86 protein-coding genes, 2 tRNA genes, 3 rRNA genes and 17 pseudogenes (2 of these 108 only partly in view) are annotated in these 115,343 nt (G+C 51.7%); 62 read left to right on the top strand and 46 right to left on the bottom strand.

The window, feature by feature from the left end; translation table 11 throughout:
- From spoT to KQP84_RS22065, 5 genes are all read left to right on the top strand, one after another.
- Window positions 1-546 carry the final stretch of a bifunctional GTP diphosphokinase/guanosine-3',5'-bis pyrophosphate 3'-pyrophosphohydrolase gene (gene spoT, locus KQP84_RS22085; protein WP_215848133.1) on the top strand. Its footprint begins 1,560 nt before the window's first position, so only the last 546 of its 2,106 coding nucleotides appear in the window; its start codon lies off the left edge, out of view; the stop codon is at window positions 544-546.
- A 3-nt stretch (window positions 547-549) separates the two neighbouring features.
- The gene (gene trmH, locus KQP84_RS22080) at window positions 550-1,245 is read left to right on the top strand and encodes a tRNA (guanosine(18)-2'-O)-methyltransferase TrmH (RefSeq protein ID WP_215848132.1); all 696 of its coding nucleotides are present in this window, start codon (window positions 550-552) and stop codon (window positions 1,243-1,245) included.
- Window positions 1,242-3,320, top strand: a complete 2,079-nt coding sequence (gene recG, locus KQP84_RS22075) for an ATP-dependent DNA helicase RecG (RefSeq protein WP_215848131.1) — start codon at window positions 1,242-1,244, stop codon at window positions 3,318-3,320. Before trmH ends, recG begins: the two co-directional genes overlap by 4 nt.
- A 90-nt stretch (window positions 3,321-3,410) precedes the next feature.
- On the top strand, window positions 3,411-4,784 hold the full coding sequence (locus KQP84_RS22070; protein WP_215848130.1) for a nucleobase:cation symporter-2 family protein: 1,374 nt from the start codon (window positions 3,411-3,413) through the stop codon (window positions 4,782-4,784).
- A 118-nt stretch (window positions 4,785-4,902) separates the two neighbouring features.
- Entirely contained in the window at window positions 4,903-6,582 is a 1,680-nt protein-coding gene (locus KQP84_RS22065; protein WP_215848129.1) for an AsmA family protein, read from the top strand.
- 27 nt (window positions 6,583-6,609) lie between these two features.
- On the opposite strand, the gene fabY is transcribed toward KQP84_RS22065, so the two are convergent.
- From fabY to typA, 5 genes are all read right to left on the bottom strand, one after another.
- Window positions 6,610-7,557, bottom strand: coding sequence for a fatty acid biosynthesis protein FabY (gene fabY, locus KQP84_RS22060; RefSeq protein WP_215848128.1), 948 nt, complete (start codon window positions 7,555-7,557; stop codon window positions 6,610-6,612).
- Between the two features lie 59 nt (window positions 7,558-7,616).
- Window positions 7,617-8,054, bottom strand: a complete 438-nt coding sequence (dtd, locus tag KQP84_RS22055; RefSeq protein ID WP_215848127.1) for a D-aminoacyl-tRNA deacylase — start codon at window positions 8,052-8,054, stop codon at window positions 7,617-7,619.
- Window positions 8,051-8,920 (bottom strand): virulence factor BrkB family protein, encoded by an 870-nt coding sequence (locus tag KQP84_RS22050; RefSeq protein WP_215848126.1) that lies wholly within the window; start codon window positions 8,918-8,920, stop codon window positions 8,051-8,053. Before KQP84_RS22050 ends, dtd begins: the two co-directional genes overlap by 4 nt.
- Before the next feature lie 3 nt (window positions 8,921-8,923).
- Window positions 8,924-9,520: a glucose-1-phosphatase gene (yihX, locus tag KQP84_RS22045; RefSeq protein WP_215848125.1), complete on the bottom strand. Its 597-nt coding sequence runs from the start codon at window positions 9,518-9,520 to the stop codon at window positions 8,924-8,926.
- 234 nt (window positions 9,521-9,754) lie between these two features.
- Window positions 9,755-11,578, bottom strand: a complete 1,824-nt coding sequence (typA, locus tag KQP84_RS22040; protein ID WP_215848124.1) for a ribosome-dependent GTPase TypA — start codon at window positions 11,576-11,578, stop codon at window positions 9,755-9,757.
- 446 nt (window positions 11,579-12,024) lie between these two features.
- Here typA and glnA point away from each other — a divergent pair, with 446 nt between their 5' ends.
- From glnA to glnG, 3 genes are all read left to right on the top strand, one after another.
- The gene (gene glnA / locus KQP84_RS22035) at window positions 12,025-13,434 is read left to right on the top strand and encodes a glutamate--ammonia ligase (RefSeq protein ID WP_215848123.1); all 1,410 of its coding nucleotides are present in this window, start codon (window positions 12,025-12,027) and stop codon (window positions 13,432-13,434) included.
- A gap of 138 nt (window positions 13,435-13,572) precedes the next feature.
- Window positions 13,573-14,622 (top strand): nitrogen regulation protein NR(II), encoded by a 1,050-nt coding sequence (glnL, locus tag KQP84_RS22030; RefSeq protein WP_215848122.1) that lies wholly within the window; start codon window positions 13,573-13,575, stop codon window positions 14,620-14,622.
- Between the two features lie 7 nt (window positions 14,623-14,629).
- Window positions 14,630-16,039, top strand: a complete 1,410-nt coding sequence (gene glnG, locus KQP84_RS22025) for a nitrogen regulation protein NR(I) (RefSeq protein ID WP_215848121.1) — start codon at window positions 14,630-14,632, stop codon at window positions 16,037-16,039.
- 48 nt (window positions 16,040-16,087) lie between these two features.
- Here the strand turns inward: glnG and hemN are convergent.
- Both hemN and yihI read right to left on the bottom strand, forming a co-directional pair.
- Window positions 16,088-17,460, bottom strand: a pseudogene (gene hemN / locus KQP84_RS22020) (oxygen-independent coproporphyrinogen III oxidase).
- 236 nt (window positions 17,461-17,696) lie between these two features.
- Entirely contained in the window at window positions 17,697-18,218 is a 522-nt protein-coding gene (gene yihI, locus KQP84_RS22015) for a Der GTPase-activating protein YihI (RefSeq protein ID WP_215848120.1), read from the bottom strand.
- A 550-nt stretch (window positions 18,219-18,768) separates the two neighbouring features.
- Here yihI and yihA point away from each other — a divergent pair.
- On the top strand, window positions 18,769-19,416 hold the full coding sequence (yihA, locus tag KQP84_RS22010) for a ribosome biogenesis GTP-binding protein YihA/YsxC (RefSeq protein WP_215848119.1): 648 nt from the start codon (window positions 18,769-18,771) through the stop codon (window positions 19,414-19,416).
- Between the two features lie 89 nt (window positions 19,417-19,505).
- On the opposite strand, the gene spfP is transcribed toward yihA, so the two are convergent.
- The 5 genes and pseudogenes from spfP to KQP84_RS21990 all read right to left on the bottom strand — a co-directional run bounded on the left by spfP (window position 19,506) and on the right by KQP84_RS21990 (window position 24,963).
- A complete protein-coding gene (gene spfP / locus KQP84_RS26435; RefSeq protein WP_071892919.1) occupies window positions 19,506-19,553 on the bottom strand; it encodes a small protein SpfP in 48 nt (15 codons plus the stop codon).
- 284 nt (window positions 19,554-19,837) lie between these two features.
- Window positions 19,838-22,625: pseudogene (polA, locus tag KQP84_RS22005) on the bottom strand (DNA polymerase I).
- Window positions 22,626-23,001: 376 nt separating this feature from the next.
- Window positions 23,002-23,631 carry a thiol:disulfide interchange protein DsbA gene (gene dsbA, locus KQP84_RS22000; RefSeq protein ID WP_215848118.1) on the bottom strand — a complete coding sequence of 210 codons (630 nt, stop codon included), beginning with the start codon at window positions 23,629-23,631 and terminating at the stop codon, window positions 23,002-23,004.
- A 26-nt stretch (window positions 23,632-23,657) separates the two neighbouring features.
- Complete coding sequence (locus KQP84_RS21995; protein ID WP_215848117.1) at window positions 23,658-24,644, bottom strand: serine/threonine protein kinase; 987 nt, start codon at window positions 24,642-24,644, stop codon at window positions 23,658-23,660.
- A gap of 43 nt (window positions 24,645-24,687) precedes the next feature.
- Window positions 24,688-24,963: a YihD family protein gene (locus KQP84_RS21990; protein WP_215848116.1), complete on the bottom strand. Its 276-nt coding sequence runs from the start codon at window positions 24,961-24,963 to the stop codon at window positions 24,688-24,690.
- A 52-nt stretch (window positions 24,964-25,015) separates the two neighbouring features.
- On the opposite strand from KQP84_RS21990, the gene mobA reads away from it, so the two are divergent.
- Together mobA and mobB are read left to right on the top strand one after the other, a co-directional pair.
- Window positions 25,016-25,582, top strand: coding sequence for a molybdenum cofactor guanylyltransferase MobA (gene mobA, locus KQP84_RS21985; RefSeq protein WP_215848115.1), 567 nt, complete (start codon window positions 25,016-25,018; stop codon window positions 25,580-25,582).
- 1 nt (window position 25,583) lies between these two features.
- Complete coding sequence (gene mobB / locus KQP84_RS21980; protein WP_215848114.1) at window positions 25,584-26,090, top strand: molybdopterin-guanine dinucleotide biosynthesis protein MobB; 507 nt, start codon at window positions 25,584-25,586, stop codon at window positions 26,088-26,090.
- Between the two features lie 116 nt (window positions 26,091-26,206).
- Here mobB and rrf read toward each other — a convergent pair.
- From rrf to KQP84_RS21955, 5 genes are all read right to left on the bottom strand, one after another.
- Window positions 26,207-26,322 (bottom strand): 5S ribosomal RNA (rrf, locus tag KQP84_RS21975).
- A 95-nt stretch (window positions 26,323-26,417) separates the two neighbouring features.
- A 23S ribosomal RNA gene (locus KQP84_RS21970) occupies window positions 26,418-29,323 on the bottom strand.
- Between the two features lie 207 nt (window positions 29,324-29,530).
- Window positions 29,531-29,606: transfer RNA gene (locus tag KQP84_RS21965), tRNA-Ala, on the bottom strand.
- Window positions 29,607-29,652: 46 nt separating this feature from the next.
- Window positions 29,653-29,729: transfer RNA gene (locus tag KQP84_RS21960), tRNA-Ile, on the bottom strand.
- Between the two features lie 74 nt (window positions 29,730-29,803).
- Window positions 29,804-31,343: ribosomal RNA gene (locus KQP84_RS21955) — 16S ribosomal RNA — on the bottom strand.
- The 16S, 23S and 5S rRNA genes sit together here with 2 tRNA genes alongside, the layout of an rRNA operon.
- Before the next feature lie 532 nt (window positions 31,344-31,875).
- On the opposite strand from KQP84_RS21955, the gene mdtD reads away from it, so the two are divergent.
- Window positions 31,876-33,279 (top strand): multidrug transporter subunit MdtD, encoded by a 1,404-nt coding sequence (gene mdtD / locus KQP84_RS21950; protein ID WP_215848113.1) that lies wholly within the window; start codon window positions 31,876-31,878, stop codon window positions 33,277-33,279.
- Here mdtD and rbsR read toward each other — a convergent pair.
- From rbsR to KQP84_RS21915, 7 genes and pseudogenes are all read right to left on the bottom strand, one after another.
- Complete coding sequence (gene rbsR / locus KQP84_RS21945; RefSeq protein WP_505543752.1) at window positions 33,276-34,268, bottom strand: ribose operon transcriptional repressor RbsR; 993 nt, start codon at window positions 34,266-34,268, stop codon at window positions 33,276-33,278. The genes mdtD and rbsR overlap by 4 nt on opposite strands.
- Window positions 34,269-34,272: 4 nt before the next feature.
- Entirely contained in the window at window positions 34,273-35,202 is a 930-nt protein-coding gene (rbsK, locus tag KQP84_RS21940) for a ribokinase (protein ID WP_215848112.1), read from the bottom strand.
- A gap of 63 nt (window positions 35,203-35,265) precedes the next feature.
- Window positions 35,266-36,141, bottom strand: a complete 876-nt coding sequence (rbsB, locus tag KQP84_RS21935; protein WP_215848111.1) for a ribose ABC transporter substrate-binding protein RbsB — start codon at window positions 36,139-36,141, stop codon at window positions 35,266-35,268.
- A 26-nt stretch (window positions 36,142-36,167) separates the two neighbouring features.
- On the bottom strand, window positions 36,168-37,139 hold the full coding sequence (gene rbsC / locus KQP84_RS21930; protein ID WP_215848110.1) for a ribose ABC transporter permease: 972 nt from the start codon (window positions 37,137-37,139) through the stop codon (window positions 36,168-36,170).
- Window positions 37,136-38,643 (bottom strand): annotated as a pseudogene (gene rbsA / locus KQP84_RS21925) (ribose ABC transporter ATP-binding protein RbsA). Before rbsA ends, rbsC begins: the two are co-directional and overlap by 4 nt.
- A gap of 7 nt (window positions 38,644-38,650) precedes the next feature.
- Window positions 38,651-39,070 carry a D-ribose pyranase gene (rbsD, locus tag KQP84_RS21920; RefSeq protein ID WP_215848109.1) on the bottom strand — a complete coding sequence of 140 codons (420 nt, stop codon included), beginning with the start codon at window positions 39,068-39,070 and terminating at the stop codon, window positions 38,651-38,653.
- 182 nt (window positions 39,071-39,252) lie between these two features.
- Complete coding sequence (locus KQP84_RS21915; protein ID WP_215848367.1) at window positions 39,253-39,648, bottom strand: YgiW/YdeI family stress tolerance OB fold protein; 396 nt, start codon at window positions 39,646-39,648, stop codon at window positions 39,253-39,255.
- A gap of 163 nt (window positions 39,649-39,811) precedes the next feature.
- Between KQP84_RS21915 and qseB the strand changes: the two are divergent.
- Both qseB and qseC read left to right on the top strand, forming a co-directional pair.
- A pseudogene (gene qseB, locus KQP84_RS21910) lies at window positions 39,812-40,462 on the top strand (quorum sensing response regulator transcription factor QseB); the annotation flags it as partial.
- A gap of 7 nt (window positions 40,463-40,469) precedes the next feature.
- Window positions 40,470-41,842 (top strand): annotated as a pseudogene (gene qseC / locus KQP84_RS21905) (quorum sensing histidine kinase QseC).
- Here the strand turns inward: qseC and kup are convergent.
- Window positions 41,839-43,706: pseudogene (gene kup, locus KQP84_RS21900) on the bottom strand (low affinity potassium transporter Kup). The pseudogenes qseC and kup sit on opposite strands and share 4 nt — an antisense overlap.
- Window positions 43,707-43,995: 289 nt before the next feature.
- Between kup and ravA the strand changes: the two are divergent.
- From ravA to KQP84_RS21780, 24 genes and pseudogenes are all read left to right on the top strand, one after another.
- Window positions 43,996-45,488, top strand: a pseudogene (ravA, locus tag KQP84_RS21895) (ATPase RavA).
- Window positions 45,485-46,943, top strand: a pseudogene (gene viaA, locus KQP84_RS21890) (ATPase RavA stimulator ViaA). Before ravA ends, viaA begins: the two co-directional pseudogenes overlap by 4 nt.
- A gap of 72 nt (window positions 46,944-47,015) precedes the next feature.
- Window positions 47,016-49,153 (top strand): annotated as a pseudogene (gene ovoA, locus KQP84_RS21885) (5-histidylcysteine sulfoxide synthase).
- A 104-nt stretch (window positions 49,154-49,257) separates the two neighbouring features.
- The gene (gene asnC / locus KQP84_RS21880; RefSeq protein ID WP_215848108.1) at window positions 49,258-49,719 is read left to right on the top strand and encodes a transcriptional regulator AsnC; all 462 of its coding nucleotides are present in this window, start codon (window positions 49,258-49,260) and stop codon (window positions 49,717-49,719) included.
- A gap of 155 nt (window positions 49,720-49,874) precedes the next feature.
- On the top strand, window positions 49,875-50,315 hold the full coding sequence (gene mioC / locus KQP84_RS21875) for an FMN-binding protein MioC (RefSeq protein ID WP_215848366.1): 441 nt from the start codon (window positions 49,875-49,877) through the stop codon (window positions 50,313-50,315).
- A gap of 431 nt (window positions 50,316-50,746) precedes the next feature.
- On the top strand, window positions 50,747-52,636 hold the full coding sequence (gene mnmG, locus KQP84_RS21870; protein WP_215848107.1) for a tRNA uridine-5-carboxymethylaminomethyl(34) synthesis enzyme MnmG: 1,890 nt from the start codon (window positions 50,747-50,749) through the stop codon (window positions 52,634-52,636).
- A 47-nt stretch (window positions 52,637-52,683) separates the two neighbouring features.
- On the top strand, window positions 52,684-53,301 hold the full coding sequence (gene rsmG, locus KQP84_RS21865) for a 16S rRNA (guanine(527)-N(7))-methyltransferase RsmG (protein ID WP_215848106.1): 618 nt from the start codon (window positions 52,684-52,686) through the stop codon (window positions 53,299-53,301).
- A gap of 714 nt (window positions 53,302-54,015) precedes the next feature.
- Entirely contained in the window at window positions 54,016-54,396 is a 381-nt protein-coding gene (gene atpI, locus KQP84_RS21860; protein ID WP_215848105.1) for a F0F1 ATP synthase subunit I, read from the top strand.
- An 8-nt stretch (window positions 54,397-54,404) separates the two neighbouring features.
- Complete coding sequence (atpB, locus tag KQP84_RS21855; RefSeq protein WP_215848104.1) at window positions 54,405-55,223, top strand: F0F1 ATP synthase subunit A; 819 nt, start codon at window positions 54,405-54,407, stop codon at window positions 55,221-55,223.
- A 48-nt stretch (window positions 55,224-55,271) separates the two neighbouring features.
- A complete protein-coding gene (gene atpE, locus KQP84_RS21850) occupies window positions 55,272-55,511 on the top strand; it encodes a F0F1 ATP synthase subunit C (protein ID WP_003849523.1) in 240 nt (79 codons plus the stop codon).
- Window positions 55,512-55,615: 104 nt separating this feature from the next.
- Window positions 55,616-56,086, top strand: coding sequence for a F0F1 ATP synthase subunit B (gene atpF / locus KQP84_RS21845; RefSeq protein WP_215848103.1), 471 nt, complete (start codon window positions 55,616-55,618; stop codon window positions 56,084-56,086).
- A 14-nt stretch (window positions 56,087-56,100) separates the two neighbouring features.
- Window positions 56,101-56,634, top strand: a complete 534-nt coding sequence (gene atpH / locus KQP84_RS21840; protein WP_215848102.1) for a F0F1 ATP synthase subunit delta — start codon at window positions 56,101-56,103, stop codon at window positions 56,632-56,634.
- Between the two features lie 14 nt (window positions 56,635-56,648).
- On the top strand, window positions 56,649-58,190 hold the full coding sequence (gene atpA / locus KQP84_RS21835) for a F0F1 ATP synthase subunit alpha (protein WP_215848101.1): 1,542 nt from the start codon (window positions 56,649-56,651) through the stop codon (window positions 58,188-58,190).
- A 52-nt stretch (window positions 58,191-58,242) separates the two neighbouring features.
- Entirely contained in the window at window positions 58,243-59,109 is an 867-nt protein-coding gene (gene atpG, locus KQP84_RS21830) for a F0F1 ATP synthase subunit gamma (RefSeq protein ID WP_215848100.1), read from the top strand.
- Between the two features lie 30 nt (window positions 59,110-59,139).
- On the top strand, window positions 59,140-60,537 hold the full coding sequence (atpD, locus tag KQP84_RS21825; RefSeq protein ID WP_215848099.1) for a F0F1 ATP synthase subunit beta: 1,398 nt from the start codon (window positions 59,140-59,142) through the stop codon (window positions 60,535-60,537).
- Window positions 60,538-60,561: 24 nt separating this feature from the next.
- Window positions 60,562-60,981 (top strand): F0F1 ATP synthase subunit epsilon, encoded by a 420-nt coding sequence (locus KQP84_RS21820; RefSeq protein ID WP_215848098.1) that lies wholly within the window; start codon window positions 60,562-60,564, stop codon window positions 60,979-60,981.
- Window positions 60,982-61,143: 162 nt separating this feature from the next.
- Window positions 61,144-62,514: a bifunctional UDP-N-acetylglucosamine diphosphorylase/glucosamine-1-phosphate N-acetyltransferase GlmU gene (gene glmU / locus KQP84_RS21815; protein WP_215848097.1), complete on the top strand. Its 1,371-nt coding sequence runs from the start codon at window positions 61,144-61,146 to the stop codon at window positions 62,512-62,514.
- Window positions 62,515-62,659: 145 nt separating this feature from the next.
- The gene (gene glmS / locus KQP84_RS21810) at window positions 62,660-64,489 is read left to right on the top strand and encodes a glutamine--fructose-6-phosphate transaminase (isomerizing) (protein WP_215848096.1); all 1,830 of its coding nucleotides are present in this window, start codon (window positions 62,660-62,662) and stop codon (window positions 64,487-64,489) included.
- A gap of 165 nt (window positions 64,490-64,654) precedes the next feature.
- Window positions 64,655-65,698, top strand: coding sequence for a phosphate ABC transporter substrate-binding protein PstS (gene pstS / locus KQP84_RS21805; RefSeq protein WP_215848095.1), 1,044 nt, complete (start codon window positions 64,655-64,657; stop codon window positions 65,696-65,698).
- Window positions 65,699-65,785: 87 nt separating this feature from the next.
- A complete protein-coding gene (gene pstC, locus KQP84_RS21800) occupies window positions 65,786-66,748 on the top strand; it encodes a phosphate ABC transporter permease PstC (RefSeq protein ID WP_215848094.1) in 963 nt (320 codons plus the stop codon).
- Window positions 66,745-67,635: a phosphate ABC transporter permease PstA gene (gene pstA / locus KQP84_RS21795; protein ID WP_215848093.1), complete on the top strand. Its 891-nt coding sequence runs from the start codon at window positions 66,745-66,747 to the stop codon at window positions 67,633-67,635. Before pstC ends, pstA begins: the two co-directional genes overlap by 4 nt.
- A 44-nt stretch (window positions 67,636-67,679) precedes the next feature.
- Entirely contained in the window at window positions 67,680-68,453 is a 774-nt protein-coding gene (gene pstB / locus KQP84_RS21790) for a phosphate ABC transporter ATP-binding protein PstB (RefSeq protein WP_215848092.1), read from the top strand.
- 17 nt (window positions 68,454-68,470) lie between these two features.
- Window positions 68,471-69,205 (top strand): phosphate signaling complex protein PhoU, encoded by a 735-nt coding sequence (gene phoU, locus KQP84_RS21785; protein WP_215848091.1) that lies wholly within the window; start codon window positions 68,471-68,473, stop codon window positions 69,203-69,205.
- Between the two features lie 96 nt (window positions 69,206-69,301).
- Window positions 69,302-70,539, top strand: a pseudogene (locus KQP84_RS21780) (MFS transporter).
- An 82-nt stretch (window positions 70,540-70,621) separates the two neighbouring features.
- On the opposite strand, the gene xylB reads toward KQP84_RS21780, so the two are convergent.
- Entirely contained in the window at window positions 70,622-72,064 is a 1,443-nt protein-coding gene (gene xylB / locus KQP84_RS21775; RefSeq protein ID WP_215848090.1) for a xylulokinase, read from the bottom strand.
- A gap of 790 nt (window positions 72,065-72,854) precedes the next feature.
- On the opposite strand from xylB, the pseudogene KQP84_RS21770 reads away from it, so the two are divergent.
- Window positions 72,855-74,301 (top strand): annotated as a pseudogene (locus tag KQP84_RS21770) (sugar porter family MFS transporter).
- Between the two features lie 46 nt (window positions 74,302-74,347).
- Here KQP84_RS21770 and KQP84_RS21765 read toward each other — a convergent pair.
- The 7 genes from KQP84_RS21765 to KQP84_RS21740 all read right to left on the bottom strand — a co-directional run bounded on the left by KQP84_RS21765 (window position 74,348) and on the right by KQP84_RS21740 (window position 80,177).
- Window positions 74,348-75,481 carry an ROK family protein gene (locus KQP84_RS21765; protein ID WP_215848089.1) on the bottom strand — a complete coding sequence of 378 codons (1,134 nt, stop codon included), beginning with the start codon at window positions 75,479-75,481 and terminating at the stop codon, window positions 74,348-74,350.
- A gap of 128 nt (window positions 75,482-75,609) precedes the next feature.
- A complete protein-coding gene (locus tag KQP84_RS25605) occupies window positions 75,610-76,275 on the bottom strand; it encodes a sodium:solute symporter family transporter (protein ID WP_252515330.1) in 666 nt (221 codons plus the stop codon).
- Between the two features lie 26 nt (window positions 76,276-76,301).
- A complete protein-coding gene (locus KQP84_RS25600; RefSeq protein ID WP_252515329.1) occupies window positions 76,302-77,132 on the bottom strand; it encodes a sodium:solute symporter family transporter in 831 nt (276 codons plus the stop codon).
- A 184-nt stretch (window positions 77,133-77,316) separates the two neighbouring features.
- Window positions 77,317-78,057, bottom strand: a complete 741-nt coding sequence (gene dnaC / locus KQP84_RS21755) for a replicative helicase loader DnaC (RefSeq protein ID WP_215848088.1) — start codon at window positions 78,055-78,057, stop codon at window positions 77,317-77,319.
- Window positions 78,057-78,593 (bottom strand): primosomal protein DnaT, encoded by a 537-nt coding sequence (dnaT, locus tag KQP84_RS21750; RefSeq protein ID WP_215848087.1) that lies wholly within the window; start codon window positions 78,591-78,593, stop codon window positions 78,057-78,059. The genes dnaC and dnaT overlap by 1 nt, the downstream gene beginning before the upstream one ends.
- A gap of 113 nt (window positions 78,594-78,706) precedes the next feature.
- Complete coding sequence (locus KQP84_RS21745) at window positions 78,707-79,390, bottom strand: hypothetical protein (RefSeq protein ID WP_243079805.1); 684 nt, start codon at window positions 79,388-79,390, stop codon at window positions 78,707-78,709.
- A 76-nt stretch (window positions 79,391-79,466) separates the two neighbouring features.
- Entirely contained in the window at window positions 79,467-80,177 is a 711-nt protein-coding gene (locus KQP84_RS21740) for an autotransporter domain-containing protein (protein WP_215848086.1), read from the bottom strand.
- Window positions 80,178-80,316: 139 nt separating this feature from the next.
- Between KQP84_RS21740 and KQP84_RS21735 the strand changes: the two genes are divergently transcribed.
- The 9 genes and pseudogenes from KQP84_RS21735 (at window position 80,317) to KQP84_RS21695 (ending at window position 89,435) form a co-directional block, all read left to right on the top strand.
- Window positions 80,317-80,877 (top strand): DNA-3-methyladenine glycosylase I, encoded by a 561-nt coding sequence (locus tag KQP84_RS21735; RefSeq protein WP_215848085.1) that lies wholly within the window; start codon window positions 80,317-80,319, stop codon window positions 80,875-80,877.
- 116 nt (window positions 80,878-80,993) lie between these two features.
- Window positions 80,994-81,656 carry an OmpA family lipoprotein gene (locus KQP84_RS21730; protein WP_215848084.1) on the top strand — a complete coding sequence of 221 codons (663 nt, stop codon included), beginning with the start codon at window positions 80,994-80,996 and terminating at the stop codon, window positions 81,654-81,656.
- Window positions 81,657-81,818: 162 nt separating this feature from the next.
- A complete protein-coding gene (locus KQP84_RS21725; RefSeq protein WP_215848083.1) occupies window positions 81,819-82,808 on the top strand; it encodes a LacI family DNA-binding transcriptional regulator in 990 nt (329 codons plus the stop codon).
- A 64-nt stretch (window positions 82,809-82,872) separates the two neighbouring features.
- On the top strand, window positions 82,873-83,898 hold the full coding sequence (locus KQP84_RS21720) for a LacI family DNA-binding transcriptional regulator (protein WP_215848082.1): 1,026 nt from the start codon (window positions 82,873-82,875) through the stop codon (window positions 83,896-83,898).
- Between the two features lie 138 nt (window positions 83,899-84,036).
- A pseudogene (locus KQP84_RS21715) lies at window positions 84,037-84,782 on the top strand (sugar phosphate isomerase/epimerase family protein).
- A gap of 9 nt (window positions 84,783-84,791) precedes the next feature.
- Window positions 84,792-85,745, top strand: a complete 954-nt coding sequence (locus KQP84_RS21710; RefSeq protein ID WP_215848081.1) for a sugar kinase — start codon at window positions 84,792-84,794, stop codon at window positions 85,743-85,745.
- A 35-nt stretch (window positions 85,746-85,780) separates the two neighbouring features.
- Window positions 85,781-87,060 (top strand): annotated as a pseudogene (locus KQP84_RS21705) (MFS transporter).
- A gap of 72 nt (window positions 87,061-87,132) precedes the next feature.
- Window positions 87,133-88,107 (top strand): glyoxylate/hydroxypyruvate reductase GhrB, encoded by a 975-nt coding sequence (ghrB, locus tag KQP84_RS21700; protein ID WP_215848080.1) that lies wholly within the window; start codon window positions 87,133-87,135, stop codon window positions 88,105-88,107.
- Window positions 88,108-88,187: 80 nt separating this feature from the next.
- Window positions 88,188-89,435 carry a valine--pyruvate transaminase gene (locus KQP84_RS21695; RefSeq protein WP_215848079.1) on the top strand — a complete coding sequence of 416 codons (1,248 nt, stop codon included), beginning with the start codon at window positions 88,188-88,190 and terminating at the stop codon, window positions 89,433-89,435.
- On the opposite strand, the pseudogene KQP84_RS21690 reads toward KQP84_RS21695, so the two are convergent.
- Window positions 89,432-90,882: pseudogene (locus KQP84_RS21690) on the bottom strand (aminotransferase-like domain-containing protein). The gene KQP84_RS21695 and the pseudogene KQP84_RS21690 overlap by 4 nt on opposite strands.
- 239 nt (window positions 90,883-91,121) lie before the next feature.
- Here KQP84_RS21690 and KQP84_RS26310 point away from each other — a divergent pair.
- The 8 genes and pseudogenes from KQP84_RS26310 to KQP84_RS21660 all read left to right on the top strand — a co-directional run bounded on the left by KQP84_RS26310 (window position 91,122) and on the right by KQP84_RS21660 (window position 96,838).
- Window positions 91,122-92,586 (top strand): annotated as a pseudogene (locus tag KQP84_RS26310) (hypothetical protein).
- A gap of 18 nt (window positions 92,587-92,604) precedes the next feature.
- A complete protein-coding gene (locus tag KQP84_RS25580) occupies window positions 92,605-93,060 on the top strand; it encodes a hypothetical protein (RefSeq protein WP_252515325.1) in 456 nt (151 codons plus the stop codon).
- Complete coding sequence (locus KQP84_RS25575) at window positions 93,057-93,500, top strand: ATP-grasp domain-containing protein (RefSeq protein ID WP_309140170.1); 444 nt, start codon at window positions 93,057-93,059, stop codon at window positions 93,498-93,500. Before KQP84_RS25580 ends, KQP84_RS25575 begins: the two co-directional genes overlap by 4 nt.
- Window positions 93,461-93,877: a hypothetical protein gene (locus KQP84_RS25570; protein WP_252515324.1), complete on the top strand. Its 417-nt coding sequence runs from the start codon at window positions 93,461-93,463 to the stop codon at window positions 93,875-93,877. The genes KQP84_RS25575 and KQP84_RS25570 overlap by 40 nt, the downstream gene beginning before the upstream one ends.
- The gene (locus KQP84_RS21675) at window positions 93,865-94,572 is read left to right on the top strand and encodes a class II glutamine amidotransferase (RefSeq protein WP_215848078.1); all 708 of its coding nucleotides are present in this window, start codon (window positions 93,865-93,867) and stop codon (window positions 94,570-94,572) included. The genes KQP84_RS25570 and KQP84_RS21675 overlap by 13 nt, the downstream gene beginning before the upstream one ends.
- Window positions 94,573-94,577: 5 nt before the next feature.
- Complete coding sequence (locus KQP84_RS21670; protein ID WP_215848077.1) at window positions 94,578-95,378, top strand: 2OG-Fe(II)-dependent halogenase WelO5 family protein; 801 nt, start codon at window positions 94,578-94,580, stop codon at window positions 95,376-95,378.
- A gap of 29 nt (window positions 95,379-95,407) precedes the next feature.
- A complete protein-coding gene (locus KQP84_RS21665) occupies window positions 95,408-95,905 on the top strand; it encodes a YbaK/EbsC family protein (protein ID WP_215848076.1) in 498 nt (165 codons plus the stop codon).
- Window positions 95,906-95,926: 21 nt separating this feature from the next.
- Window positions 95,927-96,838 carry an EamA family transporter gene (locus KQP84_RS21660; RefSeq protein WP_215848075.1) on the top strand — a complete coding sequence of 304 codons (912 nt, stop codon included), beginning with the start codon at window positions 95,927-95,929 and terminating at the stop codon, window positions 96,836-96,838.
- A gap of 88 nt (window positions 96,839-96,926) precedes the next feature.
- Here KQP84_RS21660 and ibpA read toward each other — a convergent pair whose 3' ends face one another.
- Window positions 96,927-97,343 (bottom strand): small heat shock chaperone IbpA, encoded by a 417-nt coding sequence (ibpA, locus tag KQP84_RS21655; RefSeq protein WP_215848074.1) that lies wholly within the window; start codon window positions 97,341-97,343, stop codon window positions 96,927-96,929.
- Between the two features lie 285 nt (window positions 97,344-97,628).
- Here ibpA and KQP84_RS21650 point away from each other — a divergent pair, with 285 nt between their 5' ends.
- Complete coding sequence (locus KQP84_RS21650) at window positions 97,629-97,991, top strand: YceK/YidQ family lipoprotein (protein WP_215848073.1); 363 nt, start codon at window positions 97,629-97,631, stop codon at window positions 97,989-97,991.
- Here the strand turns inward: KQP84_RS21650 and KQP84_RS21645 are convergent.
- The 11 genes and pseudogenes from KQP84_RS21645 to dnaA all read right to left on the bottom strand — a co-directional run bounded on the left by KQP84_RS21645 (window position 97,972) and on the right by dnaA (window position 111,419).
- Complete coding sequence (locus KQP84_RS21645) at window positions 97,972-99,222, bottom strand: YidR family protein (protein ID WP_215848072.1); 1,251 nt, start codon at window positions 99,220-99,222, stop codon at window positions 97,972-97,974. The two genes, KQP84_RS21650 and KQP84_RS21645, sit on opposite strands and share 20 nt — an antisense overlap.
- A 66-nt stretch (window positions 99,223-99,288) precedes the next feature.
- Window positions 99,289-100,552 (bottom strand): annotated as a pseudogene (locus tag KQP84_RS21640) (MFS transporter).
- Between the two features lie 130 nt (window positions 100,553-100,682).
- Complete coding sequence (gene dgoD, locus KQP84_RS21635) at window positions 100,683-101,831, bottom strand: galactonate dehydratase (RefSeq protein WP_215848071.1); 1,149 nt, start codon at window positions 101,829-101,831, stop codon at window positions 100,683-100,685.
- On the bottom strand, window positions 101,828-102,445 hold the full coding sequence (locus KQP84_RS21630; RefSeq protein WP_215848070.1) for a 2-dehydro-3-deoxy-6-phosphogalactonate aldolase: 618 nt from the start codon (window positions 102,443-102,445) through the stop codon (window positions 101,828-101,830). The genes dgoD and KQP84_RS21630 overlap by 4 nt, the downstream gene beginning before the upstream one ends.
- On the bottom strand, window positions 102,429-103,304 hold the full coding sequence (locus KQP84_RS21625; RefSeq protein ID WP_215848069.1) for a 2-dehydro-3-deoxygalactonokinase: 876 nt from the start codon (window positions 103,302-103,304) through the stop codon (window positions 102,429-102,431). The genes KQP84_RS21630 and KQP84_RS21625 overlap by 17 nt, the downstream gene beginning before the upstream one ends.
- Window positions 103,301-103,999 carry a FadR/GntR family transcriptional regulator gene (locus tag KQP84_RS21620; protein ID WP_215848068.1) on the bottom strand — a complete coding sequence of 233 codons (699 nt, stop codon included), beginning with the start codon at window positions 103,997-103,999 and terminating at the stop codon, window positions 103,301-103,303. The genes KQP84_RS21625 and KQP84_RS21620 overlap by 4 nt, the downstream gene beginning before the upstream one ends.
- 152 nt (window positions 104,000-104,151) lie before the next feature.
- The gene (gene yidA, locus KQP84_RS21615) at window positions 104,152-104,958 is read right to left on the bottom strand and encodes a sugar-phosphatase (protein ID WP_215848067.1); all 807 of its coding nucleotides are present in this window, start codon (window positions 104,956-104,958) and stop codon (window positions 104,152-104,154) included.
- Window positions 104,959-105,226: 268 nt separating this feature from the next.
- On the bottom strand, window positions 105,227-107,635 hold the full coding sequence (gene gyrB, locus KQP84_RS21610) for a DNA topoisomerase (ATP-hydrolyzing) subunit B (RefSeq protein ID WP_215848066.1): 2,409 nt from the start codon (window positions 107,633-107,635) through the stop codon (window positions 105,227-105,229).
- A 17-nt stretch (window positions 107,636-107,652) separates the two neighbouring features.
- Window positions 107,653-108,738, bottom strand: a complete 1,086-nt coding sequence (recF, locus tag KQP84_RS21605) for a DNA replication/repair protein RecF (protein WP_215848065.1) — start codon at window positions 108,736-108,738, stop codon at window positions 107,653-107,655.
- A gap of 173 nt (window positions 108,739-108,911) precedes the next feature.
- Window positions 108,912-110,011: pseudogene (dnaN, locus tag KQP84_RS21600) on the bottom strand (DNA polymerase III subunit beta).
- A gap of 4 nt (window positions 110,012-110,015) precedes the next feature.
- A complete protein-coding gene (gene dnaA, locus KQP84_RS21595; protein ID WP_215848064.1) occupies window positions 110,016-111,419 on the bottom strand; it encodes a chromosomal replication initiator protein DnaA in 1,404 nt (467 codons plus the stop codon).
- A 596-nt stretch (window positions 111,420-112,015) separates the two neighbouring features.
- On the opposite strand from dnaA, the gene rpmH reads away from it, so the two are divergent.
- From rpmH to mnmE, 5 genes are all read left to right on the top strand, one after another.
- Entirely contained in the window at window positions 112,016-112,156 is a 141-nt protein-coding gene (rpmH, locus tag KQP84_RS21590) for a 50S ribosomal protein L34 (protein WP_003023858.1), read from the top strand.
- 14 nt (window positions 112,157-112,170) lie between these two features.
- A complete protein-coding gene (rnpA, locus tag KQP84_RS21585) occupies window positions 112,171-112,530 on the top strand; it encodes a ribonuclease P protein component (RefSeq protein WP_215848063.1) in 360 nt (119 codons plus the stop codon).
- The gene (gene yidD / locus KQP84_RS21580) at window positions 112,494-112,751 is read left to right on the top strand and encodes a membrane protein insertion efficiency factor YidD (RefSeq protein ID WP_215848062.1); all 258 of its coding nucleotides are present in this window, start codon (window positions 112,494-112,496) and stop codon (window positions 112,749-112,751) included. The genes rnpA and yidD overlap by 37 nt, the downstream gene beginning before the upstream one ends.
- 2 nt (window positions 112,752-112,753) lie before the next feature.
- The gene (gene yidC, locus KQP84_RS21575; protein WP_215848061.1) at window positions 112,754-114,400 is read left to right on the top strand and encodes a membrane protein insertase YidC; all 1,647 of its coding nucleotides are present in this window, start codon (window positions 112,754-112,756) and stop codon (window positions 114,398-114,400) included.
- A gap of 92 nt (window positions 114,401-114,492) precedes the next feature.
- On the top strand, window positions 114,493-115,343 hold the 5' portion of the coding sequence (gene mnmE / locus KQP84_RS21570) for a tRNA uridine-5-carboxymethylaminomethyl(34) synthesis GTPase MnmE (RefSeq protein ID WP_215848060.1). It continues 514 nt past the right edge of the window; only the first 851 of its 1,365 coding nucleotides appear in the window; it begins with the start codon at window positions 114,493-114,495; its stop codon lies off the right edge, out of view.

The raw sequence follows: 115,343 nt of genomic DNA, 5'->3' as shown, positions 1-115,343 counted from the left end.
GATGATCTACTGGCAGAAATTGGCCTCGGCAATGCAATGAGCGTAGTGGTGGCAAAAAACCTGACGCAAACGGGTTCTACGCAATCGGGAAGCAGTAAGCGTGGCAAGTTGCCGATCAAAGGCGCCGATGGCGTGTTGATCACCTTTGCAAAATGCTGCCGACCGATTCCAGGCGATCCGATTGTCGCTCACGTAAGTCCAGGTAAAGGCTTGGTCGTACACCATGAATCGTGTCGAAACATTCGCGGTTATCAGAAAGAACCAGAAAAATTCATGCCGGTGGAGTGGGACAAAGTCACCGAACAAGAATTTGTAGCCGAGATTAAAGTCGACATGTTCAATCATCAGGGTGCGCTGGCAAATTTGACGGCAGCGATTAATACCGCCGGTTCTAATATTCAGAGCTTGAACACGGAAGAGCGCGATGGCCGCGTTTACAGCGCCTTTATCCGCCTGACCGCGCGCGATCGCGTCCATCTGGCCAATATCATGCGTAAAATCCGCGTGATGCCAGACGTGATCAAAGTTCATCGTAATCGTAATTAGTCCATGAACGATCAAAGATTTGCGCGTATTCAAGAGATGCTGGCCTTGCGCCAGCACGATCTTACCGTCTGCATGGAACAGGTGCACAAGCCGCATAACGTCTCTGCGGTGATTCGTACCGCTGATGCCGTCGGCATTCATGAAGTCCACGCCGTTTGGCCAAGTCAACGTATGCGAACTCAAGTTTCCGCTTCGGCAGGCAGTAATAGCTGGGTCAAAGTGGTCACACATCGCAACATTCGCGAAGCGGTAAAGCACCTGAAAGACCAAAAAATGCAGGTCCTTGCGACGCATCTTTCTGACAGCGCCGTAGACTTTCGTGAAATTGATTACACCAAACCCACCTGTATTCTGATGGGTCAGGAAAAAACCGGCATCACCGAAGAAGCGCTCGCGCTGGCCGATCAGGACATTATCATTCCTATGGTTGGCATGGTGCAGTCATTGAACGTTTCGGTTGCCTCCGCACTGATCCTTTATGAAGCACAGCGTCAACGTCAAAACGCTGGCCTTTATCAACGCGACTACAGCTTGCTGGATGAAGCAGAGCAGCAACGTTTGCTGTTTGAAGGCGGTTATCCGGTGCTGGCCCGCGTGGCTAATCAAAAAGGCTTGCCCTATCCGCACATCAATACGCAAGGCGAAGTGGAAGCCGATGCTGATTGGTGGGCCACCATGCAAGCCAAAGGTAAAAAATGAAAGGCCGCCTGCTGGATGCCATCCCGCTCAGTACCCTGACCGGCGTCGGCGCCAGTCAGGCAGCGAAACTTGCCAAAATTGACCTGCACACCATTCAAGACTTACTGCTGCATCTGCCGCTACGCTACGAAGACCGCACCCAACTTTACGCCATTGATGATTTGCTGCCCGGCATTTGGGCCACGGTAGAAGGCGAAGTGTTGCATTCTGAAATCACTTTTGGTCGTCGCCGTATGATGGTGTGCCAAATCAGTGATGGCAGCGGCGTGCTGACGTTGAGGTTCTTCAACTTTAACGCTGGGATGAAAAATGGCCTTGCGCCAGGCCGTCGCGTTACTGCATACGGCGAAATCAAACGCGGCCAGCGTGGCGCTGAAATCATCCATCCTGAATACCGTATTCAGGGCGAACACAGCAATGTAGCGCTGGAAGAGACGCTAACGCCGGTTTATCCCACCACGGAAGGCATTCGCCAGGCGACTCTACGTAACCTGACCGATCAAGCGCTGACACTGCTGGAAAGCTGCCCAATTGCTGAGCTACTTCCGCAAGAATTAAGCGGCGGACTGATAAGCCTGCCGGATGCACTGCGCACATTGCACCGTCCACCACCCGATTTAAAATTAAGCGAACTGGAGAGCGGGCGTCATCCGGCTCAACGTCGACTGATCCTTGAAGAGCTTTTAGCACACAATCTCAGCATGTTGGCCGTTCGCGCTGGCGCACAGCGCTATTACGCTTTACCGATGCCGGCACGTCATAACCTCAGCGAGCAATTGCTGGCAGCGCTGCCTTTCTCGCCGACCAACGCGCAAAAAAGGGTAGTGCAAGAGATTGAAAAAGATTTAGCCAACGATTTCCCGATGATGCGTTTAGTACAAGGTGATGTCGGTTCTGGTAAAACGCTGGTGGCGGCATTGTCTGCACTAAACGTTATTGCGCATGGCAAACAGGTTGCACTCATGGCGCCGACTGAACTGCTGGCTGAGCAGCACGCGGCCAATTTCCGGCAGTGGTTTGCGCCGCTGGGTATTGAGGTGGGTTGGTTAGCCGGAAAACAAAAAGGCAAAGCACGCCAGGCACAGCAAGATGCTATCGCTAATGGCGATGTCGCAATGGTGGTTGGCACGCATGCATTGTTTCAGGAACAGGTACAGTTCAACGGCCTGGCCTTGGTGATTATTGATGAGCAACATCGCTTTGGTGTACATCAACGCCTGGCGCTCTGGGAAAAAGGCGAAGAGCAAGGTTTCCATCCGCATCAGTTAATCATGACTGCCACGCCCATTCCCCGCACTCTCGCTATGACCGCGTATGCCGATCTTGATACGTCGACCATCGATGAACTGCCGCCAGGCCGCACGCCAGTCACCACAGTCGCTATCCCCGATAGTCGCCGTGATGAAATCATGACGCGCGTTGAGCATGCTTGCCGAGAAGGCCGTCAGGCATATTGGGTTTGTACGCTAATTGAAGAGTCAGAGTTGCTGGAAGCGCAAGCGGCGGAAGCGAGTTGGGAAGCCTTAAAAAATGCATTGCCTGATTTGAATATTGGGCTGGTTCATGGCCGCATGAAACCGGCAGAGAAGCAGGCAGTTATGCAGGCCTTCAAGGCTAATGAGCTGCAATTACTGGTAGCCACCACCGTTATTGAAGTTGGCGTTGACGTGCCTAATGCCAGTCTGATGATTATCGAAAACCCTGAGCGCCTGGGTTTGGCGCAGCTTCATCAGCTGCGCGGGCGCGTTGGGCGAGGTGCAGTCGCGTCACATTGCGTATTGCTCTATAAAGCACCACTCAGCAAAACCGCGCAGAAGCGGTTGCAGGTGCTGCGCGACAGCAATGATGGCTTTGTCATCGCGCAGTTCGATTTAGAAATTCGTGGGCCTGGCGAGTTATTAGGAACACGCCAAACCGGCAATGCTGAATTCAAAGTTGCGGACCTTTTGCGCGACCAGGCGATGGTACCAGAAGTGCAGCGCGTCGCACGCCACATCCACCAGCACTATCCCGAACAGGCCAGCGCCTTGATTGAACGCTGGCTACCGGAAAATGTCCGTTATACCAACGTCTAATCGGCGTTTTTTATCACCATTGGGCAAACGATTGCTTTTGTCTCGCGGATGATTACAATCGCCACACTATTTTTCTGGGAACAGCAAAAGATGTCCAGCAATCCGCAGCAAAGCCAACCTTCCGTCAGTCAAAGTGAACTCATTTACCGTCTTGAAGATCGTCCGCCGCTGCCGCAAACCCTGTTTGCCGCCTGTCAGCATCTGCTGGCCATGTTCGTTGCGGTAATTACACCTGCACTGCTGATTTGCCAGGCGCTCGGCCTGCCCGCGCATGATACGCAGCACATCATTAGCATGTCGCTTTTTGCCTCGGGCGTAGCTTCAATCCTGCAGATAAAAACCTGGGGCCCCGTGGGCTCTGGTCTGTTATCGATTCAGGGCACCAGTTTCAACTTTGTGACGCCGCTGATTATGGGTGGAATGGCGCTTAAAAACGGCGGGGCCGATGTGCCAACTATGATGGCAGCGCTGTTCGGCACGTTAATGGTAGCATCTTGTACTGAAATGGTGCTGTCGCGCGTATTGCATCTGGCGCGTCGCATTATTACACCGCTGGTCTCTGGCATTGTCGTGATGATTATCGGTCTTTCGCTGATTCAGGTGGGTTTGACCTCCATTGGCGGCGGCTTTGCGGCGATGAACGATCACAGTTTTGGCGCACCGAAAAACTTGTTGTTGGCAGGCGCTGTGCTGTTAGTGATTATCCTGCTTAATCGTCAGAAAAATGCTTATCTACGCGTTGCTTCGTTGGTGATTGCTATGGCAGTGGGTTATCTGCTTGCCTGGTCGTTGGATATGCTCCCACAAACCTCTGCTTCCAGCGATCAGCCGCTGGTTGCCATCCCGATGCCACTTTATTACGGCCTGGGCTTTGACTGGAACCTGCTGATTCCGCTGATGTTGGTTTTTATGGTGACATCACTGGAGACGATTGGCGATATTACTGCGACATCTGACGTTTCTGAACAACCGGTAAGCGGCCCGCTTTATATGAAGCGTCTTAAAGGCGGCGTGCTGGCAAATGGTTTGAATTCTTTTGTTTCGGCACTCTTCAACACATTCCCGAACTCCTGCTTTGGTCAAAACAACGGTGTGATTCAGTTAACCGGTGTTGCCAGCCGTTACGTAGGATTTGTCGTCGCCCTGATGCTGATCGTCCTTGGCCTGTTTCCAGCAGTGAGCGGTTTTGTGCAGCATATTCCAGAACCTGTACTGGGCGGAGCGACGATCGTCATGTTTGGGACTATCGCGGCGTCTGGTGTGCGCATTGTTTCGCGCGAACCGCTGAATCGTCGTGCCATCATGATTATTGCGCTGTCGCTGGCTGTTGGCTTGGGTGTTTCTCAGCAGCCGCTGATCCTGCAATTTGCGCCTGACTGGTTGAAAACGCTGCTTTCTTCTGGCATCGCGGCAGGCGGCATCACCGCTATCGTCTTAAACCTGATCTTCCCTCAAGAAAAGTAATTCTTTAGGCAGGCTTCGGCCTGCCTGCTATTTATTCGGATTTACATCCAGGCGGTTGAGCTGTAACGGTATTTCAGGCATAACAACCTCTGACCGGATTTAACTCGGGATGGATGCAATGAAATTTTTAGGAAAGTTTTTTCTCACCTTAGTGCTGCTGCTGCTGCTCGGCCTGGTCTTTATTTATGTCATGCTGCAAACGCAATGGGGTGCAGGTTGGTTTAGCCGTTGGGTGAGTGACAAAACTGACTGGCATCTCTCCCTGAGTAAGATAGAGCACAATTTCTCTGCCCCTTCTCATATCACACTCGATAATTTCAGTTTTGGTCATGATGGCCAGCCTGCGGTATTGGTCGCAAAACGTGTTGATTTGGGTTTAGCGTTAGTACAGTTCAGCGATCCGCTGCATTTCAGCAGCATTGAATTACGTGACGGCGAAATTAATCTGGCAAACCTGACGCCAACCAGCGCACTGCCGGTTCAGGCTAATCGCCTGCAGTTGAACAATATGCGTGTTGATAGCCCGAATAACGCATTGCCTCTGTTCGCTCAACAGGTTAACGGCGGCATAGTGCCGTGGAAACCGACCGCCAGCGATATGCTTGGCCGCGATGCGCAGTTTCAAATGAGTGCAGGCACAATGTCGTTAAACGGTGTACCCGGCGACAACGTACTGATTCAGGGTAGCGTAACGCAAGGACGTATGCTGTTCAGCAATATTGGCGCTGATTTGGCCCGCGGCTCCATGACGGGTAACGGTGAACGCGATGCGCAAGGCAACTGGAAGATTAATCAGCTCCGCCTGAATGATATTCGTCTGCAAACCGCCAGCAATCTGGGCGATTTTTTGCGTCCGTTCCAAAACGTACCGTCGATTTCGATTACTCGTCTGGATATGACCGATGCGCGTCTACAAGGCCCGGATTGGGCAGTTACCGATCTCGATCTGACGCTGAAAAATCTTAACTGGCAAGGCAACGACTGGCAGAGTCAGGATGGTTCGCTGGCGATGAACGCGGGTAACTTTATCAATGGTCGTTTTGAGTTGAATGATCCCATTGTTAACGTCGATTTTTCGCCGCAAGGCATTACGCTGAACCAGTTTAGTTCTCGCTGGGCCAACGGAGTGATACGTGCTGACGGCAATTGGTCACGCAGTGATAAACGCCTCACGCTGGATAATTTGGCTGTGGCCGGATTGGAATATACCTTGCCGGAAAATTGGCGAGTGCGCTGGCAGACTGCATTACCGGACTGGCTAGACTCTGTTTTAGTGACGCGTTTTACCTCTAATCGCAACCTGATCATCGATATTAATCCGGCCTTCCCCTTCCAGATGACTTCATTGGACGGTAATGGAGAAAATGTGCTGCTGGCGCGTCAACATCAATGGGGATTCTGGTCTGGTAAGGTGAACCTGAATGCCGCTGAAGCCACGTTTAACCGCACCGATTTACGTCATCCTTCCATTGCTTTAACAGCTAACGATCAGCAGATTCAAGTGACAGAAATGAGCGCCTTTAATAATAAGGGATTGCTAGAAGGCACCGCTGGCGTGGGACAGCAAGCAGATCGTCCTTTAACGCTTAATCTCACCGGACGCGCAGTTCCGGTAAACGTTTTACAGAACTGGGGATGGCCTGCGCTTTCACTAACCGGGGACAGCAATTTGCAATTGCATCTCAACGCGGCATTAAAGGCTAATGAACCTTTACGCCCCACTGTAAATGGTAATCTTTCGGTGACAACCGATAACCAGCAATTGCAGCAGAGCATGCAGGCTGGTCAGGTAAAATAACAAAGGGCCGAAATTCGGCCCTTTGAATTAGTTGATTCGGGCGCCTGAACCGCCCTCTTCCAGCGGCCCGTCAGGATCGGCGGGCAGCACAATGTAGACGCCTTCAAATACCGCGCCACACTCATCATCACCAAATAATTCTACCTCCAGCTGCACGCGCGCTTTACGTCCACGAGCCAGACGATCGAGATCGCCACTTAATGAGCCGAGATCGGCGATAGCGCCGGGGCGTCCACTAATAGGCCGACTGTAGCGTATATGTGCATCCGCGAGGATAATCGTGCCGCCCAAATGGCGCTCACGGAGCAGCAGCCAGATTAAACCCCAGCCGGTCAGCGTTGCCAGCGAGAATAAACTGCCCGCAAATAAAGTATGGTGTGGGTTCTGATTACCGGTTTCCGGCATGGTCGTGATGAACTTCTGTCCGGTGTATTGCAGAATACGAACGCCCATCTTCTCGCTAAGCGGGATATTCTCGTACCACGCCTGCTGGAGCTGGCCGCACCAATCGGCGCGATGCAGAATATCATCCAGCGTGACCACCGGTTTGATCATCAAAAAGTGACGTACCGGCGTGGTTTGCGGCGCAGTAATTTCGCCTTGATTGACATACCCCAGCTTGGCAAAAAACGCCACGGCATCTTCACGGGCGCTACAGGTAACACGCTTTACACCTTCCTGGCGGGCAACCGATTCCAGCGTCATCGCTACCAGCGTACCTAAGCCTTTGCCTTGTACCGAGGGATGAACGGCCAGAAAGCGAATAGCGGCTTCGTTATCAGCATTGATATACAGCCTGCCGATGGCAACGGGATTGCCCTGCTCGTCTACTACCATTTGATGATGCGCTAACGCATCCCATGCATCTCGTTCCGAACCCTGCGGCTGACGCAGCGGTTTTCGCAACATTTCCCAGCGGAACTGATAATAAATATCCAGCTCCTCCGCCGTCTGTGGCACGCGAAGATGATACATAAAGTGATTCTCTCGTTCGGAGCTTGCGTGGCTGTTCCCTTGCCGCTCGGCTAACGACCTCACACCTGCAACCAAAACGTTACAGGACCATCATTCACCAGCGCGACTTGCATATCAGCAGCAAAGCGGCCATTTGCTGTAATGACTTCCTGCTTGCGACAGCAGTCGCTGAAATAGTGATAAAGGCGTTCCGCTTCTACAGGCTCCGCACTACCTGAAAACGACGGTCGCATGCCTTTTTGTGTATCAGCCGCTAGCGTGAACTGCGAGACTACCAGCACGCTGCCGCCCGCTTGTTTAACGCTCAGGTTCATTTTGCCCTGCTCGTCGCTGAAAATGCGATAGCCCAATACACGTTCTGCGAGACGCTCCGCATGCTTCTCTTCATCCCCTTTTTCCACGCCCAGAAGAATCAATAGACCTGCGCCAATTTCCCCTATCACGCTGTGATCGACGCTGACGCTGGCGTGTTGCACGCGTTGAATCAATGCAATCATGGTTCCTCTCGTTTTAATTCTCTTTCTTGTTGTTTTAACTGGCGATAGTCATCCAACGTGGCGGTGATTTCAGCACCTAATAAGACAATGCACCACGTCCAGTAAACCCACAAAAACAGGATAGGGATGACGGCTAGCACGCCATAAATTAACTGGTATGAAGGGAACATCGTAACATACAGCGCAAAGCCCTTTTTACCCAACTCAAAAAGCGCACCGGCAATTAAGGCACCAATTAGCGCATCGCGTGGCGGCACACGTTTGGTTGGAACAATGCTGTATAACAACCAAAAAGCGAGCCACGACAGCAGCAGGGGAAAGATACGCAGCATCTGATCAATCAAACTGGTCACGCCTGTGGCATTTATCCATCGTAGCGACAACAAATACGAGCTGATCGCCAGGCTGGCCCCGGCCAACAGCGGCCCCAGCGTTAAAATCATCCAATATACGGCGAATGAGTAAACCAGCGGGCGCTTTTTATCACTGCGCCAGATGTCATTGAGCGCGGCATCAACCGTATGCATCAGTAGCAGTGCGGTAACAATTAACCCCACCGCACCTACCGCCGTCATGCGATTCACGTTAGCCACAAATTGTTCAAGATAACGTTGCAGCGTGTTGCCTGCGGCAGGCATAAAGTTGTTGAAGATGAAGCTTTTCAGCTGCACGCTGACGTCAGAGAACACCGGAAAGGCAGCAAATAAGGCAAAGACCACGGCAATCAGCGGTACCAGAGCCAACAACGAGACGTAAGCCAGATTACCTGCCTGTGTTGTCATGTTGTCATCGTTAATGCGTTTCCACAGCAGTTTGAGCCACAACCAGAAGGCATGTAGCTTAGGACGGTATCTTCGCAACATCATGGTTTAGTGCTGGCTCGCAAACCAGTTGGGCACAGTTTTATTGTCAGTGACTAATACGCTTTCAATGCCTAACGCACGTGCCGCTTCAATATTTTGCTCGTTGTCATCAAAGAACACCGCGTGATCGGCGCTAACACCTTCAGCATTCAATACATGCTGATAGATGCGTGCTTCTGGCTTGCGCATGCCCAGATCCTGCGACTGGTAAAGTTTGTCTGCTGCTTGTTGAACTTCAGGATATTGCGTTGGCCAGAAGGCATAATGCAGCTTATTGGTATTAGACAAAATCACCACGCGATGGCCTTCGGCTCGCAGTTTATGCATCAACGCCAAGGTATCAGAACGTACGCCGACAAAGACTGCCTGCCAGCCTGCCGTAAACTGCTCATAGCTCAAGGCAATGTCTAGTTTTTCACACAGTGCAGCCGCAAATGTTTCATCGCTGATTTCGCCGCGTTCGTGTTGTTCAAACTCCTCATCCATATGGAAATGGCTTTGCAAAGATGCCAGCGGTACTCGACTCAGATCGCTCCAGACGCCTAATACGCGGTTGAAGTCGATATCGATGATCACATTACCTAAATCAAATATGTACAGCATGGTGCCTCCTTCTATTCCCTGGATTATTCACTCTAGCGGCAAAAGCCGAGGCTGAACAGGCAACAGCGAAGAGAAAGCTACGAAGTGGAAGCTGCCGCAAGAAAGCGACAGGCTGGTGCTACGCGGGCGGGGTCATTTAGCCGGAGAAGTTAAAATCACACCAAAATCAGAATATGGCAGGCAAAAAAAGCCCCGCATTGCGGGGCTCATTATTAAACGACTGTAACAGACAGATTAAACGTCTTTGCTACCGCGTGAAGCACGCTTACGGTCGTTCTCAGTCAGGTGACGTTTACGGATACGTACTGACTGCGGCGTCACTTCTACCAGTTCGTCATCATCGATGAACTCGATCGCCTGCTCAAGAGTCATCTTGATTGGCGGAACCAGAGTTGTCGCTTCGTCAGTACCAGAAGCACGCATGTTGGTCAGCTTCTTACCGGTCAGACAGTTAACAGTCAGGTCGTTAGAACGGCTGTGAATACCGATGATCTGGCCTTCATATACTTCTGCACCGTGACCCAGGAACAATTTGCCGCGATCCTGCAGGCTGAACAATGCAAACGCAACTGCTTTGCCTTGGCCGTTAGAGATCAGCACGCCGTTCTGGCGCTGGCCCACTTCGCCCTGACGAATATCGTCATAATGGCTGAAGGTGGAGTACAGCAGGCCGGTACCGGAAGTCATGGTCATGAATTCGTTACGGAAGCCAATCAAGCCACGGCTTGGGATCACGTAGTCGAGACGTACGCGGCCTTTACCATCCGGATCCATGTTTTTCAGATCGCCTTTACGCTCACCCATGGCTTGCATTACTGAGCCTTGGTTATTCTCTTCGATATCCAACGTAACGTTTTCGAATGGCTCTTGTTTGCGGCCATCGATTTCACGGAAGATAACTTTCGGACGGGATACCGCCAGTTCGAAACCTTCACGACGCATGTTTTCAATCAATACAGAAAGGTGAAGTTCACCACGACCTGATACGCGGAACGCATCAGCATCTTCGGTTTCTTCAACACGCAGCGCAACGTTGTGAACCAGTTCTTTGTTCAGACGCTCAAGGATCTGACGTGAAGTCACGTACTTACCTTCTTTACCGCAGAACGGTGAGGTGTTGACGTTAAAGAACATGGTTACGGTTGGCTCATCAACGCTCAGGGCTGGCAATGCTTCAACATTTTGCGTGTCGCAAATAGTGTCAGAGATGTTCAGCTCGCCCAGACCGGTGATCGCGATGATGTCGCCCGCTTCTGCCATATCAGTATCGATACGTTCCAGACCCAAGTGGCCCAGCACTTTACCGACTTTACCGTTACGGGTTTTGCCTTCGCTATCAATGATAGTCACTTGCTGGTTCGGCTTAACTTTACCGCGCTTGATGCGGCCGATGCCGATAACGCCCAGATAGTTGTTGTAGTCCAACTGCGAAATCTGCATCTGCAGTGGCGCGTCAGCTTCAACCTGTGGCGGAGAAACGTGGTCAACAATTGCCTGATACAGCGGGGTCATGTCGTCCGCCATGTCAGTGTGTTCCAGACCCGCGATACCATTCAGCGCAGAAGCGTAAATGATAGGGAAGTCGAGCTGTTCGTCGGTCGCATCAAGGTTAACGAACAGGTCAAATACCTGATCAACAACCCAATCTGGACGTGCGCCAGGACGGTCAATTTTGTTGATAACCACAATCGGCTTCAGACCATGCGCGAACGCTTTTTTGGTCACGAAGCGGGTTTGCGGCATAGGGCCATCCATCGCATCTACAACCAGCAGCACCGAATCCACCATGGACATGACGCGCTCAACTTCACCACCGAAGTCGGCGTGTCCTGGGGTATCAACGATGTTGATACGGTAGTCATTCCACTTAATGGCGGTGTTTTTTGCGAGGATGGTAATCCCACGCTCTTTCTCCAGGTCATTGGAGTCCATCACGCGCTCAGTAGCTTCGGTACGGGCATCGAAGGTACCGGATTGTTGCAGCAGTTTGTCAACCAGGGTGGTCTTTCCATGGTCAACGTGCGCGATGATGGCGATGTTACGCAAATTTTCGATCACAGCTTTGCCTCAGGCATTTATAGAAATAGAAATAGCGCGCTATTGTACACGGATTAAGCGGAAGACTGAACATGATCACACTTTTCACTGAAAGTTTATTGCATTGGGGGAAATTCGCACTGTTCTCGGTGCAGAAAATGCACTAAGTTGGCGTGACGCACCAAATTGGTGCTGATATTTGCGTGAAAAGCACAATATTGGTGCAAGGCATCCATACTGGTGCAGCGCAAGAGAGATAAGAGAGCGCATTATAGCGCTATTTAGCACGATGACAGAAAGTTGGCACAGAATTCGCTTTATATTAATCAAGCGAAAACGACAGTTAGACAACGGTTGAAGAGCTTGCCGAGATTCAGTTGGTTAGGAATGGTTGTAATAAGAGACGCATTCCAGGCAACGAAGTTCTCTCACCATGTAGACAATGACCATTTCCAGGAGAGTTGAGTATGTCCGCTGAACACGTTCTCTCGATGATGAACGAGAATGAAGTTAAGTTTGTTGACCTGCGTTTTACCGATACTAAAGGTAAAGAACAGCACGTTACTATCCCTGCTCACCAGGTTAACGCTGACTTCTTCGAAGAAGGCAAAATGTTCGATGGCTCCTCCATCGGTGGCTGGAAAGGCATTAACGAATCAGACATGGTGCTGATGCCTGACGCAACCACGGCGGTAATGGATCCGTTCTTCGAAGATTCTACGCTGATCATCCGTTGCGACATTCTCGAGCCAGGCACCATGCAGGGCTACGATCGTGATCCACGTTCAATCGCAAAGCGCGCTGAAGATTTCCTGCGCTCTTCTGGCATCGCGGACACCGTGCTGTTCGGGCCAGAACCAGAATTCTTCCTGTTTGATGACATCCGTTTCGGTTCTTCTACTTCCGGCTCACACGTTGCTATCGACGATATCGAAGCAGCCTGGAACACCGGTAAAGAGTACGAAGGCGGCAACAAAGGTCACCGTCCAGGTCTGAAAGGCGGCTACTTCCCTGTTCCACCTGTTGACTCAGCTCAGGACATCCGTTCTGCCATGTGTCTGACCATGGAACAAATGGGTCTGGTAGTAGAAGCGCATCACCACGAAGTGGCTACTGCTGGTCAGAACGAAGTGGCAACCCGCTTCAACACCATGACCAAAAAAGCTGACGAAATTCAGATCTACAAATATGTTGTGCACAACGTTGCACATGCATACGGTAAAACTGCGACCTTCATGCCGAAGCCAATGTTTGGCGACAACGGTTCTGGTATGCACTGCCATATGTCACTGTCTAAAGGTGGCGAGAACCTGTTCTCTGGCGACAAGTACGGCGGCCTGTCTGAAATGGCGCTGTTCTACATCGGCGGTATTATCAAGCATGCTAAAGCAATCAACGCCTTAGCTAACCCGACTACCAACTCTTACAAGCGTTTGGTCCCGGGTTACGAAGCACCGGTTATGCTGGCTTACTCCGCGCGTAACCGTTCTGCATCAATCCGTATCCCAGTTGTTGCTAGCCCGAAAGCACGTCGTATTGAAGCGCGCTTCCCGGATCCAGCGGCAAACCCATACCTGGCGTTTACTGCTCTGCTGATGGCTGGCCTTGACGGCATCATCAACAAGATCCATCCTGGCGACGCGATGGACAAAAACCTGTATGACCTGCCGCCGGAAGAAGAAGCTGAGATTCCAAAAGTGGCTGGCTCACTGGAAGAAGCGCTGAACGCACTGAACGAAGACCGCGAGTTCCTGACCCGTGGCGGCGTGTTCACTGACGAAACCATCGATGCCTACATCACCCTGCGTAAAGCTGAAGACGACCGCGTTCGCATGACTCCGCACCCGGTAGAGTTCGAGCTTTACTACAGCGTTTAATCAGTTTTAGGTTTTATGTTGCCGTGGAAATTTTTAGCCCATCTTCGGATGGGCTTTTTCTCCGCGAATCCATCGTTCATTCGCCTGAAATTCGGCTTAAATACTACAATGCACTCACTTAGTGCAAAGGAACGCTGTATGGCAACTGGCTCTCTGCCCGATGCAGGGCAGATTCTCAATTCATTAATCAACAGTATTTTGTTGGTGGATAACGATTTGGTTATTCATTACGCCAACCCGGCGGCGCAGCAATTACTGGCGCAAAGCTCACGTAAATTGTTCGGCACGCCGTTACCTGAATTAACCGGCTACTTTTCGCTGAATGTTGAGGTGATGCGTGAAAGTCTTGAGGCTGGCCAGGGATTTACCGACAGTGAAGTGACGCTGGTTGTGGATGGCCGCGCGCACATTATGTCACTGACGGCGCAACGCTTGCCTGATGGTTTTATCCTGATGGAAATGGCGCCGATGGATAACCAACGTCGTCTTAGTCAGGAACAGTTACAGCACGCCCAACAGGTTGCAGCGCGCGATTTGGTTCGTGGTCTGGCACATGAAATTAAAAATCCGCTGGGAGGGTTACGCGGTGCTGCGCAATTGTTATCACGTGCGCTGCCCGATCCGTCGCTGAACGAATACACCAAAGTTATTATTGAGCAGGCGGACCGGTTGCGAAACCTGGTGGATCGCCTGTTAGGGCCGCAGCAGCCTGGCATGCACATCACTCAAAGTATTCATCAAGTCGCTGAGCGCGTGGTGAATTTGGTGTCGATGGAGCTGCCTGACAACGTCTCGCTGGTGCGCGATTATGACCCCAGCTTGCCGGAATTGCCGCATGACCCGGATCAAATTGAGCAGGTTCTGCTGAACGTAGTACGCAACGCCCTTCAGGCGTTGGGTGAAGAAGGCGGCACAATCATTATTCGTACCCGCACGGCGTTTCAGTTAACGCTGCATGGCACGCGATATCGCCTGGTGGCGCGCATCGATATAGAGGATGACGGCCCGGGTATTCCAGCTCAACTGCAAGATACGCTGTTCTATCCGATGGTCAGCGGGCGTGAAGGCGGCACCGGTTTAGGCCTTTCAATCGCACGCAGCTTGATCGATCAGCATTCAGGAAAAATAGAATTTAACAGTTGGCCTGGTCACACCGAATTCTCGGTTTACTTGCCTATTCGCCAGTGAGGTTTCTATGCAACGAGGGATAGTCTGGATCGTCGATGACGATAGCTCCATCCGCTGGGTGCTTGAACGCGCGCTCACTGGAGCCGGTTTAAACTGCGCCACTTTTGACAGCGCAAGCGAGGTGCTAGATGCACTTTCGACCAAAACCCCAGATGTTTTATTGTCAGATATTCGCATGCCGGGTATGGATGGACTGGCGCTGCTAAAACAGATTAAACAGCGTCATCCGATGCTGCCCGTGATTATCATGACGGCGCATTCTGATTTAGATGCTGCGGTCAGTGCTTACCAGCAAGGTGCGTTTGATTACCTGCCGAAACCTTTCGATATTGATGAAGCGGTCGCGCTGGTTGAGCGTGCTATCAGTCATTATCAGGAACAGCAGCAGCCGCGTAATCAGCCAGTTAGCGGGCCAACAACCGATATTATCGGTGAAGCGCCTGCCATGCAGGATGTATTCCGTATCATTGGCCGCCTGTCGCGCTCGTCAATCAGCGTACTGATCAATGGTGAATCGGGTACCGGTAAAGAGTTAGTGGCGCACGCGCTGCATCGTCATAGCCCACGGGCAAAATCGCCATTTATTGCCCTGAATATGGCTGCCATTCCCAAGGATTTGATTGAATCCGAGCTGTTTGGTCATGAAAAAGGCGCCTTTACTGGAGCGAATCAGATTCGGCAGGGCCGTTTCGAGCAGGCCGACGGCGGCACACTATTTTTAGATGAAATCGGTGATATGCCTTTAGATGTGCAAACCCGCTTGCTACGCGTTTTAGCTGATGGCCAGTTTTATCGTGTTGGCGGCTATGCGCCTGTAAAGGTTGATGTTCGCATCATTGCTGCTACGCATCAGAACCTTGAGCTACGAGTACAGGAAGGCAAGTTCCGTGAGGATTTATTCCACCGTCTGAATGTCATCCGGGTACATTTGCCACCGTTGCGCGAGCGTCGCGAAGATATTCCTCGTCTGGCGCGTTATTTCCTGCAGGTTGCTGCGCGAGAACTGGGTGTCGAAGCGAAAATTTTGCATCCTGAAACCGAGACAGCATTAACGCGCCTTCACTGGTCCGGTAACGTACGCCAGTTGGAAAATACCTGTCGCTGGCTAACGGTGATGGCGGCTGGCCAGGAAGTACTGATTCAGGATCTGCCTTCAGAGCTGTTTGAATCGAACACACCAGAAAATCCAGTGCAATCACTGCCTGATAGCTGGGCAACGTTGCTGGCACAGTGGGCCGATCGTGCTTTACGTTCCGGTCATCAAAACTTGTTGTCAGAAGCACAGCCGGAGATGGAGCGCACGCTGCTGACTACTGCGCTGCGACATACGCAGGGCCATAAGCAGGAAGCGGCACGTTTGTTGGGCTGGGGACGTAATACCTTGACTCGCAAGCTAAAAGAGCTCGGCATGGAATAAGTGTTGAGATGAACGGCTGGAGCATTGCTTGTGCTTCAGCCGTTTACTTTAGATAACGCGCGAAAATTGCTGCTGACGCGCCTTTTGGCGCAGATAAACATCAAAGCACATACAGATATTCCGAATGAGTAAACGCCCCACTCCCGTAACCTGTAGCCCTGTCGCGCTATGCTCCACCAGCCCATCCGCAATCAATGGTTTCAATAGCGTTAAATCCTCAGCGAAATAGTCGTTAAAGTGTATATTCCATTGCGCTTCTACCGCTTTAAAATCCAAAGAAAAATTGCATATCAGCATTTTTATCACGTCGCGACGCAAACAGTCGTCCAGGCTCAACGTTAGACCTCGCCATAAGCCATTACCCGTGCTGCCCACGCTTTCATACCACACATTGAGCGCTTTTTGATTCTGCGCATAGCTGTCACCGATCATGCTAATTGCCGACACACCCAGCCCAAGCAAGTCGCTATCGCCCTGCGTGGTATAACCCTGGAAATTACGATGAAGCAGGCCTGAACGCTGAGCCACCGCCAGCTCATCCTGCGGCTTTGCGAAATGATCCATACCGATGAACTGATAACCCTGCTGCGTTAGCGTAGCGACGGTCTCATGAAGGATAACAAGCTTCTGCGAGGCCGAAGGCAGCTCCTCCTCTTTGATTTTGCGTTGAGCAGCAAACAGCGTGGGCATATGCGCATAGTTAAAGACGCTGAGGCGATCGGGATTGAGCTCAGTAACGCGCTTTAAAGTAAAGGCGAAGCTTTCTGGCGTTTGCAGTGGCAAACCATAAATTAAATCGATGCTGGTTGAGCTAAAGCCTTGCTGCCGGGCTCTTTCCATCAAACCAAAAATGACATTTTCATCTTGCACGCGATTAACGCGTTCCTGAACAGTTTTATTAAAATCCTGTACGCCCATACTCAGGCGATTAAAGCCCAGCGTGCGCAGGTGATCGATCATATCTAATTCGATTTCACGTGGGTCAATCTCGATCGACATTTCCACGTCTGCCGCCACGTCAAAATGCTGCTTCAGCAAAGTGACCAAACGGGTAATTTGCGCTTTATTCAGGAAAGTCGGCGTGCCGCCGCCCCAGTGAAGCTGAGTCACTCGACGCTGGCGAAAAAAGGCGAACGTTGGCGAATTTCTTGCTCTAACACATCCAAATAGCGATCGGCTTTATGCAACTGGCGCGTCACGATTTTATTGCAGCCGCAGAAATAACAGAGGCGATGACAAAACGGAATGTGGATATAGAGAGATAAAGAGCGATCGGGGTAACGCGCTACCGCTCGTTGGAAATCATCTTCTGCATAGTTTTCGCTGAACTCTAGCGCGGTGGGATACGAGGTATAGCGTGGACCGGCGTAATTGTACTTTTCAATTAACGCCTGATCCCACTCAATCTGCTGCGATGACATACTTATTCCTTCCGGTGACGTCGTCTAAGAGAAGGTCGCGATGCAGAAGAGGAGAAAGGTGAGCGGGATGATGAAACCCGACTTATACGATGCTTCAGACGCGACAGGCGTCGTAGTTTAATCAATAACCAAAGTAGATAACATGTAAGTAACAGCGCGAAAATTGATCCAGGCCAAAACATTCGTGTTTACCTGTTAAGCCCGGCATGTGCAAACACACATGCCGGTCAAAAAGCTTAGTTGCCTTTCAGCAGACGATACATATCTTCTTCAGCTTGCTCGTCTTCGTCGTCATCCATGGCGATGCCTAATTGCTCCATCAGCTCATCGATACGATCAAGCGCTGCGTCTAACCAACCTTGATCTTCAGCGGAAAGCGTTTCACCGCCTTCAAGGCGATCAAGCAGATTATCCAAACGGGGATCGTTTTCCAGCTTCGCCAATTCTTCTTCAGGCGTTAGACGCACTTTCTCAACGGCAGGTTTGGTTGGCGCCTTTTTCACTTTAGCCGGTGCGGTTTGACCTTCAGCACCTAACGCGATCGGCTTCTTACTCCCGATACGCGGATCTTTAGCTGTAGTGCCTGAGCCGCCGTTTTTGCTGCCCTTGGTTTCGGGATTCGCACGGCTGCCTGACGCATGACCGCGATGCTTTTTATCGCGCTTGCGGTCACGTGCTTCAATGTTTATTTCTTCACGCGATTTGCGTTTGGCCTTGGCGGCAGGTTTGCCGTTCGCAGCTCGTGCAGGTTGCTTCATAGTGTTTTATCTCAGCGTTTTTATTCAGTATAGAATTGCGGCGAAATCTAGCAGAAAGCAGACAAAGAAAAAGGCGACAGCTTAAGCTGTCGCCTTATTTCACACCTTCATAAGAAGGAATCATGTTTTAAATCCTTTTTGGCTCGCAACATCCCGGTTATTCCCGCGCCAGCTCATCTCCTGAGCATCTCCTTTTCCTTGTCCGGTCCCAATCCCTGACCATTTCCACTCCATCGCTCTTCATCTTCATGACATTCCTGAGCGCATCATCCTGATGGGTGCTGCCATGCACTGCACAATAATGTAGACCAATTAGTAAAACCCTCAAGCCAGACTTGTCTTGAGATTCAATGAAAAACCCATGATTTTTATTTAACTTAATGAATTATAATGATTTATTTTTTAAAAAATTAAATAAAAGAGGATATAACTGCCACTTTTAATGGCAAATCTCTTACAAAAAAGCCTAAAAGGATGCCATTGAGCACTTTCGCGCCATAACGCGTATAATCAGCGCCATTGCCCGAATACGTATTTTTGGAGTGTCATCTTGCCTGAACTAAATTATCACGTTACCCGCTTTATTCTTAGCGCCCCTGACATCCGTCATTTGCCATCTGACACTGGTATTGAAGTGGCCTTTGCTGGACGTTCTAATGCCGGTAAATCTAGCGCACTCAACACGTTAACCAATCAAAAAAGTTTGGCGCGCACCAGTAAAACGCCAGGCCGTACGCAATTAATTAACCTGTTTGAGGTGAGCGAAGGCAAACGTCTGGTCGATTTACCGGGTTATGGCTATGCCGAAGTACCAGAGCAGATGAAGCTGAAATGGCAACGTGCATTGGGCGAATATCTGCAAAAACGTCAGGCGCTGAAAGGGTTGGTGATTTTGATGGATATTCGTCACCCGCTAAAAGATCTCGATCAACAGATGATCCAATGGGCAGTTGAAAGCAATATTGAAGTACTGCTATTACTGACCAAAGCCGACAAATTGGCATCAGGCGCGCGTAAAGCACAGCTTAATGCAGTTCGTGAAGCTTCAGCAGCATTCATGGGCGATGTGCAAGTTGAGATGTTTTCGTCATTGAAGAAGATCAATGTCGATAAAGTACGCCACAAGTTAGACAGCTGGTTTAATGAATTAGAACCGGCGCGAGAAGAAGAAGATGCAGAGAGTGATTCTGAAGAATAAGTAGAAGATGATTAGCGGCCAAGGCGCCGCTTCCAGATAAAGCCCAATAAAAAACGCCCCAGTCATATAATGACTGGGGCGGCTAGAATTCAGCCAAATCCGATTACGTGAAGTAAAAGGTCTGAAAGATAGAACATCTTACCTCTGTACCCTACGCCTCGAACTTTACCTGATTTTTTCTGCGCCACAAAGGATTTTTTGTAGCTGGTTTTCATAACTTGACAGTTTTTTTACCTGGCGCGTCACAAAAATGATTCTTAGATGTAGTTTAATTACCGAAAAAATGCTTAGTCGTTAAAGAGTTAGTGAACGCATATTTTTTCAGACTCAAAGAGGCATGGCTGAACCGATTAAGTAAACAATTTACTTATAGTTCTGAGCGGGCCTGTAAAAGAGCGCCTTTACAGGCCCAAAGTCAAATTTAATGGGCCTGATCCCAGTTATCACCAACGCCGACTTCCACCAGCAACGGCACATCTAATTTCATACTGCCTTCCATTAATGTACGGATCTGCTGGCTTGCTGACTCAATTGCATCTGCGTTGACTTCAAACACCAATTCATCGTGTACCTGCATGATCATCTTCACCGCGTTGTCATCCTGCTGCTCAAGCCAACCATCTACGGCAATCATCGCCCGCTTAATGATGTCTGCAGCTGTACCTTGCATCGGTGCGTTAATCGCTGCACGTTCGGCAGCTTTACGCCGTATTGCGTTACTGGATGTGATGTCCGGCAGCCACAGTCGACGCCCATCAAGCGTTTCGACATAGCCTTTTTCGGCGGCTAACTGTCGCGTATTTTCCATATAACGCAGCACGCCTGGATAACGTTCAAAGTATAAATCCATATACCTTTTCGCTTCTCCTGCACCAATGTTCAATTGCCGCGACAGCCCGAACGCACTCATGCCATAAATCAGACCGAAGTTAATCGCCTTTGCGCTGCGACGCTGCTCACCGCTTACCTTGCTCAGCGCAACACCAAACACCTCTGATGCCGTGGCGCGGTGAATATCCTCTCCTTGGGCAAAGGCATCTAACAGGCCTTTATCCTGGGAGAGATGCGCCATAATGCGCAGTTCTATCTGTGAGTAGTCAGCCGCAACGATACGGTTTCCCTTAGCGGCAATAAAAGCCTGACGAATACGACGTCCTTCGTCATTACGCACAGGAATGTTTTGCAGATTAGGATCGGTAGATGACAGGCGTCCGGTTGCGGTAACGGCTTGATGATAAGAGGTATGAACGCGGCCGCTCAGAGGATTTATCATCATTGGCAGTTTATCAGTATAAGTCGACTTCAATTTAGATAAACCACGATGCTCCAAAATGACTTTTGGCAGCGGATAATCTAATGCGAGTTCGGCTAACACCTCTTCACTGGTCGATGGCGCACCGCCAGGCGTTTTCTTAGTAGGCTTAATACCCTGCTTTTCAAACAGAATAACCTGAAGCTGCTTGGTGGAAGAAAGGTTAAACGGCTCACCGGCCAACTCGTGCGCTTTTAATTCAAGCTCCGCCAAACGCGTGGTAAGTTCTTTAGAATGCTGTGCCAGAATATTTTGATCGATCAACACGCCATTTCGCTCAATGCGTGAAATTACCGTCAATAAAGGCATTTCAATCTGCTCGAAGACTTTTTCGGACCTGCTTCTTTTTCTAGCTCTGGCCACATTTTTAAATGCAACTGCAGCGTAACGTCAGCATCTTCAGCAGCATAATGCGCCGCCTGCTCTAACGCTATCTGGTTAAATGTGAGCTGATTTTTACCTTTTCCGGCAATCTCTGTGAACGTCACCGTTTTATGTTTGAGCCAGCGTGCAGAAAGGCTATCCATGTCATGCTTGCCGACCACACTGTTGAGAATATATGACTCCAGCATGGTATCGAACTTGATGCCTGCAAGCTCAATATCGTAATTCTTCAGCACTCCACGGTCATATTTTAAATTTTGACCGACTTTAAAGGCTGTGCTGTCTTCCAGCAGCGGTTTGAGCTGTGCCAGCACCGTTTTACGATCAAGCTGCTCAGGCGCATCAAGGTAATCATGTGCGACAGGAAGATAAGCGGCTTCACCGGGCGCAACAGCAAAACTGATACCGACGATATTGGCACTTAATGTATCCAGCGAATCGGTTTCTAAATCAAACGCAAAAACATCGCTTTTTCTCAGTTTTTCAATCCAGCTATCAAATGTCTGCTGATCAAGGATGGTGACGTAGCCATCTGCAGAAAGCACGCTGACGGTCTCGGTCGGCTGCTCAGCCGGTTCATCAGGTAAGATCTTCTGGGCAGACTGATTGTTTTTTTACCTTGTAGCCACTTTCCATCTTGTAAGTCGGCTAACCAACGCTTGAATTCATAACGGCTAAACAGCGTTTGCAGTGCAGCGACATCTGGTTCGCTCACGGTTAGCTGCTCGCACGTCAACTCCAGTTCAACATTGGTTTTGATCGTTGCCAGCTGATAAGACAGGAATGCGACGTCACGATTCTGTTCCAGCTTCGTCGCCATGGTTTTGGCGCCGCGGAATGACAAATCAGCAACTTTATCCAAATTGTCATAAATGGACTGCATACCGCCCAAGCCTTGCAGCAATGCTTGTGCCGTTTTTTCACCCACGCCCGGTACACCCGGAATGTTATCCGAGCTGTCGCCCATCATGGCGAGGAAATCAATAATCAGTGAAGGTGGTACGCCATATTTTTGTTCCACCTCATCTGGGCCAAGGATCGTGTTAGTCATGGTGTTGATTAGCGTAATAGCGGGTGTGACAAGCTGCGCCATATCTTTGTCACCCGTACTGATCAAAACAGAGCGACCTTTTTGCTCTGCTTCTAACGCTAACGTACCGATTACGTCATCTGCCTCAACGCCACTTACCGCGAGTAAAGGCAAACCCATAGCCTTTACCATTTCATGTAACGGCTCTATTTGCGCGCGCAGATCATCAGGCATCGGTGGGCGATGAGATTTATAGTGTTCGAACAGTTCATCTCGAAAAGTCTTGCCTTTGGCATCAAAGACCACAGCAACATGACTTGGATTGTATTGAGTTAACAGGCTTTTAAGCATGTTAAGCACACCATACATGGCACCAGTCGGCTCGCCAGCGCTGTTGGTCAGCGGCGGAAACGCGTGATACGCGCGATAAAGATAGGATGAGCCATCAACCAGAATCAGTGGATTTTCTGCTATTTGCGCCATAAGTCTGTCTATTCTTCGTTGCCATGGATTGGTCTATAAGGATGCCACAGCTTGGCGAGAATGTTGAATTATGGCGATAAATCACCGTCATTTTTGATGCAAATGAGGCGAGGATCGCAACGATCATGCTGTGGATAACTTTGTGCGTAAAAATCATAACGTTTAATTATTTACATAACAAAAGAATTATCTTTCTGAGTAATATCTTTTAATACATTGAGTTATAGAAAGTCAGTGACCCGATCGAGGTTTTTAATTACGTGATCCCTTGTGTGGATATTAAAATTATGCCCTGGAGATTGGGTAGTGCATTTATAAATTTAATACAAATAAAAAACGCCAGCTAAACTGGCGTTTTTTTGGCAGATTGCAGGTATTACTTTTTCTCAACCAAGAATTTTACGACGTTGGCATAATCTGCTACGAAGTTATCCATTGAGCTAGTATCCAAACCGCCATTATTTACCATGTATTTGCCATTAACGAAAATCGCCGGCACGCCTTGTAAATTAACATCGGCTGCCGCTTTCTGCTGCTGAGCAACCAATGCCTTAACGGCAAAACTGTTCCATGCAGCATCATATTCGTTAGAAGAGATACCCGCCGCTTTAACGAAAGTCTCTTTCAAACTAGCGGCATCATTGATGGTTTGGCTTTTTTGAATGCCATCAAAAATAGGTGCGGTGACTTTATTTTCAACGCCCAATGCCATTGCAACCGCCCAGGCCTGCGTCACAATTGGACCAAAATCGCCGCCCAGGAAATCAACATGGTATTTAACCACTTTTACGTTTTCGGGCAGGTTCTTTTTCACGGCATCACTGACGTGGTAAGTGCGTTCGAATTGGTAGCAATGTGGGCAGAAAAAAGAGAAAAACTCCATCACCTGAGGTTCACCTGCGACCGGCTTCTGCAGACTGACATACTGTTTACCATCATCAAATTGTGCAGCAGACGCGCTAAACGCCAGCACTAAACCAATCAGTGCAAACCAAATCTTTTTCATCGTGAAAAACTCTCCTGACTTCTTCATTAAAATTGCGGGGTAAGCTGTAGAGGAGGTTCCTGTAACAACTTTTCCTGCTCGGTAAATAGTGAAATCTGTCTGCGCCAGAAATCTTCATCTGTCATCCATGGAAAGGCGCGTGGAAAAGCCGGATCCTGCCAACGGCGCACTACCCAGGCCAAATAATAAACCATGCGCATCGCGCGTAAAGGCTCAATCAGTGACAATTCATTAATATCGAAGTCGCTGAATTCACTGTATGCCTCTAGCAAAATATCCCATTGAATTCGCTGCTCCTGACGATCGCCGTTGATCAGCATCCAGAGATCCTGAACAGCAGGACCGTTTCTGGCATCATCCAAATCGACAAACAGTGGGCCATCGCGCCATAAAATATTACCCGGATGGCAATCGCCGTGTAATCGTAGCGGCTGCCATGCATTATGCCAGCGCTGCTGCAAAGCGATGCCAAGCTTGTCGACTGCCTGTAATAAGCTGGCTTTGAGCTTAGCAGGCACTAAGTTGCTCTGTTCTAATACTTGGCGAGGCTCATGGATATACTCATCCAGGCCCATCGTTGGCCGATGCTCAAACAGCGCCTTACGCCCCGTTTGGTGAATGCGCCCTAAAAAACGGCCAACCCATTCCATCTGATCTTCATTATCAGTTTCATATTGGCGCCCGCCCAAACTGGGGAAAACGGCAAAAAAGAAACCAGAATGCATCTGCAACGTTTTTTCATTCAGAATCAGTGGAGCCGCAACAGGAACTTCATCAGCCAACAAATCCAGAGCGAATTGATGCTCTTCATTAATTTGCTCTGCATTCCAGCGCTGTGGACGGTAAAACTTTGCCACATAACGGCGTTTGTCATCATCGCTAAACTGATAAACGCGATTCTCATAACTATTTAGCGCTGTCAGCCCTGACTCGACACGAATCCCTGTATCCCATAGCGCATCAAGGATCACATCGGGATTCAGCGTCTGGAATGTGAAAGCGGCTTCGCTCATTTTTTACCTATGTAGTCTCATGCTGTTAGCCAGCAAGGATACATTACTCGCCATCTTTAATGACACCTCGGGCACGCAGTAATGCCGTTTTAAAATCGACTTCATAATCTTTTTTCAGCCCAGGAATCTCATCGCTTTGAGCGGAGTCACGCATTTTCAGATGGTAAATCAATACGTCGTCTGTTAATTCACTTAATGGGCCACTGTATCCAGACTGTTGTGCGAGTTTCTGTAAAAATGGTATCAGATTGAGATCGGGTTCCTTTTGCCAGGCAGGTTGTAGTAATTCAATTAACTCATTCAGTCGATGGCATTTCATCTTAGGATCCTCACAACGTGATTAACAGAAAGCTAAAAGCGAGGGCATGATTATGTCAGCATTAACCGGCGTCATCTTGGCCGGTGGTCAAGGCCGCCGCATGGGCGGTCAGGACAAAGGACTATTGCTGCTCAATGGCATACCGCTTTATCAGCATGTTCTTCAGCGGCTTGAGCCGCAAGTCGACATTGTCATGATTAGCGCCAACCGTAACATTGATCGTTATCAGTTGAGTGGCTGCCAAGTCATACAAGATGCTATTACCGATTATCCAGGCCCATTGGGCGGCATTTTAAGTGCGCTCAACGTGATTCCTGGTGACTGGGCGGTATTCTGCTCTTGCGATACGCCAGCAATTCCTCTCGATTATGTGCATCAACTCTTACAGCAAAAAGGTGATGCACCCGCTGTATGGGTGTGCTCACGAGAACGCGATCATCCTACATTGGCGCTAATACATCGATGTGTCGCAGATGCGCTCGAGATTTATTTACAACAAGGCCAGCGTCGCTTAATGCAGTTTTTGACAGAACAAGGTGGCCATGCAATACAGCTTAACGATGATGAGTCAGCTTTCCGTAACATAAACACGCCCGAGGATCTGTTAAAAGTACTCTGATATGACAGCGAAAATACTTGCTATAGCCGCCTGGAGCGGTACAGGAAAAACGACACTGCTACAGAAAGTTATTCCTTTGCTTAAAAAGCGTGGCATCCGTGTTGGCTTAATCAAGCATACCCATCACGATGTGGATATTGATACGCCAGGCAAAGATAGCTACGTGCTAAGAAAGGCCGGGGCCGATCAAGTCATCGTCGCCAGCTCACAACGTTGGGCGTTAATGTGTGAAAACGCCGATACAGAAGAGTTCGATTTGAATTATTTAGTAAGCCGTATGGATACTTCTAAGCTGGATTTAGTTTTGGTGGAGGGATTTAAAAACGAAGCTGTGCCTAAAATTGTTTTATGGCGGGAGGGTACTGAGGAAAGCGCTGAGGCCTTAACCGGCGGGCACGTTATTGCCGTGGCCGGCGATGCCTGCCCGGCGCTTCACGTCCCCGTTCTGAACATCAGCCGGCCTGACCGGGTGGCTGACTTTATCGCCGGCTGGCTTGCCGGCCGCTGAGCCGGCGGTATTTAGCGCCTGATGCGCCGGTATTTACCGCTTGCCGCTGCCGTCTGCCCGGATGCAGGACGTAAAAAAGCCCTTTGCGGATGCAAAGGGCTTTTTACTTATTTGATGCCTGGCAGTTCCCTACTCTCGCATGGGGAGACCCCACACTACCATCGGCGCTACGGCGTTTCACTTCTGAGTTCGGCATGGGGTCAGGTGGGACCACCGCGCTACAGCCGCCAGGCAAATTCTGTTGTCCCGCGCCGCTTCTGCCGCGCAGGGTTATCCGCTGAACAAGCTGAAATTTCTGTCTCTCAACCAAAACGCCTCTGGCGTTGTAAGGTTAAGCCTCACGGGTCATTAGTACCGGTTAGCTCAACGCATCGCTGCGCTTACACACCCGGCCTATCAACGTCGTAGTCTTCAACGTCCCTTCAGGACCCTCAAGGGGTCAGGGAAAACTCATCTCGGGGCAAGTTTCGTGCTTAGATGCTTTCAGCACTTATCTTTTCCGCACTTAGCTACCGGGCAGTGCCACTGGCGTGACAACCCGAACACCAGCGGTGCGTTCACTCCGGTCCTCTCGTACTAGGAGCAACCCCCTCAGTTTTCCAGCGCCCACGGCAGATAGGGACCGAACTGTCTCACGACGTTCTAAACCCAGCTCGCGTACCACTTTAAACGGCGAACAGCCGTACCCTTGGGACCTACTTCAGCCCCAGGATGTGATGAGCCGACATCGAGGTGCCAAACACCGCCGTCGATATGAACTCTTGGGCGGTATCAGCCTGTTATCCCCGGAGTACCTTTTATCCGTTGAGCGATGGCCCTTCCATTCAGAACCACCGGATCACTATGACCTGCTTTCGCACCTGCTCGAGCCGTCACTCTCGCAGTCAAGCCAGCTTATGCCATTGCACTAACCTCACGATGTCCGACCGTGATTAGCTGACCTTCGTGCTCCTCCGTTACTCTTTAGGAGGAGACCGCCCCAGTCAAACTACCCACCAGACACTGTCCGCAGCCCGGATTACGGGCCTACGTTAGAACATCAAGCATTAAAGGGTGGTATTTCAAGGTTGGCTCCACGCGGACTGGCGTCCGCGCTTCAAAGCCTCCCACCTATCCTACACATCAAGGCTCAAGGTTCAGTGTCAAGCTGTAGTAAAGGTTCACGGGGTCTTTCCGTCTTGCCGCGGGTACACTGCATCTTCACAGCGAGTTCAATTTCACTGAGTCTCGGGTGGAGACAGCCTGGCCATCATTACGCCATTCGTGCAGGTCGGAACTTACCCGACAAGGAATTTCGCTACCTTAGGACCGTTATAGTTACGGCCGCCGTTTACCGGGGCTTCGATCAAGAGCTTCTCCTTGCGGATAACCCCATCAATTAACCTTCCGGCACCGGGCAGGCGTCACACCGTATACGTCCACTTTCGTGTTTGCACAGTGCTGTGTTTTTAATAAACAGTTGCAGCCAGCTGGTATCTTCGACTGGCTTCAGCTCCGGGAGCAAGTCCCTTCACCTACGCGCCAGCGTGCCTTCTCCCGAAGTTACGGCACCATTTTGCCTAGTTCCTTCACCCGAGTTCTCTCAAGCGCCTTGGTATTCTCTACCTGACCACCTGTGTCGGTTTGGGGTACGATTTTGTGTTACCTGATGCTTAGAGGCTTTTCCTGGAAGCAGGGTATCAGTTACTTCAGCACCGTAGTGCCTCGTCATCACGCCTCAGCCTTGAGGCCGTCCGGATTTACCTGGACTGCCAGCCTACACGCTTAAACCGGGACAACCGTCGCCCGGCTAACCTAACCTTCTCCGTCCCCCCTTCGCAGTAACACCAAGTACAGGAATATTAACCTGTTTCCCATCGACTACGCCTTTCGGCCTCGCCTTAGGGGTCGACTCACCCTGCTCCGATTAACGTTGAACAGGAACCCTTGGTCTTCCGGCGAGCGGGCTTTTCACCCGCTTTATCGTTACTTATGTCAGCATTCGCACTTCTGATACCTCCAGCAGACCTCACAGTCCACCTTCGACGGCTTACAGAACGCTCCCCTACCCAACAGCGCTTACGCGCCGCTGCCGCAGCTTCGGTGCATGGTTTAGCCCCGTTACATCTTCCGCGCAGGCCGACTCGACCAGTGAGCTATTACGCTTTCTTTAAATGATGGCTGCTTCTAAGCCAACATCCTGGCTGTCTGTGCCTTCCCACATCGTTTCCCACTTAACCATGACTTTGGGACCTTAGCTGGCGGTCTGGGTTGTTTCCCTCTTCACGACGGACGTTAGCACCCGCCGTGTGTCTCCCGTGATAACATTCTCCGGTATTCGTAGTTTGCATCGGGTTGGTAAGCCGGGATGGCCCCCTAGCCGAAACAGTGCTCTACCCCCGGAGATGAGTTCACGAGGCGCTACCTAAATAGCTTTCGGGGAGAACCAGCTATCTCCCGGTTTGATTGGCCTTTCACCCCCAGCCACAAGTCATCCGCTAATTTTTCAACATTAGTCGGTTCGGTCCTCCAGTTAGTGTTACCCAACCTTCAACCTGCCCATGGCTAGATCACCGGGTTTCGGGTCTATACCCTGCAACTTAACGCCCAGTTAAGACTCGGTTTCCCTGCGGCTCCCCTATACGGTTAACCTTGCTACAGAATATAAGTCGCTGACCCATTATACAAAAGGTACGCAGTCACCCCATAAAAGAGGCTCCCACTGCTTGTACGTACACGGTTTCAGGTTCTGTTTCACTCCCCTCGCCGGGGTTCTTTTCGCCTTTCCCTCACGGTACTGGTTCACTATCGGTCAGTCAGGAGTATTTAGCCTTGGAGGATGGTCCCCCCATATTCAGACAGGATACCACGTGTCCCGCCTTACTCATCGAGCTCACAGCTTGTGCACTTTTGTGTACGGGACTATCACCCTGTACCGTCGGACTTTCCAGACCGTTCCACTAATGCACAAGCTGATTCAGGCTCTGGGCTGCTCCCCGTTCGCTCGCCGCTACTGGGGGAATCTCGGTTGATTTCTTTTCCTCTGGGTACTTAGATGTTTCAGTTCCCCAGGTTCGCCTCGCAACACTATGTATTCATGTTGCGATGATGCACTGAGTGCACCGGGTTTCCCCATTCGGACATCGACGGCTGTAGCGGTTCATATCACCTTACCGTCGCTTTACGCAGATTAGCACGTCCTTCATCGCCTCTGACTGCCAGGGCATCCACCGTGTACGCTTAGTCGCTTAACCTCACAACCCACAGGCGTTTTGCAACGCTGCGTGCTGCAAGCATTTGAGAGACTCGAACGCGTCGCCTGTGCACCCCTTATTACGGAGGAGTGCGGCGCGCGTCGTTTCAATTTTCAGCTTGTTCCGGATTGTTAAAGAGCAGTAAAACTTCGCAATGCACTCGAAAATGCATTCTGAAGTTTTGTTTGGGTATCAACGGGGAGTTGATGGTGGAGCTAAGCGGGATCGAACCGCTGACCTCCTGCGTGCAAGGCAGGCGCTCTCCCAGCTGAGCTATAGCCCCAAAAGTCTGGTAAAACCCGTCGACCAGTGATCCTGAAAACAGGATTTGGTAGGCCTGAGTGGACTTGAACCACCGACCTCACCCTTATCAGGGGTGCGCTCTAACCACCTGAGCTACAAGCCTGCCGGGGTTTTACTGCTTCTTTACTTTTCTATCAGACAATCTGTGTGAGCACTTCGCGGGAAGGTATCTTCAGGTAAGGAGGTGATCCAACCGCAGGTTCCCCTACGGTTACCTTGTTACGACTTCACCCCAGTCATGAATCACAAAGTGGTAAGCGCCCTCCCGGAGGTTAAGCTACCTACTTCTTTTGCAACCCACTCCCATGGTGTGACGGGCGGTGTGTACAAGGCCCGGGAACGTATTCACCGTGGCATTCTGATCCACGATTACTAGCGATTCCGACTTCACGGAGTCGAGTTGCAGACTCCGATCCGGACTACGACGCACTTTGTGAGGTCCGCTTGCTCTCGCGAGGTCGCTTCTCTTTGTATGCGCCATTGTAGCACGTGTGTAGCCCTACTCGTAAGGGCCATGATGACTTGACGTCATCCCCACCTTCCTCCGGTTTATCACCGGCAGTCTCCTTTGAGTTCCCGACCGAATCGCTGGCAACAAAGGATAAGGGTTGCGCTCGTTGCGGGACTTAACCCAACATTTCACAACACGAGCTGACGACAGCCATGCAGCACCTGTCTCAGAGTTCCCGAAGGCACCGAAGCATCTCTGCTAAGTTCTCTGGATGTCAAGAGTAGGTAAGGTTCTTCGCGTTGCATCGAATTAAACCACATGCTCCACCGCTTGTGCGGGCCCCCGTCAATTCATTTGAGTTTTAACCTTGCGGCCGTACTCCCCAGGCGGTCGACTTAACGCGTTAGCTCCGGAAGCCACGCCTCAAGGGCACAACCTCCAAGTCGACATCGTTTACGGCGTGGACTACCAGGGTATCTAATCCTGTTTGCTCCCCACGCTTTCGCACCTGAGCGTCAGTCTTCGTCCAGGGGGCCGCCTTCGCCACCGGTATTCCTCCAGATCTCTACGCATTTCACCGCTACACCTGGAATTCTACCCCCTCTACGAGACTCAAGCCTGCCAGTTTCAAATGCAGTTCCCGGGTTGAGCCCGGGGATTTCACATCTGACTTAACAGACCGCCTGCGTGCGCTTTACGCCCAGTAATTCCGATTAACGCTTGCACCCTCCGTATTACCGCGGCTGCTGGCACGGAGTTAGCCGGTGCTTCTTCTGCGGGTAACGTCAATCGACGCGGTTATTAACCGCATCGCCTTCCTCCCCGCTGAAAGTACTTTACAACCCGAAGGCCTTCTTCATACACGCGGCATGGCTGCATCAGGCTTGCGCCCATTGTGCAATATTCCCCACTGCTGCCTCCCGTAGGAGTCTGGACCGTGTCTCAGTTCCAGTGTGGCTGGTCATCCTCTCAGACCAGCTAGGGATCGTCGCCTAGGTGGGCCATTACCCCGCCTACTAGCTAATCCCATCTGGGCACATCCGATGGTGTGAGGCCCGAAGGTCCCCCACTTTGGTCTTGCGACGTTATGCGGTATTAGCTACCGTTTCCAGTAGTTATCCCCTCCATCGGGCAGTTTCCCAGACATTACTCACCCGTCCGCCACTCGTCACCCAAAGAGCAAGCTCTCCTGTGCTACCGTCCGACTTGCATGTGTTAGGCCTGCCGCCAGCGTTCAATCTGAGCCATGATCAAACTCTTCAATTTAAGTTTGATTTGCTTAAACAAGTTAAGCGGTGCTCATCTGTAAAACGTCATAATGAATTTCATTATGTGTTCACTCGTGAGGCTTGATATTTTTTACGTCCGGAGACGCTGATATCCATCCTGCGAGTGCCCACACAGATTGTCTGATAAATTGTTAAAGAGCAGTGCGAACAGCGGCTTAGCCGGTCTGTCGCGAGGGGCGTATAATACGCTTTCCTCCTCAGAGTCAACCTCTTTTTCAGAAGCTTTTCTCCGGCGACGCAGTTTCCTGTGTCTCCTGAACCGTCATCCCGTTGCCGGTTTGCCGTGTCAGTGGAGGCGCATTATAGGGAGTTCTTCCGGGCTGACAAGTATTTCTTTGAATAAAATTACTGACCGTCTCTTTTTTAAACGAACGGGTTAAAAACAGGCATTTCCTGCCGGAATAACGCACAGAAAACTGCTCAAACAGCAAAAACGCGCATACCCAGCATTGTTGCCAATGCTATTCTTTTTCAATCTTACTGCTGGATAACCCTTAAAAGGATGCTCAATGATTCGATCCGCGCGCAGTATGGCCGGTCTGCCATGGATAGCTGCCATGGCATTTTTCATGCAGGCACTGGATGCCACCATTCTCAACACCGCTTTACCTGCTATAGCCACCAGCCTTGAACGTTCTCCCCTTGCGATGCAATCCGCCGTCATTAGTTATACGTTGACTGTTGCCATGCTAATTCCTGTCAGCGGTTGGCTTGCCGATCGCTATGGCACGCGCAAAGTATTTATTGTGGCGGTTTCGCTATTTACGTTGGGTTCACTGGCTTGCGCCTTCTCACAAACGCTTTCAATGCTGGTTATCTCGCGCATTATTCAAGGTGTCGGCGGTGCGATGATGATGCCCGTTGCGCGACTTGCTTTGCTACGCGCCTATCCGCGCAGTGAATTATTGCCTGTGCTTAATTTTGTCACTATGCCGGGTTTGGTCGGCCCAATACTGGGTCCTCTGCTCGGTGGGGTAATGGTGACTTACGCCACGTGGCACTGGATATTCCTGATTAACATTCCTGTCGGCATTCTTGGCATTTTCTATGCGCGAAAATATATGCCGGACTTCACCACGCCTAAACGTCGCTTCGATTTCCTTGGTTTTATGCTGTTTGGCTTTGGATTGGTGATGATCTCAATCGGTATTGAGTTATTTGGTGAGCGTATCGTCTCTGCCTGGCTGGCCGCAGGCATATTGTGCAGCGGAGTTTTATTACTTCTTCTTTATATAATGCATGCGCGCCGTCATCCTTCACCGCTGATCAGCCTACCCATGTTTAAAACCCGCACCTTCTCAGTCGGCATTATTGGCAATATCGCTTCGCGTCTGGGTACTGGATGCGTACCGTTTCTCATGCCATTGATGCTACAAGTTGGTTTTGGTTATTCGGCGATTATTGCTGGATGTATGATGGCACCTACCGCAATCGGATCGATTTTGGCTAAATCAACGGTAACGCAGTTGCTGCGCTGGTTTGGCTATCGTCGCGTGTTAGTCAGCATCACCGTCATTATCGGTATTCTGATCGCTACGTTTTCGCTACAGTCACCCGCAGAAAGCGTTTTCCTCTTATTAATACCGCTGTTTATTCTTGGCATGGCAATGTCGACACAGTTTACGGCGATGAACACCATAACTTTGGCCGATTTAGATGATGACAACGCCAGCGGCGGCAACAGCGTTCTTGCCGTAACGCAGCAGCTGGCGATCAGTTTTGGTGTTGCCGTCAGCGCCGCGGTGCTGCGCTTTTATCAGGAGTTTGAAACCAGCACTGTGCAGCAATTCCATGAGACCTTCCTGACAATGGGTGTGGTCACCGTATTGTCAGCGCTGACATTCATGATGCTGCGCAATGGCGATGGCCGCAATTTGATCAGCAATCGCGACAAAAAGAAGAAAAAGGCTTAAGCGGATCCGCGTACAATCAGTTCCGGCGTCAGCACCAACGTTTGCTGGCTGACGTCGGGATCGCGCAGACGATGGATCAAGGTATCAATCGCCAACTCGCCCAGTTCATTTTTTGGCTGATGGATGGTACTTAACGGCGGCGATAAATAACGCGCCAGTTCGATATCGTCATAGCCCATCACCGCCATGTCCTGAGGAATCTGCAATCCCGCCTGATACAACGCATGATAAACGCCAACCGCCATGGCATCGTTACTGGTGAACACCGCTTGAGGAGGGGTTTCAAGCGCGAGCAGCTCAATCATCGCGTTGTAGCCGCCCTGGAATTCAAAATCCCCCTTCACTATATATCCCGGCAAAATATCCAGACCATTTTTCGCCATCGCATTCTGATAACCCTCAAGACGCATGCGCGCCGGGGTTTTATCCAGTGGTCCCGCAATGCAGGCGATTTGCGTATAACCGCTGTCGATTAAATGCTGCGTGGCCAGTTCGCCGCCCAGTAAGGCATTGTCCTGAATAATGTCGCCGCGCCCTTCAAACGGCGCCCAGTCCATCATTACGGTAGGAATAGAAGGATAGCGGTTGAGAATATCCGCTGAAGGTAGATGACTTTCCGTGCACATGATCAGCAGACCATCAACACGCTTTTGCAGCAAGGTTTCCAGGCTACGATTCATCCGCTGCTCATCGCCTGCGGTATTACACAAGATCAGGCTGTATCCGCGTTCATAACAACTGTCTTCCACGCCGCGTACCACTTCCGCATAAAATGGGTTACTGCTGGCGGTAAGCAGCATGCCGATGGTATGCGTTTGGTTGATCTTCAAGCTGCGTGCCAACGCTGAAGGCGCATAGTTCAGTTCGCGGATGACTCGCTCAACTTTTTCACGTACGCCCTCGCTCACAAAACGATTGTTATTAATAACGTGAGAAACAGTTGAGGTTGAGACGCCTGCTTTACGGGCGACATCTTTCATGGTAGCCAAGCGCTTAATCCTGCTGTTGCAAAAAATCATCGATTTCCGCGCGCCACGGCACGGAAGGCTGCGCGCCCGGACGCGTTACGGCAATGGCAGCAGCAGCATGGGCGAAGCGCACTGCATTATGCATAGCTTGACCTTCCAACCGTGCAGTAATAAACGCGCCATTAAACGTATCGCCCGCCGCGATGGTGTCTACGGCCTTGACGCTGAAACCCGCAATACGCTGGCCATTGCCCTGCTCACTCAGCCATACGCCACGACGCCCGAGAGTAATCAACACTGTTTCAATGCCCTTCGCATGCAGTGCTTTGGCTGCCTGGGCCGCATCGTCATCACTTTTTACCGCAATCCCCGTCAGGATTTCTGCTTCGGTTTCGTTCGGGGTAATGATGTCAATCAACGCGAGCAGTTCATCTGACAGCCTGGTCGCTGGGGCAGGATTGAGAATGACCTGCGTTTGATGTTGACTGGCGATTTTGGCTGCCGCCAATACGCTTTCCAGCGGTGATTCAAGTTGCATTAATAACGCATCAGCCTGTGCAATGATTTGCTGATGACGTTCAACGCAGGCTGGCGTTAACGCGGCATTTGCACCTGAATAGATACCAATGTTGTTCTCGCCTTCGCCATTTACGAAAATCATCGCCACACCGGTAGATTCATTCTCAACGCTTTCCACTGACGCAACGTCAATGTTGTCCTGCGCCAGCTGCTGACGAATGCGCTCGCCAATATCATCAGCGCCCACGCAGGCGATAAACGCGATATCCGCGCCTGCGCGCCCAGCGGCAACGGCCTGATTCGCCCCTTTGCCACCAAACGCAATGTGATACTGCGTCCCGATCACCGTTTCACCGGGACGCGGAAAGTGCGACAAATTAAGGATGTGATCAGCATTGATGCTGCCAAGAACGGTCAGTTTTGAGTTTTTGCTCATAGGGAATGATCCAGAAAGAGTGCGCCACCGGAAAGGTGGCGCAATGCCCTGCTTTTCTTTGATTTATTGACTAACCAGCTTCAGGTCAACTGGATTAACCGCCTGCACTTTTTCGCTCTTTAGCACTTTATCAGCGGTATCAACGCCAATCATGCCAATTTTGTCCGGCATCTGTGCCACAGTCGCTGACAGTTTGCCCGCTTCAACCGCTTTAACGCCATCAGCAGTGCCGTCAAAGCCGACCACGATCACATCTGTTTTACCCGCAGTTTGCAGCGCACGCAGTGCACCCAACGCCATTTCATCATTCTGGGCAAACACAGCTTGCACGTCAGGATGCGCCTGCAACAGATTCTGCATCACGTTCAGACCTTTAGTACGGTCAAAATCTGCCGGCTGGCTGGCAAGAATCTGGAATTTGTGCGCATCGGCGGCTTGTTTAAAGCCTTCGCCACGTTCGCGCGCCGCAGAAGTCCCGGCAATGCCCTGCAGTTCGATGATTTTTGCATTTTCACCGACTTTCTTAGCGATGTAGTCACCTGCCATTTTGCCGCCAAAACGGTTGTCAGAGGCAACGTGACTCACCACGCTGCCTTGTGATGCCACACGATCAAGGGTGATAACAGGAATCTTGGCCTGATTAGCCATTTTCACTGCATTGCCAACTGCATCGGAATCTGTTGGGTTAATCAGCAGCAGCTTGGTGCCGCGTACTGTTAAATCTTGCACGTTAGCCAGCTCTTTTGCTGGGTTGTTTTGCGAATCCAGCACCACCAGGTTGTAACCCAGCTTGTCAGCTTCTTTTTGCGCACCATCTTTCAACGCAACAAAGAATGGATTATTCAGCGTAGAGACAACCAGTGCGATAGTCTCCTTTGCCATTGCGCCAGCACTTAATGTAGCGCCAAGAATGACAGCCAATGCGGTCAACTTTTTCATCATTTCATCCTGTGTAAAGGTCAGAGTTATTTACTGCTTTTATTATCCACCAGCACCGCGAGCAGGATTACCACCGCTTTAACGATCATCTGGTAGTACGAAGAAACGCCCATCAGGTTCAGGCCGTTGTTCAGAAAGCCCAAAATCAGCGCACCAATTAACGTGCCGACAATCCGCCCTTTACCGCCTGCCAGGCTGGTTCCACCTAACACCACCGCAGCGATAGCATCCAGCTCATAACCGGTTCCTGCCGTTGGCTGCGCTGAGGACAAGCGCGCCACTTCAATGGTGCCTGCCAGCGCCGCCAACATGCCGCACAGGGAATAGACGATCACTTTGACGCGGTTCACATTGATGCCGGATAAGCGCGTTGCCGCTTCGTTGCCACCCAATGCATAGATGTAACGTCCAAGGCGGGTGTGATGCAGCATGTACCAGGCAACGATAAACACGATCGCCATCAGCCAGACCGGCGTGGGAATACCCAGCGGGCGACCGATACCGAACCAGCCAAACAGATCAGCGTTATCGTTGAAGCCGGTATTAATGGGGCTACCGTTGGTATAAACCATCGTGACGCCACGCAGCAGCAGCATCATTACCAGCGTGGCGATAAACGCCTGCACTTTGCCGCGCGCCACAATCGTGCCCGTTACTGCACCAATTGCAGCACCCAGCGCCAGCGAGGCCGCTACCGCCGTTAGCGCATTGACTTCCAGCCCCACCAGCGATGCAGCTACCGCGCCGGTTAGCGCCAGTAACGAGCCCACCGAGAGATCGATGCCAGAGGTTAAAATCACCAACGTCATGCCCACCGCCATAATGGCGTTGACCGAGGTTTGCTGCAGGATGTTGAACACGTTAGCGATGGTAAAGAAGTTCGGACTTTGGCTCGCGACAACGGCAATCAACACGATCAGCGCAATCAGCGATTTTTGCTCCAGCAGCCACTCTTTGCTGAACCAGCGACGGCTGGAAGGTAAGGTTTGGGTACTCATACAACTAAATCCTCGCTGTGTTGCTTGCCAACGGCTGCCGCCATCAGGCTTTCCTGAGTGGCTTCTTCACGGGTAAATTCGCCGCTTAAATGGCCTTCATGCATCACCAGAATGCGATCGCTCATGCCTAACACTTCCGGCATTTCCGACGACACTAAAATAATGCTCAGCCCTTCGGCTTTGAACTGGTTAATTAACTGATAAATCTCTTTTTTGCGCCAACATCAACACCGCGCGTTGGTTCATCAAGGATCAGCACATGGGGCCGCGTCATCAAACCACGCGCAATCGCCACTTTTTGCTGATTACCGCCAGAAAGCAGGCCAATCGGCTGCTCCATCGACGGGGTTTTGACGTTAAACAGACGAATAAAATCGCCTACCGCAAGTTGCTCTTCAGCATGTTTCAGGCTGCCACCGCCGCGGCTGAAATAACGCAGCGCGGTTAAAGACATGTTCTCTTTTACTGACATGCCCAGCACTAAACCGTCACGTTTACGATCTTCCGATATATAAACGATGCCGTTTGCCAACCCATCCTGCGGTGAACGCGTGACGACCTCGCGTCCATCCAATAACACGTTGCCTTCACTACGCGGCAATGCCCCGTACAGCACTTTCATTAATTCGGTTCGACCCGCGCCCATCAAACCGGAGACGCCAAGGATTTCGCCTTTACGCAACGTGAAGCTGACGCCGTTTACGCCTGGTCCGCTAAGGTTTTCTACTTTTAAACGCACGTCGCCTGGCGCTTGATCGAGGCGAGGATATTGATCTTCCAGTTTGCGTCCGACCATCATCTCGATCAGGCTCTCTTCGGTAAGATCACTTACCGCACGCTCGGCAATAAACTGACCATCGCGGAACACGGTGACGTCATCGCATATCTCAAAAATTTCTTTCATACGATGCGAGATATAAACAATGCCGCAGCCCTGCGCTTTTAATTCGTTGATCACGTTAAACAGCGATAACGTTTCGGTGTCGGTGAGCGCATCAGTCGGCTCATCCATGATAATGACCTGCGACTCAAAGCTGATGACTTTGGCGATCTCCACCATTTGTTGATCGCCGATCGACAAATCGCCCACCAGCTTGTGGCTGTTAAAACGCAGGTTAAGCCGATTCAGTAAGGCGTCCGCTTCGGCATGCATACGTTTCCAGTCGATGCGACCAAAGCGGTTGACGAATTCGCGGCCAAGGAAAATATTCTCCGCCACGCTAAGTTGAGGAATCAGGTTAAGTTCCTGATGAATGATACCGATGCCCGCTTCCTGGGAAGCTTTTGGTCCGCTAAAGGTGGTTTCTTTCCCCAGCCACTTTAGCGATCCCGCATCACGGCTGTAGATGCCGGTCAGCACTTTCATCATGGTAGATTTGCCCGCGCCGTTTTCTCCCACCAGCGCCATAACGCGTCCGGGGTAAACAGCCAGCGAGGCACTTTTCAACGCTTTCACGCCAGGGAACGATTTTTCAATCCCGATGAGTTGCAGTAACGGTTGCATAGCGGCCTCAGAAGGTCACACCGGCGCTCAGGATGACATTCGCATACGGAGAACACTCTCCGCTGCGAATGACCGCCTGACTACGCTGAGTATGTTGTTTGAACTGTTCATGGCTGGTGTAACGTACCGCGATGGTATTCCCCTGGTGCTGTTGCAAGGCTTCGAGCACAGCGAGCAGCGCGCTGTGGAGCTGCGGATTGTGCAGCTTAATCTCTTCCGCAATCAGGGCACTTTCTACCTGCATCTCCAGCGTGACAGCATTGACCACCTGCATAAAATCGGGCGTGCCCGGCGTAAGCGCCAAGTCAATACGTTGTGGCCCGGCCGGAATCGGCAAGCCTGCATCGGCAATGGTGAGCGTATCCGTATGACCCAAGCGGGCAATCACATGAGAGAGTTCAGCGTTTAACAAGCGACCTTTTTTCATCTATTCACTCCACAGCGAAACGTTTCGCTGGCTGCAGTGTATGAAATGTATAAAGCAACTCAATCGGCAAATGAAAGAAGTGTGATCGCTATCGAAACGTTTCGCTTCAGCGGGAGAGAATTTGTCTTAGGGGATAGGAAAAAGGAAAGAATGGACCGCCGCAGCGGTCCTGAAAGCAGGATTTAAGGCAGTTTCTTCACTTGCTTAACGTCCAGCTCAATGCTGTTGAAATCTTTGTCTAGCTCACCCGTTAATTCAACGCGGTCTTTCGGCGAAATGGTCTGTCCATTCCAGCGCTTGTGATCAATTTCGACTTTCATGGTGCCGGTTTGATCACGGAACTGATAATCCTCGTCACCAATCTGCTTTTCCAACTGGCCACGTACAGTGATCCAGCTGTCATCTTTCATCTCTTCAGCCTGTTTTACGGTGACAACGCTGGTGTTGTCCGCATTAAACCCACCTTGTTTAACCTGGGCAGCAGGCGCATTAGGATCGACAAATCCACCTTGCTGAGCAGCAAAAACCGGCGCAGAGGCCAACATAACAACAGCTAACAGTGCGGCTTGCTTTTTCATCATTCCACCTCTTGTCCATGAATGTATTTCGTTTTGATGCATACAGTTAAGCACAAGGTTCTTAACAGGATCTTAAGGATAAAAAATAGCCGAAATAGAGTGAAAGCTGCTGTACAAGCCTGGCTGTGCTTCGTATAAATCCCTTTCTATCGGGGGAGAATCGATGCGCATTTTATTAATCGAAGACGATCGCTTAATTGGCGATGGCATCAAAGCGGGACTGAGCAAATTAGGATTCAGCATTGACTGGTTTGTCTCCGGCGAAGCAGGATTTCAGGCATTAGCCGCTGCACCCTGGGATGCGGTCATTCTCGACCTCTCTCTGCCGGAACGTGACGGACTGGATATTTTGCGTCAATGGCGCCAGCAGGGCCACGATGTGCCGGTGCTGATTCTCACCGCGCGCGACGCGCTGGATCAGCGAGTCGAAGGTTTACAGCTCGGTGCAGATGATTACCTTTGCAAACCTTTTGCCCTAACTGAGGTGGCAGCACGTTTACAGGCATTGATTCGTCGTCGTCATGGTCAGGTTCAACCCGAACTGCGCCACGGCAATGTGGTGCTCTCGCCCGGCAACCACAGCGTGATGATGGACGGCGAAGCGATTGAACTAAAAAGCCGTGAGCTGGCACTGCTCGAATTATTTATGCTTAATCCCGGTCGAGTCCTGACGCGCAGCCAGCTAGAAGAGAAGCTCTATAACTGGGATGACGACGTTTCCAGCAATGCGATAGAAGTCCACATTCATCATCTGCGCAAAAAATTGGGCAGCCGTTTCATTCGCACCGTTCACGGCGTGGGTTATACGCTGGGGAAGCGGCATGCGATCAATGAGCCTGTTCCTGCGCCTTGGCATTGGCTTTGTTTTGCTGCTGGGCGTTTGCTGGGGCAGCGCAAGCCTGAGCGCATGGTATCAAACGCGTGAAACCATCAATGAACTGTTCGATACTCAACAGATGCTGCTCGCTAAGCGCCTGCTTAGCCTGGATTTTGCCACACTGGATAATGTCTCTCTGCCTAAAACCAAACGGCTGCTGCGTCATAATCGTGGCGATCAGGATGATGATGCATTGGCGTTTGCCGTTTTTTCTCGCGATGGCAAACAGGTGCTTAATGATGGCGATAACGGCAAACATCTCCCGTTTGAAGCAGATTATCAGGGCTTCCGTGATGGACGTTTAGATAATGATGACGATCGCTGGCGCTTTGTCTGGCTGACCACCGAGGACCAGCAGTTCCGCGTGATTGTCGGTCAGGAATGGGAATATCGCGATGACATGGCAAAAGATTTGGTCAACGCCAGCGTCTTGCCGTGGCTGATCGCGCTGCCGCTGATGCTGTTATTGCTCATTGGCCTGGTGTGGTATGAGTTGCGTCCTCTGAAGCGGCTGGCGCAGCAGCTCACCCAGCGTGAGCCCGATGATGACACCCCTTAAACGCCAAACCTTTACCCAAAGAGGTACAGCCGCTGATCGTGGCATTAAATGGCTTGTTCAGCCGTATCAGCGCCATGATGCATCGCGAACGCCGCTTTACCTCCGACGCAGCCCACGAACTGCGCAGCCCATTGGCCGCACTTCAGGTTCAGAGTGAAGTGATTCAACTTGCCGCTGATGATGAAGCCATGCGTACCCATGCATTACAACAACTGGATGCCGGTATTACGCGGGCCACGCGATTAGTGGATCAATTACTGACTCTTTCGCGCGTTGAAGCGGATGACGCCCGCAGTGCTTTTCAGTCGGTTGATCTACAGCGAACCTTGCAAGATACGCTCATTGCTCAATTGCCGCTGGCTGACAACGCTGGTGTAACGCTACGCTTACATGCGCAGGCTGAACCGGTGATTCAGGGACATCCGTTGCTGCTCTCGCTGCTGGTGCGCAATCTGCTGGATAACGCGATTCGCTACACGCCTGCGGGAAGTGACGTTGATCTCTGGCTGGAAGCCAATAGCTTACGCATTGAGGATAACGGTACAGGCGTGAGTGAAGCCGATTTACAGCGCTTAGGAGAACGTTTTTGGCGGCCGGCGGGACAGGAAAAAAGCGGTAGCGGTTTGGGATTATCCATTGTGCGCAACATCGCGCACCTTCATGACATGCAGATTGCCTTTAACCAGCGGCAAGGCGGCGGATTGTGCGTCACCTTGCGCTGGTCATCTCACGCCCTAATCAGTGGCGCACCCGCTTAAATCTCGACCTGCGTTCCCAGCTCAATCACACGATTGGGCGGGATCTCAAACTGATCAGGCGCACGTAATGCGTTTCGTTGCAGCGCCAGGAACAGCTTGCCGCGCAACCTCAAGTACCACGGACGTTTACCCATAATCAGCGATTCGTGCGACATAAAGAATGAAGTCTCCATCATGCGGCAGTTTAAACCTTCTAACCCGCAACGATGGAAAACTTCTACCACGTTCGGCGTTTCACGCCAGCCGTAGCTCGCGACAACGCGCCAGAATGTGGGTGAGAGCTGCTCAATAGTGACGCGACGCACATTATGCACGTAAGGCGCATCTTCCGTACGTAACGTTAATAACACCACACGTTCATGCAACACTTTGTTGTGCTTGAGATTATGCAGCATAGCGAAAGGAATCACATTCAGTGCACGCGACATATAGACCGCGGTGCCCGGTACGCGAACCGGCGGTGATTTCTCGAGTGACGCGATCATCGCTTCAAGTGAATTTCCATGCTCATGCAGACGTCGCAACAGGCGGAAACGCTCACTTTTCCAGGTCGTCATGATGATAAACATCACTAATCCCAGACAAAGCGGCAGCCAGCCACCGGAGAAAATCTTAACCAGGTTGGCAGTGAACAGCGGAATATCGATACACAGCATCAGTACCAAAATGACGCCAACCGCTAGCTTCTGCCAATGCCAGTTTTTGATCGCCACAGTGCAGGAGAGAATGGATGTCAGCACCATGGTACCGGTTACCGCAATACCATACGCCGCTGCCAGATTACTTGAATGTTCAAAGCTGACGATGACAATCACCACAGCAAAATAGAGCACCCAGTTGATAACCGGAATGTAGATCTGACCCGATTCCATTTCTGAAGTATGGATGATACGCATGCCCGGCAGATACCCCAGACGAACCGCCTGACGCGTTAACGAGAACACACCAGAAATCACCGCCTGTGAAGCAATCACCGTTGCCAGCGTGGCCAGGATCAGCATAGGAATCAGCGCCCATTCTGGTGCCAGCAGGAAGAACGGATTTTTTATCGCTGCGGGATCGCTGAGCAGGAGTGCACCCTGACCAAAATAGTTCAGCACCAGTGAAGGCAGCACCACCGAGAACCAGGCGAGTCGAATCGGTATTTTGCCGAAATGCCCCATATCCGCATACAACGCTTCAACACCGGTAATCGCCAGTACCACCGCGCCAAGCGCAAAGAATGAGATGGTTTTGTAGTGCAAAAGAAGTTAACCGCATGTGCCGGATTCAGCGCCTGCAACACTTCTGGGTTTTTCATGATGCCATTGACGCCCAGCACCGCCAGCACCAAAAACCACAGCAACATCACCGGTGCAAACAGTTTACCGACAATGCCAGTGCCATGTTTTTGAATCATAAACAGCAGCGTTAATACGGCGATAGAAAGCGGTACGATAAAGGGATCCAGCGACGGTGCAGCAATCTCCAGCCCTTCTATCGCTGACATCACAGAAATAGCGGGCGTGATCACCACTTCACCGTAAAAGAAGCTGCCACCAATCAGCCCCATAATCACCAGCACAGCAGTAGCGCGAGCGCCGGTATTGCGGCCTGCCAGCGACATCAGCGTTAAAATTCCGCCTTCACCCGCGTTGTCGGCACGCATGACATAGCTGATGTATTTAAGCGACACCACCAATACCAGCAGCCAGAAAATCAGTGACAGAAAACCAAATACGGCTTCACGTTCCACACCAAAACCGAACTGACCTGAAAGGCATTCACGCAAGGTATACAGCGGACTGGTACCGATATCTCCGTAAACTACACCAATAGCGGCCAGCGTTAATCCACCAAGCGACTGCTTCTTATCCGAGCTCATAGAGTTATCTTTTGTTGGAGTCAAAGAGGCACAAAACCGCTCGCTCAAGCCTCTAAAAAGCGCACAGTATGCACGTATTCCAAAAAATCCCATCCTTGTAAACCGTCTGGTTATCTGCCATCCGGCTCTTTTTACCTTAAAATAAGCGGGTTAAGCGGGGTTTAAGCCTTGTTGAACCTTCTGAAACAAAAAAGCTGACAGCTATCAACGCTTTCACGCATCATAATCTATAAAGTGTTGCGTTCGCTAAGCGCGGCAGCTTGATGATCCTAAGGACAATGATGTGATTATGGCTCAACCCCATCTTTTGGCAGAAAGAATTTCTCGCCTCAGCAACGCATTAGAAAAAGGCTTATATGAGCGTCATCATGCCATTCGCCTCTGCTTGCTGGCCGCCCTGAGCGGTGAAAGCGTATTCCTGCTGGGGCCGCCGGGCATTGCAAAAGCCTGATTGCCCGCCGCCTGAAATACGCCTTCCAGAATGCTCGCGCCTTTGAATACCTGATGACCCGATTTTCTACGCCGGAAGAGGTGTTTGGTCCGCTGTCGATTCAGGCACTAAAAGATGAAGGGCGTTATCAGCGTCTTACTAAAGGCTATTTGCCGGATGCCGAGATTGTTTTCCTTGATGAAATATGGAAAGCCGGTCCGGCGATTTTGAATACGCTGCTTACTGCCATTAACGAACGCCGCTTCCGTAATGGTGATAGCGAAGAAAAATTCCGATGCGTCTGCTGGTGACAGCATCCAACGAATTGCCTGAAGCGGACAGCGGACTGGAAGCGCTGTATGACCGCATGTTAATCCGCCTGTGGCTGGATAACGTGCATGAGAAACAGAACTTCCGCAGCATGTTAACCCACCAGCAAGATGAAAACGCCAATCCGGTAGCGGAAGGGCTGCGCATCAGCGACGAAGAGTATCTTCAATGGCAGCAAGGCATTAGTCAGGTCAATTTGCCGGACAACGTTTTTGAACTGATCTATCAACTGCGCCAGCAGCTGGAAAATCAGCCGCAAGCGCCTTACATCTCCGATCGTCGTTGGAAAAAGCGATTCATCTGTTGCAGGCCAGCGCGTTTTACAGTGGCCGAACCACCATTGCGCCGATTGATTTGATCCTGCTGAAAGATTGCTTGTGGCACGATGTCGCCTCAATGCAATTGCTGGATCGTGAAATCGATCAATTGATGACTCAGCACGCCTGGCAACAGCAGCCGATGCTGCTCAAACTTCAGCAAATCAAAACGCGCCGTATGGCGTTGCAGCAGCAACAAAGCGTGTCACAGGCGATCACGCTGGAGAAACACAGCGGAATGTTCAGCCGCAAGCCGCATTACGATCTGCCCGACACGTTTACTGATGAGCAACTCACTTTAATGCTGCAACAGCCGCTGACGCTGCATGACATGCAGGTCACGCACATTGTTATAGCGCGTGATGCGCTTAATCAATGGCTGCTGAAAGGGGCGACGTTCGCGGCAAACTCAACGGTATCGGTTTTGCTCAAACGGTGGATTTATTGGTTGATGCGCAGCATTGCCTGGCGGTACGTGATGTTAGCCTGCAAGCGACTCGCCTGACGCTGCCGGGTATTAGCAACAACAATGAATTGCCCACTGAAATCGTTGAAGCGCTGGATGAGTTGGATGCGCAACTTCGCGCCCAGCGCCATCTGTTTAGCCAACACCAGCGCTGTTTATTTATCAGCGATGACTGGTTCGCGCGGGTTGAAAGCAGCCTGCAAGATGTAGCAGAACAGCTAAAACAGGCGCGTAAATGATTTCGGTTGAGACGCTAAGCACGCTGCTTTCAATCGGCGAAACTGAACTGATTGAAGAGTTGATTATCGCGCTGCTGGCGTCTCCCCAATTTGCTCTGTTCTTTGAAAAGTTTCCGGGCCTGAAGAAAGCGCTGTTGCGCGATGTGCCGCGCTGGAAGGCAGAAATTAATGCGGAACTCAAAGCCACGCCCGTGCCGGAAATGCTGTCGCAGGAATTTCAGCTCTTTCAACGGGTGCAACTGCTCAGCCACCACGAATTTAACCACCAGCTTTCGGACACGCTAGATACGCTGGATCGCCTGCCTTCCCTTTTATAGAAGAAGCCAATCGGCTGCTTCACCACACTGAAGCACGCCAGCTCAGCTCGGCGCAGCACACGCTTTTTTACAGCGCTGGCGGCTTAGCCTGACGTTGCAAACTCTGACGTTGAATGAGCAATTGCTGGAACAGCAGCGTGAACGCCTGATAGCAGAGTTGCAGCAGCGCATGGCGCTAAGCGGCCAACTCGCGCCCCTGTTAAGTGACGATGATGAAGCCGCAGCGGGCCGGTTATGGGATATGAGTAAGTCGTCGCTACAGCACGGCGATTATGAGTTGATGCTGCAATATGGCGATTTTCTGGCGCAGCAGCCGGAGCTAATGAAACTGGCCCAACAACTGGGCCGCAGTCGCGAAGCAAAATCAGTGCCGTCAAAAGAGGCGCCGATGGAAGCCTTTCATCATCTGGTGCATGAACCTGATGCTGTGCCAGAAGAGGTCAGCGGTATTCATCAAAGTGATGATGTGCTGCGTCTTCTGCCGCCAGAGCTGGCCGCGCTGAGTATCAGCGAGCTGGAGTTAGAGTTTTATCGGCGGCTGGTGGAAAAACGGTTACTGACTTATAAGTTGCAGGGCGATGCCTGGCACGAAAAGGTGACGATGCGCCCGGTAAGCCACCAGCAGCATGAAGAGCAGCCGCGCGGTCCGTTCATTGTCTGTGTTGATACGTCGGGTTCCATGGGCGGGTTCAATGAACGCTGCGCCAAAGCCTTCTGCCTGGCTTTGCTAAAAGTGGCGTTGGCCGATCGCCGTCGCTGCTACATCATGTTGTTTGCTCACGATGTCATTGGCTATGAATTAACCGGCGATGATGGTCTGGAGCAGGCGATTCGCTTTCTTAGCCAGCGTTTTCGTGGCGGCACCGATCTGGCCGCGTGTTTGTCGTCGGTGGTGAAACGGATGGAAGGCACTATCTGGCAGGAAGCTGATGCCGTTATTGTGTCTGATTTTATCGCTCAGCGCCTGCCGGAAGAGGTCATCAGCGCGATAAAACAACGTCAGCGTCATCATCAGCAACGCTTCCATGCTGTCGCTATGTCGACGCATGGCAAACCCGGTATTTTGCGCATTTTCGATCATATCTGGCGATTTGATACCGGAATGAAAAGCCGCCTGTTGCGTCACTGGCGGCGCTAAGTCATCAGGCAGAAATCCTTATTTGCTATAGTGAGTAATCGCATTTACTTACTCAGCAATCTGGAGCTTTCTGTGACACCAGCCCAATCTCATCGCGATCTGCTTGCGCCGACGCGTACTTTGCTGCTCTCCGGCCATAACGTAGAACAAAAACGTGCCGAACTGTTGGCGTACTTTACCCAAACCTGGGAACAGTACGAAGACTTGTTTACCTGTCTTGCCGATCAGCGCGCCTGGTTCAATAAAGCCATCCCACTGCGCCATCCTCTGATCTTCTATTTTGGTCATACCGCCACTTTTTACATTAATAAGCTCATGGCGGGTCGCTACATTGATGCACGCTTAGACGATCGCATAGAAGCGATAATGGCGATTGGCGTTGATGAAATGAGCTGGGATGATCTCAACGACGACCATTATGAATGGCCAACCATCGAAGAAGTGCGTGATTACCGCGGCAGCGTAAAAGCGCTGATCAGTAAATTTATTCAAACCATGCCGTTGGAATTGCCGATCAGCTGGGACAGCCCAGCGTGGATTATTTTGATGGGCATTGAACATGAGCGCATTCATCTGGAAACCTCCAGTGTATTGATACGCCAACTGCCTATTGAATGGGTCAAACCTCAGCCGCAATGGCCCGCTTGCCCAAACGCGCGTCATGCTCGCAATAGCGTTCCCGCCAACACGCTGGTTGAGATGCCCGGCGGCCGCATTACCTTAGGTAAAACCGATGATACTTACGGCTGGGATAACGAATATGGAACGCAGCACGTCGAACTGAAGCCGTTTAAGGCCAGCAAAATGCTGGTGAGTAATGCTGAGTTTTTGAATTCATCAGCGCGGGCGGTTATCAGGATGTACGCTGGTGGGATAATGAAGGCTTAGGCTGGCGCGAATTTGCGCAGGCAGAAATGCCTACTTTCTGGGTCGGCACCCCAACGATGCCCGATCAGCTGAAACTGCGCTTGATGACGGAAGAAGTGGCCATGCCATGGGATTGGCCAGCCGAGATGAATCAATTGGAAGCATCCGCTTTTTGCCGCTGGAAAGCTGACCAAACCGGAAAATCTATTCAGCTTCCATGCGAAGCGGAATGGGCGCAGTTGCGTGAGCAGGTTGAAGGCGATCAGCCGAACTGGGAACGCGCACCGGGTAATATAAACCTGGCGTACTGGGCCTCTTCCAGTCCCGTTGATCAATTCCCGCAAGGTAACTTTTTCGACGTGATCGGCAATGTCTGGCAATGGACGACAACGCCGACTAGCGGCTTTGAAGGCTTTAGAGTGCATCCTTTATACGATGACTTCTCAACACCAACCTTTGACGGTAAACATACCTTAATCAAAGGCGGCAGTTGGATCTCCACCGGTAATGAAGCGTTGAAGTCGGCGCGCTACGCTTTCCGTCGCCACTTTTTCCAGCATGCGGGTTTTCGTTATGTTGTCTCTTCACATCAAGAGAGCATGACGATTAACCCGTATGAAACCGACAGTATGGTGTCGCAATATCTCGACTTCCAATATGGTCCACGCTATTTCGGCGTAGAGAACTATGCAGAAACGTTGGTGAATCTGGCGTTGCAACACACCTCTTTACGTGGCAAGGCATTGGACATCGGCTGTGCCACCGGGCGTGCCAGCTTTGAACTGGCTCGTCACTTCGACAGCGTTGTGGGTATGGATTATTCAGCACGCTTCATTGATGTGGCGCTGCAGTTAGCCAGTGGCGAAGAGTTCCGCTATGTGGTGCCTGAAGAAGGTGAGCTGGTGGAATATCGTCAGGTGCGCTTGAAAGATTTGAATATGGGAAGCGAGTTCGCGCAGCGGATCCAGTTTGTGCAGGGCGATGCCTGTAACCTGAAACCGCAACCACAGCAATATGATTTGGTGTTGGCATCCAACCTGATTGATCGCCTGCGCCAGCCGAAGCGTTTCCTGCAGGACATCACGCCCATGATCCGTTCGGGCGGTATGCTCGCTCTCTCTTCGCCTTATACCTGGCTGGAAGCGTTCACGCCAAAAGAGAACTGGCTTGGTGGCGTGCGCGAAAATGGCGAAGCGCTAACGACCTTACAAGCGCTGCAGCGTCTTTTAGCGGCGGATTTTGAACAGGTTGGCGCACCACAGGATGTGCCGTTTGTTATTCGTGAAACAGCGCGTAAATTTCAACACACGCAGGCGCAATTAACCCTCTGGCGTAAGCGTTAATCTACCCGGCAGCGGTATTCACCGCTGCCGATACATTGCCTAATCCCCCGTTTTGCTGCACATTCTCAACAGTTCAATGAAGAAGTAACATAAAGAGGATGGCAATGGCCGAACATCTGCAACTGGATAACCTGGATCGCGGCATTTTGAATGCGCTGCTGGATAACGCACGCACGGCATATGCTGAACTGGCAAAACAGTTCAACGTCAGTCCGGGCACCATTCATGTGCGCGTAGAAAAGATGAAACAGGCTGGGATTATTCTGGGTACGCGCGTTGAAATCGATCCACGACAGTTGGGCTTCGATGTGTGCTGTTTTATCGGCATTATCCTGAAAAGTGCCCGCGATTATCCTGCTGCGCTGAGCAAGCTTGATGCACTGGATGAAGTCGTTGAAGCCTGGTATACCACCGGCCATTACAGCATCTTCATTAAAGTGATGTGTCGTTCTATTGATGCGCTGCAGCAGGTACTGATCAACAAGATACAGACAATTGACGAAATTCAGTCGACTGAAACGCTGATCTCGCTGCAAAACCCGATCATGCGCACCATCAAACCCTGATCCATCCCCTGCCTTGTGCACAACCTTATCCCCTGTGAATGCGCCGTCTCCCAACGGCTGCGTTCGCATCCTCCGATCTATTAACCCTGTTGTCCACAGGTGGATCACTGCTTGATCACAGCGTACAATGCTCGCCTTTAGTCCAGGAGAGCATGATGGCCGATATTACTTTAATCAGTGGCAGCACCTTGGGAAGCGCCGAATATGTCGCTGAACATCTCGAAGAAAAATTGCAGGAAGCTGGCTTCTCAACGCAGATGCTGCATGGGCCGGAACTGGATGAAGTGCCGCAGGAAGGCGTCTGGCTGATTGTCTCCTCTACTCACGGCGCAGGTGAACTGCCTGATAATCTTGTGCCGTTTTATGACGCTATTAATGAAAGCCAGCCCGATCTGTCTGGCGTGCGCTTCGGTGCCGTTGGTATTGGCAATCACGAGTACGATCTTTTTTGTGGCGCGATCCGTAATATAGAAACGCTATTGATCGCGCGTGGTGCTCAACGTATTGGCGAGCGCCTGGAAATCGATGTTCTTGAGCATGAGATTCCTGAAGATCCAGCTGAAGAGTGGATCGCGGACTGGAAAAGCTTGATTTGATCTGGCTGAGGATCGGGAATTAGCCACGATCCCCAGTGGAAGATGCTGATTTTATGCTTTTGAAAGCCATCTGATTGTGGATAACTACCCTTTTTCCTGCGTATAACCAGTAGTTATCCAAAGAACAACCCAAGTCTATTTTTTGAGCTGTGGATAACTAGCCATTTTGATCTCAGGTTATACGTTGCAGGATCACCGATCATTAACAGCTAGTGATCTTATACATCCTGTTGTTTCATGAGATTTTTTGGGACATATCCACAACAGATCGCGATCCTAATAAGAGATCTAACAAGAAGATCATATACAGAATAAAGATCCTTTCTTTTAAACACTGACGATCCCATCGCTTTCCCCTGCGCTGAATTTAAGTAGAATCCACGGCCCAAGGGAGAACGATCCCTGAATGTCCATCAACGAGGTACCACTTCATGTTTTATCAAGATCCTTTTGACGTCATCGTAATTGGTGGTGGTCATGCGGGTACAGAAGCCGCTATGGCTGCTGCTCGAATGGGTCAGCAAACCCTGTTACTCACCCATAACATTGATACGCTTGGACAAATGTCCTGTAATCCGGCGATCGGTGGCATTGGCAAAGGACATTTGGTGAAGGAAGTGGATGCCTTAGGCGGTTTGATGGCCAGTGCGATCGACCAGGCAGGTATTCAGTTTAGGATACTAAACGCGAGTAAAGGACCCGCCGTCCGAGCGACACGTGCTCAGGCGGATCGCGTGCTTTACCGTCAGGCAGTACGTACTGCACTTGAGAACCAACCCAACCTAATGATCTTCCAGCAGGCGGTTGACGATCTGATTGTCGAGAACGATCGTGTCGTGGGTGCTGTGACGCAAATGGGCCTGAAGTTCCGTGCAAAAACGGTGGTTCTTACGGTAGGGACTTTCCTTGATGGAAAAATTCATATCGGGCTGGATAACTACAGCGGTGGCCGTGCTGGCGATCCACCTTCCATCCCGCTGGCAAAACGCCTGCGAGCTTTACCACTGCGTGTAAACCGGCTTAAAACCGGTACGCCGCCGCGTATTGACGCACGATCCATCGACTTTACCGTGTTGTCGCCGCAGCATGGTGATAATCCAATGCCGGTGTTCTCGTTCATGGGGAATGCTTCACAGCATCCTCAACAGGTACCGTGCTGGATCACATATACCAACGAAAAAACCCATGACGTGATCCGCAATAACCTCGATCGTAGCCCAATGTATGCCGGGATCATCGAAGGGATCGGCCCACGTTATTGCCCATCGATCGAAGATAAAGTGATGCGCTTTGCCGATCGTAATGCGCACCAGATCTTCCTTGAGCCTGAAGGCTTGACCAGTAACGAAATTTATCCAAACGGCATCTCAACCAGCTTGCCGTTTGATGTACAGATGCAGATCGTTCGCTCTATGCAAGGACTGGAAAATGCGAAGATCATTCGCCCAGGCTATGCCATTGAGTATGATTTCTTCGATCCGCGCGATCTTAAGCAGACGCTGGAAAGCAAATATATTCACGGCCTGTTCTTTGCCGGACAAATCAACGGCACTACCGGTTATGAAGAAGCCGCCGCACAGGGATTATTAGCAGGTCTGAACGCCGCACGTCAGTCTGCCGACAAAGAAGGCTGGGCTCCACGTCGCGATCAAGCTTATCTGGGCGTGTTGGTTGACGATCTCTGCACGCTTGGCACCAAAGAGCCGTATCGCATGTTCACTTCACGCGCGGAGTATCGTTTGATGCTGCGTGAAGACAATGCCGATCTGCGTTTGACTGAAACTGGCCGCGAGCTCGGTTTAGTGGATGACGCTCGCTGGGCGCGTTTTAATCAAAAACTGGAATCCATTGAGCAAGAGCGTCAGCGTCTACGTGATATCTGGGTACACCCGAAATCAGAAAACGTTGCTGACGTGAATACCGTGCTGAGCGCGCCGTTGACTAAAGAAGCCAGCGGTGAAGATCTGCTGCGTCGTCCAGAACTGACGTATCTGAAATTGATGACGTTGAACGGGTTTGGCCCAGCTCTGTCAGATGCGCAGGCTGCTGAACAGGTTGAGGTTCAGGTAAAGTACGAAGGTTACATTGCGCGTCAGCAGGAAGAGATTGATCGCCAGCAGCGTAATGAAAATACCTTACTGCCGGTCGATCTCGATTATCGTCAGGTTAATGGCTTGTCGAATGAAGTGATTGCCAAACTGAACGATCATAAACCGACGTCAATCGGTCAGGCTTCACGCATTTCTGGTATCACACCAGCCGCCATCTCGATTTTGCTCATCTATTTGAAAAAACAGGGTCTGCTGCGCAAAAGCGCCTGACCTGAAACGGGGCGAGGCAACTCGCCCCCGCTGACTGGACTCACGCTGTGATTAACAAACTCACCTCGCTGCTGCAAGCAGCTAATATTTCCCTCTCCGATCAACAAAAACAGCAGCTGATTGGCTACGTATCGCTGCTGGATAAGTGGAATAAAGCTTACAACCTGACGTCAGTACGCGATCCACAGCAAATGTTGGTGCGCCACATTCTCGACAGCATCGTCGTTGCACCACATTTGAAAGGCTCGCGCTTTATTGATGTAGGGACCGGGCCGGGCCTGCCAGGCATTCCGCTGGCGATCGTCATGCCAGAAGCACATTTCACGCTGCTTGATAGTTTGGGAAAGCGTGTACGGTTTTTACGGCAGGTACAGCACGAACTTGGTCTCGAAAACATCACGCCTGTGCAGAGTAGGGTGGAGGAGTTTCCTTCGGAGCCGCCTTTTGATGGCGTTATTAGCCGCGCTTTTGCCTCGCTGGAGGACATGGTGAACTGGTGTCATCATCTGCCTGCGCCAGAAGGACGCTTCTTTGCTTTGAAAGGCGTTCGCCCAGACGATGAGATTGCTTCGTTGCCTGCCGGATACACGTTAGATGCTGTTGTCGAGTTGAAAGTACCTCAGTTGGATGGTGAACGTCATCTGGTCATCATTGGTCGCGAATAGGCATTTAAAGATTGTGGATTAAGGGGAAGGTTAAGGTTTCGTCTTAGCAAAAAATGTGGCTAAAAAAACGGCAGTTGATTCTTTTATCGTGCGCGTTTTTTATTAAAGGTGCGCAGGAATAAGGTTAAAAAAGCCAACGGAAATTATCCGAAAAACTCTGTTACATTTAACTTTTAATTCACAATTATTTATCAGAAAGATCACTTATATTGCCGTTCATCTGAATACTGATAGTCACGTCGGAAAATATATCGCAGTAATAACTTGGCGTGCGTAATATGAATTACACACTTTTATTGCACTCTTCGATGTCAACAACATGTTTTTATCGATAATAAGAGATTTACGACCTGACGCTATTTATAACTTGATGATAGTTAAATAAATAACGGCCTGTTAAAAACGGTAAATTGGGTATTGTCACAAAAGTTATTGTAGGTCAGATGCTTATTATGTGATCTAAAGCACGCTTTAAAAGCAAGTCCTGGCTGCATTTTCAGTAGATGGCCTGCCAATTCCAGCGGATTAATCTTTGGAAAAATAGGCGCTCGGAAAGAAATTTAAATAATTGTTCACCTTTTCGCTACTTAGCGATTGAAATCGCAGGTGCGGCCCGTATAATTTGCACGGCTTTTGCTGCTTGACTCAAATGAGTAAAGGCAGTCTTATACGACACGCGACATACCCCTAACGGGGCAGGAGAGTATCAGCGTCATGTCAGTGTCTCTTTACAGTGTGAAATACGCCCGAACCCTGCTGGTTATTCAGCTGGTGACGACTGTCATCATCGGTGCACTCTTTGCTCTGAAAGATGTCCACTGGGGCGTTTCTGCTCTGGCTGGCGGAGCGGCAGCCTGGCTGCCAAACGTGTTGTTTTTGTTTTTAGCCTGGCGCCTGCAGGGGCAAACCCCGGCTTCGGGGCGAGTCGCGTGGAGCTTCGCTTTGGGTGAAATAGCCAAAGTGTTCGCGACCATCATTTTGCTCATTGTGGCGTTGGGTGTATTCGGAGCGGTCTTCTGGCCTCTCGGAATAACCTGGTTATCGGTGCTGGTGGTTCAGATGTTGGCACCGGCGGTAATTAACAACAAAGGGTAAGAGGCATCATGGCTGCAGGAGAAATCTCTACTCCGCAAGAATACATAGGACACCATCTGAATAACCTTCAGCTGGACCTGCGTACTTTCGAGTTAGTGAATCCGCACGACGCTCCCGCGACGTTCTGGGTATTAAATATCGATTCCATGTTTTTCTCTCTGGTGCTGGGACTGGTTTTCCTGGTGTTGTTCCGTAAAGTGGCGAAAACCGTCACCAGCGGTGTGCCAGGGAAATTACAAGCGGCTATCGAGTTGGTTGTTGGGTTCGTTGATGACAACGTTCGCGACATGTATCACGGTAAGAGCAAACTTATCGCCCCGCTGGCTCTGACAATTTTTGTCTGGGTCTTCTTGATGAACTTCATGGATCTGCTACCTATCGATCTGCTGCCATATATTGGTGAGCATTTCTTAGGCCTGCCGGCGCTGCGCGTCGTGCCGTCTGCAGACGTGAACATCACGTTGTCTATGGCGTTGGGCGTATTTATTTTGATTCTGTTCTACAGCATCAAAATGAAAGGCATTGGCGGCTTCACGAAAGAGCTGACGCTGCAGCCTTTTAATCACCCGATCTTCATCCCTATCAACCTGATTTTGGAAGGTGTGAGCCTGCTGTCTAAACCGGTTTCTCTCGGTTTGCGACTGTTCGGTAACATGTATGCGGGTGAGCTGATCTTTATCCTTATTGCCGGTCTGTTGCCGTGGTGGTCACAGTGGTTGCTGAATGTGCCTTGGGCCATTTTCCACATCCTGATCATTTCGCTACAGGCTTTCATTTTCATGGTCCTCACGATTGTCTATCTGTCGATGGCATCTGAAGAACATTGATTTTTTTCTCAACACTAAGCGTTTAACTGAAACAAACTGGAGACTGTCATGGAAAACCTGAATATGGATCTGCTGTACATGGCTGCCGCTGTGATGATGGGCCTGGCGGCAATCGGTGCTGCGATCGGTATCGGCATCCTCGGAGGAAAATTCCTGGAAGGCGCTGCTCGTCAGCCTGACCTGATTCCTCTGCTGCGCACGCAGTTCTTTGTTGTAATGGGTCTGGTGGATGCAATCCCGATGATCGCTGTTGGTCTGGGTCTCTACGTGATGTTTGCTGTCGCCTAAAGCCCTTTGTTCACTCATCACATGTTGTGTACGAGTGAACGGATTCTGCCGTTTATCTTTGATAACGGCAGAAAAGTTAAATACTTAATTAGAGGCATTGTGCTGTGAACATTAATGCAACAATCCTCGGCCAGGCCATCGCGTTCATCCTGTTTGTCGCGTTCTGCATGAAGTACGTATGGCCACCGATTATGGCTGCCATCGAAAAGCGCCAGAAAGAAATTGCTGAAGGCCTTGCTTCTGCTGAACGCGCGAAGAAAGATTTGGATCTCGCGCAGGCTAATGCGACCGACCAGCTGAAAAAAGCCAAAGAAGAAGCCCAGGTCATTATCGAGCAAGCGAACAAGCGTCGTGCGCAGATCATGGACGAAGCCAAAACCGAAGCTGAGAACGAACGTAATCGAATCGTTGAACAAGCGCAGGCTGAAATTGATGCTGAGCGTAAACGTGCACGTGAAGAACTGCGTAAGCAAGTCGCGTTGCTGGCAATAGCTGGTGCCGAGAAGATCATCGAACGTTCCGTGGATGAAGCTGCTAACAGCGACATCGTTGATAAACTGGTCGCTGAACTGTAAGGAGGGAGGGGCTGATGTCTGATCTAATTACTGTAGCTCGCCCCTACGCCAAAGCAGCTTTTGACTTTGCTGTTGAGCATCAAAGTATTGAACGCTGGCAAAAAATGTTGGCGTTTGCCGCAGAAGTGGCTCGCAATGAACAGATGGCAGAACTCCTTTCCGGTGCTTTGGCGCCGGAAGCTTTGTCTGCTTCTTTCAACGCAGTCTGTGGTGATCAACTGGATGAACCCGCGCAGAACCTGATTAAGGTGATGGCGGAAAACGGACGTTTGACAGCGCTTCCAGCTGTACTGGATCAATTCATTCAACTGCGTGACGCCCATGAAGCGACAGCGGAAGTTGACGTGATTTCTGCCAGTACACTGAGTGACGACCAGCTGACTAAAATCAGCACCGCGATGGAAAAACGTCTGTCACGCAAAGTTAAGCTGAATTGCAAAATTGATAAGTCCGTAATGGCAGGCGTGATCATCCGTTCGGGTGATCTAGTGATTGATGGCAGCGTACGCGGCCGTCTTGAGCGTCTGGCAGACGTCTTGCAGTCTTAAGGGGACTGGAGCATATGCAACTGAATTCCACCGAAATCAGCGAACTGATCAAGCAGCGCATTGCTCAGTTCAATGTCGTGAGTGAAGCTCACAACGAAGGTACTATCGTTTCTGTAAGTGACGGTATCATCCGCGTACACGGCCTGGCCGATGTCATGCAGGGTGAGATGATTGCCCTGCCGGGTAGCCGTTACGCTATCGCCCTGAACCTCGAGCGTGACTCTGTAGGTGCAGTGGTGATGGGTCCGTACTCTGACCTTGCCGAAGGCATGAAAGTTAAGTGTACTGGCCGTATCCTGGAAGTTCCAGTTGGCCGTGGCCTGCTGGGCCGCGTGGTGAACACTCTGGGTGCACCTATTGACGGTAAAGGCGCAATCGACAACGACGGCTTCTCGCCAGTTGAAGTGATTGCTCCGGGTGTTATCGACCGTCAGTCAGTCGACCAGCCGGTTCAAACCGGTTACAAATCTGTCGATGCGATGATTCCAATCGGCCGTGGCCAGCGTGAGCTGATCATCGGTGACCGTCAGACCGGTAAAACCGCGATGGCGATCGATGCCATTATCAACCAGCGTGATTCAGGCATTAAATGTGTCTACGTCGCGATTGGTCAGAAAGCGTCAACCATTTCTAACGTGGTGCGTAAGCTGGAAGAGCATGGCGCATTGGCGAACACCATCGTGGTGGTTGCTTCTGCTTCAGAATCTGCAGCACTGCAGTATCTGTCTCCGTACGCAGGTTGTGCGATGGGCGAATACTTCCGTGACCGCGGTGAAGATGCACTGATCGTGTACGATGACCTGTCTAAGCAGGCTATCGCTTACCGTCAGATTTCACTGCTGCTGCGCCGTCCACCAGGTCGTGAAGCTTTCCCTGGCGACGTGTTCTATCTCCACTCTCGTCTGCTGGAACGTGCATCACGCGTAAGCGCTGATTACGTTGAGCGTTTCACCAACGGTGAAGTGAAAGGCCAAACCGGTTCTCTGACTGCGCTGCCAATCATCGAAACTCAGGCGGGTGACGTTTCTGCGTTCGTTCCGACCAACGTAATCTCGATTACTGATGGTCAGATCTTCCTGGAATCCAACCTGTTTAACTCCGGTATTCGTCCGGCCGTTAACCCAGGTATTTCGGTATCCCGTGTGGGTGGTGCAGCGCAGACCAAGATCATCAAGAAACTGTCCGGTGGTATTCGTACCGCGCTGGCACAGTATCGTGAACTGGCTGCGTTCTCGCAGTTCGCTTCTGATCTGGACGATGCAACCCGTAAGCAGCTGAGCCACGGTCAGAAAGTGACCGAGCTGCTGAAGCAGAAACAGTATGCGCCGATGTCTGTTGCGCAACAGGGTCTGGTTCTGTTCGCTGCTGAGCGCGGTTATCTGAACGACGTTGAAATTGCTAAAATCGGCAGCTTCGAAGCTGCACTGCTGGCCTTCGCCGATCGCGATCACGCCGAGCTGATGCAGGAAATCAACCAATCTGGCAACTTTAACAACGAAATCGAAGCGAAGCTGAAAGGCCTGCTCGATACGTTCAAAGCAACCCAGTCCTGGTAATGTCTGGCGGCTTGTCTGAAAAGGCAAGCCGCAAGGCTTTGAGGAGAAGCTAATGGCCGGCGCAAAAGAGATACGTAGTAAGATCGGAAGCGTAAAAAATACGCAGAAGATCACCAAAGCGATGGAAATGGTCGCCGCCTCCAAAATGCGTAAAACGCAGGAACGCATGGCAGCCAGCCGTCCGTATGCAGACACCATGCGCAAAGTGATTGGTCACCTTGCGTTAGGTAATCTGGAATACAAGCACCCTTACCTGCAAGAGCGTGACGTCAAGCGCGTCGGCTACCTGGTCGTTTCAACTGACCGCGGGCTTTGTGGTGGTTTGAACATTAACCTGTTCAAAAAATTGCTGGCAGAGATGAAATCCTGGTCTGATAAAGGCGTGCAGAGCGATCTGGCGATTATCGGTTCCAAAGGGATGTCATTCTTCGGCTCTGTAGGTGGCAACATCGTGGCGCAAGTCAGCGGCATGGGAGATAAACCTTCCCTGTCAGAACTGATTGGCCCAGTAAAAGTGATGTTGCAGGCTTATGATGAAGGCCGCATCGACAAGCTGTATATCGTCAGCAACAAGTTTAATAACACCATGTCTCAGACTCCGACCATTACCCAACTGCTGCCGTTACCGCCAGCGGAAGGTGAAGCAGAGATGAAGGCGAAGACCTGGGATTACCTGTACGAACCCGATCCGAAAGCGCTGCTGGATACCCTGCTGCGTCGTTATGTCGAATCGCAGGTGTATCAGGGTGTGGTGGAAAATCTGGCCAGTGAGCAGGCCGCACGTATGGTAGCGATGAAAGCCGCAACCGATAACGGCGGAAATCTGATCAAAGAGCTGCAGTTGGTATACAACAAAGCTCGTCAGGCCAGCATCACCCAGGAACTTACCGAGATCGTCTCGGGGGCCTCCGCGGTTTAACCAGGTTTGGAATTAGGTAGAGGATTCAAGATGGCAACTGGAAAGATTGTCCAGATTATCGGCGCCGTTGTTGACGTCGAATTCCCTCAGGACGCGGTACCAAAAGTGTACAGCGCCCTCGAGGTTCAGAATGGTGATGCTCGTCTGGTGCTGGAAGTACAGCAGCAGCTGGGCGGCGGCGTAGTACGTACCATCGCAATGGGTACGTCTGACGGTCTGAAGCGTGGTCTGGCAGTTAACGACCTGCAGAAACCGATTCAGGTTCCCGTCGGTAAAGCGACCCTGGGCCGTATCATGAACGTGCTGGGCGAGCCAATCGACATGAAAGGCGAGCTGAAAGAAGAAGACGGCAGTGCAGTAGAGATCGCCTCTATTCACCGCGCAGCACCTTCTTATGAAGATCAGTCAAACTCGCAGGAATTGCTGGAAACCGGCATCAAGGTTATCGACCTGATGTGTCCGTTCGCTAAGGGCGGTAAAGTCGGTCTGTTCGGTGGTGCGGGTGTAGGTAAAACCGTAAACATGATGGAGCTGATCCGTAACATCGCGGCTGAGCACTCAGGTTATTCGGTATTTGCTGGTGTGGGTGAGCGTACTCGTGAGGGTAACGACTTCTACCACGAAATGACTGACTCCAACGTTATCGATAAAGTTGCACTGGTGTATGGCCAGATGAACGAGCCGCCGGGTAACCGTCTGCGCGTTGCACTGACCGGTCTGACCATGGCGGAAAAATTCCGTGATGAAGGCCGCGACGTTCTGCTGTTCATCGACAACATCTATCGTTATACCCTGGCCGGTACGGAAGTATCTGCTCTGTTGGGTCGTATGCCATCTGCGGTAGGTTATCAGCCAACGCTGGCAGAAGAGATGGGTGTGTTGCAGGAGCGTATTACCTCCACCAAGACCGGTTCAATCACCTCTGTTCAGGCCGTTTACGTTCCTGCGGATGACTTGACTGACCCGTCTCCAGCGACCACCTTCGCCCACTTAGACTCAACCGTAACGCTGAGCCGTCAGATCGCTTCTCTGGGTATCTACCCAGCAGTTGATCCGCTGGACTCTACCAGCCGTCAGCTGGATCCGTTGGTTGTTGGTCAGGAGCACTACGATGTTGCTCGTGGCGTGCAGTCACTGCTGCAGCGTTATCAAGAACTGAAAGACATCATCGCCATCCTTGGTATGGACGAGCTGTCTGAAGAAGACAAACTGCTGGTGGCACGTGCGCGTAAGATTCAGCGCTTCCTGTCTCAGCCGTTCTTCGTGGCCGAGGTATTTACCGGTTCACCGGGCAAATACGTTTCGCTGAAAGACACCATCCGTGGCTTTAAAGGCATCATGGACGGTGAATTCGACCACCTGCCAGAGCAGGCTTTCTACATGGTCGGTTCTATCGACGAAGCGGTAGAAAAAGCGAAGAAACTGTAATAACGGTTTCCCGGGAGGAAAGATATGGCTATGACTTATCACCTGGATGTTGTCAGCGCAGAGCAGCAGTTATTCTCTGGTCTGGTACAGAAAATCCAGGTGTCAGGTAGCGAAGGTGAGCTGGGGATTTTTCCTGGTCACGCCCCGCTTCTGACTGCCATTAAGCCTGGAATGATCCGTATCGTGAAACAGCACGGCGAAGAGGAGTTTATTTACCTCTCTGGCGGCGTGCTGGAAGTGCAGCCGGGTAGCAGCACCGTTCTGGCCGATACCGCAATTCGCGGTACCGATCTGGACGAAGCGCGTGCTCTGGAAGCAAAACGTAAAGCAGAAGAGCACATCAACAGCAGCCACGGCGACGTGGATTATGCTCAAGCCTCTGCCGAGCTGGCGAAAGCCATTGCTAAACTGCGCGTGATCGAGCTGACCAAAAAAGCGATGTAATCCGGCTTTATGCGTCACGAAATGCCAGCCCTTTGGGCTGGCATTTTTTTTGTCTAAAAGCCATGAAGCAAGAGCCTACCTAATTTCGGCCCGAGAAAAATGTAGTAATCTCAACCCTAAACCGTTTAACTTTCCGCAGTCAAAAATTCAGTCAGGATGATTATGTCTATTAGCGCGATGAGTGTGGTGATCCTTGCCGCTGGCAAGGGCACACGTATGTATTCCGATGTGCCAAAAGTTTTACATACTTTGGCAGGTAAGCCGATGGTTCAGCATGTGATTGACGCCGCCAAAGGTCTTGGTGCGCAGCATGTTCATCTGGTTTATGGGCACGGCGGCGATCGACTCAAAGCAACATTAACCGACAGTGCCTTGAACTGGGTATTACAGGCTGAGCAATTAGGCACTGGCCATGCAATGCAGCAGGCAGCGCCATTTTTTGCCGACGATGAAGACATTCTGATGCTGTACGGAGACGTTCCTCTTATATCAGAGGCCACGTTACAGCGTTTACGTGATGCGAAACCACAAGGTGGTATCGGATTACTCACAGTGGTGCTAGATAATCCAAGCGGATATGGTCGCATTGTACGTGAGAATGAAACAATCGTTGGAATTATTGAACAAAAAGACGCCACACCTACACAACTCTCTATTAATGAAATCAACACTGGCATCCTGATCGCCAATGGCGGTGATTTAAAACGCTGGTTGGCACAGCTCACCAACAACAATGCGCAGGGTGAATATTACATCACTGACATTATTGCGTTAGCGCACCAGGAAGGCCGACTGATCAATGCGGTGCATCCGGCACGCATCAGCGAAACGGATGGCGTGAATAACCGTCTGCAACTCGCAACCCTGGAACGCACCTATCAAGCTGAACAAGCGGAGAAGCTGCTGTTGGCTGGGGTTATGCTGCGCGATCCGGCGCGCTTTGATCTGCGCGGTACGCTGGCACACGGTCGCGATATCGAAATCGATACTAACGTCATTATTGAAGGTCAGGTGACGTTGGGCCATCGCGTTAAAATCGGCGCGGGCTGCATCATTAAAAACAGTGTGATTGGCGATGATTGCGAAATCAGCCCCTATTCGGTGATCGAAGATGCGAATCTCGCTCAGGAATGTACGGTGGGTCCTTTCGCTCGCCTGCGTCCCGGCAGCGAGCTGGCGCAAGCCGCGCACGTTGGCAACTTTGTCGAAATGAAAAAAGCGCGCTTGGGCAAAGGCTCTAAAGCAGGACACCTTTCTTATCTGGGCGATGCTGAGATTGGCGCTAATGTAAACATTGGCGCAGGTACCATCACTTGTAATTACGATGGCGCGAATAAGTCTAAAACCATTATCGGTGATGACGTCTTTGTTGGTTCGGATACGCAACTGGTCGCACCGGTAACGGTGGCTGCGGGGGCGACAATCGCGGCAGGTACCACGGTAATGAAAGATGTCACTGGCGCTGAGCTGGTCTATAACCGTAAAGAACAGAATCACAAAGCGGGATGGCAACGTCCGCAGAAGGAAAAATAAATTTTTTACGGCTCGCCTTGAGCGAGCCGCTGCACGTCCAAAACTATAATCCCCACTCTCTACAAGGCTCGGGGAACCGGCAAAGCCGGAAATCAGGTCGTATGACAACGAAAATGGCGAAGAGCCATGAAGTCAGGAAACTATTATGTGTGGAATTGTTGGTGCAGTAGCACAACGCGATATCGCAGAAATTCTGTTAGAGGGTCTGCGTCGTCTTGAGTATCGCGGGTATGACTCGGCAGGTTTGGCCGTGGTGGATCGCCAAGGGCACGTCACGCGCCTGCGTCGTTTAGGAAAAGTACACAAACTGGCTGAAGCCGCAGAACAGCAGCCGCTAATCGGGGGTACCGGGATTGCTCACACGCGTTGGGCAACGCACGGTGAACCCTCAGAGGCCAATGCGCATCCGCATATTTCAGAGCACATCATCATCGTGCACAACGGCATTATTGAGAACCATGAACCGCTGCGTGAATTGCTGATCGGTCGCGGTTATCACTTTGCCTCAGAAACCGACACCGAAGTGGTGGCGCATCTGGTGCATTGGGAGCAGAAGCAGGGCGGATCGCTGCGTGAAGTGGTATTGCGTGTCATTCCTCAGCTGCGTGGTGCGTATGGCATGGTAATCATGGACAGCCGCGATCCCTCGCTGCTGGTGGCGGCTCGTTCGGGCAGTCCGCTGGTGATTGGACGTGGCGTGGGCGAAAACTTTATCGCCTCCGATCAGCTGGCGCTGCTGCCGGTAACGCGTCGCTTCATCTACCTGGAAGAGGGCGATATCGCTGAAGTGACTCGCCGCGACGTGACTATTCTTGATCGTGCAGGCCAGCAGGTCACGCGTGCAGAAATTGAATCGAACGTGCAATACGATGCGGGTGACAAAGGCATCTATCGCCACTATATGCAGAAAGAGATTTACGAGCAGCCAATGGCGATCAAAAACACCTTAACCGGTCGTTTTAGCCACGGAGAAGTTGATCTCAGCGAATTGGGCCCACAAGCCGAAACATTGCTGAGCCAGGTTGATCATATCCAGATTATTGCCTGCGGCACGTCATACAACTCGGGGATGGTGTCGCGCTACTGGTTTGAGTCGCTGGCTAATATTCCTTGTGATGTGGAAATCGCCTCTGAATTTCGCTATCGCAAATCGGCGGTGCGCAAAAATAGCCTGCTGATCACTTTGTCACAGTCGGGTGAAACTGCCGACACGCTGGCCGCGCTGCGCCTGTCTAAAGAGCTGGGCTATCTCGGTTCGTTGGCGGTGTGCAACGTAGCGGGTTCATCGCTGGTGCGTGAATCTGATTTAGCGTTAATGACCAAAGCGGGCACTGAAATCGGTGTGGCATCGACCAAAGCGTTTACTACCCAGCTCGCTGTGTTGCTGATGCTGGTGGCAAAGCTGGGTCGCCTGAATGGCATGTCTGTTGAGACTGAACATGAAATTGTGCACGGTCTACAAGCGCTGCCAAGCCGCATTGAACAGATGCTGGCGCAGGATAAACTGATCGAAAACCTGGCTGAAGGTTTCTCTGATAAACATCATGCGCTGTTCCTTGGCCGTGGCGATCAATACCCGATCGCGATGGAAGGGGCGCTGAAATTGAAAGAGATCTCCTATATTCATGCAGAAGCCTATGCGGCAGGTGAACTGAAACATGGCCCGCTGGCACTGATTGATGCGGATATGCCTGTGATTGTGGTCGCGCCGAACAATGAGCTGCTGGAAAAACTGAAGTCGAACATAGAGGAAGTTCGCGCACGCGGCGGTTTGCTGTATGTGTTTGCCGATCAAGATGCCGGTTTCAGCGACAGCGAAGGAATGAAGATCATTCCATTGCCGCATGTGGAAGAGGTGATTGCGCCAATCTTCTACACCGTGCCGCTCCAACTGCTCTCTTATCACGTCGCGCTGATCAAAGGCACCGACGTCGACCAACCGCGTAACCTGGCAAAATCGGTTACGGTGGAATAAAAAACGGGCCCCGATGTGGGCCTGCTTCATTTCTGCACGCTGTCATATAACTGTCATATTTCGTACATTTCACTGTAACCAAACTGTCCTATTTTCCCTCCAGCAGCAATCACAAAATCTTACTAAAACGGCTTTGAGCCTGAGATTAACTCCCCTGGAGGGAACATGACACTGATGCGTAGCACCGTAGCCCGAATCCTCGCCGCCACCTTCGCCGTAAGCGCGGTCTCTGCTTATGCAGCCACCGATCTGACGGGCGCAGGCGGGACGTTCCCGGCGCCGGTTTATGCCAAGTGGGCAGCAGAATATCAGCAAGCCACAGGTAGCAAAATCAACTATCAGGGTATTGGTTCTTCGGGTGGCGTGAAACAAATTATCGCCAAGACCGTGGATTTTGGTGCGTCAGATGCGCCAATGAAAGATGAAGATCTGCAAAAAAATGGCCTGTTCCAGTTTCCAACCGTGATCGGTGGTGTAGTGCTGGCGGTTAACCTGCCGGGCATCAAATCGGGCGAACTGACGCTGGATGGCAAAACCGTCGGCGACATCTATCTGGGCACCATTAAAAAGTGGAACGATCCGGCGATTACCAAGCTGAACCCAGGCGTCAAACTGCCAGAAACTAACATCAACGTGGTTCGCCGCGCTGACGGTTCCGGCACCTCATTCGTTTTCACCAGCTACCTGGCGAAAGTGAACGAAGAATGGAACAGCAAAATTGGTAAAGGCAACACCGTTAACTGGCCGACTGGTTTAGGCGGAAAAGGTAACGATGGCGTGGCGGCGTTTGTACAGCGTCTGCCTGGTTCAATTGGTTACGTTGAATATGCCTATGCCAAACAGAACAACCTGACGTACACCAAGCTGATGGATGCCGATGGCAAAGCGGTTGCACCAAGCGAAACCAGCTTCAGCAATGCCGCGAAAGGCGCAGACTGGAGCAAATCTTTTGCCCAGGATCTGACGTTCCAGAAAGGCGACGACGCCTGGCCAATCTCTTCGACCACGTTCATTTTGCTGTACAAGGATCAGGCTAACGCTGACAAAGGTAGCGAAGTGCTGAAGTTCTTCGATTGGGCCTACAAAAATGGTGATAAAACCGCCACCAGCCTGGATTACGCCACCTTGCCAGACAGCGTGACTGAACAAATTCGCTCTGCCTGGAAAGCCAATATCAAAGACAGTTCTGGCAAAGCGCTTTACCAGTAAGTGAATGACCCTGATCGGACATCTGTTCGTTCAGACCTCATGGGCGGCGTTGAGCCGCCCTGATAACCTCTGAAGACTGAGACTTCTATGGCTGCAACGAAGCCGGCATTCAAAGCTCCAGGCAAGCAAGGCGACAAGATTTTCGGCGCGCTGGTAAAACTCTCCGCGATCATTGTGCTGTTGCTGATGGGCGGCATTATTGTCTCCCTGATTATCTCCTCCTGGCCAAGCATTCAGAAATTTGGTTTCTCATTTTTATGGACCAAAACCTGGGATGCGCCTAACGAACAATTTGGTGCGCTGGTACCGATCTACGGCACTATCGTTACCTCTGTCATCGCCTTGGTCATTGCGGTACCGGTGAGTTTTGGTATTGCGCTGTTCCTGACTGAACTCTCTCCGAACTGGTTACGTCGCCCGCTCGGTACTGCCATCGAATTGCTGGCAGCCATTCCAAGTATCGTTTACGGCATGTGGGGCCTGTTTGTTTTCGCTCCGCTGTTTGCCGAGTACTTTCAGACGCCGGTGGGTGAAGTGCTGTCAGGCATTCCAATTGTTGGCGAGCTGTTTAGCGGCCCAGCTTTCGGTATTGGTATCCTCGCGGCAGGCGTGATCCTCGCCATCATGATCATCCCTTACATCGCCTCGGTGATGCGTGATGTGTTTGAGCAAACCCCGGTGATGATGAAAGAGTCTGCTTACGGCATCGGTTGCACCACTTGGGAAGTGATCTGGCGCATCGTGCTGCCGTTCACCAAAAACGGTGTGATTGGCGGCATCATGTTGGGGCTGGGCCGCGCCCTCGGTGAAACCATGGCAGTGACCTTTATCATCGGGAACACCTACCAACTCGACAGTGCCTCGTTGTTTATGCCGGGTAACAGCATTACCTCGGCGTTGGCGAATGAGTTCGCGGAGGCAGAGTCCGGCGTTCACGTTGCCGCACTGATGGAGCTGGGTCTGATCCTGTTTGTGATCACGTTTATCGTTTTGGCGATTTCTAAATTGATGATTTTACGCCTGGCGAAAAGTGAAGGAGCGCGTTCATGACAACAATTGAATTGCAGGCGCGCACTGAGCTTGAGCAGTCACGCCGTAAGATGCAGTCCTGGCGCAGTACAAAAAACAAGATTGCGCTGACGCTGTCGCTACTGACCATGGTTTTTGGCCTGTTCTGGCTGGTATGGATTCTCTATACCACCGTTTCACGCGGGCTGGATGGTTTGTCGTGGGAACTGTTTACCGAATCCACGCCGCCACCGAATACGGCAGGCGGCGGTTTAGCCAATGCTTTAGCGGGCAGCGGCCTGCTGATTTTCTGGTCGACCTTTTTCGGTACGCCGCTGGGCATCATGGCGGGCGTTTACCTGGCTGAATATGGGCGTAAACACTGGTTGGCGGAAGTGATTCGTTTCATCAACGACATTCTGCTGTCAGCGCCGTCGATTGTGGTCGGCCTGTTTGTCTACACCATCGTGGTGGCGCAGATGCAGCACTTCTCCGGTTGGGCTGGTGTGATTGCATTGGCACTGTTACAGGTTCCGATCGTGATCCGTACTACGGAAAACATGCTGCGATTGGTTCCCGATACCATGCGAGAAGCGGCTTACGCGCTGGGTACGCCAAAATGGAAGATGATCTCAGCTATCACGCTAAAAGCCTCGGTGTCGGGCATTATCACCGGTGTGCTGCTGGCCATCGCGCGTATCGCCGGTGAAACTGCTCCGCTGTTATTTACTGCGCTGTCGAACCAGTTCTGGAGCACCGACATGATGCAGCCGCTGGCTAACTTGCCGGTCACCATTTTTAAATTCGCTATGAGCCCATTTGCCGAATGGCAGAGCCTGGCCTGGGCTGGCGTACTGATTATTACCTTGTGCGTGCTGCTATTGAATATCTTAGCGCGTGTGATTTTCGCCAAAGGTAAACACGGTTAACTTCCGGTGCTGCCCTGCGCGGCACCGTTTAAGAGAGACGAACAATGCGTAACGCGACTTCATCTGCCGATAAAATTCAGGTCCGTAATCTGAACTTCTATTACGGCAAGTTTCACGCGCTGAAAAATATTAATCTGGATATTGCTAAAAATCAGGTTACGGCGTTTATCGGCCCGTCGGGCTGCGGCAAATCCACTTTGCTGCGCACCTTCAATAAAATGTATTCGCTCTACCCTGAACAGCGTGCTGAAGGGGACATCCTGCTGGATGGCGATAACATTTTGGCCACGCATCAGGATATCGCGCTGTTACGCGCTCGCGTGGGCATGGTATTTCAAAAGCCAACCCCGTTCCCGATGTCGATTTATGACAACATTGCCTTTGGCGTGCGTCTGTTTGAGAAGCTGTCGCGAGCTGACATGGACGAGCGCGTGCAATGGGCGCTGACCAAAGCAGCGCTGTGGAATGAAACCAAAGACAAGCTGCATCAGAGCGGTTACAGTCTTTCCGGCGGTCAGCAGCAGCGCCTGTGCATTGCTCGCGGCATCGCCATTCGCCCGGAAGTTCTGCTGTTAGATGAGCCTTGTTCCGCGCTCGACCCGATCTCCACCGGGCGCATTGAAGAGCTAATTACCGAGCTGAAACAGGATTACACCGTGGTGATTGTTACCCACAACATGCAGCAGGCGGCGCGTTGTTCCGACCACACCGCATTTATGTATCTGGGCGAACTTATTGAATTCAGCGATACCGACACGCTGTTCACTAAGCCTGCGCAGAAACAAACTGAAGATTACATTACTGGCCGCTACGGCTGATTTGTCAGGAGATTGCCATGGACAATTTGAATCTGAATAAACATATCTCCGGGCAGTTCAATGCGGAGCTGGAACACATTCGTACCCAAGTGATGATCATGGGCGGCATGGTCGAGCAGCAGCTGACGGATGCGATTACCGCGATGCACAATCTGGACGGCGAGCTGGCACAGCGCGTCATCGACGGTGACCAAAAGGTCAACATGATGGAAGTGGAGATTGATGAAGCCTGCGTGCGCATCATCGCCAAACGTCAGCCAACCGCCATCGATCTGCGCTTGGTGATGGCGATCATCAAAACGATTTCTGAGCTGGAGCGCATCGGTGATGTGGCTGAGAAAATCAGCCGCACTGCGCTGGAAAAGTTTGGTCAACAACATATGCCGCTGTTGGTGAGCCTGGAATCATTGGGCCGCCACACGGTACAGATGCTGCATGATGTGCTGGATGCCTTTGCGCGTATGGATCTTAACGAAGCGATTGAAATCTATCGTGAAGATAAGAAAGTCGATAAAGAGTACGAAGGCATTGTACGTCAGTTAATGACTTACATGATGGAAGATCCGCGCACTATCCCAAGCGTATTGACCGCCCTGTTCTGCGCCCGCGCTATTGAACGCATCGGGGACCGCTGTCAGAACATCTGTGAAATCATCTTCTACTTCGTTAAAGGTCAGGATTTCCGCCATGTTGGCGGTGACCGGTTAGATGAACTGCTTTCCGGTGACGACGGCAGCAATAAACCTTCCTGATGTGATTTAATCCGTGCGTTGTTCTGACGCACGGGTTTCCTGTTGCCCCCTCACTCCTTTATACTTGCGGCACTTTCCCCTTTTAGGTGCCAATTGATGTCTTCTTCTCCCCACTCCAGGCAGAGCGCCACGCCTGCTAAAGCCATGCTGGCTGCCGTTAGTGGTTACGCCATGGACGGATTTGATCTGCTGATCCTTGGTTTTATGTTGCCCGCCATTAGCGTGTCACTGGCGCTTGATCCGTCACAAGCGGGGTCGTTGGTGACCTGGACATTGATCGGCGCAGTTATCGGCGGCATTGTGTTTGGCAATCTCAGCGATCGCTTTGGCCGCATTCGTATGCTGACCATCACCATCTTGGTTTTTTCGGTGTTTACCGGCCTGTGCGCAGTCGCGCAAGGTTACTGGGATTTGTTGGCTTATCGCACGCTGGCTGGCGTGGGATTAGGGGCGAATTCGGTATCGGCATGGCGTTAATTGCTGAAGCCTGGCCTGAAGAGAAGCGCAATCGCGCATCAGCGTGGGTGGGCATCGGTTGGCAGCTTGGCGTATTGCTGGCTGCGTTTATCACGCCACCGTTATTGAGCGTGATCGGCTGGCGCGGTATGTTCCTGGTTGGTTTGCTGCCTGCGATTGTTTCCTTTGCCATTCGCCGCAGCATGGGCGAACCGGAAGGTTACACGCAGCAGGTAAAGCACGTTCCTTCCTTGTCTTTTATGGCGCGACTCAAACTGTTGGTTCGCGATCGTGATACCACAAAAGCCAGCCTCGGCATCTTCATTCTTTGCTCAGTACAGAACTTCGGTTATTACGGTTTGATGATCTGGATGCCAAGCTATCTCTCCTCCAACTTTGGCTTTAGCCTGACCAAATCGGGCTTGTGGACGGCAGTTACCGTGGTCGGCATGACATTTGGTATTTGGCTGTTTGGCGTGTTGGCGGATCGCTTTGCGCGCTGGAAGATTTTTTTGCTGTATCAGTTTGGTGCGGTGGCGATGGTCATCATCTATGCGCAACTGCGCGATCCCACCGTGATGCTGTTTACCGGTGCGCTGATGGGCATGTTTGTGAATGGCATGATTGGCGGCTATGGCGCGCTGATTTCTGACACCTTCCCACCACAGGCGCGCGCCACAGCGCAGAACGTATTGTTCAACCTCGGACGCGGCGTTGGCGGCTTTGGCCCAGTAGTGATCGGCCTGTTGGCGAGTAAGTTTTCTTTCGTCGCAGCGATTACCTTGCTGGCGCTGATTTATCTGCTGGATATCCTCGCCACGCTATTTTTACTGCCGAAAAAGCAGAGCAAGGAAGATGCGCTAGGCGCAATTGGTTAAGTTTGGCTAGGCGCGCTGGCCCCATCCCGGCCTTCCCCACAAAGCGGGGGAAGGCGATGTTGCTCCATCAGTGGCTTCTTCCTCACGCCATTAAAGGCTGTAACTGCTGATATAACCGGCTAAACGTCTCGCGCATTGGCTGATAACGGGCAAAGCGTTCCGCATCAGGCTGATGGCGCTGAGCCAGCACCAATGTAGAGGCCTTAGCATCAGGATCGACCGCCAACTGCGCCAAACGTGCTGCGCCCAATGCAGGCCCCACGTCGCCGCCGTGACAATAATCCAGCGTTTGTCCGCTGATATCTGCCAACATTTGCCGCCACATTGCGCTGCGTGCGCCACCGCCGATCAGCATAATACTCTCTGGCGTGACGCCACAGTCATGCACGGCATCCATGCCTTGCGCTAACGCGAACCCCACGCCTTCCAACACGGCACGCGCGAGTTCAGCCCGACCATGCTGGTGGGTGAAACCAAAGAAACAGCCTTTAGCTTCAGGATTGTTATGCGGCGTGCGCTCGCCAGAAAGATAAGGCAAAAACCACAGCGGTGACACATCCGTTTTGGCCTGTTCCGCTTCGTTTAATAATTGCGAAACGTCTTCACAACCGGTTAGCGCGGCGGCCCAATCGAGACATGACGCCGCACTCAAGATCACCGACATCAAATGCCAGCGCTGCGGCAATGCATGACAAAAGCTATGTACCGCCCGTTCGGGATTACTGAGATAGCCGTCGCTCACGACGAAATAGACGCCGGATGTGCCCAGCGACAACATGCCTTGCCCCGGCTCCGCCATGCCCACGCCTATCGCACCGGCGGCATTATCACCACCGCCCGCAGCCAGCGGCACCGCGTTCATCTTCCAGCGCGTCGCGAGTTCAGCATTCAGCGTACCGGTGATCGCATTTCCTTCAAAAAGGCGCGGCATCTGCTCACGCGTCAGATTACAGGCATGAAGCATTTCATCGCTCCAGTCGCGTTGCGCCACATCCAGCCACATCGTGCCCGACGCGTCGGAAAGGTCGGTGGCGAAATCGCCACTCAAACGCCAGCGCAGATAATCCTTTGGCAGCAGCACTTTAGAGACCTGGCGAAAAATATCTGGTTCATGCTGCTGTACCCAAAGTAGCTTTGGCGCGGTAAAGCCTGCCATCATCAGGTTACCGGTGATGTGACGTGAATTCGGCACTCTCTCTTCCAGCTCACGACACTGTTCAGCGCTGCGACCGTCATTCCATAAAATGGCCGGACGCAACACGCGAAACTCCTTATCCAGCAACGTTGCACCGTGCATTTGTCCACTCAGCCCTATCGCTTTAACGTCGCGCAGAGGGTGATCTTTGCTCAGCGCCTGCATTGCACTGTCTAGCGCTTGCCACCACGCTTCAGGATCTTGCTCGCTCCACAGCGGTTTAGGCCGGGATACGCTGAGTTTTTCCGTTTGACTGGCCAGCACGTTGCTGTGCGCGTCGACTAACACCACCTTGATACCCGACGTGCCGAGATCAATGCCAATGAACATGACCTGCTCCTATTGCGTGGAATGATGACGCGCTCAGTATCTACTGGAATGGCGTAGGCAGGTTGAAACGGTGTGAAGAAATTGATCAAGGTCGCATGCGCGAGCTTAAGCGATGTGATTAACCCCGCCGCAGTCTTGTCGGCAATCTGGCGAATGCTATCCCCAGCGGCCTTATCGTAAAGACAGATCGTCGTCTCCGGTGAGGTGGCTGGATTTTAAATCTGGTTGGGACCACCAGCGTTCCTGGGCAGGTTCGGCTGCTGTTAAGCAATGCACAGCGCCAACGCTTCCAACCCTCTCTTTTTATCTCTCTCCATAATGGAAAAATAATTTCATATTTTTTGGGGAGAAATCAATTCCCGTCTTAATTTCTGTTCTTTTTCGCTACAGGTTTTTGAGCTGAACGTCATGAAGCAGTCAAAGCTTGTTTCTTATCTTTATGATTTATCTAAATAAAAATTTTCATCAAGCATACTGGCTTAGTTTTCTGCAAAGTAAGCGTGTTACTTTCTCAGGGATTAATCATTTGTAATCACTGATAGTTTTCTCTTTTTTGGTTTTACCTGTTTATCGTACTGTTCCTAAAGGCAAAAATTGATAGTTTCCCATCTTTATTATCGCGAAATATTCCAACCTCGCTCACACTTTTGGAAAAATTAATCCAAATTGATCGATTTAGAAAATATATTTCATGTGTGCTTTCACTCTGAAGCCGCTAAACCCGAAGACAATAACGACTCCTCTTTCTGAACTGGATACGTTCAGGCAGTAGAGAACAGGAGCTTGAAAGATGGATACCCGGCAAAAACGCTACAACATGAAATACGTCATGCTCTGTTGTACGGTCGCTGCATTTGGCGGCCTGCTGATGGGATATGACTCGTCGATTATTTCCGGTGCAATCGAGCCGCTAAGTGAATATTTTCAGTTATCACCGGCTGAAACCGGCTGGGCCGTGTCAAATATTCTGCTCGGTAGCCTGGTGGGCTGCTTCATTGCGCCAAAACTCAGCGATAAATTTGGCCGAAAAAATCCCTCGCGATCACCGCGCTGCTGTTTACCGCCTCGGTGGTTGGCACCGCCATCGCGCACAACTTCGTTACCTTTGTCGCTTTCCGCATTCTCGGCGGCCTGGCGATTGGTCTGGCGTCGGTGATTTCTCCCATTTACCTTGCTGAGCTGTCACCTTCAAAGTTTCGTGGTCGCACTACCGCGTTATATGCCGTGTGCTGCGTCGGTGGGCAATCAGTGGTTTTGCTGACCAACTACTTCATCAATAAATCGATGCTGCCAGAAATGATGATTGATATCGGCTGGCGCTACATTCTGGCGACCGCATTAGTGCCCTGTGCGCTGTTTGTCTTCTTTATCGCTTTCATTCCTGAATCCCCTCGCTGGAACGTTCTGAAGGGAAAAGATAAAGAGGCGCTGGATACGCTAAGCAAAATCTCTAATCGCGATCACGCAGAAAGCGTTTTGCAGGAGATTAAAAGCTCGTTCTCCACAGAGGCCGCGAGTCAGCACAAAGCCCGCTTCCGCCTGAATAAAACCACCGTGCCGTTGTTGATTATCGGTATTGGATTAGCGGTGGGTAACCAGATCAGCGGCATTAATGTTATTCAATATTTCGGTCCTACCTTGTTGAAAAATGTCGCAAGCAGCACCGATTCCGCGCTGTTACAAACTTTCTGGCTCTCGGTTTGTCAGTTTGTGGGTGTGCTGATTGGCATGTCATTAATTGATAAAATGGGACGTCGCAAGCTTTTGCTGATGGGGGCCATCACTTCTGCCATCTTCCTGGCGTACACCTTTGTCGCGTTTTATTACCGTTTGCCTGGCTTGCTGGCTGTGGTGGGTTTATTCGCTTACATGGTGTTCTTTGGCATCACGTGGGGACAAGTTGTCTGGACGGTGCTGGGTGAACTTTTCCCAACTGAAATTCGCGCTATCTGCGTGGGCATTTCAATCTGCGCAATGTCGATGGCAAACTTCATCATCAGTACCACGTTCCCGATTATGAACAGTAACCCTTACCTGGTTGAAGTCTTCCATGGTGGCTTCCCGCTGCTGCTGTTCGCAATCTTCTCGGTGGGCATGTATTTCTTCACCTTCCGTTATTTACCTGAAACGGCGGGCGTGCCGCTGGAAAAATCCATGCGCGCGTGTTGGAGAAATTTAATGTTGAGGCTGAGGAAGGCGTTCTGGTGAATGAACCGGCTAATCAGTCGCGTTCATAAGATAAAAGGGCAGCGAAAGCTGCCCTTTCTCTGAAAAATGAATGGATTAACTGACTCGCTGCTCATACTGCTCAAGCACAGCTAGCGCCAATCCATTTGCCGGGTTAAGCCGGGTTTGCAGAAAATGCAGATCGGTATGTTGATAGGTAAAAGCCAATGCGCTGGACTCTGCCACGCCGCTGACTGCCTCGCAAAACCCGAGATGTGCACTCCATGGGCAATCAATCACGATGCTGGCCGGATTAAGCAGCAGCATGATTTGACTCAGCGCCTTACCCAGAAAACTTCCCGCCTGCATCATCACTTCATTCACAATTTTTGGGGCGCTTTCTCGATTTTGCCAGGTTAAGCCCGGCTGACGTTGAGCCAGCTGTTGTTTTATCGCCGGTTGGCTAATCAGAGCTTCCAGGCAACCTTGTCGGCCACAGCTGCAACGGGGACCGTTTGGCTGTACGGTTAAATGGCCCGCTTCTCCCGCCGTCCAGCTATTGCCGGTAAAGACCTCACCATCCTGCACTAACGCACCGCCAATACCTTCCGAAATGCGCAGATAGAAGTGGCTGCTTTCTGTCGTCAGCGCAAGTTGCTGCACAGAGAGCAGCGCTGCCGCTTTCACGTTATTCATGACGCGGATAGGCATACGGACATGTTTGCGCAGAGAGGTGAGCAGATCGACATCCTGCCAGCCGAGATGGGTAGAAAGGTGCATCCAGCCGCGTTGCGGATCGACAATGCCGGGGAAGCCCAGCCCGATGCCCAATAAGTCGGGGAATTTATCGCTGATCTCACGACAAACCATTGCCAGTTCAGCCAGCAGTTTGGTGGGATTACTGGTGTCAGTGCGTAGCGTTTCTTCAGCAAGTACCTGTGAAAAATAGTCACAGACGCGCCAGTGAATGGTATTACGCTCTACCATCACGCCAGCACTTTTTAACTTTTCCGGGCGCAGCGTGATTTCAATCTTTGGTCGTCCTGCGGTCGCCACGCTGACCGGGCCTAACTCCTCGATAAGATCCTGTTCCAACAGGTCATCAATGATCAACGAAACCGTGTTTTTACTGAGCGACAGGGTTTGGGCGAGATCCTGGCGTGACGTTACGCGCATCCTGCGCAGTTGCGTCATCACCCGCTTTTGGTTATTTAGCCGCAATAATGCTGGCCCTTTGCCACTGGCTTTCATGACGCATTCACTCAACAGAAGAGAAGAGTTTCAGTGTATCAGCGTCTGTGCATTCGTCACCCCACACTTTTATGCCCTGTTTCACACAACGCCCAATAACCGGCGGCGATCGCTGTGGCATTACACAATTAACGCTCTGGCGAAACGGAGCTTTCCTGTGGCCAGCGCGATTTTTCCGGCATGCCCTGATCGCTATTAAGTGCGTGGAGAAGTGCATCAACTTGTGGATCAACGGGTGAGCGCCGCATCCAGCCCATTACGGTGAACAGCACCAGTGAAGAGAGCACGGGCGCGGCAACCTGCGTGGCGGTACTAACATCGTTCAATACAAACTTCACGTAGAAAAAGGTCGTAACGCCAATGGCCCAACTCGTGAGCGCCGCCGCGCTGCCGCTGCGCCGAAACCACGGAAGCAAACCGAGCAGCATAGGGATAGAAATGGGGCCGACCAGGCCACCAAACCAGATAATCAGTAGCGATAAAACGCCGCCAAAGTGGCTGGCATTTATCGCGATAATCAACGTCAGAATAATGAACAGAAACGCGGTGAGACGCGCCACCAGCAAAGAGCTTTTACCGCGCTGGAAAAGGTTCGGCATCATGCCGGGCAGAATATCGCGAGTAACAACGGCGGTGATGGCATTGGCATCAGACGAGGTCATTGAGAGCGTATGTGTAAACATAGCGACCAACACCAGGCCGACTAAGCCATTGGGCAGCAATTCCATTGCCATCAGTGAATAAGCACGCGACGGATCGGCAAGATCAGGATAGAGCAGTGGAGCAGCCCACATCGGCCAGAACAGCACCAGCGGCCAGATCAGGAAAAGCGCGGATGAAAGCAGGGCGGCTTTACGCGCTTCGCGACCCCAGAAGCAGCAATAAACCGCTGCGCCAAATTCCAGGTGCCGCCGTTGTAGCTCAGCGTGTAAATAATGAAATAGGCAAAAATAAACCCCAGCGTGTAGGGTTCCTGCACGATTTGCGTGTGACCGACTGGCAAATGATCCCAGATGGACAATAAAGCATGAAAACCGCCCAAATGCAGGGCAACGGCGATGAGCATGACAATCGCCGCCACAAACTGCACGATGAACTGACCAAAATCGTTGCAGGCATCAGCCCACAATCCGCCCATTACGGTATAAAACAGGCTCAAAGCGCCAGAAAGACAAATTCCGATGATCGGATCAATACCGGTAAATACGTTGATGATGATTGCGATAGCTGCCCATTTGGCGCCGACATCAAAGGTTTTCAGCAGTACGCCGCTCCACGCCAGCACCATCTGCGTTGGCAAATTGTAGCGCGTGACGAGATATTCCATTGGCGATTCAATATTCATGTGGATGCGCAAACGCGCCCAACGTGGCGCAAACACCCGTGAGCCAATGAATACTGCGATGGAGATGGGCAAAGCCCACCAGAAATAGAGCGTGATGCCCATGTTATAGGCAACGGCGGCATAGGCGACAAAGACGGCGGCGCTGTAACCAGACATATGATGCGAGACGCCAGAAAGCCACCATGGCATTTTGCCGCCAGCGGTAAAAAAGTCGCGCGTGCTGCCCACTTTCCGCATCGCCCATAGCGTAATGAGTACGATCATCAGGGCATACAGCGCCATTACCGCATAATCAAGCACGTTCATCGCAGATTCCAGAAGGGCTGCCCAACGAACACAGCAGCGTCGTCGGCATTAAGGGATTTATCTCTGGTCAGGATAACAGCGTCCTGGCACGGTTATTGGAAATGGAAGGTGATGCTGTCTGCCCGCTGCACTTTAAAACGGCAGCGGCTGAAATAAAACTGCCCGACGAAGCGGGCAGTAAGATTTAATATTCGTCGCCGCGAACCCGGCTGCGATAGCTTTCCCAGTCGAAGCGCACCCAAAGGCTGTTGCCCAGGCGCATGCGATCCATCACCCTTTCTCCCAGCAAAGTATTCATACCTGCGTGGTCGAGATTGGACAACATACCGGTAGGACGTTTTGATGAGGATCGACGATCAACAATCTGATTAATAATCACTTTTTCGTAACGTGATTCGCTTTGCATTCCAATTTCATCGATCACCAGCAGATCGACGCTGCTGAGATCCTGAATCAGCCGCTCTTCGGTGATATCGCTGGTGCCGCTAAACGTGCCTTTCATGCTGGACATCAGATCGGCGACCGTAACGATTAACACACTTCTACCGCGTAAAATTAAATCGTTACCAATGGCTGCGGCTAAATGGTTTTTACCTGTGCCAGGACGGCCGGAAAAAACAAAGCTGGCGATACTGCCGTCAAACTCTGCGCAATATTGTCGCGCCAGTTCGAGCGCTTTGCGCTGGCCTTCATTCTCAACGCGATAGTTATCGAATGAGCAGTTCATATGCAGTTCGCGAATGCCGGAGCGGCCCATGATGCGCTGCATTTTCATCGCGCGGTTTTCGCGCACAATGGCTTCAGAACGCAAGCGGCCTTGCTCCTGATTCCATGCCAGCAGATCTTCACCGCTGGTGAATTTAGGTTGGGTGCCGGCAGGCATCATTTTTTTCAGACGGCTAAAGAGATCGGTCGGCGTTTTCATTACTCACCTCGGAAACCATCGGGAATAGTACGGTCGGGATTGGGCAACTGCGTAATGTCACGCTTAGGCTGCCCGCCGTTAGCGGCGCGATTCATCTGTATACTACGCGCCAGCTTTTGCTGCCACTGAACATGATGGAATAATCGGCCTTCTGCTTGCCAATAGGCGACAAATGCAGCCAGCTCCGAGGCGGTCACCGATTCGCTGAGTGCGACGCCCCAAATGGCGGCTTGGCGTGAAAAATCAGCGTCCGGTTGCCAGCCATCGTACATGGCAAACTTGCCGACCGGCGTATGAATCGCGGCGGGCGCATCGTTAAACAGGCTGTCATCCAGCGCCACGTCATTGGGTTGCTGTATGGCGGCTTCCAGCGCTAAGAGCTGCGCCAAACGCTCCGGCGTGATGGCGTACATCACCGGCGCATAATCTTCTAACACCGCCAGCGTGCCTTTGTCAGCCTGTTGAAGGGCGTTAAGTGGATCCTGACGGAAAGCATCCAGGCCAATAAGCGTTGACGTTAAGATTTTGACTGACATGAAGAGACCTGACGTTAGCAAACACGTTGCGCCGGAGAGATGACCTGTCCGACGCAGAAGTGCATATTGTACCTTTTTTAACGCGCAGAATCGCTCAAAAAGCGCTGAGGCGTTTAGGACGACGTGATGGGCGTCGCTTTGCTGCGATGAGAAGCCATGGGTTTTAAGACTGGCTCGCTAACTGCGGCTGTTACCGGGCGGGTTTGCCATAAATAACGTACCGACGCCAGCGTGCACAAACTGTATCCCAGCAATTCGGTGCCTTCTTCCGCCATATTTTTTACTACGCGGTTGTAGCCATCCATCATCATGTGTTCCCACAAATAATGCGTACCAAACAGGCGTGAAAACACCAGCACGACTAAAAAGCCGCTCGCCATTACCGGCCAACTGCGATTTTGCAGCAGATTCGCCAGACCTTGCAGAGTACGTTTCGGTGAGCGAATCGCAACGGCAAGGCAACCAGCCGTCACGGCCAGCGAAAACCATACCCAGCTCCCGTGATGAATAATGTCAAACAGGAAATCGAGTTCGCGAATCAGCATACAGCTGTAAAAGCCGCCGATCAGGGTTAAAGCGCCACGCTGCTCAGGGCGTTGGTACGCCGCAGCAAAGAACAGCACGGCCACAATGGCCAGTAACGCTTCCTGGGTGGTTTCCGTTAAGGAGGTTTCATGCAGCGCATCATTCATCCAGGCAACGTCGATATAGATCGGCGCCACCATCAAAATAAGGAAAAGTGCTGCAAATATAAAAACGGCCATTTCACGGCCAATAATTGTCAAATTTTCACGCATAGTGTTACCAGTATTATGATTAGCGCGCTCATTATATTTTATTCAGCACGCGCGCCTTCTCATTTTATGCCGCACCTTAAAAGCTGGCGCTTACACCCAGACTATAAATGAACTGTTCACCGGTATTCAGCGCATCGGTTTGAGAAAAAGAGGCGAAAGCCGCCAGATTATTATTAAGCGGCATATGCGCCCCGACGCTGACGTCTACCCAATTCTCCTGACGATTGTTGGGATCGTCTTCAGCACGGTAATTAAGATTCTCCTCCACGAGCTGATGACTGTAACTGAGCTGAGCCCAAGGCGTAATCCAGCCTAACTTTGAATCGACGCGCCAGCCGACACTCGCCACCTGATCGTGATTAGGCCGCTCACTGAAATCACATTGTGGGCAAGTGAGCGGGCGCTGATCAACAGCATATTGCGCCACCGGACCGGTCGTAAACGAGTGATTGATTGGCAAATCCCAGCCTGCACTAAAACGGGTGCCAAGCGGCGTTGCCCCAACACTGCCGGGTTCGCTACGCAATGCCATTGGGATCGATGCCGGCGCATTGAGTGCTGCATCCCATAATCCTTGCTGCTCGTCGGTAAACTCCAATGGAGTGCGAGAGATTTTTTCCGCCAAAATGGTGTTGTAGTCGGGAGGGATGACCGTAGAACTTTGATTGTCATGCAGGGCAAAGTCGCCACCCCATGCAAAGGCAGGTTGAATGATCGCTAAAAGCAACGCACTACAAAAAAGCCGCACTGGATAGTGCTGGCCTGTACACGGACTTTTCTGCAACATGAATTCTCCAGGCGAGGCTGAAGGAATGATCGGGCGCTTTGATTAAAGGATCGTTATTGCGCCTGTCGTTTAACTATTAACCGATTGTCCCTAAGATCAAGGGTCTCGATAAAATTTTCATACAACCAGGATTACTACGATGCAACGATGTGGCTGGGTAACACAGGATCCGCTCTATCTGGCGTACCACGATAAAGAGTGGGGAATCGCGCAAACTGACAAAAAAATGCTGTTTGAAATGTTGTGTCTGGAAGGGCAGCAAGCGGGATTGTCATGGATTACCGTGCTAAAAAAGCGCGAAAATTATCGGGAAGCTTTTGGTCAGTTTGATCCGCAAATCGTGGCCTTAATGAATGAGGATGATATCGAGCAACTGCTGCTAAACAGCGGCATCATTCGCCATCGCGGCAAGATTTCAGCCATTATTACCAACGCGCGTGCTTATCTGGCAATGGAAGCAAAGGGTGAAGATTTTGCCCGTTTCGTCTGGGAATTTGTTGATAATGCGCCAATTGTTCATCATCACGCCGATTACCGCTTAGCGCCTACCACGTCAGAGCAGGCTATTGCGCTCTCCAAAGCCTTAAAAGCGCGTGGTTTTAAATTCATCGGCCCGACAATCTGTTATTCATTTATGCAGGCTTGCGGGCTGATTAACGATCATCAAACGACCTGTTTCTGCCATCCCGATAACCTTTAGCGGCCATTGTTTACAAAATAAGACTTTCCCTCACGCCTTTACTCATCATTCCACGGCATAATCGATCCGTTTTAGAGGAGACATTTCTCCACTGTGAAGAGTGTAAAGGAACGAAAATGCAGAAAAATTTATTAGCGATTACCTTGTTACTGAGCGGCAGCCTGGCCCTGTCAGGCTGTACTACCAATCCTTATACCGGCGAATCTCAGGCGGGTAAATCGGGCATGGGTGCTGGCCTCGGTGCACTGGTTGGCGCGGGCGTAGGCGTGCTTTCATCATCGAAGAAAGATCGTGGTAAAGGCGCGTTGATTGGCGCTGCGGGTGGCGCAGCCTTGGGTGGCGGTGTCGGTTATTACATGGATGTACAGGAAGCCAAACTGCGCGACAAGATGCGCGGTACGGGCGTCAGCGTGACGCGTCAGGGTGATAACATCATGCTTAACATGCCAAACAATGTCACCTTTGATTCCAACAGCAGCAGCCTGAAAGCGGCGGGAACCAATACGCTGTCTGGCGTGGCAATGGTCCTGAAAGAGTATCCAAAAACAGCTGTTAACGTAGTGGGTTATACCGACAGTACCGGCACGCGTGCGCTGAATATGCGTTTATCGCAGCAGCGCGCTGAAAGCGTAGCCAGCACGTTGATTGGACAGGGCGTCGCGAATAATCGTTTACGTACTCAAGGTGCGGGACCTGACAATCCTATCGCCAGCAACAGCACGGAAGACGGAAAAGCCCAGAACCGTCGTGTAGAGATTACGTTGACGCCGCTTGGTTAATTGTGTCGCCCTCTTAACCGGGGGCACACCGTTAATGTTCACCTCATTTTCAGACAACTTTGAGTAAAAAGTGCGCAATAAGTTCCAGTTAGGTGCCGATACATAGAGCCAGGTTAAACTTTATGCTAGCGTGATCAAAATCCGAACTGTGAGTAACGCATCATGTCGCTTAAAGCCATTGCTTCCCTATTAGGTCTTTCAGTGACAACCGTAAGCCGTGCTTTGAATGGTTACGAGGATGTGGCGCAGGAAACGCGTCAGCGCGTGGAAGAGGAAGCTCGCCGACGCGGCTATCGCCCTAATGCGGCGGCTCGTCACCTGAAAACAGGCCGGGCTAATGCGGTGGGTTTAGTGTATCCGGTCAGCGCGCCGCCATTGAGTGATGGCTTCTTCAGCGAGATATTACTGACGCTGGATCAGTGCCTTTCCCGCCATGAAATTGACTTACTCCTGCTCGCCAATAAGCCAAAAGAAAGCCAACCTACCTTAACGCGTATGCTGCGAAGCCGTGCGGTAGACGCCATTATCGTGACTCACACCACGCCGCAAGATCCGCGCTTACTGCAACTGCAACAAAAGGGCTTTAACTTTTTAGCCATGGGGCGCAGCGATTTACCACAAACCTATGCCTGGTTTGATGTGGATAACTACGCCGGTTCGCAGCTGGCGGTAAATCATTGCCTGAAAAATAATCTGCAACAGATTGCCTGGCTTGGCGGCAACGAACCCTGCACGTTTGTGCGCGACAGGCGTCAGGGTTATTTGGATGCTCTGGGCCAGATTCCACCGTTTGCTATGGCTGCGGTTGCGCCTTCGCGGCGATGCGGCTATCAGCAAACCTGCGCCTGGCTGGCGCAAGGCAAGCTGCCACAGGCCATCATTACCGATTGCAGTCCACTTGCGGAAGGCGCGGCGATGGCGCTCCAGCAAGCGGGCCGTTTGCTGGGCGACAATGCCGTCACGTTGATTGCCTGGGATGGTCTGCCGCGTGATGCGATTCTCGATCAGCCGATTATTGCTATCCGGCAGGCCTCGAACAAGGAAATCGGTGAACGGGTCGCGGAGATGGTTTTATCCCTGCTTGATGGTGCGCCATTAAACCAGTTACAAACCCTCTGGCAGCCGTGGCTACAGTTGCAGGCCCACGCATAACGGTTTTTGCGACCGGCTTCGGCTGTGCTAGTCTCTGCCTGATTCTTACTTAGCAGGGTATTTCATGAAAACCAGGCCGCCTCGCGCCACTATCAGCGATGTTGCTCACGCGGCACGAACCGGAAAAACCAGCGTTTCTCGCTATCTGAACGGTGAACAACATCTCCTTTCTGTGGATCTCAAGGCCCGCATTGAGCAGGCTATTGCTGACCTGAGCTACAGCCCAAGTCAGATGGCGCGCGGCCTAAAACGTGGCCGAACCCGGCTAATTGGTTTGATCATCGCCGATATCACCAATCCCTACTCTGTGGACGTGATGTGCGGCATTGAAGCGGCCTGTCGTGAATGTGGCTTTACCTTGCTGATGTGTAACACCAATAACGAAGTGGATCTGGAGCAGCATTATTTGCAATTGCTCAGCAGTTATCAGGTGGAAGGCATTGTGGTCAACGCCGTTGGGATGCGTGAAGAAGTATTGAGTCGCCTGCAACAATCTTTGCTGCCGATGGTCCTGATTGACCGTAAAATTCCTGACTTTGCGTGTGATGTGGTTGGGCTGAATAATGCCGAAGCTGCTGAAACGGCGACGCGTCATTTGGTGGATAACGGTTATGACGCCTTGCTGTTTCTCAGCGAACCGCTAGGCAGCGTCAATACGCGTCGCGAGCGTTTGCAGGCATTTCGAAAAGTGCTCGCTGATTACCCGCATATACAGCATGAAAACGCTGAAGTGCCGCTGCATCAGCCCGCTGAAATGGATGCAGCCCTGAATGCTTTCTACCAGCGTCATGCGGGCAAGCGCAGTGCGGTGATGGCGGCTAACGGCGCGTTAACCCTGCAAGTCGCGCGTGCTCTGCAACGCATTAATCTGCGTTGGGGCGATGAGATTGGTCTACTCGGTTTTGATGAACTGGAATGGGCCGCTTTAGCGGGTGTCGGCATCACGACCTTGAAACAGCCGACCTGGCAGATTGGTTATGCAGCGCTGGAGCGCTTAATCGCCCGTATTCAAAGCAACGATCTGCCGATCGTTGAACAGGTTTTTCCCGGTGAACTGATTATCCGCGGTTCCAGCCAGCGTTTGCCCTAATTTTTAAGACTCTTTCCCGTCACGCCGTGCTCACTTCGTGAGCACGATCATAATTTCAAGTTTTGCTTCTTTGCTTTGGAACCGGTTCCATCTAACGTTTTTATATTCGTTACGGGAATGTCCCCGCAGGAGCAAAACATGAAAGCAGAAATCATCGTCGTTACCGCCGCCTATGGGCATCAGCAGATCGCCGCACTTGGTGGTCAGTTAGCCTTATTGCCGATCATTCAACAGGCTGGTGCAGACGGTGTTGAAATCCGCCGCGAACTGTTTGATGACGCCACGCTGGCTGACTTGCCTGCGCTGGCTAAAGCCATTGAGCAGCATCAGTTACGTACCAGCTATTCCGTACCCGATACGCTGTTTTGTGACGACGGCAGATTAAATCCTCAGCTGACGAACTACTTTGAAGAAGCGCAGCAGTTGAAGGCTCAGCGTTTGAAAATTGCATTGGGCAACTTCCAAACGCTGCCAACCGAGCAGCTGCGTACACTTCTTGCCAGCAGCGATATCCAGCTGGCGGTAGAAAACGATCAAACTGAACAGGGCAAGCTGGCGCCGTCTCAGCGTTTTTCGCTGCGGTCAGCGAAGCAGATTTACCCATTAGCATGACGTTCGATATGGCTAACTGGTGCTGGACACAAGAAAACGCCGAGCAAGCTGCCGCTGAGTTGGGTGCGTATGTCAGCTATATCCATGTTAAAGCGGCGGTCGCGCAAGGCGACAGCTTCCGCGCTATTGCGCTGGACGACGCGGATGAGAGCTGGCTTAACCTGTTGAAAAAGCTGCCAGAAAATGCACCGCGCGGTATTGAATTTCCGCTGGAAGGCGATGATTTGTTGGCCGTCACACGTCATTACGTGGCGCTACTGCGCAACGTTTAAGGAGTAAACATGACAACGCATCAAACCGGCATGCTTGACGTTGTGACCATCGGCGAAGCGATGGCAATGTTCGTTGCGCGTGAGACCGGCGATCTGGCCGCTGCTGAAACGTTTGTAAAACGCGCGGCTGGCGCAGAACTTAACGTGGCAATCGGTCTGGCGCGTCTCGGCTTGAAGGTCGGCTGGGTAAGCCGTGTCGGTGATGACACCTTTGGTCGCTTCATCTGCCAGCAACTTGATAAAGAAGGCATCGATCATCAGCAGGTAGCCTGTGATAAACGCTATCCGACCGGCTTTCAGCTTAAGTCAAAAGTGGACGATGGTTCTGACCCGCTGGTGGAGTATTTTCGTAAAGGCTCGGCAGCCAGTCACCTTTCGGTGGAAGATTTTAATCACGACTATTTTGGCTCTGCGCGCCATCTGCATCTGAGCGGCGTGGCGGCGGCGATTTCTGACAGTTCATTAGCGCTGTTGAAACACACGGCAAAAGAGATGCGTGCACGCGGCAAAACGATCTCTTTCGATCCCAACCTGCGTCCCGTTTTATGGCGCAGCGAAAATGAAATGCGTAAGCAGCTTAACCATTTAGCGGAATATGCCGATTGGGTGCTGCCAGGTGAAAATGAAGGGCTGATTTTAACCGGCCATCGTCAACCGGAAGCTATCGCTGACTTCTACCTCGATAAAGGGGTGAAAGCGGTGGTGATCAAAACCGGCTGTGACGGCGCATGGTTTAAAACTGCGGAGGGCGAAAAAGGGCAGGTAGAAGCCATTTTGGTCGACAACGTGGTGGATACCGTCGGCGCTGGAGATGGTTTTGCGGTTGGCGTCATTAGCGCGCTGCTGGAAGGTAAAACGCTACCGCAGGCGATTCGCCGCGGTAACAAAATTGGTTCTTTGGCGATTCAGGTGATTGGCGACAGCGAAGGTTTGCCGACGCGTCAGCAATTGGGCGAATACTAACCTGCATCTCAATCGCTTTGACAGAGGGTTTTTCTATGAAAAAGCAGACAATTGCGCCTAAACGCTGGTGGTTCATCATGCCCATCGTGTTTATCACCTACAGTCTGGCGTACCTGGATCGTGCGAATTTTAGCTTTGCCTCTGCGGCAGGCATTAACGACGACCTGGGCATTACCAAAGGCATGTCGTCGCTGCTTGGCGCGCTGTTCTTCCTCGGCTACTTCTTTTTCCAGATCCCCGGCGCCATTTACGCTGAACGCCGTAGCGTGAAAAAACTGATTTTTGGTGCCTGATTTTGTGGGGCGGCTGCGCCTCGCTGACCGGGGTAGTAAGCAACATTCCGATGCTGGCGGCCATTCGCTTTATTCTTGGCGTGGTGGAAGCCGCGGTTATGCCTGCAATGCTGATTTACATCAGCAACTGGTTTACCAAGTCAGAACGTTCGCGGGCAAACACCTTTTTGATTTTAGGTAATCCGGTCACGGTACTGTGGATGTCGGTGGTTTCCGGTTATTTGATTGAATCGTTCGGCTGGCGCGAGATGTTTATCTTTGAGGGAATTCCGGCGGTGATCTGGGCCGTTGCCTGGTGGTTCCTGGTGCAAGATAAGCCGGCGCAGGCGCGCTGGATGAGTGAAGCGGAAAAAGCGGCCTTACAGGCTGAATTACAGAAAGAGCAAGAGAATATCAAAGCGGTACGTAACTACGGTGAAGCCTTCCGTAACCGCAACGTGATTATCCTGTGTTTGCAATACTTCGCCTGGAGCATCGGCGTGTATGGCTTCGTGCTGTGGCTACCGTCGATTCTGCGTAACGGTACGCAAATGGGCATGGTTGAAGCGGGCTGGTTGTCGGCGGTACCGTATTTGGCAGCGACCATTGCGATGGTGGTAGTCTCCTGGGCTTCGGATAAGACACAAAACCGTAAGCTATTTGTTTGGCCGCTGTTGTTGATTGGTGCGCTGGCTTTCCTCGGTTCATATCTGGTGGGTTCAGATAATTTCTGGCTCTCTTATGCGCTGTTAGTGATTGCGGGTGCTGCGATGTATGCCCCTTACGGTCCGTTCTTCGCCATTATCCCTGAAATGCTGCCTCGCAACGTATCGGGTGGCGCGATGGCGCTGATCAACAGCATGGGCGCACTCGGTTCCTTCCTGGGATCCTGGGTTGTCGGCTATCTTAATGGAGCGACCGGTAGCCCGTCAGCCTCCTACATCTTTATGGGCGGTGCCTTGTTGGTTTCAGTCTGGTTGACGTTAATCGTCAAACCAGCACAAAACAAAACGCCGCCGCTACATGGTGCGAAACACGCCTGAAAGCGTAAGCGCTAAGCGTATTTTTCCGGGCGACCTGTGTGTCGCCCGTCACTCATTTACAGGGAGCAATTGATGAAACCATCTGTGATTCTGTACAAAAGCCTGCCCGACGATTTGCGCGCCCGCCTCGACGAACACTGCGCGGTGACTGAAATCAACGATTTGTCGCCAGAAAGCCAACAGCAATATGCAGATGCCTTGCAACAGGCAGAAGGTTTACTGGGATCTGGCGGCAAAGTGAATGGTGACTTACTGGCGAAAATGCCAAAACTGCGTGTCTGCTCCAGCGTTTCGGTGGGATATGACAACTTTGATGTCGATGCATTGAATCAGCGTCACGTGGTGCTGATGCACACGCCGACCGTACTGACCGAAACCGTTGCCGATACCATGATGGCGCTGGTATTAAGCAGCGCCCGCCGCGTCACCGAGCTGGATGCGTGGGTGAAGGCAGGTAAATGGCAGCAAAGCATTGGCCCGGATCTGTTTGGCATTGATGTACACCACAAAACACTGGGAATTCTCGGCATGGGCCGCATCGGCATGGCGCTGGCGCAGCGTGCGCACTTTGGTTTTGGTATGAAGGTGCTCTATAACGCTCGCCGCGAACATGAAGAAGCGCAAACACGCTTTGACGCCCAGCGCTGCGATCTGGAAACGCTGCTGAAAGAGAGTGATTTTGTCTGTATCAGCCTGCCGTTGACTGAGCAGACGCACCATATGATTGGCGCTGAACAGCTTAAATTAATGAAATCGAGCGCGGTACTGATTAATGCCGGACGTGGCCCGGTGGTGGATGAGAATGCGCTGATTACTGCGTTACAGAACGGGACGATCCACGCTGCTGGTCTGGATGTGTTTGAGCAAGAACCGGTCTCGCCAGATTCGCCGCTGTTGAAACTGCCTAACGTCGTGACGCTGCCGCACATTGGTTCAGCCACCCACGAAACCCGCTACGGCATGATGCAGGATGCGGTGGAAAATTTGATCGCTGCACTGAGCGGCAACGTTGAGAAAAACTGCGTAAACCCGCAGGCGCTGAAGTAATCCAAGCGCCTTCCCATTGCGCCCGCCACTGGCGGGCGTTATGGTGGATCCCCATTCGTTATTACAAATTTTTAACCGCTATGGCTTTTTCTCAATTCGGCGACAAATTTACACAAAATTCCGGTATCTCACGTTTGATGGAAGACATGGGCGCAGGCTTGCGCACGCCCGGCACCATCATGCTTGGCGGCGGTAATCCCGCGCAGATCCCGGCTATGAACGACTATTTTCAGCAACTGCTGCAACAGATGCATGATGAAGGCAAGCTGAGCGAAGCGCTCTGCAATTACGATGGCCCACGTGGTAAGGCTGTTTTGCTGGAAGCGCTGGCAAAACTGCTGCGCGAAAAGCTGGGCTGGCCCATCAGCGCAGAAAATATTGCGCTGACCAACGGCAGCCAAAGCGCTTTTTTCTATCTGTTTAATCTGTTCGCTGGACGTCGCGCCGATGGCAGCAAAAAGCGCGTGCTGTTCCCGCTGGCACCGGAATATCTCGGCTATGCTGATGCCGGGCTGGATGAAGGATTATTTGTCTCGGCGAAACCGAATATCGAACTGTTGCCAGCAGGCCAGTTTAAGTATCACGTCGATTTCGAACATCTCCCGATGAATGAGGATGTGGGACTGATTTGCGTCTCGCGTCCCACCAACCCAACCGGTAATGTTATTACCGACGAAGAGTTATTGAAGCTGGATGTACTGGCGCAGCAACACGATATTCCGCTGCTGATCGATAACGCTTATGGTGTGCCTTTTCCCGGCATTATCTTCAGCGATGCACGTCCGTTGTGGAATCCCAACATCATTCTCTGCATGAGTTTATCCAAGCTGGGTCTGCCGGGGGCGCGCTGCGGCATTATCATTGCCGACGAAAAAACCATCAGTGCAATTGGCAACATGAACGGCATTATTAGCCTGGCGCCGGGCGGCATCGGCCCGGCCATTGCCTGTGAAATGATTCGTCGTGGCGATCTGCTGCGCGTGTCAGAAGAGGTGATCAAGCCGTTTTATCAGGATAAAGTTTCACAGACGATCACCATTATTCGTCGCTATTTATCGGAAGATCGCTGCCTGATCCATAAACCCGAAGGCGCGATTTTCCTCTGGCTTTGGTTCCGCGATTTGCCGATCAGCACGGAAACGCTTTATCAACGACTCAAAGCGCGTGGCGTACTGATGGTGCCAGGCCATTTCTTCTTCCCCGGGCTTGAACATGAATGGCCGCACACGCACCAGTGTATGCGTATGAACTATGTCCCGGATGCCAGCAATATCGAGCGTGCGATACAGATTCTGGCGGAAGAAGTAGAAGACGCCTGGCGCGACTAAACCTGCTTTTCGATCAACGATTGTTGGCACCATTGTGCCAGCTGACGAATGGCTTGCTCGACTTCGGCGTTCCAGCCGAAGCCGGCATTCAGCCGAAAGCAGTGATCGTAGCGGTCATCGGTGGCGAAAATATGCCCCGGCGCAATGCCAATGCCCGCATTGCGCGCTTTTAAAAACAGTGCTCGCACATTTAAGGCGTTAACCGGCATCTCTACCCACAAGACATAACCGCCTTCTGGCTCAGAAACGCGCGTGCCAACCGGAAACTCGCGTAGCACCGACTGACGCATTTTGCTGATTTGTGATGAAAGCTCACGTCGCAGCTTGCGCAGGTGCGCATCGTAGCCGCCGCTGCGCAGCAGTTCTGCAACCGCCGCCTGGGACAGCACTGACGTGCCCATGGTGGAGGTATATTTCAGCGAGGCAATTTTGCGCATGAAATTCACGCTGTGAACCCAGCCGATGCGGATCCCCGGCGCCACGGTTTTCGAGAAGCCGCTGCACAAAATGACATTCGGGCTAAAGGCCCGCATGGGAAAGGGCCGGCGTTCACCAAACGCGGTATCACCAAAAATATCATCCTCAATGATCACCACATCATTTTCGTCGGCCTGGCGCGCAATGTACGCTTTCTGTTCGTTGGGAATGCTTTTTCCCAATGGGTTGTTGATGTTGCAGAGCGTAAGAAACGCTTTCACTGCTTTACGGCGAAACAGACCCGTTAACTTTTCTACGTTAACGTAGCCTTCTGGCCCGGCTTCGACTTCAATGACTCGCAGATCAAGATTACGCAGCATCTGCAATAAGACGAAATAGCAGGGCGATTCCACCGCCACGATATCGCCGGGTTTGACGGTTGCACGCAGCGACAGTGAAATCGCTTCGATGCAGCCGTTGGTGATCAGAATATCATCCGTGTTGATGTTGCAGCCGTAATCGACCGCCCGACGGGCGATCTCGGTTTTCAGCGGCGCGTAGCCAGTGCCTTTTACCGTGTTACCCAAAAGCGCCGGTTTGCTGTAACCCATCTGGCGCATCAGCAAGCCGATTTTCTTCACGGGATAGAGCGCGCTGTCACCGTTCGCCAAATCAAGGCGTACGCGGCAATCTGAGCCGACCATCGCCAAATGCAGCTCAGTTTGCTCATCCAGCGGGGCGACTTCACGCGGCTGCTCACCCAGCGTTACCCGTGAATGCTTCTCCAGCAGACGGGGTGCAACAAAAAGCCCGACTTCGGGCGTGCTACCGCGTAATGCTCATCCTCCAGCGTGCGTAATGTTTTCAACGCCGTCGTCAGGCTGACATTATATTGCGTGGCCAGCGTGCGTACCGACGGTAAGCGGCTGTCTGGCAGCAGCGTGCCCGCATGAATAGCCTGCTTGATCTGTTCTGCTATCTGGCGGTAACGACTGCTTTGACTCTCCTGCTCCCCGATAACATCCGCCATCTGTTCCACCCCATATCGTGCTGATCTGTGCATATTCAACAGAGTACATTCAAAGTACTTTAGGCTGCATCTCTTAATTATTCATGATGCAAGACGGGTATTTCTCCGAGGCTGGCTTGCGTCTAACGCTCTCAATGACCGAGACATTTATTAGCTAACCACGCCGTGGCGTTTTCTAGTGGAATCAATTCTTTCCACGTCGTTCATGCGATTTTATTAGCCAAAGGAAAAAGTGAAAAATGAATAATTTGTCCACCATGATGAGGGAAATTGAAGCCTTTCTTTCGCCCGCAATCATCGACTCTGCTAATCGTTGCTCAACACGTTTACTTGCGGCTTTGCCGGACACACAACAGCTTGATAATAACCGCGTGCTGCTCGCCTACGGCGGCGGCAAAGACAGTAGCTATATGGTCGCCTACGTTCGATACATTCAAGGTCTTATCTGGCAGCAGCAGGGCAACACCTTTCGCCTGCGCATTAGCACCAACCGCCATGCGGCGATGAGCGACAGCGTGATGGAAAATATCGATCGCGTTTATCAATCACTGGCTATTCCGGGTGATGAATTCACCGAATGTCTGGTGGTCGATGGCTTACAGATTCGTCCGTTCGAGCGGCATTTGCCGATGCCGGACAGCGTCCGCCAGCAAAATCGCAACGATGTGCTGATGAATGGCCACCGCTTTCGCGCAGATGCGCGTTCCACTTTTGCAATGCCTGCAACCTCAGCATGGTCAACTCCTTTGGGCTGGCAGCCGATTACAACGGCGGCGTTGATGTGATCATCACCGGCGATTCGCCACAGGAACAAACATCCTACGTTGCCTGGGCGCGCCACCTTTCTCGCCTGTTTGATGCGCCCGTTGCGGATAAAAGTCGCGGCTTTAGTGGCTTTCTGCAAACGCTGGATGGCGTAGCCGACCGCTATTTTTCTGATATTTATGGTGCCGATCAGGTCACGCCCGCCCACCGTATTACGCATCAGTTAGCGCGCGATCCGCTGTTTTTCAACATCTATGAAGATACCGCTTATGAAGCGGGTGCGCATTGGGCACTGCTTAATGACTTTATGCGCTTTCGTTTTGACGATCTGATGTTCAGCTTCTCTGAATCGGACTGCGGCAACCCAACCTTAATGGCGCATATTCGCGGCCTGCGAGCCGAAACGCTGTTGCAAAGAAACTATGCCGAAGGCATTCGGGAATATGTGCGCTTTGCGCTTGGCTTGATGGTGCAAAAGATTTTCCACCGCAGCTCATCGATGAGATGGCGGCGCGTTATCAGGATGATGCAGCCATTGAGCGCCAGCGCCAGCGTGCAGCCCTGTTCGCTGAACAGGCGTTCGATTTAGATGAAACACAGCTGATTTGCATGATTTATTCCCCGTTCATTGAGGAAGGAAAACAGCTCAACAGCTGGCTGACACAGCAAAATATTGCGCTGGATGAAACGGCGATTCGCGATTTTCTTAGCCAGCGCAATGACGATATGACGCTGGCTCACTCGTTATCCCAGCTTTCCGGTATGACGATGGCGCAAATGCGTCATTGTTGGCAGAGCAAACAGGTCAGTTCGTTGCTGGACGGCAAAAGTGCCGATCCGCTGTCGCGCGTGCTGCGTTTTGATCCGCATAAAGCGGTGATACAGGTCAATAACGGCGTGCTTCAGGACACCGTGACCGAAGTGATCTCCGGGCGCTAATCCCGGTAAGGCAGAGCGATGAGAAAGATTTTCCTGCAGATTGGTGCCACCCGCGACGGACAAAATCCTTATTGCGACGTCGCGAAGCGCGAAGGTTATTTTACCGTGCTGGCAGAGATGGGCGATTTTGTTGATTACCAGTCGCTTAGCTTGTCACTGCCGTTCGATCTGATTTTACGTCTCGATCGGCCCGAAAACCCGTGGGATGTGATGCAGGCTTATATGCGCGCCGGGATGTTGGAACACCCGCACGTGGTGCTGGCCGGGTTTGAAGCCTACAACACCAGCGCCGGTCGGGTGCGCGAAATGCTGGCTGGTCCCGATGCGCCCGCAGCCTTTATTCCGTTGGATAAATATGCGCAGCGCATGGCGTTAAAAAAGCCTGGTCACGCTTTCCACAGCCGGAATTCCGTTTCTTCGCTTCGCCACTCAGCATTCTTGATGCGCAGGATGCGCTGCTTTACCCCTGTGTGATCAAGCCTGTAGATGGTGGCGGGGGTTTAGGCATTTGGTTAATCGAAGAGGAGAGCCAACTCGCGGCGGTGGTAAACAAACTGGTGGAAACCATGAATTACGGCGGTCGCGGCTTTACCGGTTTTATTGTCGAAAGCTGGCTGCCGGGCGATGAATATTCACTGCAAGGTGTGGTGCATGAAGGTCATCCGCAAGCGCTGACCTGCTGCCAAAAGGTGATTGAGCAGCATCGTGATGCTGAAGGTTGCGTCAGTTTCTACGAGTCGGGCCATGTTGCCGCATCCGCCGAACACTTACCGTCTTCGTTTTCCAGCCTGATGAAATTCTGCTGTGAAACCTTTGATTACCGGCAAGGCGCATTTCATATCGATTTCATCGTAGTGGATGGCGTGCCACATTTTTGGAAATGGGCTTTCGCCTTTCCGGCATGGGTGTGGTGAATTTGGTGCAGGAAGTCACAGGCATTAACTGGGCCGAGATCGCTTTTCAAATTGAAGCCGGTAAACCGATGCCTGCGCTGGAATTTGCACCACCTCATGCCGTAGGGCAGCTGCGCTTGCGGCAAAGTAAACAGCTGCAGACAGCAGAAACCTGGATCGCGCAGCATCAACAGGGCGTATTGATGCCGCCACTTAATCTGCCCGCGTTGCAGGTCTCGCAGCGATCGTCGCTGTATGCCGATTTAACCCGACACGCCGGTATTCTCGCCACCTTCCGCCTGACAACCGGCGGGCGTGACGACATTTTGGCGATATTTAATCAGATCATTACTTCGCAAACAGCCAGCATAGGGAGAAATTTATTATGTGCAGGATGATTCTGGCGCACGGCCAGTTTGACCCCGCGACTGTACTGGAAGCTGCGCGTGCTATGAGTTGTGGCGAAAGCGCCGAACACGACGGGCCGATAAAAGCACATCCCAACGGGTGGGGCTGTTTGTGGCTGGAAGAGGGGCAGATTCGTACTTTGCACGGCACCGATACCTTTGCCGAAGCGCTGCCGGGTATTGATATTGATCGACTACGCGGGCGTTTTTTAGCGGTACATGTACGGCATGCAACGTTGACCAAAAATCACGGACTGGAATTTTCACATCCGCTGTGGCGCAACAGTGCTGGCAACCATTGGTACATGATGCACAACGGGTTTTTGCCCACGGTTTACCGCCATCTTGGCTTAACGGAGTCGCGTTTTGACTCGGCAGAATATTTGCAATATTTGGTTGATAAGGTCACACCAGCCGATTTCAACCGCGATTACCTGCGCAGCAAAATGGCACAAGTCGCGCCGGGCGGCAGCGCAGGCAATGCCTTTGTCGTCACCCGGGAAAAAGCCTGGGCGTGGCAATGGTATCCAGAAGACACACCCTATCCTGACTATTTTACGATGCATTACCGTCAACAGGACGGCTGCACATTTATCTCTTCAGAACCTGTTTCAACACTGGGCAGTGCCGACACCTGGCGGCGCATGAGCAATCATGAACTTCATGAGATTCCTTTGTGGGAGTAAACAACATGGCCATTTTTAATCAGATCCGCGTCATCAATCCCAACATGTTCGTTGAAACGACCTGGCTGGATGACATCGTTACTGCGCGTGTGCCTTTGCTGGTGCTGCGTAATTTCATCACGCCAGAAGTGCGCGAAGCGGTGGTCGATGATTTGCAATCGTGTCGCGAAAAGATCCGCGTCTCCCACTACCCCAACGGGGCACTCACGACGCTGGGACCGTATCTGGCAAAACATACTGCTGCGCCGGATAACTACTTTACCGAGCTGCGCGATATTCAGCCGTCGCTGCCGCCGTCACTGAGTTGCTTGCGCGCGCAGATTTACAACTGGGTGCAACATACGCTCAAGCTCGACAGTTTGCAGATTGCGCATGAACCAGGAAAGGGTGATTACGCGGGTTCCATCGTGCGCTTTCATGCCAATGGTGTCGCGAATCCGCTGCATAACGACAACATCGTACGCGATGCCGCAGAGACTGATCTGGTGGTGACTCAGATTCTGCATCAGCTGAGTTGTGTGGTGTGCCTTCAGGAATCGAATGCCGGCGGGACGCTGCGTATCTACAACAAGAAGTGGTCACCGGAAGATGAGCGTTTCAAAACCGCTGGAGAGCTGGGCTATCAAAGTGGCGTGACGGACAGCAGCGAAACCTGTGAATTTTCGCCGCGCAGTGGAGATATCTACCTGTTTAATCCGGCGTTTTACCATGAAATCGATCGCGTCGAAGGCGATACCCGCATCACCATGGGTTTCTTCTTTGGTCTGACTGACAAAAAAATGAAGCATGCCATTGCCTGGAGTTAATTCAGGGGCTCGTCAATGAGGAAAACGGAATGACAGTATTTGAAAAAATCACAGCATTACTGGATGAGCATCAGGCGGATTACCGTGTGGTAGAGCATGACGCGATCGGTCAGACCGATGTCATCAGCGAGATTCGTGGTAACGCGTTGAACCAGGCAGCAAAAGCGATGGTATTGGAAGTCACCATGCCGGAAGGCGCGGATTCGCGCTACCTGTTAGCGATTGTGCCGGGCGACTGCAAGATCAACTTTAAAAGCGCGGCGCGGGCGATTGGCGGCAAGAAGTCGAGCTTCGCTACGCCAGAGATGGCGCAGGCGCTGACCCAGTGCGTAATGGGGGCGGTGCCGCCGTTTAGTTTTGATGACCGATTGGCGCTGCGCGTGGACGCGCGGCTACAGGAGGTGGGCACGTTGTGGTTTAACGCCGGTGCACTGGAAAAATCGATCGCGTTGGCGGTAGCAGACTATTTTCATATTGTGGGTGACTGCTGTGCAGAGATTGCCACGCCGATGGCGATCACCGCCTGACGGCAGCAGAAGGAGGACGTGATGTCCGTAAAAGATATGCTGTTAGCACTTTGCGTGGTGGTGGCGTGGGGCGTGAACTTTGTGGTGATTAAACTGGGGCTGCAGGGAATGCCGCCTTTCTTACTGGCAGGGTTACGTTTTGCCTTGGTCGCATTTCCAGCGATTTTCTTTGTGCGTCGTCCGGCGATCCCGCTGCGCTGGCTGGTGGTGTATGGCATCACCATCAGTTTTGGTCAATTTGCGTTTTTGTTTTTGGCGATCAAGTTGGGCATGCCGGCTGGCCTGGCGTCGCTGGTCTTGCAGGCGCAAGCCTTCTTCACCATTCTGCTCGGCGCATTGCTGTTAGCCGAGAAACTGCGCTGGAATCACATCGCCGGGATTATCATCGCCACGCTGGGCATGTTTATGTTGGCGACTGCAGGTATGAAGGGGCAAGCCACCGCAGGCATTACGTTAACCACCATGATGCTGACGCTGGCCGCCGCGCTGTCGTGGGGTTTGGGGAACATTACCAACAAAATCATTATGCGTAACCGCAAGGTGCCGATCATGTCACTGGTGATCTGGAGCGCGCTGGTGCCGATCGGACCGTTTTTTGTCTGCGCGTTTCTGTTTGAAGGCAAAGAGGCAATTGTTTTCAGTCTGCTGCATATCACCTTGCAAACTGTGCTGGCGCTGATTTATCTGGCTTTCGTCGCCACCATTGTCGGTTATGCGATTTGGGGCAATTTGCTCAGCCGTTATGAAACCTGGCGTGTCGCACCCCTTTCGCTGTTGGTGCCGGTGGTGGGTATATTGAGCGCGGCGCTGTTTCTCAATGAAACCCTCTCTGCACAGCAAATGCTGGGCGCTTCGGTGATCATCGTTGGGCTGCTGGTAAATGTGTTTGGCGGTATGGTGACGCAACGATTTCTGATGCGTACACAGCCTTAAGCAATAAAAAAACGCCGCATCGCTGCGGCGTTTATCTCATCGACTTTCTGTACCTGCGTAACGTCGCGTAAACGTGCGGCAGGGATTATTATTTCAGAATTTCAATGCGGCGTGGTTTCGCCTCTTCTGGAACGATGCGCTCCAAATCAATGCTTAACAGACCATTTTCAAGCCGTGCATCGCGCACGACGATGTGGTCAGCCAGTTGAAATTTACGTTCAAAATTACGCTCGGCGATGCCTTGGTAGAGATATTTACGCTCGACCTGCTCTTCAGGATGCGCACCGCGCACAATCAGCATATTGTCTTGTGAAGTAATATCCAGTTCGCTTTGTGCAAAGCCCGCGACCGCAATAGTGATGCGATAGTGATTTTCATCCACCAGTTCAACGTTGTACGGAGGATAACCGCCGTTGCTCTGGTTTTGGTTTGATTCGAGCAAGTTAAACAGGCGATCAAAACCGATAGAGGTGCGATAAAGTGGAGAGAGATCAAAATTCCGCATAATAAGACTCCTGAAATTCAGCAAGTTTTGGCAACCTTCCACTATTGGACAGGTTGTTCGGTCTTCGGCGTCCCTTTCGGCGACACCCTGCATGACCGTGATATAAAAATGGGTGCCAGCCAGCGACTTTCAAGGCCCCAAAAGCAATTTTTTCGCCAATCTGGTGAAATGACATACACTCAGGAATACCTTTGTCTGACCAAGGCGGACTTCACCGTAGAGTGATGACGTAGTCAGGCGAGCCAACTCAGTCAGGCGAATATCACGACTGAAGGGATGATGGAAATGAAAATAATGAAAACCTTACCGCTGGCAGGCATTGTCTGCTGCGCTATGGCGACAACAGGCTGTTCCAGCGTGATGTCACACACTGGCGCAAGCCAGGGTTATTATCCCGGCACGCGCGCCAGCGCTGATATGTTAGTGGATGACAACACCAGCTGGGCTTTGAAGCCGCTGGCATTGGTTGACCTGCCGTTCTCAGCAGTGATGGATACGCTACTGCTGCCATGGGATTATTATCGCAGCGACCACGATCAATCCCTCGACTCCCCACGTGCTCGCGTTTTGCGGAGCGAAAAGCTGGCACATACGCAAGAGAATCTGGCTCAGGCACAGCCGATGCCAACTATTCAGCCGCAACCTTAAACAGCTGACGCCAACCATTCACTTCACGCATATAAGCGATCTGTTTTCCGTCAGGTGACCACACAACGGCGTCGCCGGACGGCGCTTCATCGCTTTGAACGGTTAACCGCTGGCAATCACCGCTCGACACGTCGCAGCGCATCACACTGTTATCACACACAAATGCAATCGCCTTGCCCTCGGGATGCCAGCTGAACGCTGACTGAATGCTGCTCGCCAATTGGGTGATCTGCCGTGGCTCGCCACCGTTAGGCGAAACGCTCCATAACTGGATTACGCCTTGTCGATCTGCCTTTAAAAACGCGATGGCGCTGCCATCGGATGATGCACGCAACCAATGGCGTGGCTGCTGCGCCAAACCGCTAAAGGTGACGCGGCGCTGCGTGACGCCAGCGGGCGGTGCAGGCAAACAATCATTGCGGCCTTCCAGCGGTGTATCGCCAGCGCGGGCGTAATCCTCAAGCGCATCGGGTAGATCAACCACAAAAATGTCCGGCTGTTTATCCCCTTGCGGCGAGAGCGTGTCGCCAATAAAGGCGATCGCCCACCGTTGTTGGCGGCCATCCGGCTTTATATAGCCTTGATTGCCAATCCAGCACTCTTCGTAGGCACGATTAATGTCATCGCTGCCCGGTTTGGGCTGCGCCGTGGTGGCGCTCACCAATACACAGAAATGGCTGCCATCATATTCACGTGGATGATGTTTAGGTGGCGTGACCGCATGCAATGGCACAGCAATGCCGACATTGCGCAGATCCTGGCGCGTATCCCATTCATGCATCACATGGTCGTTATAGGTAAAGCTAAGGCGCGAGCCATCTGGGCTGAAAACGTGAACGTGAGAGCCGCCACGCAGCGCGCCGGCCGTAAACGGCGGCGTAATATCGCAGGCATCAAGATTCTGCGCTTCACCGTTTTGCACAATGACGCCGCGGCGATGGTGAAAATCGTAATGCCAGCTTTCGTCAGGATGTTCCGGGCCGTGAATGCAGACGTAGCGGGGTGGCAAATCTGGACTGACGGTGACGACGCCAACATGCGCCCCCTCTTTTGCCTGATACACCACCTCGACATCGCCACTTTCTACATTGACACGCTCAAGGGTTTCACCGGTAAATGACGCGCCTGAAGGGCGTACATCAAAGGCCAGCCATTGGCTGTCTGCGGTCCAGACGTTGATATTAGTGAGTTGGTGATGACGTGAAGCAAAGGTAAGTTGTTTTTCGCGCATGAGGGCAACCTGATCAGAGAGTTGCCCACACGCTACGCCAAATGCGTTAAAGATGCAGCTTCGAATTTACCTCTTTGGCAGGGGCTTCGCGTCCTTCAATGGCCTTTTTCTCCCCATCACCAAACCCAATATGCCGCCTAAAATCAGCGCGGCTGCCACAATTAACAAGCCATCGTTGTAGCTGTTGGTTGCGTCTTTTATACGTCCCATAATCGGGGAAAGCCCAAGCCAGCAATGTTCGCGACTGCGTTGATTAAGGCGATAGAGGCAGCACCGGCTACGCCAGAAATGGTTTCGGTAGTGACCGCCCAAAATACTGGCGTGATTGCCCAGTTCAGTCCCACCATCAACACCAGCAACAGGTAAGCTATCCATTGTTGCGAAACCGCCATCGCGGCCAACAGCAGCAAGCCGGAAGCCATCAGCGGCAGCCCCAAATGGCGTGCGCGTTCGCCGGTACGATCAGAATGTCGGCCATTGAAATACATAAAAATACAGGCAAACAGAAACGGCACCGCCGACAGTAAACTCACCATTAGATTGCTGCGATCTTCCGCTACGCCTTTAACAATCAGCGGCAGGAACAGCGTGACGCCGATGGTGCCAAATGCCTGCAGCAACCACAGCAAACTCAGCGCCCAGACACGACCGCTTTTTAATGCCACGCGCCAGTTGTGATGATGAATAGCGGAGTGCTGTTCGTCGCGGGCGATAGTTTGTGCCAGCCAGTTTCGCTGTTCAGCAGTAAGCCAGCGCGCTTTAGCCGGAGAATCGTCGAGATAAAACCAGGTCACAATGCCGAGGAAGAAGGCGGGGATCCCTTCCAACAGGAACAACCAGCGCCAACCCTCGACGCCCAGCATTCCGTGCATATTCAGCAAACTACCGGAAAGCGGCAGACCAATCACCGAGGCCAGCGCGGCGCCAATGTAAAACATCGACATGGCGCGAGCGCGGTCGCTGCGCGGATACCAGCAGGAGAGGTAATAAATGATGCCGGGCGTAAAACCCGCTTCCGCCGCACCGAGCAGAAAGCGCATCACATAGAGCTGGGTTGGCGTCTGCACCAGGCTCATACCCGCAGCAATAATGCCCCAGCTCACCATGATGCGCGCAATCCAGCGGCGGGCGCCAACGCGCGTCAGCAACACGTTGCTTGGCACTTCAAAGATGATGTAAGTGACGTAAAAATCCCGGCGGCAATGCCGTACATTTCGGCTGTCATCGCCAGGTCGGCGTTCATCTGTAGCGCAGCGACTGAGATGTTGGCGCGGTCAATGTAGGCGATCAGATAGAGCAACATGATGAACGGCATGATGCGTAAATTCATTTTTTGACGGTGCTGAGGTGCAGATGTTGTGTCATCGGAATGTCCTCACGTAGGGTGCAGCTGGCCTGGATTCCACGCTAGCGCGGAACCACAGAGATTTTTTAGTTATGCAGAGGGTTGAATTAACGCTTTACCATTCGGCGACAGAGCCGTCGACGTGGCGCCATAAAGGGTTGCGCCAGTCTGGCGCGTTGCGGCTGCGTTCGATCACCAAGGCTTCATCGATTTCTACGCCTAAGCCAGGTTTTAACAAGGGAGAAAACATGCCGTCATTCATGGCAAAATCCGCTTTGTTCACCACGTAATCCAGCAATTCTGCGCCCTGATTGTAGTGAATGCCCATGCTCTGTTCCTGGAACACGGCGTTATGTGAAACGAAATCAACTTGCAAACAGGCGGCGAGCGCCAGCGGGCCCAGCGGGCAATGCGGCGCGAGGCCAACATCATAGGCTTCGGCCATGGCGGCAATTTTCACACATTCGGTGATGCCGCCCGCGTGCGACAGATCAGGTTGCAGAATCGCTAAACCACCCGCTTCAAGCACGCGTTTGAATTCGAAACGCGAATACATGCGTTCACCTGCCGCGATCGGGATATGGGTTTGCGCGGCCAGGCGAGGATAATATTCTGCTTGCTCTGCCAGCACCGGCTCTTCAATGAACAGCGGGCGATAAGGTTCCAGTTCGTGGATCAGCAGCTTCGCCATGGGCGCGCTTACGCGACCATGAAAATCCAGGCCGAATTCAATTTGATTGCCAAAGGCTTCACGGATCTGGGCGACGGTATTGACCGCAGCATCTACCTTGCGGCTGCTGTCGATCAGACTCATCTCTTCACAGCCGTTGAGCTTGAACGTATCAATACCGATGGTGCGCAATTTTTCGATACCGGCAATCACGTCAGCGGGACGATCGCCGCCAACCCAGCTGTAGGCTTTGATTTTGTCGCGCACCAACCCGCCAAGCAGTTGCCAAACAGGCACACCCAAGGTTTTGCCTTTGATATCCCACAATGCTTGATCGATACCTGCTATGGCGCTCATCAAAATTGGCCCGCCGCGATAGAAACCGCTGCGATACATGACTTGCCACACGTCGTTGATACGCGCTGGGTCTTGACCGATTAACGCTTCACCCAGTTCATGGACTGCGGCCTCTACGCTGCGGGCTCGTCCTTCGATCACGGGTTCGCCCCAGCCCGATACGCCTTCATCCGTTTCAATTTTCAAAAACATCCAGCGCGGCGGTAAGCGGTAGGTCGTGAGCCTGGTAATTTTCATCGCGTTGCCTCCTCATAAGCCTGCACAAAGGCTTGCGCCTTCTCAATAGTCTGCGCCACCGATTGACCGGCACGATAGAGATCGCTGCCTAAACCGGCACCAATGCAGCCGACTGCCAGATATTCCGCCAGGTTCTGTGGCGTAACGCCGCCAACTGCAAATACCGGGATTTCAGGCGGCAGCACCGCTTTGATCGCTTTGATATAGGCCGCGCCAAAGGCTGAAGCGGGGAAAATTTTCAGCGCCTGCGCCCCTGCATTTACGGCGGTGAATGCTTCTGTCGCCGTGGCGCACCCGGCGGCAACCCACATGTTGTGTTTGACCGCCTGCTGAATGACTGCCGCATCGGTATTCGGCGTAACGATCAGGCGACAGCCGCTTGATGCCAGCTCATCAACCTGTGCGGTTTTCAACACGGTTCCTGCCCCAATCACTGCACGATCGCCGAACTGATGCACCATTTGTGGAAGGGTTTGCTGCCAGTTTGGTGAGTTAAGTGGGACTTCTATCGCATCAAAACCCGCATCAATCAGTGCGCGAATATGTGCTTCCGCTTCTTCCGGCTTAATGCCGCGCAAAATGGCAATCAGCGGTAATTTAATCGGTAAGTTCATCAACAATTCTCCGTATTCCTTGCTGGAAGGCACGATCGCCTTCCAGCCATTGCGTCGGGATATCGATCAGGGTGAAAGCATGCTGATAACGCTGCGCCAGCTGCATATTAGTCACCAGCGTTACCGGCGCGGCTAGCGCGAGCTGGCGCTGCTGGCTGGCAACCTCATGACCAATCAGCAGACCAGAAAGGAAATCGCTAACCGATTCGCGTGGTAGCGTACCCAACAGATGTTGTGCCCGGACCTCGAACAATCGCGACAAAATTGAGGCATCGTTAACACCGATTTCCAGCCCACGGTGAAAAGCCTGCGTATCATCGTGCTGTTCGGGTAAACCGTTGCCGATAAGCGATTGTTTAAGCAGTAAATGATGCAGTTCACCGGTCATGACGGTGCGGAAATCAACGATGCAGTCGCCTTCGGCAATCACCCATTTACTGTGTGTTCCTGGCATGACCGTAACGGCAGCAGGCGCCAATGCCTGGGCACCCAGCAGTTGCGTCTCTTCACCGCGCATCACGTTATGGTTATCGGCGTGGTTAATGCTCAATCCCGGCACAATCCAGCGGTTTTCGCCGACGTGAGTTAATTGTGCGGCAATGGATTCGAGTGGTAGCGGACAAGGAAGATAAGGCGCAGGTAGCCAGCCAACATTGCTGCCGACCATGCCTGCCATCACCACGGGTAATTCACTGACTGGCCAGCCGTGCACGATTTCGTCAAATACCTGTTGGTGGCTGCGACCGTTTAACCGCGTTACGCCTGCTTCTGAGCGTCGCGTCTCCTGGCATTCGCCATCCAGGTAAAACCAGGCGCGTAAATTGGTTGAACCCCAATCGATAGCGATATAGCGGCTCATGAGATTGCCTTTAAGCGCTGGGTTGAGCTGGCAATCATGGTGCGAGCTGCCGCTTCTGCTGCATCGGCATCCTGATGACGAATGGCCTCAAACAGCGTCTGATGCTCACGCAATGTTTGCGGCATATTGTCGCGATCGGGTTGGTAAGTGCGTTCAAATACCGCTTTTTGTAGCTGAACAATCGCGGTGCTGAGTTGCTGCAAAATAGGGTTGTGGACGGAGGTTAACAGCGCTTCGTGATAACGCATGTCAGCATCATTAAATGCCTGGCGATCGTGATGATGCGCAATCATGTCATTAAGCGCGTGCTCGATCTGGGCTAAATCCTGTGATGTGGCGCGTTCCGCTGACCAACGCGCCAGCTGCGGCTCCACTAATACACGCACGTCATTCATCGCTGCAATCAACTGCGGATCGTGGTTGTGCTTCAGCGACCATTGCAGCACGTCGCTGTCGAGGAAATTCCACTGCTGATGGGTTGTGACAAAGGCGCCGCGATAACGCTTAATTTCGATAAGCCGTTTTGCTGTTAGCGAGCGATAAACTTCACGGATTATGTTGCGCGACGTGGTAAAGCGTTCACACAGCTCCGCTTCTGCAGGCAGCGCCTGTCCGGGGGCAAACTGTCCAGAGACAATTTCTTCACCTAGCGTGAGAAGAATACGATCGGTTTTACTGACGTCCTGCTGATCCACGATTTATCTGCCTTTTCCTGAATGATGCGCAGGAAAGATTGTAGTACCACCTTGTTGGATGGTACTACAATGTTGATCACAAAACAGACACGTCGTCAGGTGGTGAGGAGCGTAGAATGAAGGGAAGTGGGCGGCGCCTGGCCGCCGAGAAATTAAAGGACTAACTCTTCAATCGCGTAAGCAACGCCATCTTCCATATTAGTTTTCGTGACAAACTGCGCGATTTTCTTAACAGATTCAATGGCATTACCCATTGCAACGCCGGTGCCTGCATATTCGATCATCGCTAAATCGTTTTCCTGATCGCCAATCGCCATCACTTCTTCCTGCTTCAGGCCGAGTTTTTCTGCCAGCATTTTCACGCCCTGACCTTTATTGACGCGACGGTCAAGAATTTCGAGATAGTAAGGCGCGCTTTTCAGCAGGGTGTAAGTCTCTTTCGCGTGGGCGGGCAAACGCTCAATAGCGGAATCCAGCAGCCCCGGTTTATCGATCATCATCAGCTTAGGAAAACGCATGTTGCGATCCATCTCTTCTACGGCGCGATAACGCACCGGAATGCCGGTCAGGCTAGCTTCATGAATGGTATATTCGCTGATATCTTTGTTTGGGGTATAAAGATGAGATTTATCAAAAGCCTGAAAATGTACGCCCAGTTCACGTGCCAGCTGCTCAACGTAAAGATAATCGTCGAACGTTAGCGTGACTTCTGCGACGCATTCGCCATCTTCCGCACGATGTACCAGCGCACCGTTATTGCTGATGCAATACTGGCCAGCTTGAAGATCAAGCTCCATCAAATAACGTTGCACGCCAACAAACGGGCGGCCGGTTGCCAGCACAATGGACACACCTTTTTGGCGTGCGTGATCAAGTGCTGCTTTTACTCCCGGCGTGATCAGATGTTGTGGGTTGAGCAGCGTGCCATCCATATCAATCGCAATCAGTTTAATTGCCATAACGTCCTCGTTGAGTCAGGGTTTTATTCAATGCTAGCGCGATTCAGCTCACATTGACCAGTTTATCGGCACGTTTGGCAACAGCTTCGGAATGGGGCGTAAAGCAAGAAAAAAGCCATCACGGATGTGATGGCGCATTAACCAGAGAGAATGTTGCGAGGAATCAACGGCTCATTGCGCCTGTTTTCGCTTTTCAAGTGCGCGACAGGCATAAAAAAACCCTTCCGAATAAGGAAGGGTTTTTCGTCGCGTCAGTGAATATCAACGATTAGATATCAATGTTTGCTGCTCTTAGCGCATTCTCTTCGATGAAGGCGCGGCGCGGTTCAACCGCATCACCCATCAACGTAGTAAACAGCTGGTCGGCAGCAATCGCGTCTTTAATGGTGACGCGCAGCATGCGGCGACTGCCTGGATCCATGGTAGTTTCCCACAGCTGCTCTGGGTTCATTTCGCCCAGACCTTTGTATCGCTGCACCGACAAACCACGACGCGACTCTTTTACCAGCCACTCAATTGCTTGTTCAAAGCTGGCAACAGGCTGTCTACGCTCACCACGTTCGATGAAAGCATCTTCCTCCAGCAAGCCGCGCAGTTTGCTGCCCAGAGCACAGATCTTGCGGTATTCTGGCCCCTGAATGAACTCCGCATCCAGCACATAATCGGTGTCAACACCGTGAGTACGCACACGTAAAACCGGTTCGAACAGATGTTCTTCACGGTTTTCACGGATCTGCGCAAAATAGGTGCTGCCGTGCGCTTCACGTTCAGTCAGATAGGAAACCAGGCCGTTTAACCAGTCTGTTACTTCCGCTTCATTACCCAACTCGCTGAGCGTTGCATGGTAAATCAGCGCACGTAACAGCGCGACCGGATAGCGGCGCTCCATACGTTTGATCATCTTCTGCGTGCTGTTGAAATCAGCCACTAAGGTTTCTAGCTGCTCGCCGCCGAGTGCCGGTGCGCTGGCGTTGGTGTGCAGCGTAGCGCCATCAAGCGCGATGGCGATTTGATACTGATCCATCGCTTCATCATCTTTGATGTACTGTTCTTGCTTGCCTTTCTTCACTTTGTAAAGAGGTGGCTGAGCAATGTAGACATGACCGCGTTCTACAATTTCTGGCATCTGGCGATAGAAGAAGGTCAACAGCAGCGTACGGATGTGCGAGCCATCGACATCAGCATCGGTCATGATAATGATGCTGTGATAACGCAATTTATCTGGGTTATATTCGTCGCGGCCAATGCCGCAACCCAGCGCAGTGATCAGCGTTGCCACTTCTTGTGAAGCGAGCATTTTATCGAAACGCGCTTTCTCAACGTTGAGGATTTTACCCTTGAGCGGCAGAATCGCCTGGTTTTTACGGTTACGGCCCTGTTTCGCCGAGCCGCCTGCGGAGTCACCCTCCACCAGGTAGATTTCTGACAGCGCCGGATCGCGTTCCTGACAATCCGCCAGTTTGCCTGGCAAGCCCGCCAGATCCAACGCGCCTTTACGACGCGTCATTTCACGTGCACGACGCGCCGCTTCACGGGCGCGTGCAGCATCAATAATTTTACCCACCACGATTTTTGCATCGCCTGGGTTTTCCAGCAGATATTCTGCCAGCAGTTCGTTCATCTGCTGCTCGACCGCAGATTTCACCTCAGAAGAGACCAGTTTATCTTTGGTCTGCGAGGAGAATTTTGGATCCGGCACTTTTACCGACACCACTGCAATCAATCCTTCACGCGCATCATCGCCGGTCGCGCTGACTTTGGCTTTTTTGCTGTAACCCTCTTTGTCCATATAGGCATTCAGGGTACGCGTCATTGCCGCGCGGAAGCCCGCAAGGTGTGTGCCACCATCGCGTTGTGGAATGTTGTTGGTGAAGCAGTAGATGTTTTCCTGGAAACCATCGTTCCACTGCAGCGCCACTTCCACACCGATCCCATCTTTTTCAGTTGAAAAATAGAACACTGTTGGGTGGATTGGGGTTTTGTTTTTATTCAGGTATTCAACAAACGCCTTGATGCCGCCTTCGTAATGAAAGTGATCGCTTTTGTCATCGCGTTTGTCTTCCAGGCGAATAGAGACACCTGAGTTCAGGAACGAGAGTTCACGCAGGCGTTTTGCCAGGATGTCGTACTCGAACGTAGTGACATTGGTAAAGGTTTGGTGGCTCGGCCAGAAGCGCACGCGCGTACCGGTCGCTTCAGTTTCACCGGTCACAGCCAGCGGTGACTGCGGCACGCCATGCTGATAGATCTGATGATGTACTTTGCCTTCGCGGCGAATAACCAACTCGAGTTTTTCTGACAAGGCGTTAACCACAGAAACGCCTACGCCATGCAGGCCACCAGAAACTTTATAGGAGTTGTCGTCGAACTTACCGCCGGCGTGCAGCACGGTCATGATCACTTCAGCGGCAGAGACGCCTTCTTCTTCGTGAATGCCGGTTGGGATACCGCGCCCATCATCTTGAACGGAAACTGAATTATCCGCATGAATGGTGACCATAATGTCACTACAGTGACCGGCGAGCGCTTCGTCGATTGCGTTATCCACGACCTCGAATACCATGTGATGCAGACCGGTGCCGTCATCCGTATCGCCGATATACATACCCGGGCGTTTGCGTACCGCATCAAGTCCTTTCAGAACTTTGATACTTGAGGAGTCATAAGAATTCGACATCAACGTTTCTCGCTCATTTAATCTTCAGGTTGAACCACTATTTTACCCTGTTCCACGCGGAACATCTTGCCCTTTTCGTCGCTCATGTCGATTACATGATCGGCAGAAATGGCGCTGACAAAGACTTGTGCTTGCGTGGCTTTTAACCGCTCCGCTAACAGACGGCGGCGGCTGTCATCCAGCTCAGAAGCAAAGTCGTCAATCAGGTAAAGACAGCGGCGTCCGCTCTGGCGCGTCAGGAACTCGCCCTGCGCCAAACGTAATGCACACATCAGCAGTTTTAACTGACCGCGTGAGAGTAAATCTTCCACCGGCGTCCCTTCAGCACGAATACGGAAATCCGCTTTGTGCGGGCCGCTGGCGGTGTAAGTTAAGGCACGATCGCGCTCGAAATTGCGTTCCAGCAATTCGCCGTAATCGCTTTCTTTATCCCAGCCGCGCTGGAATGAGAAGGCTAATTCAAACTCCGGCAAAAACTGGCCGCAAGTTGCAATGATTTCAGCAGATATAGCCGCGCTGTATTCAGCACGCCACTGGCTGATTTGTTCGGCCAGCGGCACCAATTCTTGATCCCACGGCCGAATTTGGCTGTAACGCGAAACCTGACGCAGCGCAGCGTTGCGCTGTTTCAGCAGGCGGCGCATATTGCTCCAGGCATTAAAGAAGCCGGGCGTATTATGAAAACAGCCCCAATCGACATAGGCTCTACGGTATTTGGGACCGCCATTAAGCAGCGTAAAGCCCTCAGGCGTGATCAGCTGCATCGGCAGCATTTGCGCCAGCTCCGCAACTTTATGACCATCGCTGCCGTCAATGCGTACCTTGCTTTCTCCGGCGCGATTCTTGGTCAATCCCACCGAAATTTCACGCTCTTTGCCTTCCAGGCGACCGTGCAGCACAAACGCGGCCTGGTCATGACGAATAATCCGTCCTGCCTGCAAACTGCGAAAGGCGCGTCCATGTCCCAGCGTATAAATGGCTTCTAACACGCTGGTCTTACCGCTGCCGTTTGCGCCGACGAGGAAGTTAAACCCCGGCGCTAGCGCTAAGTCGGCCTGTTCGATATTACGAAAATCTTTGATAAGTAGGCGGGTTAAAGCCATGAATCAATCCAGCAGAGAAGGGCAAGAAGAGGCTAAATCATCATTCCAGGCCGTCGGCAGCGCAATAAATCTGATTACGGCCAGCACGCAGACCCTGGGAGCATACTGAAGTAGGCTTCCAGGGATAGGCACTCTCCGCAACCAGAATGACAAGTAAGCCAGGCCGATAAGAATCAAAGACGCATTGGCATGACAACGTAGGCGGCGGCCGGACTGGCGACATCTTCAATTTGCACGCTGGAAATGGAGTCAGTCAGTAGTAAACGGACGTTCTCGCACTTCAGCGCATTGAGTACATCCAATACGTAACTGACGTTGAAGCCAATTTCCAATTCGCTGCCGTTGTATGAGACATCCAACATCTCTTCCGCTTCTTCCTGCTCAGGGTTGTTCGCCGTAATTTTCAGCTGATTTTCAGTGATATAGAGGCGAACACCGCGGAATTTCTCGTTAGAGAGAATCGCGGCACGGGCGAAAGCTTGTTTCAGCACGTCACAACCGGCTTCCAGTGCTTTGTCGGGGTTCTTCGGCAATACGCGACGATAATCGGGGAAACGACCATCAACAAGCTTCGACGTAAAGATAAACTCTCCGACATAGGCGCGAATATTGCTGCTGCCAATTTTTACCTGCAGCGGCGTTTCGCCGCCATCCAGCAAGCGCAGCAGCTCAATGACACCTTTACGCGGCACAATCACGGAATGGCTCGGTAAGGTCTGGTCAATCGGCATTGAACAAACCGCTAAACGGTGACCATCGGTAGCGACAGTGCGCAGCTCTTCACCTTCGGTTTCAAACATCATACCGTTCAGGTAATAACGCACATCCTGATGCGCCATTGAGAACTGCGTTGCTTCGATCAGACGTTTCAGTGTGGCTTGCGGCAGCGTAAATTCGACTTCGCTTTGCCAGTCATCCAGATTAGGAAATCGCTCGCGGGCAAGGTCGACAGCGAAAAACGGCTGCGTCCCGAACGAACCAGCATGCGATCGCCTTCCAGCGTGACGGTAATTTCTGCACCTTCCGGCAATCCACGACAGATATCGAGGAATTTACGCGCCGGGACGGTGGTGGCTCCGGGTTCATGCGCTTGCGTTAAAGCCACACGCGCCACCATCTCCATTTCTAAATCGGTACCGGTCAGCAACAACGATCCTTCATTAACCTGCATCAGCAGATTACCAAGAATCGGTAGCGTCGGGCGCCCACCTAGCGGACCGCTGACTTGTTGCAGCGGCTTCAGCAAATGCTCACGTTCAACAATAAATTTCATAGCGTCAGGAAGATAATGTTCTGATGAGATTAGAGAAATCTTCTTTAATATCGTGGCTCTCTTCGCGCAGCTGCTCAATTTTGCGGCAGGCGTGAAGCACCGTGGTATGGTCGCGGCCACCAAAAGCATCGCCAATTTCTGGCAAGCTGTGGTTTGTCAGCTCTTTCGCCATCGCCATCGCCATCTGGCGCGGACGTGCGACTGAACGTGAACGGCGCTTAGACAGCAAATCCGCGACCTTAATTTTATAGTACTCAGCGACCGTCTTTTGAATATTGTCGATGGTGACTAATTTTTCCTGCAATGCCAGCAAATCGCGTAACGCTTCGCGCACGAAGTCGATCGTTATGGCGCGACCGGTAAAGTTAGCATTGGCAATCACACGGTTCAGTGCGCCTTCCAGCTCACGTACGTTGGAGCGCAATCGCTTAGCAATAAAGAAGGCGACTTCACCGGGCAGGCGAATGTCATTTTCATCCGCTTTTTTCATCAGGATCGCAACGCGTGTTTCCAGCTCTGGCGGCTCGATCGCCACCGTTAAACCCCAGCCAAAGCGCGATTTAAGACGATCTTCGACACCGTTGATCTCTTTAGGATAACGATCCGATGTCAGGATGATCTGCTGATTGCCTTCTAACAAGGCATTAAAGGTATGGAAAAACTCTTCCTGAGAACGTTCTTTATTGGCAAAAAATTGGATGTCATCGATAAGCAATGCGTCAACCGAGCGGTAGTAGCGCTTAAACTCTTCAATGGCGTTGTTTTGCAACGCTTTTACCATGTCCTGCACAAAACGTTCAGAATGCATATAAACCACTTTAGCATTCGGTTTGCGCGCAATGATGCCATTGCCGACCGCGTGTAACAGGTGGGTTTTACCTAAACCGGTTCCACCATAAAGGAAGAGCGGGTTATAGGCGCCGCCGGGATTATCTGCCACCTGACGTGCCGCCGCGCGCGCCAGTTGGTTAGATTTACCCTCGACAAAGTTGTCGAAGTTATGGCGGTTATTCACATTTGAGCGATAAGTCACGTCAGCAGGCGCGGGAACGTTGTCCCAGCTTGGACGCAGAATTTGTGTGGGTGCTGGACGCGTATAAACGGGCGTTGGCGTGCTTACGCTAGCCATAACGGGCTGGCTGACGGCTGCCGTCTGCTGTACCGGACGCGTGCCGACTTCAAAACGCAGCAAGGGCACATGTGGTCCACAAAATTCATTCAATAGTGCATTAATACTGTTGAGGTATTTATCTCGAACCCAGTCGAGTACGAAGCGATTTGGAGCATACAAGGCAAGCGTATTGTCGTTTAACTCAGCCTGTAGCGGACGAATCCACATGCTGAATTCGGTGGCAGGAAGCTCATCCTGCAAACGGGCAAGACACTGTTGCCAAAGCGTAAGTGACACGGCGGACTCCACTCGTACAAATTCGAATAAGAATAGTAGGTGCTAAACTCAGAAACGTTCATTTTTGACACAGACGAAAGAAAGCGCCTGCGACCGCTATCAGCGGTTTTCCATCCTGCAATCACTGGAGGATCGTCAGCGGAAGGGCGGATCATAGCGCAAAGCGCGTCAGAGATCTTCCCTTTCTACACAGTTTTGATCCTTTTTATCCACAGGTTCAAGGCGCGGAGTGAAGTTTACGCTAGCTGGGGAAAAACCAGCAGGGTTCAGTATAAATGATGTGATTTTTCTAGCAGCTTCTCGTTTTGCTCGCAAGATCCTGCAATCTGATCACAATAAGATCCTGTGCGATCCTTGCGCTTTGGTACGGAGCCCGTATAATTCTCCCCCGGCGTTGTTGTGCTATGCCCAATGCCCGGACTCAGCGGGCTGTATCCGGGTTTCCAGGTACCGCGAATAGCGAAGTAAATTGACTCTGGACTGTACAATTATTACAATCCCGCCTCTTTATTAAAGACACATTGAGGCGTAGGTCGAATTACTGGCCCAAAAACGCGTCATCCAGTGAAAATTTTCAAGTTTAGGTAGAAATCGCCATGAAACGCACTTTTCAACCGTCCGTACTGAAGCGCAACCGTTCACACGGCTTCCGTGCTCGTATGGCAAATAAAAATGGTCGTCAGGTTCTGGCACGTCGTCGTGCTAAAGGCCGTTCTCGTCTGACCGTTTCTAAGTAATAAAGCTAACCCTGATGGGTAAGCTCGCATTTCCCAGGGAGTTACGCTTGTTAACTCCCACTCATTTCACTTTCGTCTTCCAGCAGCCACAACGGGCTGGCACGCCGCAAATTACTATTCTCGGCCGCCTTAACGCGCTGGGGCATCCCCGCATCGGTCTTACCGTCGCTAAAAAACATGTGAAACGCGCTCACGAACGCAACCGGATCAAGCGATTGACCCGCGAAAGCTTTCGCCTGCGTCAGCATGAATTACCCTCGATGGACTTTGTCGTGGTAGCGAAAAAAGGGGTTGCCGATCTCGACAACCGTACGTTGGTGGAAGCGTTGGAGAAATTATGGCGTCGTCACTGTCGCCTGGCGCGCGGCTCCTGATCGTCCTGATACGCGTCTACCAACGCGTTATCAGCCCATTACTGGGACCACACTGTCGGTTTCATCCGACCTGCTCTCAATACGGAATTGAGGCATTACGCAGGTTTGGCGTGTTAAAAGGCAGTTGGTTGACATTAAAACGCGTATTAAAATGCCACCCTTTGAACCCGGGTGGTGACGATCCTGTGCCGCCAAAAACCTTAGATACCAGAGAACATTAACGATGGATTCGCAACGCAATCTCTTTCTCATCGCTTTTCTGTTCGTGTCTTTCATGATCTGGCAAGCCTGGCAGACGGACCACGCTCCGCAGCCACAGCAGACTCAGACCACGCAAAACACTAACAGCACAGCGGGTGATGCCGCCAGTCAAGGTGTACCGGCCAGCGGTCAGGGCAAAACGATCACCGTTAAGACCGATGTCCTGTCATTAAATATCAACACCCGCGGTGGCGATGTTGAGCAAGCACAACTGCTGACTTTCCCAGACAAACTGGGTTCTGATCAGCCGTTCCAGCTGCTCGAAACCACGCCAGGTTTTATTTACCAGGCGCAAAGCGGCTTAACCGGCCGTAATGGTCCAGATAATCCGAACAACGGTGCGCGTCCTTTATTTACCTCATCGCAAGATCATTTCGAACTGGCTGATGGTCAGACCGAACTGCGTGTGCCGATGACCTTTACCGCCGAAAATGGCGTGGTATACACCAAGACTTTTGTGTTCAAACGTGGCGAATACGCGGTGAACGTTGATTACAACGTCAACAACACCACCCAGCAACCGCTGGAAGTATCACTGTTTGGTCAGCTGAAGCAAACCATTGATCTGCCAAAGCATCGTGATACCGGCAGCAATAACTTTGCTCTGCATACTTTCCGTGGTGCGGCTTACTCGACCAGCGATGAGAAATACGAAAAGTATAAATTCGATACCATTGCGGATAACGAAAACCTGAACATCACCACCAACAATGGTTGGGTGGCGATGCTGCAGCAGTATTTTGCTACTGCATGGGTACCGCGTACCGCAGGCAGTAACGCGCTTTACACCAGTAACCTGGGTAACGGTGTTGCTGCAGTAGGCTATAAGTCTGCGCCAGTGACTATCGCCGCCGGTTCGCAACAGAACCTTGGCGCGACGCTGTGGGTTGGCCCGGAAATTCAGGACAAGATGGCAGCCGTTGCGCCGCATCTGGACCTGACAGTCGATTATGGTTGGTTGTGGTTCATCTCTCAGCCGCTGTTTAAATTACTGAAATTCCTGCACAGCTTCATCGGTAACTGGGGCTTCTCCATTATCGTGATTACCTTCATCGTGCGCGGCATCATGTACCCGCTGACCAAAGCGCAGTACACCTCGATGGCGAAAATGCGCATGCTGCAGCCGAAAATCCAGGCAATGCGTGAGCGCCTGGGTGACGATAAGCAGAAGCAGAGCCAGGAAATGATGGCGCTGTATAAAGCAGAAAAAGTGAACCCGCTGGGTGGTTGTCTGCCGCTGGTGATTCAGATGCCAATCTTCCTTGCTCTCTACTATATGTTGATGGGCTCGGTTGAACTGCGTCATGCACCGTTCGCGCTGTGGATTCATGACTTGTCTGCGCAGGATCCGTACTACATTCTGCCGATTCTCATGGGTATCACCATGTTCTTCATTCAGAAGATGTCACCGACCACCGTGACCGATCCGATGCAGCAGAAGATCATGACCTTCATGCCGGTTATCTTTACCGTGTTCTTCCTGTGGTTCCCTTCAGGTCTGGTGCTGTACTACATCGTCAGTAACCTGGTAACGATTATTCAGCAGCAGCTGATTTATCGTGGCCTGGAAAAACGTGGTCTTCACAGCCGCGACAAGAAGAAAGCGTAAGGCATTAAGGCGGGAGACATCCCGCGTTAAAACGGTCTATCCTGAGGCGGTCAAAGCGACCGCCTTTTGTTTTTTGTAGTGAGAGAGAATTTATGAGCCACAGCGATACTATCGTTGCCCAGGCCACGCCTCCCGGACGCGGCGGCGTGGGTATTCTGCGTATTTCCGGCGCGCGTGCAGCTGAGGTTGCGCAGCAGGTGTTGGGCAAACTGCCTAAGCCGCGCTATGCCGACTATCTATCCTTTAACGATGCCGACGGCAGCGTGCTGGATCAAGGCATCGCGCTGTGGTTTCCGGGCCCTAACTCGTTCACGGGTGAAGATGTGCTGGAGCTGCAAGGTCACGGCGGGCCGGTAATTCTCGATTTATTACTGAAGCGTATTGTGGCGTTACCGGGACTGCGTATTGCGCAGCCGGGTGAATTTTCTGAACGCGCTTTCCTGAATGACAAACTCGATTTAGCGCAGGCTGAAGCGATTGCTGACCTGATTGATGCCAGTTCAGAACAGGCGGCGCGTTCTGCGGTTAACTCATTGCAGGGTGCGTTTTCTACCCGTATCAACCATCTTGTGGAAGCACTTACGCACCTGCGAATCTATGTCGAAGCGGCCATTGATTTCCCGGATGAGGAGATCGATTTTCTTTCTGACGGCAAAATCGAAGCGCAGCTAAATACAGTGATTGGCGATCTCGACAGCGTCCGCGCTGAAGCGCGTCAGGGCAGCCTGCTGCGGGAAGGAATGAAAGTGGTGATTGCCGGACGTCCTAATGCCGGAAAATCCAGCCTGCTGAATGCGCTGGCAGGACGTGAAGCCGCCATCGTGACTGATATTGCGGGAACCACGCGCGATGTCTTGCGTGAACATATCCATATTGACGGTATGCCGCTGCATATCATTGATACCGCCGGATTACGTGAAGCCAGCGATGAAGTGGAACGTAT

The sequence above is a fragment of the Candidatus Pantoea bituminis genome, from assembly GCF_018842675.1.
In the GTDB taxonomy this organism is placed as follows: Bacteria; Pseudomonadota; Gammaproteobacteria; order Enterobacterales; family Enterobacteriaceae; genus Pantoea; species Pantoea phytostimulans.
This window is presented reverse-complemented; position numbering and strand designations above follow the sequence as displayed.

What these genes read in the sequence shown, in the direction of transcription:
- trmH (WP_215848132.1), top strand. Translation starts at nt 550, where the DNA reads ATGAACGATCAAAGATTTGCGCGTATTCAAGAGATGCTGGCCTTGCGC.
- recG (WP_215848131.1), top strand. Translation starts at nt 1,242, where the DNA reads ATGAAAGGCCGCCTGCTGGATGCCATCCCGCTCAGTACCCTGACCGGC.
- KQP84_RS22070 (WP_215848130.1), top strand. Translation starts at nt 3,411, where the DNA reads ATGTCCAGCAATCCGCAGCAAAGCCAACCTTCCGTCAGTCAAAGTGAA.
- KQP84_RS22065 (WP_215848129.1), top strand. Translation starts at nt 4,903, where the DNA reads ATGAAATTTTTAGGAAAGTTTTTTCTCACCTTAGTGCTGCTGCTGCTG.
- fabY (WP_215848128.1), bottom strand. Translation starts at nt 7,557, where the DNA reads ATGTATCATCTTCGCGTGCCACAGACGGCGGAGGAGCTGGATATTTAT.
- dtd (WP_215848127.1), bottom strand. Translation starts at nt 8,054, where the DNA reads ATGATTGCATTGATTCAACGCGTGCAACACGCCAGCGTCAGCGTCGAT.
- KQP84_RS22050 (WP_215848126.1), bottom strand. Translation starts at nt 8,920, where the DNA reads ATGATGTTGCGAAGATACCGTCCTAAGCTACATGCCTTCTGGTTGTGG.
- yihX (WP_215848125.1), bottom strand. Translation starts at nt 9,520, where the DNA reads ATGCTGTACATATTTGATTTAGGTAATGTGATCATCGATATCGACTTC.
- glnA (WP_215848123.1), top strand. Translation starts at nt 12,025, where the DNA reads ATGTCCGCTGAACACGTTCTCTCGATGATGAACGAGAATGAAGTTAAG.
- glnL (WP_215848122.1), top strand. Translation starts at nt 13,573, where the DNA reads ATGGCAACTGGCTCTCTGCCCGATGCAGGGCAGATTCTCAATTCATTA.
- glnG (WP_215848121.1), top strand. Translation starts at nt 14,630, where the DNA reads ATGCAACGAGGGATAGTCTGGATCGTCGATGACGATAGCTCCATCCGC.
- yihI (WP_215848120.1), bottom strand. Translation starts at nt 18,218, where the DNA reads ATGAAGCAACCTGCACGAGCTGCGAACGGCAAACCTGCCGCCAAGGCC.
- dsbA (WP_215848118.1), bottom strand. Translation starts at nt 23,631, where the DNA reads ATGAAAAAGATTTGGTTTGCACTGATTGGTTTAGTGCTGGCGTTTAGC.
- KQP84_RS21995 (WP_215848117.1), bottom strand. Translation starts at nt 24,644, where the DNA reads ATGAGCGAAGCCGCTTTCACATTCCAGACGCTGAATCCCGATGTGATC.
- KQP84_RS21990 (WP_215848116.1), bottom strand. Translation starts at nt 24,963, where the DNA reads ATGAAATGCCATCGACTGAATGAGTTAATTGAATTACTACAACCTGCC.
- mobA (WP_215848115.1), top strand. Translation starts at nt 25,016, where the DNA reads ATGTCAGCATTAACCGGCGTCATCTTGGCCGGTGGTCAAGGCCGCCGC.
- mobB (WP_215848114.1), top strand. Translation starts at nt 25,584, where the DNA reads ATGACAGCGAAAATACTTGCTATAGCCGCCTGGAGCGGTACAGGAAAA.
- mdtD (WP_215848113.1), top strand. Translation starts at nt 31,876, where the DNA reads ATGATTCGATCCGCGCGCAGTATGGCCGGTCTGCCATGGATAGCTGCC.
- rbsK (WP_215848112.1), bottom strand. Translation starts at nt 35,202, where the DNA reads ATGAGCAAAAACTCAAAACTGACCGTTCTTGGCAGCATCAATGCTGAT.
- rbsB (WP_215848111.1), bottom strand. Translation starts at nt 36,141, where the DNA reads ATGAAAAAGTTGACCGCATTGGCTGTCATTCTTGGCGCTACATTAAGT.
- rbsC (WP_215848110.1), bottom strand. Translation starts at nt 37,139, where the DNA reads ATGAGTACCCAAACCTTACCTTCCAGCCGTCGCTGGTTCAGCAAAGAG.
- rbsD (WP_215848109.1), bottom strand. Translation starts at nt 39,070, where the DNA reads ATGAAAAAAGGTCGCTTGTTAAACGCTGAACTCTCTCATGTGATTGCC.
- KQP84_RS21915 (WP_215848367.1), bottom strand. Translation starts at nt 39,648, where the DNA reads ATGAAAAAGCAAGCCGCACTGTTAGCTGTTGTTATGTTGGCCTCTGCG.
- asnC (WP_215848108.1), top strand. Translation starts at nt 49,258, where the DNA reads ATGGCCGAACATCTGCAACTGGATAACCTGGATCGCGGCATTTTGAAT.
- mioC (WP_215848366.1), top strand. Translation starts at nt 49,875, where the DNA reads ATGGCCGATATTACTTTAATCAGTGGCAGCACCTTGGGAAGCGCCGAA.
- mnmG (WP_215848107.1), top strand. Translation starts at nt 50,747, where the DNA reads ATGTTTTATCAAGATCCTTTTGACGTCATCGTAATTGGTGGTGGTCAT.
- atpI (WP_215848105.1), top strand. Translation starts at nt 54,016, where the DNA reads ATGTCAGTGTCTCTTTACAGTGTGAAATACGCCCGAACCCTGCTGGTT.
- atpB (WP_215848104.1), top strand. Translation starts at nt 54,405, where the DNA reads ATGGCTGCAGGAGAAATCTCTACTCCGCAAGAATACATAGGACACCAT.
- atpE (WP_003849523.1), top strand. Translation starts at nt 55,272, where the DNA reads ATGGAAAACCTGAATATGGATCTGCTGTACATGGCTGCCGCTGTGATG.
- atpH (WP_215848102.1), top strand. Translation starts at nt 56,101, where the DNA reads ATGTCTGATCTAATTACTGTAGCTCGCCCCTACGCCAAAGCAGCTTTT.
- atpA (WP_215848101.1), top strand. Translation starts at nt 56,649, where the DNA reads ATGCAACTGAATTCCACCGAAATCAGCGAACTGATCAAGCAGCGCATT.
- atpG (WP_215848100.1), top strand. Translation starts at nt 58,243, where the DNA reads ATGGCCGGCGCAAAAGAGATACGTAGTAAGATCGGAAGCGTAAAAAAT.
- atpD (WP_215848099.1), top strand. Translation starts at nt 59,140, where the DNA reads ATGGCAACTGGAAAGATTGTCCAGATTATCGGCGCCGTTGTTGACGTC.
- KQP84_RS21820 (WP_215848098.1), top strand. Translation starts at nt 60,562, where the DNA reads ATGGCTATGACTTATCACCTGGATGTTGTCAGCGCAGAGCAGCAGTTA.
- glmU (WP_215848097.1), top strand. Translation starts at nt 61,144, where the DNA reads ATGTCTATTAGCGCGATGAGTGTGGTGATCCTTGCCGCTGGCAAGGGC.
- glmS (WP_215848096.1), top strand. Translation starts at nt 62,660, where the DNA reads ATGTGTGGAATTGTTGGTGCAGTAGCACAACGCGATATCGCAGAAATT.
- pstS (WP_215848095.1), top strand. Translation starts at nt 64,655, where the DNA reads ATGACACTGATGCGTAGCACCGTAGCCCGAATCCTCGCCGCCACCTTC.
- pstC (WP_215848094.1), top strand. Translation starts at nt 65,786, where the DNA reads ATGGCTGCAACGAAGCCGGCATTCAAAGCTCCAGGCAAGCAAGGCGAC.
- pstA (WP_215848093.1), top strand. Translation starts at nt 66,745, where the DNA reads ATGACAACAATTGAATTGCAGGCGCGCACTGAGCTTGAGCAGTCACGC.
- pstB (WP_215848092.1), top strand. Translation starts at nt 67,680, where the DNA reads ATGCGTAACGCGACTTCATCTGCCGATAAAATTCAGGTCCGTAATCTG.
- phoU (WP_215848091.1), top strand. Translation starts at nt 68,471, where the DNA reads ATGGACAATTTGAATCTGAATAAACATATCTCCGGGCAGTTCAATGCG.
- xylB (WP_215848090.1), bottom strand. Translation starts at nt 72,064, where the DNA reads ATGTTCATTGGCATTGATCTCGGCACGTCGGGTATCAAGGTGGTGTTA.
- KQP84_RS21765 (WP_215848089.1), bottom strand. Translation starts at nt 75,481, where the DNA reads ATGAAAGCCAGTGGCAAAGGGCCAGCATTATTGCGGCTAAATAACCAA.
- KQP84_RS25605 (WP_252515330.1), bottom strand. Translation starts at nt 76,275, where the DNA reads ATGTGGGCTGCTCCACTGCTCTATCCTGATCTTGCCGATCCGTCGCGT.
- KQP84_RS25600 (WP_252515329.1), bottom strand. Translation starts at nt 77,132, where the DNA reads ATGAACGTGCTTGATTATGCGGTAATGGCGCTGTATGCCCTGATGATC.
- dnaC (WP_215848088.1), bottom strand. Translation starts at nt 78,057, where the DNA reads ATGAAAACGCCGACCGATCTCTTTAGCCGTCTGAAAAAAATGATGCCT.
- dnaT (WP_215848087.1), bottom strand. Translation starts at nt 78,593, where the DNA reads ATGTCAGTCAAAATCTTAACGTCAACGCTTATTGGCCTGGATGCTTTC.
- KQP84_RS21745 (WP_243079805.1), bottom strand. Translation starts at nt 79,390, where the DNA reads ATGCGTGAAAATTTGACAATTATTGGCCGTGAAATGGCCGTTTTTATA.
- KQP84_RS21740 (WP_215848086.1), bottom strand. Translation starts at nt 80,177, where the DNA reads ATGTTGCAGAAAAGTCCGTGTACAGGCCAGCACTATCCAGTGCGGCTT.
- KQP84_RS21735 (WP_215848085.1), top strand. Translation starts at nt 80,317, where the DNA reads ATGCAACGATGTGGCTGGGTAACACAGGATCCGCTCTATCTGGCGTAC.
- KQP84_RS21730 (WP_215848084.1), top strand. Translation starts at nt 80,994, where the DNA reads ATGCAGAAAAATTTATTAGCGATTACCTTGTTACTGAGCGGCAGCCTG.
- KQP84_RS21725 (WP_215848083.1), top strand. Translation starts at nt 81,819, where the DNA reads ATGTCGCTTAAAGCCATTGCTTCCCTATTAGGTCTTTCAGTGACAACC.
- KQP84_RS21720 (WP_215848082.1), top strand. Translation starts at nt 82,873, where the DNA reads ATGAAAACCAGGCCGCCTCGCGCCACTATCAGCGATGTTGCTCACGCG.
- KQP84_RS21710 (WP_215848081.1), top strand. Translation starts at nt 84,792, where the DNA reads ATGACAACGCATCAAACCGGCATGCTTGACGTTGTGACCATCGGCGAA.
- ghrB (WP_215848080.1), top strand. Translation starts at nt 87,133, where the DNA reads ATGAAACCATCTGTGATTCTGTACAAAAGCCTGCCCGACGATTTGCGC.
- KQP84_RS21695 (WP_215848079.1), top strand. Translation starts at nt 88,188, where the DNA reads ATGGCTTTTTCTCAATTCGGCGACAAATTTACACAAAATTCCGGTATC.
- KQP84_RS25580 (WP_252515325.1), top strand. Translation starts at nt 92,605, where the DNA reads ATGAGAAAGATTTTCCTGCAGATTGGTGCCACCCGCGACGGACAAAAT.
- KQP84_RS21675 (WP_215848078.1), top strand. Translation starts at nt 93,865, where the DNA reads ATGTGCAGGATGATTCTGGCGCACGGCCAGTTTGACCCCGCGACTGTA.
- KQP84_RS21670 (WP_215848077.1), top strand. Translation starts at nt 94,578, where the DNA reads ATGGCCATTTTTAATCAGATCCGCGTCATCAATCCCAACATGTTCGTT.
- KQP84_RS21665 (WP_215848076.1), top strand. Translation starts at nt 95,408, where the DNA reads ATGACAGTATTTGAAAAAATCACAGCATTACTGGATGAGCATCAGGCG.
- KQP84_RS21660 (WP_215848075.1), top strand. Translation starts at nt 95,927, where the DNA reads ATGTCCGTAAAAGATATGCTGTTAGCACTTTGCGTGGTGGTGGCGTGG.
- ibpA (WP_215848074.1), bottom strand. Translation starts at nt 97,343, where the DNA reads ATGCGGAATTTTGATCTCTCTCCACTTTATCGCACCTCTATCGGTTTT.
- KQP84_RS21650 (WP_215848073.1), top strand. Translation starts at nt 97,629, where the DNA reads ATGAAAATAATGAAAACCTTACCGCTGGCAGGCATTGTCTGCTGCGCT.
- KQP84_RS21645 (WP_215848072.1), bottom strand. Translation starts at nt 99,222, where the DNA reads ATGCGCGAAAAACAACTTACCTTTGCTTCACGTCATCACCAACTCACT.
- dgoD (WP_215848071.1), bottom strand. Translation starts at nt 101,831, where the DNA reads ATGAAAATTACCAGGCTCACGACCTACCGCTTACCGCCGCGCTGGATG.
- KQP84_RS21630 (WP_215848070.1), bottom strand. Translation starts at nt 102,445, where the DNA reads ATGAACTTACCGATTAAATTACCGCTGATTGCCATTTTGCGCGGCATT.
- KQP84_RS21625 (WP_215848069.1), bottom strand. Translation starts at nt 103,304, where the DNA reads ATGAGCCGCTATATCGCTATCGATTGGGGTTCAACCAATTTACGCGCC.
- yidA (WP_215848067.1), bottom strand. Translation starts at nt 104,958, where the DNA reads ATGGCAATTAAACTGATTGCGATTGATATGGATGGCACGCTGCTCAAC.
- gyrB (WP_215848066.1), bottom strand. Translation starts at nt 107,635, where the DNA reads ATGTCGAATTCTTATGACTCCTCAAGTATCAAAGTTCTGAAAGGACTT.
- recF (WP_215848065.1), bottom strand. Translation starts at nt 108,738, where the DNA reads ATGGCTTTAACCCGCCTACTTATCAAAGATTTTCGTAATATCGAACAG.
- rpmH (WP_003023858.1), top strand. Translation starts at nt 112,016, where the DNA reads ATGAAACGCACTTTTCAACCGTCCGTACTGAAGCGCAACCGTTCACAC.
- rnpA (WP_215848063.1), top strand. Translation starts at nt 112,171, where the DNA reads ATGGGTAAGCTCGCATTTCCCAGGGAGTTACGCTTGTTAACTCCCACT.
- yidD (WP_215848062.1), top strand. Translation starts at nt 112,494, where the DNA reads ATGGCGTCGTCACTGTCGCCTGGCGCGCGGCTCCTGATCGTCCTGATA.
- yidC (WP_215848061.1), top strand. Translation starts at nt 112,754, where the DNA reads ATGGATTCGCAACGCAATCTCTTTCTCATCGCTTTTCTGTTCGTGTCT.